The organism is Psychrobacter sp. P11F6 (assembly GCF_001435295.1).
Classification (GTDB): Bacteria; Pseudomonadota; Gammaproteobacteria; order Pseudomonadales; family Moraxellaceae; genus Psychrobacter.
The window spans coordinates 115344-230686 of sequence record NZ_CM003594.1 but is presented as its reverse complement, the minus strand read 5'-3'; the positions used below and the strand labels follow the sequence as shown (position 1 = coordinate 230686).

General features: G+C 41.8%; 95 protein-coding genes and 1 riboswitch (2 of these 96 cut by a window edge). Of the genes, 34 read left to right on the top strand and 61 right to left on the bottom strand.

The window, feature by feature from the left end; all coding sequences use genetic code 11:
• Positions 1–874, bottom strand: partial view of an endolytic transglycosylase MltG gene (mltG, locus tag AK822_RS00975; RefSeq protein ID WP_060490245.1) — the 5' portion only. Its footprint begins 419 nt before the window's first position; the window shows 874 of its 1293 coding nt (coding positions 1–874); the start codon lies at positions 872–874; its stop codon lies off the left edge, out of view.
• 167 nt (positions 875–1041) lie between these two features.
• Here mltG and AK822_RS00970 point away from each other — a divergent pair, with 167 nt between their 5' ends.
• Complete coding sequence (locus tag AK822_RS00970; RefSeq protein WP_060490244.1) at positions 1042–1806, top strand: DpnI domain-containing protein; 765 nt, start codon at positions 1042–1044, stop codon at positions 1804–1806.
• Here AK822_RS00970 and AK822_RS00965 read toward each other — a convergent pair.
• Positions 1798–2364 carry a hypothetical protein gene (locus tag AK822_RS00965; RefSeq protein WP_060490243.1) on the bottom strand — a complete coding sequence of 189 codons (567 nt, stop codon included), beginning with the start codon at positions 2362–2364 and terminating at the stop codon, positions 1798–1800. The genes AK822_RS00970 and AK822_RS00965 overlap by 9 nt on opposite strands.
• A 158-nt stretch (positions 2365–2522) precedes the next feature.
• Here AK822_RS00965 and AK822_RS00960 point away from each other — a divergent pair, with 158 nt between their 5' ends.
• Entirely contained in the window at positions 2523–2717 is a 195-nt protein-coding gene (locus tag AK822_RS00960) for a DpnD/PcfM family protein (protein ID WP_055123619.1), read from the top strand.
• Between the two features lie 6 nt (positions 2718–2723).
• Here AK822_RS00960 and AK822_RS00955 read toward each other — a convergent pair whose 3' ends face one another.
• Together AK822_RS00955 and AK822_RS00950 are read right to left on the bottom strand one after the other, a co-directional pair.
• Positions 2724–3671: an aminotransferase class IV gene (locus tag AK822_RS00955; RefSeq protein ID WP_060490242.1), complete on the bottom strand. Its 948-nt coding sequence runs from the start codon at positions 3669–3671 to the stop codon at positions 2724–2726.
• 3 nt (positions 3672–3674) lie between these two features.
• Positions 3675–4340, bottom strand: coding sequence for a hypothetical protein (locus AK822_RS00950; protein ID WP_060490241.1), 666 nt, complete (start codon positions 4338–4340; stop codon positions 3675–3677).
• A gap of 444 nt (positions 4341–4784) precedes the next feature.
• On the opposite strand from AK822_RS00950, the gene aroE reads away from it, so the two are divergent.
• Positions 4785–5645: a shikimate dehydrogenase gene (gene aroE, locus AK822_RS00945; protein ID WP_060490240.1), complete on the top strand. Its 861-nt coding sequence runs from the start codon at positions 4785–4787 to the stop codon at positions 5643–5645.
• Between the two features lie 95 nt (positions 5646–5740).
• On the opposite strand, the gene AK822_RS00940 is transcribed toward aroE, so the two are convergent.
• Positions 5741–6868 carry an FUSC family protein gene (locus tag AK822_RS00940; RefSeq protein ID WP_060490239.1) on the bottom strand — a complete coding sequence of 376 codons (1128 nt, stop codon included), beginning with the start codon at positions 6866–6868 and terminating at the stop codon, positions 5741–5743.
• A 398-nt stretch (positions 6869–7266) separates the two neighbouring features.
• Between AK822_RS00940 and AK822_RS00935 the strand changes: the two genes are divergently transcribed.
• Positions 7267–9087: an acyl-CoA dehydrogenase C-terminal domain-containing protein gene (locus tag AK822_RS00935; RefSeq protein ID WP_060490238.1), complete on the top strand. Its 1821-nt coding sequence runs from the start codon at positions 7267–7269 to the stop codon at positions 9085–9087.
• A gap of 191 nt (positions 9088–9278) precedes the next feature.
• Positions 9279–9761, top strand: a complete 483-nt coding sequence (locus tag AK822_RS00930) for a hypothetical protein (protein ID WP_060490237.1) — start codon at positions 9279–9281, stop codon at positions 9759–9761.
• 37 nt (positions 9762–9798) lie between these two features.
• Here AK822_RS00930 and AK822_RS00925 read toward each other — a convergent pair whose 3' ends face one another.
• Positions 9799–10173 (bottom strand): 5-carboxymethyl-2-hydroxymuconate Delta-isomerase, encoded by a 375-nt coding sequence (locus tag AK822_RS00925; RefSeq protein ID WP_060490236.1) that lies wholly within the window; start codon positions 10171–10173, stop codon positions 9799–9801.
• A 107-nt stretch (positions 10174–10280) separates the two neighbouring features.
• On the bottom strand, positions 10281–10769 hold the full coding sequence (gene ybaK, locus AK822_RS00920) for a Cys-tRNA(Pro) deacylase (protein ID WP_060490235.1): 489 nt from the start codon (positions 10767–10769) through the stop codon (positions 10281–10283).
• A 258-nt stretch (positions 10770–11027) separates the two neighbouring features.
• Here ybaK and plsB point away from each other — a divergent pair, with 258 nt between their 5' ends.
• Positions 11028–13856 (top strand): glycerol-3-phosphate 1-O-acyltransferase PlsB, encoded by a 2829-nt coding sequence (plsB, locus tag AK822_RS00915; protein WP_060490234.1) that lies wholly within the window; start codon positions 11028–11030, stop codon positions 13854–13856.
• Between the two features lie 147 nt (positions 13857–14003).
• On the opposite strand, the gene ettA is transcribed toward plsB, so the two are convergent.
• Positions 14004–15665, bottom strand: a complete 1662-nt coding sequence (ettA, locus tag AK822_RS00910; protein WP_045443195.1) for an energy-dependent translational throttle protein EttA — start codon at positions 15663–15665, stop codon at positions 14004–14006.
• 345 nt (positions 15666–16010) lie between these two features.
• Between ettA and AK822_RS00905 the strand changes: the two genes are divergently transcribed.
• The 4 genes from AK822_RS00905 to AK822_RS00890 all read left to right on the top strand — a co-directional run bounded on the left by AK822_RS00905 (position 16011) and on the right by AK822_RS00890 (position 19921).
• Positions 16011–17237, top strand: a complete 1227-nt coding sequence (locus tag AK822_RS00905) for a flavin reductase family protein (RefSeq protein ID WP_060490233.1) — start codon at positions 16011–16013, stop codon at positions 17235–17237.
• A gap of 149 nt (positions 17238–17386) precedes the next feature.
• On the top strand, positions 17387–18736 hold the full coding sequence (locus AK822_RS00900) for a fatty acid desaturase family protein (protein WP_060490232.1): 1350 nt from the start codon (positions 17387–17389) through the stop codon (positions 18734–18736).
• A gap of 222 nt (positions 18737–18958) precedes the next feature.
• Positions 18959–19252, top strand: a complete 294-nt coding sequence (locus AK822_RS00895; RefSeq protein ID WP_060490231.1) for a GNAT family N-acetyltransferase — start codon at positions 18959–18961, stop codon at positions 19250–19252.
• Between the two features lie 375 nt (positions 19253–19627).
• Complete coding sequence (locus tag AK822_RS00890) at positions 19628–19921, top strand: 4a-hydroxytetrahydrobiopterin dehydratase (protein ID WP_055123632.1); 294 nt, start codon at positions 19628–19630, stop codon at positions 19919–19921.
• A gap of 114 nt (positions 19922–20035) precedes the next feature.
• Here AK822_RS00890 and AK822_RS14575 read toward each other — a convergent pair whose 3' ends face one another.
• The gene (locus AK822_RS14575) at positions 20036–20191 is read right to left on the bottom strand and encodes a DUF1328 domain-containing protein (RefSeq protein WP_021814049.1); all 156 of its coding nucleotides are present in this window, start codon (positions 20189–20191) and stop codon (positions 20036–20038) included.
• A 574-nt stretch (positions 20192–20765) separates the two neighbouring features.
• On the opposite strand from AK822_RS14575, the gene AK822_RS00885 reads away from it, so the two are divergent.
• From AK822_RS00885 to AK822_RS00875, 3 genes are all read left to right on the top strand, one after another.
• On the top strand, positions 20766–22064 hold the full coding sequence (locus tag AK822_RS00885) for a saccharopine dehydrogenase family protein (protein ID WP_060490230.1): 1299 nt from the start codon (positions 20766–20768) through the stop codon (positions 22062–22064).
• A gap of 473 nt (positions 22065–22537) precedes the next feature.
• On the top strand, positions 22538–23377 hold the full coding sequence (locus AK822_RS00880; protein ID WP_060490229.1) for a hypothetical protein: 840 nt from the start codon (positions 22538–22540) through the stop codon (positions 23375–23377).
• Positions 23378–23831: 454 nt separating this feature from the next.
• Positions 23832–24236, top strand: coding sequence for a hypothetical protein (locus AK822_RS00875; protein WP_087945517.1), 405 nt, complete (start codon positions 23832–23834; stop codon positions 24234–24236).
• 174 nt (positions 24237–24410) lie between these two features.
• On the opposite strand, the gene AK822_RS00870 is transcribed toward AK822_RS00875, so the two are convergent.
• Positions 24411–26960, bottom strand: a complete 2550-nt coding sequence (locus tag AK822_RS00870) for a Tex family protein (RefSeq protein ID WP_060490228.1) — start codon at positions 26958–26960, stop codon at positions 24411–24413.
• Between the two features lie 377 nt (positions 26961–27337).
• Here AK822_RS00870 and ompR point away from each other — a divergent pair, with 377 nt between their 5' ends.
• Complete coding sequence (ompR, locus tag AK822_RS00865; protein WP_060490227.1) at positions 27338–28096, top strand: osmolarity response regulator transcription factor OmpR; 759 nt, start codon at positions 27338–27340, stop codon at positions 28094–28096.
• A gap of 105 nt (positions 28097–28201) precedes the next feature.
• Positions 28202–29440, top strand: a complete 1239-nt coding sequence (locus tag AK822_RS00860) for a CobW family GTP-binding protein (RefSeq protein ID WP_228139044.1) — start codon at positions 28202–28204, stop codon at positions 29438–29440.
• 62 nt (positions 29441–29502) lie between these two features.
• Here AK822_RS00860 and AK822_RS00855 read toward each other — a convergent pair whose 3' ends face one another.
• From AK822_RS00855 to ubiG, 4 genes are all read right to left on the bottom strand, one after another.
• Complete coding sequence (locus AK822_RS00855; RefSeq protein WP_045443167.1) at positions 29503–29769, bottom strand: DksA/TraR family C4-type zinc finger protein; 267 nt, start codon at positions 29767–29769, stop codon at positions 29503–29505.
• Positions 29770–29931: 162 nt separating this feature from the next.
• Positions 29932–30768 carry a YciK family oxidoreductase gene (locus AK822_RS00850; RefSeq protein WP_060490225.1) on the bottom strand — a complete coding sequence of 279 codons (837 nt, stop codon included), beginning with the start codon at positions 30766–30768 and terminating at the stop codon, positions 29932–29934.
• 99 nt (positions 30769–30867) lie between these two features.
• On the bottom strand, positions 30868–31578 hold the full coding sequence (locus AK822_RS00845; RefSeq protein ID WP_060490224.1) for an HAD family hydrolase: 711 nt from the start codon (positions 31576–31578) through the stop codon (positions 30868–30870).
• A 75-nt stretch (positions 31579–31653) separates the two neighbouring features.
• The gene (ubiG, locus tag AK822_RS00840; protein WP_060490223.1) at positions 31654–32493 is read right to left on the bottom strand and encodes a bifunctional 2-polyprenyl-6-hydroxyphenol methylase/3-demethylubiquinol 3-O-methyltransferase UbiG; all 840 of its coding nucleotides are present in this window, start codon (positions 32491–32493) and stop codon (positions 31654–31656) included.
• A gap of 467 nt (positions 32494–32960) precedes the next feature.
• On the opposite strand from ubiG, the gene AK822_RS00835 reads away from it, so the two are divergent.
• The gene (locus AK822_RS00835; RefSeq protein ID WP_045443155.1) at positions 32961–33581 is read left to right on the top strand and encodes a thiol:disulfide interchange protein DsbA/DsbL; all 621 of its coding nucleotides are present in this window, start codon (positions 32961–32963) and stop codon (positions 33579–33581) included.
• 376 nt (positions 33582–33957) lie between these two features.
• Here AK822_RS00835 and yjgA read toward each other — a convergent pair whose 3' ends face one another.
• The 8 genes from yjgA to mazG all read right to left on the bottom strand — a co-directional run bounded on the left by yjgA (position 33958) and on the right by mazG (position 41676).
• The gene (gene yjgA / locus AK822_RS00830; RefSeq protein WP_045443152.1) at positions 33958–34476 is read right to left on the bottom strand and encodes a ribosome biogenesis factor YjgA; all 519 of its coding nucleotides are present in this window, start codon (positions 34474–34476) and stop codon (positions 33958–33960) included.
• Positions 34477–34576: 100 nt separating this feature from the next.
• Positions 34577–35542: an RNase adapter RapZ gene (rapZ, locus tag AK822_RS00825; protein WP_087945516.1), complete on the bottom strand. Its 966-nt coding sequence runs from the start codon at positions 35540–35542 to the stop codon at positions 34577–34579.
• Positions 35543–35583: 41 nt separating this feature from the next.
• Positions 35584–36492 (bottom strand): pantoate--beta-alanine ligase, encoded by a 909-nt coding sequence (gene panC, locus AK822_RS00820; protein ID WP_060490222.1) that lies wholly within the window; start codon positions 36490–36492, stop codon positions 35584–35586.
• Positions 36493–36533: 41 nt separating this feature from the next.
• Positions 36534–37334: a 3-methyl-2-oxobutanoate hydroxymethyltransferase gene (panB, locus tag AK822_RS00815; RefSeq protein WP_060490221.1), complete on the bottom strand. Its 801-nt coding sequence runs from the start codon at positions 37332–37334 to the stop codon at positions 36534–36536.
• Positions 37335–37463: 129 nt separating this feature from the next.
• Positions 37464–37985 (bottom strand): 2-amino-4-hydroxy-6-hydroxymethyldihydropteridine diphosphokinase, encoded by a 522-nt coding sequence (gene folK, locus AK822_RS00810; protein WP_060490220.1) that lies wholly within the window; start codon positions 37983–37985, stop codon positions 37464–37466.
• Positions 37978–40257 (bottom strand): polynucleotide adenylyltransferase PcnB, encoded by a 2280-nt coding sequence (pcnB, locus tag AK822_RS00805; RefSeq protein ID WP_060490219.1) that lies wholly within the window; start codon positions 40255–40257, stop codon positions 37978–37980. Before pcnB ends, folK begins: the two co-directional genes overlap by 8 nt.
• A 166-nt stretch (positions 40258–40423) precedes the next feature.
• Positions 40424–40723 carry a ComEA family DNA-binding protein gene (locus tag AK822_RS00800; RefSeq protein WP_228139043.1) on the bottom strand — a complete coding sequence of 100 codons (300 nt, stop codon included), beginning with the start codon at positions 40721–40723 and terminating at the stop codon, positions 40424–40426.
• Between the two features lie 71 nt (positions 40724–40794).
• The gene (gene mazG / locus AK822_RS00795) at positions 40795–41676 is read right to left on the bottom strand and encodes a nucleoside triphosphate pyrophosphohydrolase (RefSeq protein ID WP_060490217.1); all 882 of its coding nucleotides are present in this window, start codon (positions 41674–41676) and stop codon (positions 40795–40797) included.
• Between the two features lie 182 nt (positions 41677–41858).
• Between mazG and AK822_RS00790 the strand changes: the two genes are divergently transcribed.
• A complete protein-coding gene (locus AK822_RS00790; RefSeq protein ID WP_060490216.1) occupies positions 41859–43358 on the top strand; it encodes a phosphohexomutase domain-containing protein in 1500 nt (499 codons plus the stop codon).
• Between the two features lie 42 nt (positions 43359–43400).
• Here the strand turns inward: AK822_RS00790 and AK822_RS00785 are convergent, their stop codons facing one another.
• Genes AK822_RS00785 through galE (AK822_RS00770) form a run of 4 tightly spaced genes read right to left on the bottom strand, consistent with a single transcriptional unit; the run spans position 43401 to position 48502 of the window.
• The gene (locus tag AK822_RS00785; RefSeq protein WP_060490215.1) at positions 43401–44822 is read right to left on the bottom strand and encodes a UDP-glucose 6-dehydrogenase; all 1422 of its coding nucleotides are present in this window, start codon (positions 44820–44822) and stop codon (positions 43401–43403) included.
• A 40-nt stretch (positions 44823–44862) separates the two neighbouring features.
• Positions 44863–46530, bottom strand: coding sequence for a glucose-6-phosphate isomerase (gene pgi / locus AK822_RS00780; protein WP_060490214.1), 1668 nt, complete (start codon positions 46528–46530; stop codon positions 44863–44865).
• A gap of 3 nt (positions 46531–46533) precedes the next feature.
• Positions 46534–47418: a UTP--glucose-1-phosphate uridylyltransferase gene (locus tag AK822_RS00775; RefSeq protein ID WP_060490213.1), complete on the bottom strand. Its 885-nt coding sequence runs from the start codon at positions 47416–47418 to the stop codon at positions 46534–46536.
• A gap of 52 nt (positions 47419–47470) precedes the next feature.
• Positions 47471–48502 (bottom strand): UDP-glucose 4-epimerase GalE, encoded by a 1032-nt coding sequence (galE, locus tag AK822_RS00770; protein WP_060490212.1) that lies wholly within the window; start codon positions 48500–48502, stop codon positions 47471–47473.
• Between the two features lie 161 nt (positions 48503–48663).
• Here galE (AK822_RS00770) and AK822_RS00765 point away from each other — a divergent pair, with 161 nt between their 5' ends.
• The 4 genes from AK822_RS00765 to AK822_RS14770 all read left to right on the top strand — a co-directional run bounded on the left by AK822_RS00765 (position 48664) and on the right by AK822_RS14770 (position 52505).
• Positions 48664–49647: a capsular polysaccharide export protein, LipB/KpsS family gene (locus AK822_RS00765; protein WP_060490211.1), complete on the top strand. Its 984-nt coding sequence runs from the start codon at positions 48664–48666 to the stop codon at positions 49645–49647.
• A gap of 48 nt (positions 49648–49695) precedes the next feature.
• Positions 49696–50955, top strand: coding sequence for a nucleotide sugar dehydrogenase (locus AK822_RS00760; RefSeq protein WP_060490210.1), 1260 nt, complete (start codon positions 49696–49698; stop codon positions 50953–50955).
• A gap of 3 nt (positions 50956–50958) precedes the next feature.
• Positions 50959–52050: a glycosyltransferase family 2 protein gene (locus AK822_RS00755; RefSeq protein WP_060490209.1), complete on the top strand. Its 1092-nt coding sequence runs from the start codon at positions 50959–50961 to the stop codon at positions 52048–52050.
• 242 nt (positions 52051–52292) lie between these two features.
• A complete protein-coding gene (locus AK822_RS14770) occupies positions 52293–52505 on the top strand; it encodes a helix-turn-helix domain-containing protein (protein WP_157292339.1) in 213 nt (70 codons plus the stop codon).
• 465 nt (positions 52506–52970) lie between these two features.
• Here the strand turns inward: AK822_RS14770 and AK822_RS00745 are convergent, their stop codons facing one another.
• Genes AK822_RS00745 through galE (AK822_RS00735) form a run of 3 tightly spaced genes read right to left on the bottom strand, consistent with a single transcriptional unit; the run spans position 52971 to position 58345 of the window.
• Positions 52971–55850 (bottom strand): glycosyltransferase, encoded by a 2880-nt coding sequence (locus AK822_RS00745; RefSeq protein ID WP_060490208.1) that lies wholly within the window; start codon positions 55848–55850, stop codon positions 52971–52973.
• Positions 55851–55869: 19 nt separating this feature from the next.
• Positions 55870–57264: a hypothetical protein gene (locus AK822_RS00740; RefSeq protein WP_060490207.1), complete on the bottom strand. Its 1395-nt coding sequence runs from the start codon at positions 57262–57264 to the stop codon at positions 55870–55872.
• Positions 57265–57319: 55 nt separating this feature from the next.
• A complete protein-coding gene (gene galE / locus AK822_RS00735) occupies positions 57320–58345 on the bottom strand; it encodes a UDP-glucose 4-epimerase GalE (RefSeq protein ID WP_060490206.1) in 1026 nt (341 codons plus the stop codon).
• 161 nt (positions 58346–58506) lie between these two features.
• Here galE (AK822_RS00735) and AK822_RS00730 point away from each other — a divergent pair, with 161 nt between their 5' ends.
• The 4 genes from AK822_RS00730 to AK822_RS14765 all read left to right on the top strand — a co-directional run bounded on the left by AK822_RS00730 (position 58507) and on the right by AK822_RS14765 (position 62348).
• Positions 58507–59490, top strand: coding sequence for a capsular polysaccharide export protein, LipB/KpsS family (locus tag AK822_RS00730; RefSeq protein ID WP_060490211.1), 984 nt, complete (start codon positions 58507–58509; stop codon positions 59488–59490).
• A 48-nt stretch (positions 59491–59538) separates the two neighbouring features.
• The gene (locus AK822_RS00725) at positions 59539–60798 is read left to right on the top strand and encodes a nucleotide sugar dehydrogenase (RefSeq protein ID WP_060490210.1); all 1260 of its coding nucleotides are present in this window, start codon (positions 59539–59541) and stop codon (positions 60796–60798) included.
• 3 nt (positions 60799–60801) lie between these two features.
• Positions 60802–61893, top strand: coding sequence for a glycosyltransferase family 2 protein (locus tag AK822_RS00720; RefSeq protein ID WP_060490209.1), 1092 nt, complete (start codon positions 60802–60804; stop codon positions 61891–61893).
• Between the two features lie 242 nt (positions 61894–62135).
• Complete coding sequence (locus tag AK822_RS14765) at positions 62136–62348, top strand: helix-turn-helix domain-containing protein (RefSeq protein WP_157292339.1); 213 nt, start codon at positions 62136–62138, stop codon at positions 62346–62348.
• Positions 62349–62813: 465 nt separating this feature from the next.
• Here AK822_RS14765 and AK822_RS00710 read toward each other — a convergent pair whose 3' ends face one another.
• From AK822_RS00710 to sdhC, 12 genes are all read right to left on the bottom strand, one after another.
• A complete protein-coding gene (locus AK822_RS00710) occupies positions 62814–65693 on the bottom strand; it encodes a glycosyltransferase (protein WP_060490208.1) in 2880 nt (959 codons plus the stop codon).
• A gap of 19 nt (positions 65694–65712) precedes the next feature.
• A complete protein-coding gene (locus AK822_RS00705; RefSeq protein ID WP_060490207.1) occupies positions 65713–67107 on the bottom strand; it encodes a hypothetical protein in 1395 nt (464 codons plus the stop codon).
• A 55-nt stretch (positions 67108–67162) separates the two neighbouring features.
• On the bottom strand, positions 67163–68188 hold the full coding sequence (gene galE / locus AK822_RS00700; RefSeq protein ID WP_060490206.1) for a UDP-glucose 4-epimerase GalE: 1026 nt from the start codon (positions 68186–68188) through the stop codon (positions 67163–67165).
• A gap of 99 nt (positions 68189–68287) precedes the next feature.
• On the bottom strand, positions 68288–69163 hold the full coding sequence (sucD, locus tag AK822_RS00695) for a succinate--CoA ligase subunit alpha (RefSeq protein ID WP_045455414.1): 876 nt from the start codon (positions 69161–69163) through the stop codon (positions 68288–68290).
• Positions 69164–69315: 152 nt separating this feature from the next.
• Positions 69316–70482, bottom strand: a complete 1167-nt coding sequence (sucC, locus tag AK822_RS00690) for an ADP-forming succinate--CoA ligase subunit beta (RefSeq protein WP_055123662.1) — start codon at positions 70480–70482, stop codon at positions 69316–69318.
• Positions 70483–70638: 156 nt separating this feature from the next.
• On the bottom strand, positions 70639–72093 hold the full coding sequence (gene lpdA, locus AK822_RS00685; protein ID WP_060490205.1) for a dihydrolipoyl dehydrogenase: 1455 nt from the start codon (positions 72091–72093) through the stop codon (positions 70639–70641).
• Positions 72094–72320: 227 nt separating this feature from the next.
• The gene (gene odhB / locus AK822_RS00680) at positions 72321–73562 is read right to left on the bottom strand and encodes a 2-oxoglutarate dehydrogenase complex dihydrolipoyllysine-residue succinyltransferase (RefSeq protein WP_060490204.1); all 1242 of its coding nucleotides are present in this window, start codon (positions 73560–73562) and stop codon (positions 72321–72323) included.
• A gap of 153 nt (positions 73563–73715) precedes the next feature.
• Entirely contained in the window at positions 73716–76598 is a 2883-nt protein-coding gene (locus tag AK822_RS00675) for a 2-oxoglutarate dehydrogenase E1 component (protein WP_060490203.1), read from the bottom strand.
• Between the two features lie 922 nt (positions 76599–77520).
• Entirely contained in the window at positions 77521–78231 is a 711-nt protein-coding gene (locus tag AK822_RS00670) for a succinate dehydrogenase iron-sulfur subunit (RefSeq protein WP_055123743.1), read from the bottom strand.
• 211 nt (positions 78232–78442) lie between these two features.
• Entirely contained in the window at positions 78443–80293 is a 1851-nt protein-coding gene (gene sdhA, locus AK822_RS00665; protein WP_055123666.1) for a succinate dehydrogenase flavoprotein subunit, read from the bottom strand.
• Positions 80294–80743: 450 nt separating this feature from the next.
• On the bottom strand, positions 80744–81130 hold the full coding sequence (sdhD, locus tag AK822_RS00660; RefSeq protein WP_227500963.1) for a succinate dehydrogenase, hydrophobic membrane anchor protein: 387 nt from the start codon (positions 81128–81130) through the stop codon (positions 80744–80746).
• A 20-nt stretch (positions 81131–81150) separates the two neighbouring features.
• Positions 81151–81537 carry a succinate dehydrogenase, cytochrome b556 subunit gene (sdhC, locus tag AK822_RS00655; RefSeq protein ID WP_083475612.1) on the bottom strand — a complete coding sequence of 129 codons (387 nt, stop codon included), beginning with the start codon at positions 81535–81537 and terminating at the stop codon, positions 81151–81153.
• 1029 nt (positions 81538–82566) lie between these two features.
• Between sdhC and gltA the strand changes: the two genes are divergently transcribed.
• Positions 82567–83847: a citrate synthase gene (gene gltA, locus AK822_RS00650; RefSeq protein WP_045455400.1), complete on the top strand. Its 1281-nt coding sequence runs from the start codon at positions 82567–82569 to the stop codon at positions 83845–83847.
• A 186-nt stretch (positions 83848–84033) separates the two neighbouring features.
• Here the strand turns inward: gltA and AK822_RS00645 are convergent, their stop codons facing one another.
• A complete protein-coding gene (locus tag AK822_RS00645) occupies positions 84034–84984 on the bottom strand; it encodes a hypothetical protein (RefSeq protein ID WP_060490202.1) in 951 nt (316 codons plus the stop codon).
• Positions 84985–85056: 72 nt separating this feature from the next.
• A complete protein-coding gene (locus tag AK822_RS00640; RefSeq protein ID WP_060492124.1) occupies positions 85057–85563 on the bottom strand; it encodes a hypothetical protein in 507 nt (168 codons plus the stop codon).
• A gap of 430 nt (positions 85564–85993) precedes the next feature.
• On the opposite strand from AK822_RS00640, the gene AK822_RS00635 reads away from it, so the two are divergent.
• Both AK822_RS00635 and ribBA read left to right on the top strand, forming a co-directional pair.
• Positions 85994–87283, top strand: a complete 1290-nt coding sequence (locus tag AK822_RS00635; protein WP_060490201.1) for a replication-associated recombination protein A — start codon at positions 85994–85996, stop codon at positions 87281–87283.
• Between the two features lie 325 nt (positions 87284–87608).
• Positions 87609–88721 (top strand): bifunctional 3,4-dihydroxy-2-butanone-4-phosphate synthase/GTP cyclohydrolase II, encoded by a 1113-nt coding sequence (ribBA, locus tag AK822_RS00630; protein WP_060490200.1) that lies wholly within the window; start codon positions 87609–87611, stop codon positions 88719–88721.
• 107 nt (positions 88722–88828) lie between these two features.
• On the opposite strand, the gene AK822_RS00625 is transcribed toward ribBA, so the two are convergent.
• The 6 genes from AK822_RS00625 to AK822_RS00600 form a co-directional block, all read right to left on the bottom strand.
• Positions 88829–89317, bottom strand: a complete 489-nt coding sequence (locus tag AK822_RS00625; RefSeq protein ID WP_060490199.1) for an acyl-CoA thioesterase — start codon at positions 89315–89317, stop codon at positions 88829–88831.
• Between the two features lie 52 nt (positions 89318–89369).
• Positions 89370–90347, bottom strand: coding sequence for a hypothetical protein (locus AK822_RS00620; protein ID WP_060490198.1), 978 nt, complete (start codon positions 90345–90347; stop codon positions 89370–89372).
• A 101-nt stretch (positions 90348–90448) separates the two neighbouring features.
• Entirely contained in the window at positions 90449–91450 is a 1002-nt protein-coding gene (locus tag AK822_RS00615; protein ID WP_087945515.1) for a uroporphyrinogen-III synthase, read from the bottom strand.
• Positions 91451–91548: 98 nt separating this feature from the next.
• Entirely contained in the window at positions 91549–92583 is a 1035-nt protein-coding gene (hemC, locus tag AK822_RS00610; RefSeq protein WP_055123673.1) for a hydroxymethylbilane synthase, read from the bottom strand.
• A 217-nt stretch (positions 92584–92800) separates the two neighbouring features.
• Positions 92801–93538: a LytR/AlgR family response regulator transcription factor gene (locus tag AK822_RS00605; RefSeq protein ID WP_045443089.1), complete on the bottom strand. Its 738-nt coding sequence runs from the start codon at positions 93536–93538 to the stop codon at positions 92801–92803.
• A 304-nt stretch (positions 93539–93842) separates the two neighbouring features.
• Complete coding sequence (locus AK822_RS00600; RefSeq protein ID WP_060490197.1) at positions 93843–94994, bottom strand: histidine kinase; 1152 nt, start codon at positions 94992–94994, stop codon at positions 93843–93845.
• A 125-nt stretch (positions 94995–95119) separates the two neighbouring features.
• Between AK822_RS00600 and argH the strand changes: the two genes are divergently transcribed.
• Complete coding sequence (argH, locus tag AK822_RS00595) at positions 95120–96493, top strand: argininosuccinate lyase (RefSeq protein WP_045454898.1); 1374 nt, start codon at positions 95120–95122, stop codon at positions 96491–96493.
• A gap of 304 nt (positions 96494–96797) precedes the next feature.
• A complete protein-coding gene (locus AK822_RS00590; protein ID WP_060490196.1) occupies positions 96798–97088 on the top strand; it encodes an oxidative damage protection protein in 291 nt (96 codons plus the stop codon).
• An 88-nt stretch (positions 97089–97176) separates the two neighbouring features.
• Here AK822_RS00590 and phoU read toward each other — a convergent pair whose 3' ends face one another.
• The 5 genes from phoU to pstS all read right to left on the bottom strand — a co-directional run bounded on the left by phoU (position 97177) and on the right by pstS (position 102432).
• On the bottom strand, positions 97177–97983 hold the full coding sequence (gene phoU, locus AK822_RS00585; protein ID WP_060490195.1) for a phosphate signaling complex protein PhoU: 807 nt from the start codon (positions 97981–97983) through the stop codon (positions 97177–97179).
• 119 nt (positions 97984–98102) lie between these two features.
• Complete coding sequence (gene pstB / locus AK822_RS00580; RefSeq protein WP_087814967.1) at positions 98103–99029, bottom strand: phosphate ABC transporter ATP-binding protein PstB; 927 nt, start codon at positions 99027–99029, stop codon at positions 98103–98105.
• Positions 99030–99126: 97 nt separating this feature from the next.
• Positions 99127–100041, bottom strand: coding sequence for a phosphate ABC transporter permease PstA (gene pstA, locus AK822_RS00575; RefSeq protein ID WP_060490194.1), 915 nt, complete (start codon positions 100039–100041; stop codon positions 99127–99129).
• A 99-nt stretch (positions 100042–100140) separates the two neighbouring features.
• Positions 100141–101094, bottom strand: a complete 954-nt coding sequence (gene pstC, locus AK822_RS00570; RefSeq protein ID WP_060490193.1) for a phosphate ABC transporter permease subunit PstC — start codon at positions 101092–101094, stop codon at positions 100141–100143.
• A gap of 174 nt (positions 101095–101268) precedes the next feature.
• Positions 101269–102432, bottom strand: a complete 1164-nt coding sequence (gene pstS, locus AK822_RS00565) for a phosphate ABC transporter substrate-binding protein PstS (protein WP_060490192.1) — start codon at positions 102430–102432, stop codon at positions 101269–101271.
• Positions 102433–102724: 292 nt separating this feature from the next.
• Positions 102725–102867: riboswitch (TPP riboswitch) on the top strand.
• 248 nt (positions 102868–103115) lie between these two features.
• Between pstS and thiC the strand changes: the two genes are divergently transcribed.
• Complete coding sequence (gene thiC / locus AK822_RS00560) at positions 103116–105098, top strand: phosphomethylpyrimidine synthase ThiC (protein WP_060490191.1); 1983 nt, start codon at positions 103116–103118, stop codon at positions 105096–105098.
• Between the two features lie 43 nt (positions 105099–105141).
• On the opposite strand, the gene AK822_RS00555 is transcribed toward thiC, so the two are convergent.
• From AK822_RS00555 to AK822_RS00540, 4 genes are all read right to left on the bottom strand, one after another.
• The gene (locus AK822_RS00555; RefSeq protein WP_157292336.1) at positions 105142–106287 is read right to left on the bottom strand and encodes a hypothetical protein; all 1146 of its coding nucleotides are present in this window, start codon (positions 106285–106287) and stop codon (positions 105142–105144) included.
• A gap of 6 nt (positions 106288–106293) precedes the next feature.
• A complete protein-coding gene (locus AK822_RS00550; protein WP_157292334.1) occupies positions 106294–107361 on the bottom strand; it encodes a hypothetical protein in 1068 nt (355 codons plus the stop codon).
• 125 nt (positions 107362–107486) lie between these two features.
• Positions 107487–108389: a fructose bisphosphate aldolase gene (locus AK822_RS00545; protein WP_060490188.1), complete on the bottom strand. Its 903-nt coding sequence runs from the start codon at positions 108387–108389 to the stop codon at positions 107487–107489.
• Positions 108390–108570: 181 nt separating this feature from the next.
• A complete protein-coding gene (locus AK822_RS00540; protein WP_060490187.1) occupies positions 108571–109419 on the bottom strand; it encodes a hypothetical protein in 849 nt (282 codons plus the stop codon).
• Positions 109420–109737: 318 nt separating this feature from the next.
• Between AK822_RS00540 and AK822_RS00535 the strand changes: the two genes are divergently transcribed.
• From AK822_RS00535 to AK822_RS00525, 3 genes are read left to right on the top strand one after another with little or no spacing between them, the layout of a single operon-like run.
• The gene (locus AK822_RS00535; RefSeq protein ID WP_060490186.1) at positions 109738–111645 is read left to right on the top strand and encodes an ABC transporter ATP-binding protein; all 1908 of its coding nucleotides are present in this window, start codon (positions 109738–109740) and stop codon (positions 111643–111645) included.
• 51 nt (positions 111646–111696) lie between these two features.
• Positions 111697–112587 (top strand): alpha/beta fold hydrolase, encoded by an 891-nt coding sequence (locus tag AK822_RS00530; RefSeq protein ID WP_060490185.1) that lies wholly within the window; start codon positions 111697–111699, stop codon positions 112585–112587.
• A 17-nt stretch (positions 112588–112604) separates the two neighbouring features.
• Positions 112605–113237, top strand: coding sequence for an alpha-ketoglutarate-dependent dioxygenase AlkB family protein (locus AK822_RS00525; RefSeq protein ID WP_060490184.1), 633 nt, complete (start codon positions 112605–112607; stop codon positions 113235–113237).
• 191 nt (positions 113238–113428) lie between these two features.
• On the opposite strand, the gene AK822_RS00520 is transcribed toward AK822_RS00525, so the two are convergent.
• From AK822_RS00520 to AK822_RS00510, 3 genes are all read right to left on the bottom strand, one after another.
• The gene (locus AK822_RS00520) at positions 113429–114433 is read right to left on the bottom strand and encodes an NADP-dependent oxidoreductase (RefSeq protein ID WP_060490183.1); all 1005 of its coding nucleotides are present in this window, start codon (positions 114431–114433) and stop codon (positions 113429–113431) included.
• 87 nt (positions 114434–114520) lie between these two features.
• Entirely contained in the window at positions 114521–115279 is a 759-nt protein-coding gene (locus AK822_RS00515) for an endonuclease/exonuclease/phosphatase family protein (protein ID WP_045443058.1), read from the bottom strand.
• A gap of 4 nt (positions 115280–115283) precedes the next feature.
• Positions 115284–115343 carry the 3' portion of a M949_RS01915 family surface polysaccharide biosynthesis protein gene (locus tag AK822_RS00510; protein ID WP_157292331.1) on the bottom strand. 615 nt of this gene lie beyond the right edge of the window, so 60 of the gene's 675 nt are visible here — the last part of the coding sequence; its start codon lies off the right edge, out of view; the stop codon is at positions 115284–115286.

Here is a 115343-nt window from a genome sequence, read left to right as displayed (position 1 = left end):
AAGGCGTCTTATAAGGCAAATTGGGCGCACGATTTTCCCACGCTTCAGTCAATACTTGCTGTTGACGCTTATATAAATCGGTCAGTACCTGCTTATCAGTGCTGCCTTCACCATAATAATAAGTATCAGGGGCAAACCAGCCTTCAAGATTGTGATTGACGATAGGATCGCTACTATTGATCACTTCATTTGGCAATATACCGACCAAATCCAACGCTTGAGCAATACCAGCATTGTCTCTATCATTGCCACTATCGTCGGTCAGCACCTCTTTTTTGATGCCTTTATTGTCCCTCAATGTTTGATATAAATCTTTAGAGGTTTTGCCTTCAATGATTTGCACTTTTACCATCGATGCTTTTACCCCTTGCCCAAGTATATGTAGCGTTTCAGCAAAGGTAGGGTTTTCTGGTAATTGATAAATACCAGCATGTAAGGGGCCATCGACTTGTGTTTTCATATAGAGCTTGGCAATCGTGGCAGAGAACAGCGGGATTTGCTGTTGCCACTGCGGCAGTAAGCCGTAATAGCTCTGACCCTGCTCAATGGTGACCATTTGCTTTGGCTGCTCAATCCGCCCAAACAATGTCTGATAGACCATCACTAAGAAAAACGCAGCGATAAGCCCCAGTACTAGCAACACTTGATAACCACGCTGCATAAAGAACGATTGATTATCCGCTTTATATTCGCGTGGCTTAGCCGCTCCACTGATGAGTGACACATCTGTCGCTGGCGTTTCCTCTACCCCATCGACTGCTGGTTGCGCGTCAGGTAGTGTGGTATCGACACGCTCCTCAACACTGCTATCTGGTTTATTCGATGGCGTTTCATTAGGGCGTTCAGGAGGCGTTTCAGATGTAGGCTTGCTCATGGCAACTCGCGAGGCAGAAGTTTGCTAGAATTTAGCACTGAACCGTGCGATTTTCAATGGTATTTGCTTAGCTTATGAATTATCTTGGTATTTACGCCTGCTGATATGGGCTAATATTTCTACCTTCTTTTGTTGTTTTTCCTTTTCTTTAATAACGAAAACTGGTTATGAACCTACATTTTAATCAAAACCTTGCCAAAAATTACAGGTCGCCTAGTCAAATCATTAGAGTACTCAGTGAAGATTGGGTTGCTAAGCAAAGTTACTGCCCTAATTGCGATGCTCAACCATTGGCGGAATTTACTAACAATCAGCCTGTCGCTGACTTTTATTGTGCAAATTGTAATGAGCAATATGAGCTAAAAAGTAAGCAAGCAAAATTAAGCAACATTATCAATGACGGCGCTTATGACACCATGATTGAGCGTATCAATAGCGACAATAATCCAAGCTTTTTCTTTTTAACCTATTCGCCAGAATATAGAGTTAATAACTTTTTAATCATCCCTAAGCATTTTTTTAAACCGGATATGATTGTTAAACGCAAACCTTTATCAGCCAATGCTAAACGTGCAGGCTGGGTTGGTTGCAATATTGATTTGCGACAAGTACCCGAATCAGGCAAAGTATTTTTGGTGAAAAACCAGCAAGTCATACCACGCGATAATGTCACCGAGCAATTTCAAAAAACCTTGTTTTTACGCGAGCAATCTACGACCTCACGTGGTTGGACGTTAGATGTTTGGCAATGTATTGATAAACTGAACGTTAATTTTTCTCTCAATCAGGTTTATGCTTTTGCTGAACTATTAAAGCTTAAGCATCCCGAAAACAATCATATTAAAGATAAAATTCGTCAGCAGCTACAAGTGTTACGTGATAGAGGCATTATTGAATTTATCGGTCGCGGGCATTATCGAAAATTATATTAAACGTTTCTCATTGAAGCGTTCAGGTCTTGGTTGCCCTTTATTATTACGGTAGACATCTGCAATTAATTCCTCTCTATCGTCCCATAAAGGTAAACGTGCCGTTGCAACTAAACGGCCATGAAACTTATGCGGTGGATACTCTCCATCAATTTCATCATTGATTTTAAAAAAGTGCTCTTCTCGATAATCGACGTAAGCATGCATTCTATTTTTAACATAGTTATTCCAATACCAGACCAGCTGGATAGCTGTACGCGCGGGCTGAGTAAACTGCTTTAAGTTAACTGTCAGCGCACGTTTTACTGGTTCGTCGTTAGGAAAAACTCTAATACGTTGCTCGATAACTTCTTCTCTTGTTTCTGCGTACTCAAACACACCGCCAAACGCGATAAACTTTTTAAAGTCTTTCAAATACATAACACCGAGCGACAATTCAGTGAATCTTGATAAATGAATAATTTCATCAGGTTGTTTTTTTGCTAATTTGCAAATCTCATCAAAAATTAATAGTCGACGGATTTGTAAAGGTATTCGTTCATCTTCGTAGATGTAGTCCATGGATATCTCTCCTTATCAAAACACTATCATTGATCGATTTTCCTTATCGCACAAGTCTACGTAACAAAAGACGATCACTTCTTTTTAAGCGCCTTTGCTAACCTAGAATATATAAATACTCAGGAAATTTTGATAAGCGTATATCGGGGATAGTAATGATGAAAGTAGATAAAAAACTGAAGAGAGCCTTTCAGATAGAGATTGTCGAGACGTTGAATAATATCGTGGAGGTTAACGCAGAGAACGAGCAAGAAGCACTATTAAAAGCGCAAGATATGTATCACAATGAGGAAGTTATTTTGTACCCAGATGACTTTATTGATACCAAGTTTAATATTTTTAAATACGATTAGAATCGCTCAAAATCTCACCATTTCACCCGATAATAACGTCAGGCTACTCATTGGCATGACACCACGCAGCGCATTGCAAAAGAATAGCTGGCTTAACTGTGGCAAATCCTCATCTTTTAATGATCTGATAATGACGGGATGTTTGCTAGTCGATAACGCATCGATAAGCACTTGCCGCATCACGCCAGCGACGCCCGCTTGCGCCATCGAAGGTGTATGCCATTGACCTTGGTCTAAATAATTCGGATCATTTTTATTGATGTCTAAATGGCTTGCGGATTTTGAGGATTGCTGCTCTGATAATTGATAAAAGACATTGCTCATCGTACCTTCAACCCAACGACCACTCATATCTCGTAGCAGCCCCTCACTGATGCTGGGTTTGATACAGTGTTCCAATACTTGGGCTTTGATGCCTTGTAGCTCACCACTTGCCAGTACATTATCAAGGCGATTGAGGCTTTTGAGTCCTGCTAATGGTGGCGGTAAGCAGGCAAGCTGCGAAGATAGGCAAATGGCAGAACTGATAGGCTGCATCGGGATTGAGCACCCATCAGGCAAGCGTAATTGCTCAGTCGTAGTGACGGTCATCGCAGAGGATTTTAGCCAAATCTCACAAGCGCTACCAGATGTGGTTGGCACATAGCCATAACCACGGACATCTTGCACGGCGCGAGTCACCATCAGCTTCAGCATGCCTTGTTGTAGTTGCTCGGCATGCGTCTGCAATAGAGCCATGACAGAATGACTGTCTAATTCAAGTTGTAAAGCTTCGGCATGGTAAACAAGGCGCTGCTGATGATGAGCCAACCACAGTATCTGCCCATCGATGACCCCCATCGTGGTAAAAAATCCATCGCCATATGCCAACCCACGATTGTCTAATGAAGCAGTCGATACGGCGGTCTGCTTGTCTAGTGAAGATAAACAGACCCAGCTATTTGATGGCTGCATCGCTTACTTCTTATCTGTTTGGGCAGCAGATTTATTGATGACCAGCATACAGCTATAGAACTCACATTTTGCCAGTTCTATTTTTTGACCACCGATGACTTTATTTTTGATAATTTGACCATTAAGCATATCAGAAATCAGTTGTCCGCCCTCATCACCCATCAGTTGGCGGGCAAGCTTATGCGCTTTTTCGGCATGGTTTTGGCTTATCTCTTTTTCTTTATCAGAGTCAGTAGGATTGGCAAAGTACCAGCCCAGTTCGAGATACTTTTCAGAATCAATCAAATCCAAATACGGCGCATCGGTATCCATAAAGCGATATTTGGCGGCTGGATTACTGGCATAGTCGAGGCTGTTCTCATCAGTGCTCATGACCTTACCAAAAGTCGCCTTGATCTCATCTAAATTATCGACATTCAGTGACGCTACATTTTTAGTGCCCCATCCCGCAACGTCATATTTCACTTGTCTACCTTGCTGAGCAGTAGCGCCGTCTAAATCGGCGTTCGGCGCAGCATTGTCCTGTACTAGCGCATCGTCAGCGACGGTTTGCTCGCTCATATCGGCATCTTTTTGGGCGTCGTCTTTACTGCTATCACAGCCACTGAGCGACACACCGACTGCCATTATCGTACCGACTAAGAGGGTCTGTAGGCTATTATTCCACATGGGCAATTTACTCACACTTTTAGATGATTCTCAAAATAGTATTAACGAGCAGGCAGATAGGCCGCTGATAATGGACATTATGTTTTATAAACAAGCGTTCTTATACTTGGTATTGTATGACTCAGTTTGTTATGTCCGTTTCATATGACTTGGTGTTTGACAGTTCAGTTACTGATAGTTATGCAACTGCCAAAATATCAATATAAAATTTTCATGCTCTCTAGTTTACCCAACTGCTTAACACTTGACCACCCTTTACGTTACGGATAACGCTCCCAGACAGTACAGATTTGTTAAAGATATAATCTGTCAAAAAACCTACCTATTCAAGTATTTACTCGTTAGACCACCGATTTGTCAAATATAGCGTTATCCCTTATGATGATTGTATATCAATGCCCTTCTACTGATCAATTTTTGCCTCTTACCGCAAGCAGACCCATTATGACCCAGCATTTTATCGTTATCGGCAATCCCATTGCCCACAGCAAATCCCCTGAAATTCATACGTTATTTGCAGCGCAGACGGGTATTGAGATTAGCTATCAACGCCAATATTGCCCCGATGATGCAGCCAGTTTTACCGCGGTGCTTGAGGCATTTTTTCAGGGCGGCGGCGTTGGAGCCAACGTCACTGTACCTTTTAAACAAATCGCTTATGACTGCTGCGCGGCGCGCGGTGGTTTATCTGAACATGCCAAGGTTGCGGGCGCAGTCAATACGCTGCTACTAAATAAAGCGCTGGTGAAAAGTGGCGTGCCGATCACCGAGGCATTGTATGGCGATAATACCGATGGACAAGGACTGGTCAATCACATCGTAAGTTTGGATTGGCCATTGAATGGTGCTCGCGTGGCACTCATTGGCGCAGGCGGCGCAGCACGTGGGGTGATATTGCCATTGATTGAAGCCGGTATCGCACATCTTACGATTGCCAATCGCACGCTGAGCAAGGCAACAGCGTTAGTCACTGAGCTTAGCGCGGCAAGCACTGCTATTCATGAGCAGCAGATTGAAACTTGTCGCACGACTGAATTGAATGGACAGTTTGATATTATCATCAATGCGACTTCTATTGGTTTATCAGCAGATACGCTACCACTAAGCGACACGCTAAATGGTGACTATGCTTATGACATGATGTACGGACGCACGCTGCCGTTTTTGCAGCATTTTTCTGCACGTGGCGCGCAGATTTCTGATGGCTATGGCATGCTCATCGGGCAAGCAGCGCTAAGTTTTGAGCGTTGGACAGGTCATACGATCGATGTTGTGCAAGCGACTGAAACGCTACACAGTCGTTAATCGAAAATTGACATAAAAAAAGTCGCATGAACTCAGCTCATGCGACTTTTTTTAATACTTTATTTCAAACGTACTGGTGGTTTGACACTCATCAATTAGCCAAAGCGCGCCAGTAGCCAGTTTTCGATACGCCGTAGCGGTATGCGTAAGTTGGTTGAATGCATCACTAGTCCGCCGCTCAAACCCACCAAGCAGCCAATCACGGTATCAAAAAGGCGCGTGCGAATCACTTCTTGATAGGCGGACTCAGAAAACGGTAGGCCACTGCCGTATTCTGCAATAAATATCGTCAGCGGCGTGATAAATATGACTGCCAAACCATAATGTCGATCCACCAACGTCTCGATACAAAGCATCATCGTCAGTATCGCCAGTGCCACCCCCCATATTGATAATCCCCAAGACAACATCCAACTCGCCAAAACCACGCCCAATACTGTACCAAGTAAACGATGTATTTGCTTAATCCACATGGTACGCAAATGAATACCTTGGATAATCAAAAAGCAGCTAACTGCTGCCCAATAGGGGTTGGACAGCTGTAAAGTGACAGCGATGAGTAAGGCTAAACTGACAAAACTGGCGACAATCAAACTTTCAGTAATGGTATCTGGCTCGTAGCTATAAGTAGGCGTCGGCGTCGCTGGGCGCGTTGCTAATAAAAACAACGAATACAGCAATGCCATCACTAAAGCAAAGCCACTGCCAAGCATCACCAGTCCAGTTGCAGGCAAAATGTCTTCCAAAGGTAGCGGTATAAATAGCGCAATAGCACCTGCCATCATCACAAACAGTCCCGCTGGCGGTGGCTGACGATAATAACGTCCAAAAATCACAATACCAAACGCCATGAGCGTAAATATTGGCAGTTTTAATAGCGGGACTTGCTGAGCAATTAGACCGAGCGCAAAGCACAGCGACATGGCAAAACCCCAAGCCATCACCGTCACCAATCGATACGGCAGCTTGCCCACTAACGGTATATTCAAAATAACCATCGCCCCCAAGGACGCTTTAATGCCTGACGATAAAGCACCAAAATAAGCGCCCACAAACACGGGGAAGCTAATCGCAATCGCCGCGATAATTGGCATATGCCACGGTCTCTTACTACGGTCCACTGTCAGCAGATGCGCCAGCTCCCCATCAATTAAAGCCTTTATGCGAGCAAATAACGCTGTCAGCCAAGATGCTCGCGTTGCCTCACGCTTGGATGCGCTCATAATTGGCTTTCCTTATATCGTAAATGCAGTTAAAAAATGTTTTTCTGATACGGTCACATCTATCATAGATAGCTACTTAACCACAGACACTAATAAAAATCGAATTCATCAATACATAAATTAATGTTTTGATTTAAAATATTAATTATGAATATTAGTTATTAGTTATATATTTGTCGCTATAGAAGATTTATACTGACAGTAACGCCGCGACAGCTGTTTTTTATCAAGGATGCCTTAACGGCAATCAAAATGGATGAGCTGTTTTTGATAAATCTGAATGACGAGCCGTGATATCGTCTATTCTTACCCCAAATGATTAAACACCCTTTTACATGAAACGTGGCTCAAATACCGAGCTAGCCATTTATGATAGCGAATAACTAAAGAGAGCGACTATGTTAACTTACAAAGCACCTTTACGTGATATCAAGTTTTTAATAAATGATGTTTTCGACTTTCAAACTCATTATAAAGATTTGGATAATGGCGAAAATGCCGATCCTGAAACCGTTGATATGATTCTTCAAGGGATGGCAGATTTTGCTGAAAATGTCTTAGCGCCTTTATATCAACCAGCAGATGCTGAAGGTTGTCATTTTGAGAATGGTGTGGTCACAACCCCTAAAGGCTTTAAAGAAGCTTATGATCAATTTGTAGAAGGCGGCTGGCAAGGTATTTCTTACCCTGAAGAGTACGGCGGTATGAACTTACCGACCTCATTGAATCTTATCAAAGCTGAAATGATCGGTACGGCGAACTGGCCATGGGCAATGTATCCTGGTCTATCAACTGGCTGTATCAATACCATTATGCAATATGGTACCGATGAGCAAAAAGAAACCTACTTGCATAAATTGGTCGAAGGCTCTTGGGCTGGTACCATGTGCTTGACTGAACCACAATGTGGTACGGATTTGGGTCAGGTTAAGTCTAAAGCCATTCCACAAGATGACGGCTCTTATAAGCTTAGCGGTACTAAGATTTTCATCTCAAGTGGTGAGCATGATTTAACGGAAAACATCGTTCATATTGTTTTAGCACGTTTGCCAAATGCACCAGAAGGCACACGCGGTATCTCATTATTTATCGTACCGAAATTCTTGCCAACTACTGAAGGTGAAATTGGCGAGCGTAATGGCGTGACTTGTGGATCGATCGAACACAAAATGGGCATTAGCTCATCGGCTACTTGTGTCCTAAACTTTGATGATGCCGTTGGTTACTTAATTGGTGAACCGAACAAAGGTCTAAAAGCTATGTTCACCTTTATGAACACAGCCCGTATTGGCACTGGTATCCAAGGTTTGGCGCATACTGAATTGTCATTCCAAAACGCGCTGCCGTATGCAAAAGATCGCCGTTCTATGCGCACCTTATCAGGCACAAAAGAGCCTGAAAAAGTTGCTGATGCTATCATCAACCATGCTGACGTACGTCGTATGCTATTGACCCAAAAAGCCTTTGCCGAAGGCGGTCGTTCGATGATTTATCATTCTGCGCGCTATGCCGATAAAATGGCACAAGGTATCATCAATGGCGATGATGAAGAGTTTGAAAAATGGGATGATAAATTGGGTTTCTACACACCAATCCTAAAAGGCTTCTTAACTGAGCTAGGCATTGAAGCGGCCAAACACGGTCAGCAAGTCTATGGCGGTCACGGCTATATCAAAGAATGGGGCATGGAGCTAATCGCTCGTGATGCTCGTATCGCCACCATGTACGAAGGTACAACTGGTATTCAAGCATTGGATTTACTCGGTCGTAAAGTGATCTTGCAGTCTAAAGGCAAAATCATCCGTGATTATACCTCAAGCATCATGAAATGGTGTGGCGAGTATGCACTTGATAAAGACATGCGTAAATTCGTTTGGGCACTCACCAAGCTATGTGCTGAGTGGAATACATTGACTGTCCGCTTGATGCTAATGGCACGTAAAGATCGTGAAATCATCTCTGCTGCATCAGACGATTTCTTGATGTACTCAGGCTATGTCATGATGGGTTATCATTGGGCGCGTATGGCAGCAGTCGCTTATGACAAGCTAGAAAACGGCGGCACTGAATCCCCAGAATTCTACAAAGCTAAGATCCAAACGGCTGAATTCTACTTTGATAAGTTGTTACCACGTACCTCGGGGCATGCCGAAGCCATGGTTGCACCAAGTGACAGCATGACAGCAATGAAGATTGAGAACTTTGCTTTTCTAGACTAAGTTTTTTAGAATAAGATAGCATCACAATTAAGCAATAATCAATAAAAAAAGCGCCTAGCATGTAGGCGCTTTTTTATGCTTAACTAAAAGTACAGACGTTCTCATTAAAGCCTATCGACAATAAATATACATCATAGATGAGGGTTAATGAGTAACTTATTATAGATAAATGGCCATTTTAGGAGCCAATAATGTTATCCATTGATCATCAAAAAACTTCTTTAGCCTCATTATCTATACGAGTGCTACTGCTCAGTACGGCACTGATCAGTTTTAGCGCAACTAGTGCTACGGAGCTGGCTAAAAACCCTGACACTCCTATTAAATTTGCCAAAGGCGCGATCAGTAGTACGGTCACTGGCAAATTAAGCCCCAATGAAGATGAGCGCTGGTATCGCTTTGATGCCACCAGCTGGCAATATGCCGTTATTAATATTGCACCACTTACTGGTACGCCTGAGACAGCCAATGTCGGCGTATTACATATGCCAAACGGTACGCAAGATGGCAGCAAAGGCGGTATCGTGTATCAAGGCTGCCTACCCGCAACCGAACAATATCGCTTACGCATTGCCCGAAATTTGATGGCGACTGAAGGCAAAACGGCTGGTTATAAGGTTGAGGTAATGATATTACCCACATATGCCAGTAAATCGCTATGTGAATACTTATAACGATTGATGAATCATCGTTTCGGAAGATATCAGCATTTTAGCTACCCAGCATTTTTTTGTGATATACCGCGCTAATTTCTTCAACTTCCACACATATCTGTAAGGCTGCTCGCCCTGATTGCTCTGCGCCTATCTCCTGCTCTATCGCCGTCACCAGCAGCCCTGCTAGCTGATTACGAATAACTAGGTCACGACCAGTCATTAGTTTTAGATGCGCATAAATAAAGCCATACGCCTGCTCATCATCTTCAACGCCTACCAAAAACGTCTCAATGGGCACGATCCGTGCTTTAATATCAGTCGGTGTGCCAAAGTGCCCACTGTCCCATAACGCTTTATTTAACGCTTTAAGCAATGATTCTTCATGAGCAATACTGACATTGGGCGTCATTTGAATGGTTAGATGTGGCATGAATATGTCCTTATAAAATATGAGTGAGGGAGTAAAATATTAGCCATCGTTTCAGGATTGATTGAACAGCCCGTCAGCGGCAACGATTTTTAGTCATCAGTAACTTTTTAGTCATCAATAATAGTACTAAAGCAAGCAGCAAGGGTCTCAGCTAATTGTGCTGGTGGCAGCTCAATTTCTAAACCACGGCGACCACCGCTGACATAAATCGTTGTCTGCTCTGCAGCCGAGCTGTCTATGATAGTCGGCAAGCGCTTCTTTTGTCCCAATGGGCTGACGCCGCCTAGCACATAGCCCGTACTACGCTCTACCTGCTTAGGATCCGCCATTTGCACTTTTTTGCAGGTCAGCAATTTATTCGAAGATAGCGCCTTAGCCGTTTTTTTAAAGTTTAACGTTTTATCTACGGGTAAGATAGCAACGGCAAGCGCACCAGTCTCTGTCGATACCACCAAGGTTTTGAACACTTGTGACACATCCACGCCTAGCTTTTCTGCCGCCTCTAAGCCAAAAGAGGCGGCATTACTGTCATGGACATAGTCGTGTAATTGATATTTCAGAGCGCGTTGTTTGGCAAGATTAATCGCTGGTGTCATAATATTTCAGCTTATATCAATGATATTAATGGGTAGATTTAAACATAATTACTCTATAGTGACTCTTGGTTGTCGCCGAACTATTATTGCGCTAAATACATTAACTTTCAATTATTTGAGCTTATTAAGAGCGGCTTAACTCACTATATAGTAACCAGACCGTATTAATATTAGCAGTATATACAGACACTATATATCGCTTTGATGGCTTTTATGGCATCATAAGCGCAACATATTTGACTATTTTTGATACTGATTATGATACCGAAGTTCTTAAAAAAACGGATTTTTAAAGCGCCAGTCACAACCGACAGCGCTTCTAATACTGACGTCAATCCAATTGCCCCCAAGCCTTATTCCAATGCGCCGATTAATCAAATTTATCGCAAGCTATCGGGGCAGCTACTCGATGTCGCTGTTAAACCTAAGTTATTGGGTGAATTACCTGAGTTCGATACAGACGATCAAACGCTAAGATTTTATGTGTTGCAAGATTATTCACGCTCCAACAGTATTTTGATTGACCTGCAGACGCAAGAGCACAATCTACCACCAGCATTGGTTGGGGTACATGATGCCGCCCATAATATCAAAGAAAACGCAGCCATCATATTTTTGAACCATCCAAGCGCCAAAGACAGTCAGCTATCGCCGCGCCTGTCACGTTTGGTGTCTGCTGTTTTGCAACATCCAGAGCTAAAAGTACGTTTGGTGCCCGTCTCTATTTTATGGGGACGCGCTCCAGAAAAAGAGGATTCACTGTTTAAGCTGCTGACCGCTGACAACTGGCAAGACCCTAGCATCACCAAGCAGCTCTTTAATATCGGAGTGATGGGACGTGACACCTTTGTACAGTTCCATCCACCTCAAGATCTACGTACCCTTATCAATGATAGCCTTAAAGGTGATGAAGAAGGGTTTTCTATTTTTGATTCGCTAGCTACTGATTCAAAAGAGAACTTTATAAAAGAAAGCTCTATGAAAGAGAACTCCATAAAAGAAGGTGATGTAAAAGAAAATTCTGCAAAAGACAGCCATTTAGACATCACCAGTAGCGTGGGCGATGCCGACGAAGCACCAAACTATGCTTTGGTAGCGACCGCTGACAGCAATCGTGAACTGGTCGGTATGCTACAGCAGCGGCTTACGGTTTATTTAGACAAGCAGCGTGCCAGTATGCTCGGTCCTGATTTATCAGACAGACGCAACTTAGTAGACAAGCTAGTGTATTCACCAGCTATCAAACATGCGATAGAGGCAGAAGCAGTAGAATCCGGTATCAGTGTACGTGAAGCCCGTGTCTTGGCTAAAGGTTATGCCAATGAGATGGTCAATGACTATTCACATTCCATCGTGCGCGGTTTTTATAAGTTTTTAACGTGGTTATGGACGCAACTCTATGATGGCGTAGAAGTCCATCATTTTGAGCGCGTACGTGAGCTTGCAACTGACTATGAGCTGGTTTATGTGCCTTGTCATCGTAGCCATGTCGATTATCTATTGCTATCTTATGTCATCTACAAGCGTGGTCTGAGCATTCCTTATGTCGCTGCTGGTGACAACCTAGATGTACCCGTATTGGGGCCATTATTACGCGGCGCAGTTGCCTTTTATATACGTCGTAGCTTTCGTGGCAATGCACTTTATACCGCCGTCCTCCGCGAATATATGCACACCCTTATTACACGTAACACACCGATTGAATACTTTATCGAGGGTGGTCGCTCGCGTTCAGGACGTTTATTACCACCGAAGATGGGCATGCTAGCAATGACAGTGCACAGTCAATTACGTCATTCTGAGAAGCCAGTGGTTTTCATTCCGACTTATATCGGTTATGAGCGTATTATGGAAGGTGGTACCTATGTTGGTGAGCTAAAAGGCAAGCCAAAAGAATCTGAATCTTTACTAGGCTTACTCAAAGTTGGTCGTAAAATTGAGCGTATCTTTGGTAATGTACATCTAAGCTTTGGCACACCACTGCATCTTAGCGACTTTATGACAAAATTCGATGTGCCAGCCAATAGCTTGCCGACGGATCGCACCGATACCCCGCTCGATGATAAAGCCAGCGCGATGGTCGATAACATCGGCGTCAAAATCATGCAGCACATCAATAAGGCGGCGGTTGTGACGCCCGTTTCGTTATTATCATTGGTATTATTGTCAGCGCCTAAAGCTGCTCTAGATGAAACGATATGCCGCGAACAAATTGCCCTCTATCAAGGTCTTGCTCAGCAGCTGTCCTACTCAGATGACACCGTCATTACAGATATGAGTCCGCAGCAAATCATTGATTATGGTATCAAACTAAAGCTCATTGAACGTACGCCGCATATTTTAGGTGACATCATTCAGATTGCCGGCAAGCAAGCGGCATTGCTCAGCTATTTCCGTAATAACATCCTTCATGTCTTTATTCTACTGTCTTTTTTAGCCGCCTTAGTGGCGCGTAACGGTCGTATCGAACGCAGTCGTTTGGACAATATTGCTAAGCAACTCTATCCATTTTTACAAAGCGAGCTGTTCTTATATTACCCAGCACATGGCTTGGCTGATACCTTAAATAAAAAAGTCGACAGCCTACTCTCGCATGGTCTAATTGTCGAATTGAGCGATGGCGTACTTAGTGTCCCTGAATCAAACAGCAAATGCTATCAGCAGCTGCAAGTGCTAGCGACGCCTGTCGGACAGAGCCTTGAGCGTTACTTTATGACGCTTGCCCTACTCGCCCAGCAAGGCTCAGGCAATCTAACCGAAAGCGAAGTCGTTGATCTGTGTCATCTGCTGGGTCAGCGCTTATCTGTACTATATGCAGATGATATTCCTGATTTCTTTGACCGCGCCTTATTCACCAGCTTCATCAGTGCCTTGACTCGTCTCGATTACTTGCAAAAAGATGATGAAACCGGCGTATTGACCTTTGATCATCGTATCAATGATATTGCTCGTCATGCTAAGTACGTGCTAACGCCTGACATGATGCAGATTTTGCAGCAAGTCGCCAGCTTAGATGAAGAAGAAATTACTCATGCGATTACTGAGATTAGTAATAAAAAGCAGCGTAAATTTGGGCGTAAGCGTTAATCTGCAACCAGCTATAATATTTAATGAGCTAAACTGAATATATCGAGCAAAAAAAGACCTCTAATTGATTAGAGGTCTTTTTTTATCTTCAAATTTGAAATTTCTAAGTAGCTGTTTTTTTAAAAAACTATCTTTTAAACAACAGTCCTAAGTCGAAATCTTTTTATATTTCATGCGCTTAGGAGTGGCAGCATCACCCATCGTCTTTTTGCGATACGTTTCAAACTCAGAATAGTTACCATCAAACCAAACTGGGCCTTCATCTTCGAACGCTAAGATATGAGTCGCGATACGGTCAAGGAACCAGCGATCATGCGAGACGACCATGACCGTACCTGGGAAGACCTGAATCGCATCTTCTAGCGCACGTAAGGTTTCAATGTCCAAATCGTTTGACGGTTCATCAAGGAGCAATACGTTCGCGCCCTGCTTCAATGTCTTCGCTAGCTGTAAACGGTTACGCTCACCACCTGACAATTGACCGACGTGCTTTTGCTGATCTGAGCCTTTGAAGTTAAAGCGACCGATATAAGCACGACTTGGCGTGGTGTAATCGCCAACCGTAATAATATCAAGACCGTCAGACACTTCTTCCCAAACGGTTTTGCTGTCATCTAAGTTGTCACGTACCTGACCAACATAGGCAACTTTGACACTTTCGCCCAAATCGACTGAACCGGTATCTGGCGTATCACGTTCGGTAATCATGTTAAACAGTGTGGTTTTACCCGCACCATTTGGTCCGATGATACCGACGATAGCACCCGCTGGCACGTTAAAGCTTAGGTTTTCATAAAGCAGACGATCACCAAATGATTTGGAAATGTTATTCACTTCAATGACTTTATTACCTAAACGTGGACCGGGCGGAATATAAATTTCAGCGGTCTCATTGCGCTGTTGGAACTCTGTTGAGTTCAGCTCTTCAAAGCGCTGTACACGAGATTTAGACTTGGCTTGTTGACCTTTTTGGTTTTTACGAATCCAATCCAGCTCTTTTTTCAGTGCTTTAGCAAATGATTCTTCTTGCTTATTCTGCTGCTCTAAACGGGTGTTCTTTTGCTCGAGCCACTCAGTATAGTTGCCTTCATACGGATAACCATGGCCACGATCTAGCTCCAAAATCCACTGAGCGACGTTGTCTAGGAAATATCTATCATGGGTAATGGCAACGATTGTACCGCTGTAGTTCTGCAAGAACTGCTCTAGCCATGCAACAGACTCGGCGTCCAAATGGTTGGTCGGTTCGTCAAGTAACAGCATATCAGGGCGTGACAATAGTAAACGGCATAGTGCTACACGGCGTTTTTCACCACCAGACAGCTTACTAACATCCGCATCCCAAGGTGGCAGACGTAAGGCATCAGCCGCTTTTTCGAGCTGGGTATTTAAATTATGGGCATCCCACGCTTGGATGATGTCTTCCATCTTGCCTTGTTCTTCAGCAAGCTTATCAAAGTCAGCATCAGGCTCAGCGTATTCAGCATAAATGGCATCTAAACGTGCGAGCGCATCTAAGGCTTCACGCATACCGTCTTCGACGTTACCACGTACGTCTTTGCTGTCATCAAGCTGTGGTTCCTGCGGCAGATAACCAATTTTGGTGCCAGTTTGCGCGCGTGCTTCACCACTAAATTCAGTATCCACGCCAGCCATAATGCGTAGCAAGGTTGATTTACCTGAACCGTTAATACCCAAGACACCAATTTTGGCACCTGGAAAAAATGATAAGTTAATATTTTTTAAAATTTCACGCTTAGGCGGAACAAGTTTTGACACGTTGTTCATCGTGTAAATATATTGAGCCATTAACACTCCGATAGACTGCATAAAAGAGGCAAGCGAATCATACTTGGCAATGATGCCAAGCGTGCTGCACCTCAAAATCAGGGTTACAAATTATAAGCCATTATCGCATTGTGGCGCATACCCTGCAAGCCAACAGATTGTTTTAACGATTGTTTTACGGCTTTTGTCACAGAGTACTCAGCTTTCTAGCTAAAAGCGGTAACGAAACCTACTATCGAACCGTTTCGCTTAACATTCTGACTTATAACTGTTTTATAAAGACCACAAAAAATAGCATCAAAACTTTCGCAAATTTAATCAATAGCCGTTAGCATGTTAGGATATCTTAACAAAGGTACTGATAATATGACCAACGGCTATCATCCTGAAATGATTCAACATGCATTTATCGATTTTATTGGATCACACTTACAGCCGTTTTGGTCTTTCACTGTCCCAAAGCTGCGCCTTGTTGCGCGGTATACACTTAGCGATGACTTAATAGCGCTCAGATTTGAGACTAATCATGCTTTTCGACGGCAATTACTGGGTTCGCAACGTGGTTGGCAGGGTGGTCAACATCTTAACTTAAGCGTTCTTATTGAAGGTGTGTATCATCAGCGCAGCTATTCATTATTAGGTTTGGCGCACCAACCGCTCCTCTGGTGGCACGACATTACTACTGGCAACAGTATTAATAGTGGCGCTCGCAAAAAGCAACCACCTTATCTTGCGGTTACTATTGCTATTAAGCCACAAGGCTTGGTTTCGGATTACTTAACCAAACATATAGCACTTGGCAGTGTCATCAACAGTAGTGTTCCCAGTGGCTCTTTCACTTTGGCACAAACATCTATAACGGTACAGACAACATCAGCTGCCGAAAAATCTGCTTCTTTATTATTTATCGCGGGTGGCAGCGGTATTACGCCCATGTTAGGACTCATCACGCAAGCACTGGACAACGGACATCAGGTGACGTTGCTATATTACAGTCGCACTGAAATGCTCCCGTTCGAAAACCAATGGCAACAACTGAGCATAGCGTATCCAGCTTTCACCTATCATCTGGTCAATACCGAGAAATCTGATACTTATTTGGCTGGCAAGCGACACTTGAGCGTAGACAGTTTGTTGGCATTAAACCTACCACTGGCAGATACGCAAATATTTGCATGCGGGTCACAGGCTCTGTTGACTGGCTTATATAAAGCAGCGGCAGAGATAACCTTACCGCACAATAAAAACCTGCGCGATAATATCATTGTAGAAAACTTTGGTCATGCGTCGCCTGATTTCAATTTTGATAACGAACAGGCGCTCGATAGAAAAAAACACGCAGCACAACATACTGTTTATTTACGGGCGAGGCAACGGCAGTTTGACAGTAGCACGACATTATTGAATGCCGCAGAGGACGCAGGAATTCGCTTAGCGCATGGTTGTAGACAAGGTATCTGCCAGTTGTGTCGCTGCAATAAAGTCAGCGGTGTGGTCAAAAATATTCACACAGGAAAAATGAGCAGTGATGGTTATGAATCTATTCAAACTTGCATCAACATTGCCATGACTGATGTGGTGCTAGATATTTAGCAACACGGTGATAAAAATAAATACTCATAACGGCTCATAAGATAGAAACACAGCCTGCTGTTACCTTATAGCCTACGGTAAAAACTTAAACAACTTATTGAACCGAATCCAGTACCGACTATCCGTACCATTTCGGTTAAGGATTATTTATGCGCTTGCTACCACCCGTCACTACGGCACAATCTGCTGTACCCGTTTTGACCCCACTAACTGATGCAAAACAGCAGAAAGCAAAGCAGTTGACTCGCTACCCAACGTTGACAGGAGCGCCCTTACCAAAGGCGCAATCTGATGCCCTCTCTCATGAATTAAATGTGCTTTACCGAAGCGTGATGGATTCATTAGGTAGTGATGATGCACGATACATTAAACGAGTGTATGCCGCGGTAGTCTATAGTGAGATGACAGCGCGTGGCTTACTGGCAGCGGCTGGATGCATGCAGTCAAAACGTAAAATGGTCGCGACTTGGTTATTGGGTACCTCACTACTGAGTCTCAGCAAAATCCTAAATAATATGGAGCTTGGGCATAATGTCATGCATAGTCAGTATGACTGGATGCAGCACCCGTATCTCAACAGCCAAAAGTTTGATTGGGACATTGTCTGTCCTGCCCCATTGTGGCAACACTCTCATAATTACTTGCATCATACTTTTACCAATATCGTTGGTCGTGACCATGATGTTGGCTATCACTTAATTCGCGTGACTGATGAGCAACCTTGGACGCCAAGCGATCGCCATAATATATTTAAAACAGCGATATTGGCTCTAGGTTTTGAGTGGGCGGTCGCCTTTCATGATATTCAAATCAGTGTCGACGAATACGTGGACTCCCCTGATCGACACCAAACCATGCAACAGAAATCTCGTGCATTATTTGCCAAAATCGCTCGGCAAGTAGGCAAAGATCATATTGTACTACCCACGTTAGCAGGGCTGACATTAGGTCGAGGTAGTGCTATGACCACACTGAGCGGTAATGTTACTGCCAATATCGTTCGTAATCTATGGACATGGGCGGTGATATTCTGTGGACACTTTACCGAACAAGCCCATATCTATACCTATCTCGATGCTGATGAGACTAAAGGCGACTGGTATGTGCGTCAAATTCTGGGCTCCAGCAATATTCAAGGCGGTAAGCTGTTTCACATTTTGACGGGTAATTTATCGCATCAAATCGAGCACCATATTTTCCCTGATATGCCAGCCAGTCACTATGCTCGTATCGCACCACAATTACAGGCGATATGTCGCAAGTACAATCTACCTTATAATACTGGGCGCTTTGGTACACAATTCCGGCAAATGCTAGGACGTATCCGCCACTTTAGCAAGCCAAGTGCTGAAGAATGGCAGTCTTATTTACACTCACAAACTACGTCAATCGCTGAAACAAATCATGCCGTAACAGAAAGACCAAAAGAGCTGCCCGCTATACGTGGATTAGGTAAATATCTTCCCCCTGTCATGCGCCAAGCCTTATTTTATGCTTGATGTGCAGCTCATATGGAAACCACTGGTCGACCCCTTTAGTCTTAACATTTACTCTATCGACTCTTACGCTAAAGAACTATAAATGTGAATCGAAAGGACTCATACTTTAGTGAATAATCTATTCGGTCATTCAAACTCTCTTCATTTAAAAATACGCTTGATCCATACTAAAAAAAACCAATAATATTTAATGATAATAATCAATAATAACGGAGAATATCCATGAAAAATCAAAACTCTGAACAAAACCTAACCATCACCCATGATGAACAGGCTAAACGCTTTGAGACCTCCATTGACGGTCATACTGGCTATATTAGCTATCAAGAGCGTGACGATACATTAGTTTATGATCATACTATCGTACCTCAGGAGCTAGGCGGGCGCGGTATTGGCTCAGCATTGGTCAAGCATGCCCTCAACTATGCTCGTGAACAGAATAAAAAAGTGATACCACAGTGCTCATTTGTCTCGTCATATATCAGCAAACATCCTGATTACCAAGACTTGCTATAGTCCACTCTTTAGCAATAAGCCATAGAAAATGCAGTATGCTAATAAGCGTCATAATTTCTTTAGGAATATTTTAAGCATTTATTATGGTTCAGCTTGGCTAATAAAATTGAAGCATTAATACGCTACTACCCTCCTATTTATTTGCTATCTACCCTCGTATATTTATCTTTGAATATATGGCAAGATAGCAAATATAGGCGGGTTTTCTGACCTATAATGGCAATAGGATGAAAGGTCTTTATAATGATGTAATAGCGTCAATGATACAACTGAAAAAGAGGATTGTAGTTTCGTACAATAGCTTTGACAGCTACAATGTAGTGCCTGATATAGTTTTTAATAAACCAAACCAACATAATAATAAAGGTGATTAATATGAGTAGTTTATCTGATAAGCAAGTAAATTTGCAGCTAGAAGAATTGCCTGGTTGGCAGCGCGAGGGCAATGCTATCGTAAAAACATATCACTTTAGCGATTTCATCGAAGCCATAAGCTTTATGAATCAAGCAGCGTTCCATGCCGAAGCGCTCGAGCATCATCCCGAATGGCGCAACACGTATAACGTGGTAGAGGTGCGCTTGACTACTGGCGATACCGGCGGTATTACCAGCCATGATATTCGTCTGGCTAAACGGATGGAACACATTGTTCAGCCGAAACGTTTATAGTAATGTGTTTTTTTATAATGTTTATAAAAATTTTTCATTAGTAAATACATTATTAAATACCAAAAAAAAGTCCTCGATTGAGGACTTTTTTATTTAACAATCTACAGGTATTAATTACATCTTGCGGCTTACAAATGCCACAATAAATAAAATAACAGCGACTGCTAAGAAAATATATGCCAAATTAGCAGACAATCCTGCGACACCGCCAAAACCCAACAAACTTGCTAACAGTGCGATCACGGCAAAAATAATAGCCCAGCGAAACATAATCTTCTCCTTAAAAATATTATTAGAAAACCAGATATTTAGATTGATATAATGGACAATTATTAATAAGAAATAACTACTATTATTAATGAGTGCCTTGCTCTCTCTAAGATTCCTTTTTCTTTACTTTTTGTTTTTTTGATATTTATTAATTTTTTAACCATTAATACTGCTTACGACCATAGATTAGCAATATTTATCTTTAGAAAACGTTCATTTTGGTAATAATATCGGTAGGTTATGTAACCTTTGTAGCAAATCTTAACATCGAACCTTTTTTTCATCCCTTTATGGGAGTTATGTGTATAGATGGTTAGTTATCACTTAGCCATCAACATTTTCATCATATAATCTGCTATAAACAGTAACTTACAAGTCATTTTTACTGGTCAAAAATACTTTAATATATCTTTTTCAGGCAGATATAAATTTGAGACATGATTTATTGAGTCATGACTTATATATAGTTAATTTGATTTCTATCAAAAAATTAGACTTCAAAATCTGACTGTTAAATGGCAACAAATTTTAAACGTCACACAACTCATCAAAATAGCTATTAAGGATAATAAATATGGATACCAATACCAATACCAATACGGATACCTCGAACAATACACGACAGCGCAGCGATGAAAAGCGCCCTTACGCGGTCGTCTTATATGGTGCAACCAGCTTTGTTGGTCAAATTACAGCACACTATTTAACAGAGTTTCTATCTAATACTAAAGACAAAGAGGGCGCCGATGTCACGTGGGCGATTGCTGGGCGTGATGAAGCAAAACTGAACGAATTGCAATCTAAACTTGGCAGCACTGTCGATATTATTCTTGCTAATAGTGACGATGCGGACAGCCTTGATGAGATGACCAAACAAACCCAAGTCATCATTTCAACCGTCGGTCCTTATCTCAAATACGGTGAGCCGCTGATCAAATCTTGTACCACTCATGGGACAGATTATGTCGACCTCACCGGTGAAGCCATATTCATCAAAGACATGATGGACAAGTATCAGGACGCGGCAAAGCAAAGCGGCGCTCGTATTGTCAACTCGTGTGGCTTTGATTCGATTCCATCGGATTTGGGCGTCTACTTTACCCAAACCCAAGCAGAAGAGAAATTTGGTCGCGCCTGCGATGTGATTCATATGCGTGTCAAAGCGGCGAAAGGCGGTCTATCGGGTGGCACCATTGCCTCGATGGCGACTATTTTTGAAGAAGTTGGAAAGGACAAGTCACGTCGTAAGCAGGTAGCAAATCCTTATCTACTCAATGATGATAAAGATGCGCCAAACGTGCGCCAAGCTAATGTCAGTAAGCCAGAATACGATAGTGAGCACAAACGCTGGCTTGCGCCTTTTGTCATGGCCAGTATCAATACCCGTATCGTGCATCGCACCAACCAATTGCTTGGCTATGAATATGGTCGTGACTTTAAATATGACGAAGCAATGTGGATGCAAGATGGTGTAAAAGGTCAATTATCAAGCTATGCAATGAGCGCAGGCTTGTTTGGATTTGCCACTGCTATGATAGTCAAACCGAGCCGTGAATTATTAGCTAAGCACGTGCTACCCAAGTCAGGTTCTGGTCCGTCTGCAGAAGATCAAGCAAACGGCTACTTTGACATTCGCCTCTTTGGGGCAACGGCTAATAAAGACACCATCAATACGAAAGTAACGGGTGACAAAGATCCAGGTTACGGCAGTACCTCGCGTATGCTAGCGCAAGCAGCGTTATGCTTAGCACAAGATATCAGCAAAGAAGAAGTTGGTGGTGGTTTTTGGACGCCAGCCTCTGCCATGGGTAATGATCTACTGGCGCGTTTAGAAGAGCATGCGGGTCTTAGTTTTGAAGTTGTCGATTCCTAATATTACTCATTTATAAATCGAAGCAATCTACTTCTTAATATCTAATTAATGACCGTATCTTAGCAACGAGATACGGTTTTTTGTTGCCTATTTTTTCTCATTATTCAGATTGCAATCTTTTGAGCGATTGTTAATAAATAATAATAACGTGCTTCTTTGGTAAACGATATTGGCACTTCCTGCCTTTTTAATACATTAAGCTACACATTTCTAGAGTAATGTCACAGCCATATTGCAGTGAATGACGTAGGATAAAAAAAGTTAGGCGATTTTTTACCCCATATTTTTTAATCCATATTGCATAGCAGCTTTGAGAGGAATAATTGGCTCATTAACATTTCATTTGGACCTTAAACACCTCAGAGTAATTTTCTAGTGCAATAAAAATCATATTAATAAAAATTAAGTTTTACTTATTTATCATAAATTTATAATAAATCAATAGACCCTCATCTAATTAAAAGGACATAACAATGAAAATCAATATATTAACCGCTGCTGTGATGACATCCGGTCTTACTATGATTGCAAGCTCTGCTAATGCTGCTATGACTACCGATAGCCACGGCAATGTTGGCTATGACAGTTATGAGGAGTGTGTCACCGCTGTCAAAGACGGTTCGGCCAAATTTTATACCCCTTATACTTATCAAAACCCAAAGCGCCAAGCAGGTGAAGCGACTGTCAAAAAAATGCGCTTGTCTGAAGTAATGATTCCTCAAACAGTGGTCAATGCAAATAACTTAACAGCCAGTGATTACTCAGCAGGTGCTTGTGATTTAGGGGTTGGGCAGTCAAATGGTCGCTACGGTGTGTCAGGCGCATTGGTTGGAAAATACGTCCCTATCGCCGCTGATATGCCTGTCAACGTTTATATGGACAAGGCTGGCAATCCAGTACGTTTAAGCATGCAGCAGTGCGATAACCACTTCGGTGCCAAGTTTCCAACGCCTATTATGAGCGAAACAAAAGAAGCTACAGCACCAGAAGCACAACTCGCGATTACCGAAGATCGCCGTGTAGAGCCTGTCATCGTTGAAACCACACGTGTTATCCGCCCTACTAAATATAGTGTCAAAGAAATCATCATCGTACCGAAAGATCAAATCAAGCGAGTAAACACAGCGTCAGGTACAGCCATTGCTATCGAAGACGAGGCTAACAGTACTGTAATCGTTGGTGAAGAAGCAGATGCGGATGTCATCGACAATACTGAAATCAATCAAACCTTCCCAGTCATTCGTGTTCCTAGTAGCAGCACTCAACAACGCGTCGTTGATCCAAACACTGGCAAGTATATCGTTATTGAATAAGACTTTAATGAAATATAAATGAACAAGATTCGTTGAGACATCATTGGTATAAGAATTAGAGATAGGAAAGTAGAAAATAATGCTATTTTCTTATCTGACAATAACCATACAATAGTTGCACAAAGTCACCTGCTAACATCCGTCTGTTAGAATTTTAATCTATGGACTACTGAACTAACGCTTGTTTAATTGGTATTCTCCCCTTTAGATTTTTGTCACTGATTTAGGTCAGCTTATAAAGCTCTTTATCCAAATCCATCATGATAGTCTCTTAATGGTTATCATGATTTTATTTTGTCTACCAATTAAATGTTAGATATATTAAATATATAGATTTGAATTACTAAATGAATGTGTGATATGCAACGGCTGTATACAGCAGTTAGCAACATAAGCGTCAAGTTTGAAATTTTTTAAACTGACATTATAAGATTGTAAATTAAGGAATTGATTAATGAAAAAAAGTACTCTGTCTTTATCGCTACTGATTGGCGCTGCGCTCACTATCCCAAGTTTGGCTATGGCAGCACCTGCTGATACTGCGGCAGTAGATGTGCAAGCAGCGGCTACCGCCACCACACTTGAGATGGAAGGTGACAATACAAATAATGTCTCAACAGACAATCAATCTAGCCCATTTCAGATTAGTGAGACACAGATTATCTCAAGAGCAAGCGCTAATAACGTTAATAACAGTGCTAAGCAACAGCCGATGACTACTGAGCTTCAAGCGGAGCAAGAAGCAATGGATGCCGAACAAGAGCTGATTCAAGATTCTGAAGAAGCGATGCAAGAAGAAGACTCGTTAGACACACAAGAAGAATTACAAGAAGCTGAAGAAGCCACAGAAGAATTATAGAATACGAAATAAAGTACGATATGAACCCCGCTGTTAACTGAAATCATTGAAAAGAGGTTATTCAGCGAGTTAGGTTTGAGCAGTTATCAGTGTTCATTAACAATTTCTATTTTTAAATAAATTCCATAAAAAAGGCAGCCTAATGGCTGCCTTTTTTATCACTATTAACATTAACTATTTTTTGGTTTTAGTTACGCCAGCTTCCTGTAACAGCGCCCCAAGCGTACCCATTTTGCTAGGTGCTTCTGCTTTATCAGCCCTTGGCGCTTTGCTACGATCATTATTAGCATGGTCTTTATCCTGACGATTACCGCGAGACTTCGACGGGCGCTTATCAGCCGCTGGACGGCTACTGTTTGGGCGTTTACTATTTGCATGATCGCTACGTGGACGACTGACTTTCTCATCATTACCAGTACTTTCAGCCGCTTTCGCTGCTGAGCGTACTGGCTTTTCGATTTCAGGTTTCATACTAAAGCCAATACGACCGCGTTTTTCGTCAATAGAGATGACACGGACCGAGACGATATCACCGGGCTTGACGCGGTTCATCGGGTCTGCGACAAAGTCATTGGCCATTTGCGAGATATGAACCAGACCATCTTGATGCACGCCAACATCAACGAAGCAACCAAAGGCTGTCACATTGGTTACTACGCCTTCAAGCTGCATCCCTTCTGCTAAGTCTTTAATACTGTTAACGTCTTCACGGAAATTGGCAGTTTTAAATTCAGGACGTGGGTCGCGTGCTGGTTTGGCTAACTCTTCGATGATAGCGGTTACACTAATATTGTCATCATTAGCTGCCAATGCAGTGATATCTATCGTATTTAGTACGCCGTCATTACCGATCACTTCTGGCAATGCTTTCCCAGTTTGTGCCAATAAGCTATCGACCAGCGCATAGCTTTCTGGATGCACACCAGTAGCATCAAGGGGATTACTCCCACCATGAATACGCAAGAAACCTGCTGCTTGCTCAAAGGTCTTAGCGCCTAAGCGTGGAACATTTTTCAATGATTCACGACTGTCAAAAGCACCATGTTCTTTACGATAGGTGACGATTTGCTGCGCAACGTTTTTATTCAAACCAGCAATATGTGCCAATATAGCAGGGCTTGCCGTATTCACATCAACGCCAACCGCATTTACGCTATCTTGCGTGACTTTATCAAGGCTGTCTGCTAGCTGTGTTTGATTGACATCATGCTGATATTGACCCACGCCAATGGCTTTTGGATCGACTTTAACCAGCTCTGATAATGGATCTTGCAGGCGACGTGCGATGGAAACCGCTCCACGTACAGAAACATCTAAATTAGCCAACTCATCACTGGCCAGCTCACTGGCTGAATAGACAGAAGCACCTGATTCATTGACGATAACTGCTTTAGCGTTTAACTCGGAGTTGGCAGCCAAAATCTCTTTAATCATCGCATCTGTTTCACGACTCGCCGTACCATTACCGATAGCGACTAAATCAACGTTGTAAGTACTTAACAATTCATCGATGATTTTTTTGGCTTCATCCATCTTATTATCAGGCGCAAATGGATAAACCGTTGCTACAACTGGCTTGTCTTCGCTGTCTAACATTACATGGCCTTGAGCATCGACGATGGCCATTTTGACACCATGACGGATACCGGGATCAACGCCCAAAATCACTTTGCGACCAGCAGGCGCTGACATTAATAAATGCTGTAAGTTATTGGCAAATACGTCAATCGCATCCGCTTCGGCGGTCAGACGTTTTTCCGTCAACAAACGATGTTCGATATGCGGACGCCATTTGTCTTTCCATAAACTGGTCGCGGCTTCTACTAGAAACTCACGGCGCTCAGCAGGTGCTTTGGCATCAAGCTCAAAATGTTTAATAATTTTTTCAATAAAGGGTGTGTCTTCGCCTTCTATTTTTAGACCTAAGACGTTTTCTTGACGACCACGTAGCATCGCTAATAAACGGTGATTCGGCAAACGCGCAAGGCTTTCGCTATGCTCGAAGTAATCTTTGAATTTCTCACCGACTTCACGTTTTTCCTCGCTGGCAACGCCAGACACAATATTGGCAGTCTTGGCAAAGCCACTGCGCAAGTTGTCTAGTAAAGCCAAATCCTGCGTCCATTCATCAACGATGATGGCTTGTACACCAGCCAATTGCTTGTCGATATCACTAAAATCGACTTCGATCTCATTACCACTATCATCGGTGATGCTAGATGGTACTTGATAGTCAGCAAGCGCAGCAGTAGGAGTGACTTCTTGTGTCAAGACTGCTTGCGCTGCCACATCAAGACCAGCGGCACGTGCTTTGGCCGCAGGCGAACGGCGACGCGGGCGGTACGGCAAGTAGATGTCTTCCAACTCAAGTTTCGACGTCGCATTATCGATACGCGTCTGAAGCTCATCTGTTAGATTGCCCTGCGTGCTGAGCAGCTCAGTGATTTTAAGGCGACGGGTTGCCATGTCACGTTCATAATTCAGTGACTTTTCTAGAGCTCGCAATTGCGCATCGTCAAGATTCTGGGTCTTTTCTTTACGATAACGGGCAATAAACGGAACAGTCGCGCCTTCATCGTAAAGTTTGACAAACGCATTGACTTGAGCAGTCTTAATGCCAAGCGCGCGAGCAAGCTTGTCGTGAATATTCGCGTGTGTGGTTGCATCCAAAACCTGTGCATTTGTCGAGGTTTGAGATGGCGTTAAGGTATCAGTGCTACTCATATACGTATCAATCGTTGAGAAATGTAGTTTTGCATTATAGCAAAAGCTGCATGAATAAAAATCCTTTTTATCTTTTCGTTATTTATCGCTTGTTTTATGGCAAAAATCTTCTCATATCATAGGTTCTGTCGATTTGTTAAACAAACGCATACAGCATTTTTCTTTATCGATGATGCAATTGGGCCTGCAATCTTATACACTAAAGTATCAATATTACAAATATTGCTAAGTACTGCTGTATTGAACAAATGTTTTAAAATTTTATACCGTTTTTGCTAGGCTATGGATTGACCCGAAAGTAACGACATTACTTTTATGCACTACCTTATTTTTACCTATTGTTTTACTAATAATAATTTTTATAAGAGGATGCCTGTATGACCGATAATAACAGCCCCGATACTTTGAATCAGCGTATTTTAGTCGTCGATGATGATGCACGTTTACGCTCTTTATTACAGCGCTTTCTGGAAGACGACGGTTTTGTCGTCCGTACGGCTCATGATGGCAGTCAGATGGATAAGCTGATGCAGCGCGAACTGTTCTCTTTGGTAGTCCTTGATTTGATGCTACCAGGTGAAGACGGCATCAGTATTTGCAAGCGTCTACGTGAAGACAACGGTGACATTCCTATCATCATGCTTACCGCAAAAGGAGGTGATGCCGATCGTATCGCTGGTCTTGAAGCAGGCGCGGATGATTATCTGCCAAAACCATTTAATCCAAAAGAGCTATTGGCACGTATCAAGGCCGTACTACGCCGTCAAAATCGCGAACTGCCTGGTGCACCAAGCCATCAGCTTGAAGTGGTTGAATTTGGACCGTGGACGCTCGATTTATCGACTCGTACACTCAAACGTGATGGCAATGTCGTTACCTTAACGACAGGTGAGTTTTCAGTATTGAAAGCTTTAGTGCAGCATCCACGTGAGCCATTAACTCGTGACAAGCTAATGAACCTTGCGCGTGGTCGTGAATGGGGTGCGATGGAGCGTTCTATCGATGTACAAGTATCACGTTTGCGCCGTTTGATTGAAGACAATCCGTCACAGGCACGTTACATCCAAACCGTTTGGGGGGTAGGCTATGTATTCGTTCCTGACGAAGCCGAAGTAGAAACCGTTAAAAGCGAATAGTCTTTGCTTTACGTATTCACTTAACACACTTGCTTAGCCTCATTTTCTGCTAGCATGATTGATATTTACGCTTGCTAGCAGACTTGGCGTATCTCTGAGACTACTTTGAAACCATCTATTATTTTTCAAAACATACCCTGCACTTTGGTGACAGGGTTTTTGGGTGCTGGCAAAACCACCGTGATTAATCAGCTGCTTGCTATTAAACCTGCCGATGAGCGCTGGGCACTACTGATTAATGAGTTTGGTCGTATCGGTATTGATGGTGCGCTGTTGGCAAGCTCGCAAGATGGTATGGCTGAGCAAGATAAAATTGCGATAAGAGAGGTCAGTGGTGGCTGTATTTGTTGTACCAGTCAGCTGCCGTTACAAATTGCTATCAGTCGGCTGCTTAGTGAGCATCATCCACAGCGGTTGCTCATTGAACCTACAGGACTTGCTCATCCACGTGAGCTTATCATGCAGCTCAGCGCACCGCATTGGCAAACAGCGCTCAATATGCAGGCAGTAATCACTGTGCTTAGTGGCATACAATGGCAGCAAGACAAATATCGCTATCATGATGGTTTTCAAGCGCATGTCCGTGATGCTGATGTGTTGGTCATTAATCGCTACGCGCAACTAAGTGATAACGAAAAACAAGCGATGCAACAATGGATAGCCAAGCTAAATGCACAGGTAAAAATTATTTGGGCAGCATTTCCACAAGCCGCGCCTGATATCGCAAACCTATCCCATACCCATCTATCAGAATCAAACATGTTAGAGCTGAACACCCAGCTAACCAAGCCCAGTCACGTGATCTCAAAACAACGCACCGTCAATATCGCTCATGCTCAGAAATCGATTATTAATTTGCCATCGCAGAGTAATGCCCTATCAACCGCCTTGTCATCCAACGCGTTTACAGATAGAGATAATGCGCAGACTGATACAGATATTGAGCTACCTTACCGCTATCATGAAAAACAGCAAGATATTCTACTAGCAGGTTGGCGGCTACCAGCAGAATACATATTAAAAGCAGATGATTTACAGAATTGGTTATTAAACCTGCCAAACTGGCAACGTATTAAAGGGGTGGTACATACCTCTGACGGCTGGCTACAAATCAATTTTACCGCTGACAGCTTAACCACCAGTACATTTGATGCACAAGTTGATAGTCGGCTAGAGATTATCTTGCAGTTGCATGAAGACAGTGATAACGACAATAATACAGCATTAGAAGCAAGCGACCGCTCAGAAGAAAAAGACAAGACAGCATTTTTATCTTCTATAGAGACGCTACCTTCTATCGATTGGGATACCTGCGACCGTGAACTAATGGCACTGGTTATATAGTAATAGACAAAAAAAGGGCAGACATTGCTATATAAAACAGCAATGTCTACCCTTTTTCTTTTTTAACGTAATTGACTGTCTTTGCTACCGCGCCGGTTAAACAACTCAGCGGCTCTCGCCTCTTGTTCAAGTTCTGTCTGACAGCTGACGCAATGCTGAATACCAGGCACTGCTAACCGCCGTGCTTCTGGAATAGGCTTGCCGCATTCATCACACATCTCGGCACTGATGCCGGTCGGCAACGCACGTCTTGCCCGCTCTAATGCATCATTTACCGTTGCATCCATTTGCTCATGCTCAGCACCATCTCTTGACCAACCACCTGCCATAATCCCATCCTATTTATTATCATTAGATATTACAAATCGCTTTAATAACAAATAGATGGGGTTATCTATGATTGATTGCAACCTATTAGGGCGTGCTATCAACCTGAAAGTATGCGAATAAATGCGCTAAATAATGACATTTCCTAGCAAAAAATCATATGGCTAATCTTTTGGCTGGAGCTCAACCACTTGCCCGCGTACCCCGATACTGGCATCACTCATCAAACAAACATAGCCTGCCATGATATCTTCAGGCGTTTTTAGGCTCATAGGATTCTCTCCTGGATAAGCATGGGCGCGCATATTGGTACGAGTGCCACCAGGATTGACACAGTTAAAACGTAAATTAGTCGTATTCTGCGTCTCTTGGGTAAAGATATCACTCATGCCTTCTACGGCTTGCTTGGACAGCGCATAAGCACCCCAGAACGCGCGAGGATGTGTACCGACCGTGCTAGAGGTGAAAACAATAGAGCCATTCTCAGCATCTTTAAGTAGTGGTAGCAGTGCTTGGGTGAGCATAAACGTCGAGGTAAAGTTCACCTTCATAACTTGTGCAAAAGTATCGACGTCATACATCTCAAGTGGGGTTAGCTGCCCAAGCATGCCCGCATTGTGCAAGATACCATCGAGCTGACCGACTTCTTTATTAATCAACCCCTCTAACTGCTGCATCTCAGCATAAGTTGCTCCTTCTAGATTCATCGGTAGCATGGCAGGCTGTTTGCCGCCAAGACTTTCAATCTCATCATAAACATATTCAAGCTTGCTGCTGGTACGTCCCAATAACAGGACTGTCGCTCCATAGCGAGCATAAGTCAGCGCGGCAACGCGGCCGATACCGTCACCTGCCCCCGTGACCAAAATAGTCTTACCATCTAAACAATTATCAGATGGCACAAAGTTGCGAATATCGTTATGAGTTAACGGTTGAGTTAGACTTTGAACGGTTTTTTGGTGGTCTTGCTGATTAGCCGACTGATTAATATTGTCACTCATGGCATTGCTCACTGCTTATCGTTTAATAGTTGGGATGCTAAGTATTTATCGTGTTTCTTTAAAAACATAGAGTGTGGCGGACTCGATTTATAATTTGATTTATAAATAGTCAAATTTACCAGAAGAGAGCAACAGTTTATTTAATTGCTCAGGCGTATCAGTAATATAATCTGCGCCCCATTTCTTCAGGTTTTTTTGATCTTCAGGCGGAATATAACCATAAGCAGCTAAAATCGTCGGCATGCCAGCGGCATTACCAGCTTCGATATCACGGATATGATCGCCAACATAAATCACGCTTTCAGCGGCGCCGCGAGGGATACCAAGCTTCTCTAACGCCGCATACATAGGCTCTGGGTCAGGTTTTGAGCGAGACACATCATCAGGACAGACCAAAGCAGAACAGCGCCCGTCTAACTGCATCTTGTCTAGTAACTTCTCTGCCAGATAACGCGGCTTGTTGGTCACAATACCCCATGGCACCCCTTTTTCTTCAAGAGCAGTCAACACGTCTTCTAATTCAGCGAACACACAACTATCGACGCATATCTCAGCTTCATAATCATCTAAAAACTGTTGGCGAAACTCCTGCAAAGCTTCTTCGCTAACCTCAATTTGATCATTATGACGTAGCATCAACTGTACCATCGCTGAGGCACCAGCAGAAACTTGCTCGCGAATTTCTGTTTCAGGCGGTGCTTGCCAATCATTTTGGCGGCTCATTTTACCGATAATACGGACAAAATCAGCAGCCGTATCGATTAATGTCCCATCGAGATCAAATAAAACCGCTTTTACAAATTGGCTCATAGTGAATGCTCTTAATATAGATAAGGTGTTGAGTGAAATAGTATGGCATGAAAACAACCAAATACGGCATTCAGCTTAAGCCAGTGGCTTGTGTACTGCCATCATGTAATTGACATCGACATTTTGAGCCAGCCAATAGCGCTTGGTCAGCGGATTATAATGCAAGCCAATGATATCTTGACGTGTGAATCCAGCATCAATTGCCATTTTATCTAATTCGGCTGGCGTAATAAATTTGGCATAGTCATGAGTGCCGCGATCGAGCAAGCGCAATACATACTCTGCCCCAACGATGGCAAATAGATATGATTTAGGATTTCGATTGATCGTCGATAGCACGCAAACACCGCCTGGTGCCAATAACTCAAAACACGCCTGTACAATCGAGCTGGGATCAGGCACATGCTCGAGCATCTCCATGCAAGTCACCACATCGAACTGACCTGCATGAGTTTTGGCTAATTCTTCTACTGGGATATGCTGATAGCGCAACGTCTCATGTAAAGCGCTTTGCTTTGCATGCAGCGCTGCCGCTTTTAGATTTTCGGTACCCAAATCAATCCCTGTCACATCCGCACCGCGACGTGCCATAGACTCTGACAATATACCGCCGCCACAGCCGACATCGAGCACTTTTTTTCCAGCCAAGCCTGTTTCAGCCGTTTTATGAATGTCCGTATCAGCACTGTCATTTTGATAACTGCGCTTGACGTTGTCTTCTATCCAATTTAAACGCAGTGGATTTATTTCATGCAAAGTCGCAAATGCACCCGTCTTACTCCACCATTCGCTTGCCAACTTATTAAACTTGTCGACTTCGCTAGGATCTACATTAATGGCGGTAGCCGTTGTATCATCAAGACTGCTGTTTGCTTGCTTATTCAAAGAAGGCGAGGAAGATGGAGCTAAGCTCATTGCATTTTTCCTTTATTGTCATTATCGTTGTAATCATATACAGTGCACAATTATGTACCTAATATTAGCATGAGAGCGGCAGCTTTGTCGTGAGTACATCGTCACCGATTGTGAATACTTTTAGCAAACGTTCATATTTTCTGTACCGTTTTTTTAGAGGATAGATACTTCAAACAGCTTAAAACCTAAATAATAAAACGCTTAAAAAAACTCCAAAAAACACGGTGAAATAAGCCTTAAATAATGGCTCACAGCTTTACAACCATTAGTTAAGAATCGGATTCACAAGCGACCATGTTTTACGTTATTATAGTCGATACGTTATTATAGTCGATACGTCACTATAGTTCGATTATACTCGACGCTGTCTCGTTTGGGCACTTTAAAAACCTGTGCGCTATACCCAAAACCATACGATACTAAAACATCTCAACAAACCCTAAGTTTTCACACCTCAAGGATAAAGTATGAAACGTGTCATCACACTGACTGGTCTGGCCATGGCCATTGGACTTGCCACTATGGGCGCACAAGCTGCCGACTATGTCGCCGGAAAAGACTATCGCGTGCTAGACAATCCAGAAAAAATCAGCGGTGATGCTATCATTGTTCGTGAGTTTTTTTGGTATGGTTGCCCGCATTGTAACGTTCTTAACCCACATATGGAAAAATGGGCTAAAAACAAAGACAAAGACGTTGCCTTTTTCAAAACGCCAGCAGCGCTTAACCCTGTCTGGGAAGCCAACGCTCGTGGTTTCTATGCCGCTCAGCTGCTAGGGTTTGAAGACAAGACTCATGACGCGCTATTTGATGCCATTCACAAAGATGGTAAGAAAATCTTTGACCAATCATCATTAAGCAAATGGTATGCATCGAAAGGCGTTAATGAGAAGAAATTCAATAGCCTTTATAATTCATTCGCCGTTGGCACGAAAATTGGTCGTTCACAAGCAGGCGCTAAGCGTTATCAGCTCTCTGGTGTGCCAGCAGTCGTCGTGCAAGGCAAATACGTTGTCACTGGTGAAAGCGCCACTGTACCTAAAGTCGTTGACTATTTGGTTGACAAAGTGCGTGCTGAAAAGAAATAGGTTAAGTACTAGGGCGTGTCCTCATTTTAAAAATGGCGATAAAAATGAGATAAATTGCAGTCAAACAAGGAAAATAGCGCAGATAATATCGAGATATTAGTCAGCTATTTGACGCCGTTTGGCAAGATTTAGCCATTTTTAACCCATTTAGATAACTATCGATTGAATTGAGGACACGCCCTAATATAAATTAAGTACCGTTATAAATTAGGGACTAGCGTTTATCTACAAGTGTCATTTGGACATAAATGCTCTCACCCATAAAAAAGCCAATCACGTGATGATTGGCTTTTTTATTTGCAGACTACTTTAGTTTATAAGTGGAGATATTGTATAAATAAATAGTGGTCAAAGTTATTTAGCCGCTATCATCTTATTACTTTTCTTTTTTCAATTGCGACAAAATAGTGACTTCACGAATATAACTGGCTAAATCTGCTTTAGACTCTGCCATCAGCTCATCATCTTGGGTATGTTTGGCGTATTCAATCCATAATAGTAATTGATACATACTATTTTGTTCAGATGCTTGGTATTGTTTAACGAACTGCTTAAGCGTCCCTTCATCATTAATATTTAAACGCTCAAACCAACTTTCTATTTTTGAGACCTGTTCTTTAGGGAAAAACGCATCAAATAATGCTTTTACCAATTCGTGGCGGTTTTCTTCACTAATCAGCTTACCAACGCGCTTGGTTTGGCGAATACGAGCATTAGCGCTGGTGATATCGGCCAATGCCATGAGTTCTGCCATAAAATAGTCACTGGCTGGCAGATTTTTGAGCTGCTTTTTCGATAAGCTGGCAAGTGGTATCGACAACTTCTGCAAGCGCTCATGGGCTTTTTTGAGTTCAGTGCGCGAGACGCGCATATCCTGTTCTTTCCAGTCAATCATAAAAGCTTTCCAAAATAATAAATAATAAAATTAACAGGGGCATATCCTCATTTTAGGAATAGTCATAAAAATGAAGATATGCCCCAGTGTTTACCAATAACTACCAACGATTTTTTTCACGATGTTTCGCCAGCACTTTTATACTTTGCGGCATAACATCGGCAAGACGACGTTGTAAATTATCGGTGATGAATACTGAACGATGCTTACCACCAGTACAGCCAATAGCCACTGTCACTGTATGGCGGTTATTGTGTAAAAATTCGGGTAACCAACGGGTTAAAAACTTATCTATATCATCAGTCATCTCAGCCACTTCTGGATAGTCTGCAAAGAATGCGGCAACTTCCGTGTCTAGACCTGTCGAAGTACGCAATTTAGGGTTCCAATGCGGATTCGGCAAAATTCTCACATCAAAGACAAAATCTGCATCAATAGGACTGCCATATTTGAAGCCAAAAGACAGCAGATTAATCACAATCTGATTGTCCACGCCGACATGTTCACGCAAGCTGTCTTTCAATTGATGAATATTCAAATTGCTGGTATCAATTCTGATATCGGCATGACCTGCGATAGGCTCTAACAGCTCCACTTCTTTTTTAATCGCGGCAGGTAGATTAAAAGCAATGTGCTTGGCATTGTCACTATCAATATCCTGTGACATCAGCGGATGTACGCGGCGTGTCGCATTAAAACGTGCTATCAAAGTGCTTTCTTGCGCGGTCACATACACCACTTTTACCGCATGCGCCCCGTATGTTTTCTTTAAAGATGCATGCATCTCTGCAAAGTTGGATAGATCCGCTCGCGGTGTTCGAATATCAACACCAAGCGCAATACGACGAATCCCACTTTCATTGACCAATTTATGCGCAGCATCCGGCAATAAGGATAACGGTAAGTTATCAATAGAATAATATCCTAAATCTTCTAAGATATTTAATACTGAGGTTTTACCTGAGCCTGAACGCCCTGATACCACTAGGATACTGAGCTTGTCGGTTGCTATTTTACACGCTGCCTGCTCAGATTGACTGTTATTTTCACCCTGACTCACATCCATGATTCACCCATTCTAGTCATTGCATCCTGCAAATTACTATGTCACAACGATTGATCCACCGTCACCAATTGATTGTCTAACAAACGTGCACGTCCCAGCCAAGCAGCGACTAAAATCATCAAATTCTTGTTTTCTGCATTAAAAGTTACAGTATCATTAGTGAGTGACTCTAGCGTATCGGTTTTAATGTCTAAATAATCAATAATGAAGCCAGCATCCGTAATACGCTGATGCGTTTCTGCTAGCAACGACTGAACAACTTGTTGGCTCTGTTCGCCTCTCTCTAACTGCTTTGCTAAATATTGTAGCGCTTGATGGATAACAGGTGCTGCCTCACGCTCAGTAGCACTTAAATATTGGTTACGCGATGAGAGTGCCAAACCATCTACAGCGCGGACAATAGGTGCCCCTATAATTTCAATCGGATAACTTAAATCACGTACCAATTGCTTAATAATCGCTAATTGTTGATAGTCTTTTTGGCCAAAAACAGCAATATCCGGTTGTACGATATTGAACAGTTTAGAGACGACAATACCAACACCGTCAAAATGCCCAGGGCGTGATTGACCACATAATTGAGTGGTAATAGCTCCCGCGAGAACGGAAGTCGGCGGCGGTAAGACAGGGTACATCTCTTCAATACTGGGCGCAAACACATAATCAGTATCGACTGATGCTAGCTTAGCGACATCCTCATCAAGCGTGCGAGGATAACTATCAAAGTCCTCTCCCGCGCCAAATTGAGTAGGGTTGACAAAAATACTAACCACCACGATATCAGCATGTTGCTTGGCTATTTTTACTAATTCAAGATGACCAGCATGCAGATTGCCCATCGTTGGCACTAAAGCGATACGCTGTGGGCCATCTTGATTGTCAGTTTTTTGTCCACGATAAGACTGTAAAGTCGTACGCAATGCGGAGATGTGATGATGAATGATTGGCATGGTTAACTATTCTTCTACTGATAATCGTAAAAACTAAAATGTTAGCTAAACTGGTGCTGCTCGGTTGGGAAGCTGCCTTCACGTACTGACTGCTGGTAAAGGGCAAATGCGCCTTCGATACTGCGCGGGCTATTACGCTCATCGGTCAAAAAGTCATGAATAAAGCGCGGGACACGGCCGTGCGTCATACCTAGCATGTCATGCATGACCAACACTTGACCATCCGTATCCGCACCAGCACCAATCCCAATAACTGGTACTGCGACGGCTTCCGTCACTACTTTTGCAAGCTCAGCAGGTACGCACTCTAACACTAGCAGCGCAGCACCTGCCGCAACGACTGCTTTCGCATCAGCAAGCAATTTATCAGCCGCTTCGTCACCACGACCTTGGATTTTATAACCACCAAACACATTGACTGATTGCGGTGTTAATCCTAAATGCACACAAGTAGGCGTCCCTGCTTGCGCCAAAGTCGTGATTAAATCGCAAAGCTCACTACCACCTTCAATCTTAATCACATGCGCGCCCGCCTGCATCAGCTGGCGACTATTGGCAACTGCTTCTGGTAGGGTGACATAACTCATAAATGGTAGGTCAGCCAAAATCAGCGCGTGTTTATTGCTACGGGCAATATTGGCCGTATGGTAAGCCATATCATTGACAGTCACGGGTAACGTTGAGTCATGACCTTGCACCACCATGCCCAAACTGTCACCGATTAAAATCGTATCAATCTCTGCTTTTTCCATCATGCGTGCAAACATCGAGTCATAGCACGTTAAGCAAGTGAACTTGGTGCCGTCTTTTTTAAATTTTTTTAAAGTAGATAACGTCGTCATATGATCCTCGATTAACCTTTAGTACCTTTAGCTATTATTCTGATTGTGATCAAAATTTTTAGCAATCGTTTGGTATAGGTGATTCACCTTAAAAGAGGTAAGCGTTTTCACTCTTTTATAATAGATTGGCTACAGTAATTTTAAGCCTGTCCAATCTTTGCTAGGCGGATAGTCATCTATCGACTTGCTAGCAATGATAAGCGCTGGAGCTAACTCTCGCAGTGGTAATAAGACAAAATTACGCTCAAACAATCCAGCGTGCGGTACGGTTAATTGTGGCTCAGTGATTTGCGCCTCACCGTATAACAGAATATCGACATCCAAACTACGCTCACCCCAACGCCGTATTCGTGCACGCTTAGCCTCTTTTTCTAACTGTTGACAGTAGGCAAGCAACTCAAAAGGCGGCAATATCGTCTCAAACCCAGCGACGGCATTAACAAAATCAGGCTGATCTTGCGGCCCCATAGGCGCTGAAGCATAAAACGAAGAAACACGAACCGCACGTATTTGCTTATGCTCTTGCATCGCGGCGATTGCCTGCTGCAAATGTTCTACTGGTGAACCCAAGTCGTTAGACAAATTGCTACCCAAACCTACGTAGCAGGTTACCCAATTCGCGTTGCCCGCATCGTCAGTAATATTAGACATTGTCAGTACTAGGTTGGCGACGGCGACGTTTCGATGGGATAGGGCCTTTATTGTCATTTACACTACTCATACCAACATTGCCGTTAGCAGCTTGGCTGGTTTTAGCAGACTTTGCTTCTGTCGCTTTGGCTGGTTTTTTAGTGCTTGCAGGTGTCGCAACCTTCGCCACTTTTTTGCGCTCAGCCGTTTTTTTAGCCGGAATATCTGTTTTATCAGTAGGCTGGGCTGGGGGCTTAGGTGCTTTTTTTGCATACTTTGCTGCAGCTTTAATATCGTTGTTAGTCGTTACTTGCGTCTCTGTGTTACTAGCGAGATTTATACTCTCTACACTCGGCTGACGACGGCGACGCTTATGCGGTATCGGCTCGTTATTCATAATGACGAGCGATGGCGATCTTGCTACCGAGCGAGCCACAGATGAAGGCATAACCTCTGACTGTGTTGCTTTTGGTTGCTGAGCTTGATTTGGGCGATCAGGTTTACTGTCAGCCTTACTACTATAAGAGTTGGCATCAGAACTGGCATCCTGATTTTTTAGCGCTTTCTCAGCCGATACATTCTTCTGAGCAGGTTTTTTCTGCGCTGTCCCTTGACGTCTATCAGGCTTATCGCCATTTGATAGCTGCTTCTGTAATGGCGGCACGACTTTTTCATGCTCAATTACAAAGAGTGGTGCAGGCTTGGAATGATGGCGTTTATTTGCCGCTTGGTTGCTGCTATTGGCAAGGGATAGCAGTCGTAACTGAGCAAGCTCATGGCTGTCTTGACTTACTTGCTGCGATTCATAGTGCTTGTTGTTATTGCCACCAGATTGCTTAACAGAGGCTGATTGACTGACAGCGCGGCGACGGCGTGCTGGAATATTTGACGGGTCATTTACCATATTCTGATCATTCCTACCCTGCTCAGCAGTATCATTGGCTTTGCTGTGCTTGGTATTTTTTTGATGAGATATTGAGTGATCGAGGCTATTTGACTCTGAATTTTGATGATTACGCCCACGACCACGCTGCGCTTGTTGCCCTTTTTTATAGGCACCGCGACGAATATTTTCATCAAAATCATCAATGGCTTGCTGCTGCTCTCGTTCAGACAATGTCTGATAGGTCTGCCACCAATCGCCCATACCATTGGTCGACTCTGATAACGGATGCTCAGCATCACCGCATTGCTCACGCAATAATAAAAAGTCAAAACCTGCGCGAAAACGTGGATGCTCAGAGAGTTGGACGATTTGTTTGCTACGCGGGGCGGCAAGTCTTGGCTGCAATATCCAGATATCACGGATAAACTGCTCTGCAAATTTAGGAATCGCGGTCTTGATACGTTGACGATCAATTACTTTACCAGCGGCGTGCATTTGCGCTTCAGCAAACGGCATATTGCGCTTCTTGGCTTTTGCCAACTGATGCAGATAGTTTTCCCATAATAGCGCGGCATAAAAGAACGCCGGATTGATACTTTTGCCCGCAGCAATACGTTTGTCGGTATTAATAGCGACTTGATTGACCAGTGCACTTGGCTCAGATGGTGGGTAGATGATTAAGCTATCAATCGCCCCCGACTCAAACAATAGCGGCAATAATGGCACCAGATAACCACCGGTAAACATTTTCTGGGTTTCATCATAGAGACGATGCGGTGATATTTGCTCAAGCAGTGCCCAATTGCCATCATGAAACTGATCAGCTAACTCGTCATCAAACTCAAAACCGAGTTTGGCTTTGAAACGTAAAGCACGCAACAAACGTACTGGATCTTCTTCGATACGCACTGGCGCATGCCCGAGCAGACGAATGATTTTATTATCAATGTCGTCAAGCGCACCGCAAAAATCATGAACCACGCCTTTAAGTGGTTGATAATAAAGCGCATTAATAGAAAAATCACGACGAGAGAAGTCTTGTTTGATATCACCCCAAACATTATCACGTAGGATCATACCGTCTTGATTGGTACTAGCATCATTGGTTGGTGGACCACGGAAGGTAGCAACCTCAATCAACTCACGGCCTGAATACACGTGCGCCAACTGAAAGCGGCGACCGATAATGCGGCAGCGCTTGCCAAAGACGTCTTTGATCTCATGCGGCTTGGCATCAGTGACAGCGTCAAAGTCTTTTGGACGTAAACTCAATAAGGTATCACGCACACCGCCACCGACGATATAGGCATCAAACCCAGCTCGGTTTAAGGTGGCAATCACTTCAGTAATGGAATTGGGTAATTCAGATTTATTCAGTTCTAACTGCTTGGCGGCACGCTCGGCCATGCATCTACTCCTCGCCGGTATTCTTTAACCACCCCTGATGAACACAGCGTTTATCAGGCGGATGTACCTGCTAGTTTAACAAATTTTGCGCCTAGTAGGTGTGTTATGACTGATACTTACGTGCTATTTTGTCAATATTGGGGTTAATTAAAGCAAAATACTGCCCTTAATCTTGTACGCGTAAACGTCCTCGATTTTTCTCAACCGTTTTTGCACCAATACCTTTGACCTTTGCTAACTCATCCACTGTCTTAAAATCACCAAACATCTCACGATATAAAATAATCGCTTGGGCTTTGCTGCTGCCGATACCATTTAGCGAAACGAGCTCACCTTCACTAGCACGATTGATATTAATGGTGGCTTGGTCACGTACCTGTATTTTGGCACTTTCTTGCGCCAATAGATATTCATAAGCCCTTTGAGGATTATCAAAACAGGGCGCAGCTTGAACACTTTTCAACATAAAAACCGCCAATATTAGACTGAAAACAGCCATATTGACCAAGCTAACAAACGAGGCCTTATGATAAGCGTTCATGACGATCGTTCATGTTGTTTCGCCGCTTCCCATAACGCATCCATCTCGTTAATATCACTATCCTCTAAACGCTTGCCAGCCGCAGCTAACTGTTCTTCAATATAACCAAAGCGTGATTTGAATTTATGCACACACGTTAAGGTGGCTGCTTCGGCATCAAGATTGAGTTTACGGGCGACATTGACGAGCGCAAACATACAATCACCCAGCTCTTTTTCAATATCACTAATATTGGCTTTGCTTATGTCATATTCAGCAGCGTCTTTTGATTTATCTATCAATTCAGCCTTTAACTCGGCAATCTCTTCATCTAGCTTATCAAAAGCACCGCCAACGCCCTCCCAGTCAAACCCTAACTTTGACGCCTGTTTTTGCACATCTTGCGCTTGCATGAGCGCACTGCCCGCTTTGGTATTGTCTAAACGACGTTTTGGTTTGCCTCGTGCCTCGCGCGCTTGCTGCTCTTCTGCTTTGATCTCATCCCAGCGTAATTTTACTGCTGCATCGTCCTTTAAAGTTTCGGCTTCAAACACATGCGGATGACGACGAATCAGCTTTTCTTGTAAAGTTGCTATGACATCTCTCATATCAAAGCGACCTTGCTCCGCATACATCTGACAATGAAACACCACTTGCAGCAGCACATCGCCTAGCTCGCCTTTGATATCTTCATCGTCATTACTTTGTACCGCTTCGCCTAGCTCATAGGCTTCTTCAATCGCATAGGAAATTAGGCTGTGATTGGTTTGTTTTTTATCCCACGGACAGTCAACACGTAGCCGTGCCATTAAAGCCAATAAATCGTCTAATTCACCACTAGCAGTTGGCGTTCCTTGTGCTGGCGTAGGCGCTACTATTTTATTGTCTTGATTGCTCATAAGGGATACTCGTTTCGTTTATTATTTTATCTGGTAGGTTAATATAAATTTAATCAATAATGATTGCTGCGTGTCTTATTCATCATTGAACGCTTAGTGTATCATTGAACCTTGATTGGCTTATAATCGTGCTATCTGCTTTATTATTTTATCATTGCACACGCGCAAGGAATTTTATCATTATGTCTACGTCTGCGACCATTCGTTATCAGCCAGAAACTGCATTTAATCCCATTATTATTGATTCATTCAAAGCTTATGATATTCGCGGCGAGCTGGGGGTAAATCTAAACGAAGCCATTGCTTACCGTATTGGTCGTGCTTTTGCACAGATTTTATTTCAGCGTTATGGTACGGCGGTTGAGGCTCATGACAATGATATGCTAAATCTAAAACCTGCCATCGTTATTGGTAGTGACATTCGCCATTCAAGCGAGCAATTAAAACAAGCGACCATCGCTGGTATTGTAGATGCTGGTGTCGATGTGATTGACTTGGGCATGAGCGGTACAGAAGAGGTGTATTTTGCCACCAGTTATTATCAGGCGTTGGGTGGTATTGAGGTGACTGCCAGCCATAACCCTATCAACTATAACGGCTTAAAATTGGTTAAGGAACACTCAAAGCCGATCAGTGGCGATGATGGTTTGGCAGAGATTCAAGCATTGGCAGAGTCTGGGCAATTTATCACTAAAAACCGATCAGGAACGTTGCAATTATTAACTGATAAAAGCGCTTATGTCGATCATGTCATGACTTTTATTGATACCGATAAGCTCAAACCCCTCAAATTATTGATTAACTCAGGCAATGGCAGTGCAGGGCCTGTGGTTGACTTGTTGATTGAAAAGCTTGCACAAGCTGGTGCGCCAATTGAAGTGATTAAACTGCATCATACACCAGATGGTAGCTTCCCTAACGGCATCCCTAATCCAATGATTGAAGCCAATAGAGTGGCGACTCAACAAGCTGTTTTGGAAAATAAAGCCGACCTTGGTATTGCTTTTGATGGTGACTTTGATCGCTGCTTTTTATTCGATGAACATGGTGAGTTTATTGATGGTAGCTATATCGTTGGGATGCTTGCTCAAGCATTTTTGAATAAGTATCAACACCAAGGGCAGAATGAGTCAATCGTTTACGATCCACGTGTCATTTACAATACTGAAGCCGTGATTAAAGAGCATAACGGTAAGGCTGTCATCAGTAAATCTGGACATTCATTTATTAAGCAAGTCATGCGTGACTCTGGCGCTGTTTATGGCGGCGAGATGTCTGCCCACCACTATTTCCGTGACTTTTTCTATTGCGATAGCGGCATGATTCCATGGCTGCTCACCATTGAGCTATTGTCTGTCACCGGAAAAACTCTATCAGAATTGGTTACTGGCTATATTCAAGCCTATCCAAGTTCAGGCGAGCTTAACTTTCGGCTCACAACAAATGATGCGCCAACGATTATTAGCGCTATTGAGGAAAAATGTAGCAGCGAAAATCCGACCAAATCGACGCTTGATGGCTTGAGTCTTAACTTTGGCGAGTGGCGTTTTAACTTACGTGCCTCAAATACAGAACCACTGATCAGGTTAAATATTGAAAGTCGTGGCAATGAAGAATTGTTAGCTATTAAAGTTAAAGAGATTCAACAGTGGCTAGCGACACAAGGTGCTGTACCAGCGTAAACGAATACAGATAATTTTGATGACAGAAAAACTGAAATAAAGCTATTTAGACCGACCAATGCCCATATAGTCACCTACCAGATTATCGATCTGCAATCGTGTCAGTGCATTTTGCGCATCAAATACTGGCATCGCGTGTTGATTAAGCTTGGCAATATCTAGTTGATCTTGTGGCGACCAACTAATGATAAAAATCGCCTGTGCGGCACTTAGCTGCTGATAAGGATTATTAATCAATTGCAGTAATGATTGCTGCTGATAAAGCATGGCAAGTTCATCTTGTGCTTTATCGCTATATACCAAAGTACGAATATTATAAGACCATAATAACGCTAACAATGGATGTATGGCTGAGCCTGCGGTACGTCCTGAGCCTGATTTATAACTACCGCCCCAAATCATCACCGTTTTATTATCAATAAAACCATCAAAATATTGCCAGAATTTGCGGAATATCAGCTCTTTTTGATCTTCGTTGATGTGCATGACTGACTGCAACAGCGGCATCTCTAAACTGTGCGTTTGGCTGGACTGTTGTAATTTAGCCAGCTCGGTCGGTAGTGTGTTACCACCAAAGCCCCAGCCTGCTTGCAGATAACTGCTGCCGACCCGCGCGTCTAGCCCCATGATACGACTGACTTGCTTGATATCTACCTGTTGACTGTCCGCCAAGCGTGACATCTCATTCATAAAACTCACTCGCGTCGCCAGCATCGCCATGATACTGCTACGGGCAAACTCTATCGTTGCGATATCAGCGTGATGAGCGGCACGCGCATGCTGCATTAACGGCTTCAATACTTCTAGATGCTGGCTACTGTTGGCTGTTTTTTCACCAAGCAACCACAGTGAAGGATTCAACATTGAGCTATAAGCATCACCGTCTTGCAAGAATACAAACGGCACATAGTAGACCCACGCGCGCTGCAAATTTTGCGCCAGTGCTGAAACAACCCCTAGTTTCTCAATGCCACTTATAATCACGGGTAGCGATTGCTGATGGCTGTGGTTGAATGCGTTAATCCAACTGGCTTCTGCCCATACTGGCTTGATACTGTCTAAAAATAACCAATAAAGCGCAACAGTGCTTTGGTCGTCAACCTTACTAATCTCATTGCTCTCATTGATGTGACGACTGTCACTAAAATTTGTCGTTTCATAATATTGTATTAACGTGTCAGCGCTAGCTGGTAATGCTGTACTGATAATAACCTGCTGCTGCTCATACATCTGCCACAGTGCTTGTAAATGATGCTCAAAGCCGTATTGTTGTATTTGCTGCCTCAATAGCTCAATATCTGCATAAAGATGCACGCGCTGACCGAGACTTGCCAGCACCACGGCGCTAGTAATGGCCTCAATGCTATGACCAATAAGCACACAAACTTGCTTGCTTGCAGTGCTTTGTGATTTAGATTCATGCGTATATTTAGGTGTATTGTCATTTATAGAAACAGCGCTCATGCGTTCACCTTTAATGATTATTGACTTAGTAGCAAAACGATCAAGACAACTGCTGAATATGTTTTAACAGCTGGTTAGTGGAGCTGTCAAACTGACTCTCACCTGCTTGCTGCATGGCTTGATGTACGGACTCCGCCATTTGTTTGCCCATCTCGACGCCCCATTGATCAAACGGGTTAATATCCCAAATGCTGGCCATGACATAGACTTTATGCTCATAAAGTGCAATCAGCGCTCCCAAACTGTGCGGCGTCAGCTCATCGATCAGCAATGTCGTTGACGGCTGGTTGCCACGGTAATATTTATACTTATCCGCAGCAGAAGCTACTTGAACCTCAGTCTCTTGAAGCGCGGCATTACCAAAAGCCAGCACTCGGCTCTGTGCTAGACAATTGGCCAAAGACAGCTCATGCTGCTGCTGTAATGGCGCGTTTTGCGATTGACCACTATAGCGGCGCACACAAGCAATAAAGTCACAAGACACTTGCTGTGTGCCTTGATGTAGCAACTGATAAAAGGCATGCTGCGCATTGGAGCCAATCTCGCCCCACAGAATCGGACAGGTATCGTAGTCAATATGATCACCGTGCTGGGTGACCGATTTACCATTACTCTCCATCTCAAGCTGGGTTAAGTAGCTTGGTAAATAGCTGAGACGACCATCATAGGGCAATACGGTATGAGCATTCACTTGTAAAAAGGTACTATTCCAAACAGCAAGCAAACCCAACAATACTGGTAAATTTTCTGAAAAATCAGCCTGAGCAAAGTGCTCATCCATACTATGCGCACCAGCTAATAACGCTTTAAACCCAGCCATCCCAATACGAATGGCAATCGCCAATCCTATCGCTGACCATAAAGAAAAACGCCCACCAACCCATTCCCAAAGCTGTAGCTGATGCTCAGGATGAATACCCCACGCACTCATTTTTTCACTGTTAGCGGAGATACCAATAAAGTGGCGGCGTAGCACACTGTCCTCAGTACCTGCACGCAGCTTGGCAGTGGCAAGCAGCCATGATAATGCTGTTTTAGCATTAGATAACGTATCAACCGTACCAAAGGATTTAGATGAAATAATAAACAAGGTGGTCTCAGGATTGAGGTGCTTCAGCAAATTATCAAGCTGAGTGCCGTCCATATTAGAGACGAAATGTACTTCAATGTCGGTATCTGCCCACTCATCTAGCGCGGTCGTCGCCATAAGCGGGCCAAGGTCAGAGCCACCGACGCCAATATTGACCACACCCGTGATAGCTTTACCAGAAAATCCGCGCCACGTACCACTACGGACACGTTCAGATAAACGTGCTACTTGCGACAGACTATCATGCACATCAGCGACCACATTTTGCCCATCAACGTCTAGTTTGGCAGACTCTGGCAATCGTAGTGCTGTATGCAAGGCAGCACGCTCCTCGCTAGTATTGACCATCGCGCCTTGCATAAGTGCATCAATTCGTGTGGACAACTCACAGCTTTCTGCTAGCTGCAACAGACTTGCCAGCACCTGTTTGTCAATACATTGTTTGCTATAATCCATATATAGCGCGCCTGCTTGCATGCTAAAGAGCGTTGCACGACTGTCATCTTGTGCAAACAAGGCTGCCAGTGACCATGGCTGCTTCGCAAGCATCTGTAGTTGCTGCCAGTATGTAGAGTTTCGAGCACTTTTATAAGCGCTATTTCTCTTTATCTCAGCCATCAGCTATTCATCTTCTGCTAATTGCTGCTCGGCAAAATAGATAAATGCTTGCATATATGAGCGCATATCACCTGCATCATAGCTATCACCGCGCATGGTCGTGACATTCACGCCGTATTCACTAATCAACGCATCAATCGCATCGGTCAGCTGAATTTCACCACCGACCGAAGCTTTGGTATTGGCCAGATAGTCAAAAATGTGATTGCTAAAGACATAACGACCAACGACTGCTAACTTAGAAGGAGCATCGGCTAAGTTAGGCTTTTCTACAAATCCTGCCACTTTAAAGCTGGCATTACTGTTTGCTTCACCATCTTCCCTGCTCTCCTCACTAAACGCTTCATGCAGTTTGGCAATACCATATTTATGCACATCTTCATCAGCGACTTTATCGACCAATATCTGTGAATGGTTATCTTCAGCAAAAGCATTAATCATAAAGGCTAAGTTATCAGCAGCCATATCGCCCGTAAAAGGATCAAGCACAACGTCGGGTAATAATACGGCAAAATCATGCTCACCAATAATGGGGCGAGCCGCGAGTACCGCATGACCCAAACCTAATGCTTTACCTTGACGTATCATCGATACGGTCACATCGTCTGGCAGCCAGTTTAAGCTATCGGCTAGCTCATCTTTACCTTTATGACGCAGCTGGTTGTCCAACTCAGCATTAATATCGAAGTAATTCTCAATCGCGCTCTTTTGTGCATGACCAACCAAGACAATATGCTTAATACCAGCAGCAATCGCCTCTTCAACCACATAGTGAATAGCGGGACGATTACCAAGTGGTAATAGCTCTTTTGGCACAGATTTAGACAATGGCAACATACGTGTACCAAAGCCTGCAACAGGGATGACGGCGTGAGTTATTTTTTTCATAATTTTTAAACTATATTAATGGAAGATTAAAAGAAAAGATATTTTATAAAGTCTAAGTAACATTATAGCCATTCGGATTCTTATTTTGCCAACGCCAGCTATCTTGGCACATCTCAGTGATAGATAGTATTGCCTGCCAATCTAATAGCGCTTTTGCTTTATCAGCACTGGCATAGCAACTGGCTATGTCACCTGCGCGGCGTTCTGCAAATTGATAAGGAATTGGTTGTCCAGAAACGTTAGAAAATACCGTTACTAACTCTAATACAGAAGTACCTTTACCAGTACCTAAATTAATGGGTAAAAATCCTACTGGTGCCACTTGTCGCTCTAAATAATTTAACGCAGCCACATGACCTTGCGCCAAGTCAGTGACATGTATAAAGTCACGTACACCTGTCCCATCTATTGTAGGATAGTCATGACCAAAAACATTAAGTTTGGCAAGCTTACCAACAGCGACTTGCGAGATATAAGGCATCAAATTATTTGGGATATCATTAGGGTCTTCGCCAATCTGCCCTGATGGATGCGCCCCTACTGGATTAAAGTATCTCAGAGGAATCAGGTTCCAACTGTCGTCGGATACAGCAAGGTCTTCTAATATGTGCTCAACTGCCAGCTTGCTCTGACCATAGGGGTTGGTACAAGAACGTGGCGATTTCTCATCAATTGGCAATACTTCAGGATCACCGTAAACAGTCGCAGAGGAAGAAAAAACGAGGTTTTTGACATCATACTCAGCCATCACTTCTAGCAAGGTAATCGTACCACTGACGTTGTTATTGTAGTACAGCAATGGCTTGGCAACAGATTCACCAACTGCTTTTAGTCCAGCGAAGTGAATCACGCCAAAAAACTGATGCGCTGAGAATACTTGTTTAAGTGACTCAGCATCACGAATATCGCCTTCGATAAACTCAATCGGCTGACCAATGAGAGTAGAGACACGATTGATGGCTTCACGACTACTATTAGACAAGTTGTCGTAAACTACAATCTCATAGCCAGCTTCATGCAGTGCGATACAGGTGTGTGTGCCAATATAGCCCGCACCGCCCGTAACTAGTATCTTGTTTTTCATAATATCGACCCATTATTTTTCGAAGTTATTATTTTTCGAAGTAGGTATTCGTTTTTATTCGTAAATGCAACTATACTGGGAACGATAAAACATTACCAACGTAAATGCCCCAATCATGGCTATCTGCTCTTCCACTATCAAACTAAGCCAGCCAACATATTATGAAATTTAACGCTTACATCCGACCGCTATTATCAGGTTATTATAAACATAATCGTCAGCCAAAACAGCGTTTGGCGTTAGTCGTTGGTATGCTGCCATGGCAAGATTTGGTTGGTGATTGGGTATTGGAGTCGTCGCATGTTCAAATAAAACGGCATTTTGATATGCGCTACTTTGCTGCGTGGTTAAAGCCATTTATCAAGCGTGTAAACCCTGTTATCTATATTTGGGGTTATAAAGCGCCTGATTATTTTATTGATTACATCCGCAAGCAAGGTCTAGACATTTTCTTTTTAGAAGATGGATTTATCCGTTCAGGCCCTGATGACTATAGTAGCGCTCCACCATTGTCTATCGTCATGGACAGTCAAGCACCTTACTTCGATACCACTCGTCCAAACGATCTAACTGATTTAATCTCCAACTTTGACTTTGAGCAGGATGGTTATGATGAGGCGTTGGCACAGGAGATGCTGGATTATTACGTTTCTCATCGGGTGAGTAAATACAACCATCAGCCTTATGTCAATGTCATACCACTATATGGCGTTAAGAGTAAAAAACGTATATTAGTATTAGGTCAAGTGCCGCATGATGATTCATTAAAATATGGTGGCGGTATTGGTATTACGTTGCTTGATGTGGTCAATCAAGCAATTGAAGAAAATCCTGACGCACAAATCATTGTGAAACCACATCCAATGACACTCGATGATTTATCTATCGTCCATATACTCACTGAGCTAGATTGTCTTATTCTAACCCAGTCTATTCATTTGGTTGATGCTTTAAAGACTATCGATCACGTATATACCATTACATCATTAGGTGGGTTTGAAGCTTTGCTAAGAGGCAAAAAAGTCACCGTATTAGGGCGACCTTTTTATAAAGGTCTATGCAATGATGATGTAAAATCAAACACACCATTACTTTCTCAGCTATTTTATATCTGCTATTATGCCTACAATCTTAATTATCACTAAAGTAGCCAAACACTCTTATCTAATTAATTCATACCAAAAGGTCATTCGATGAATTCCAAAAAAATCGCCATTATAGGGTTAGGTTACGTAGGTCTACCACTAGCTTGTGCGTTTGCAAAAAAATATGACGTTATAGGCTTTGATATAAATGAAACACGTATTAACGAGTTATCTAATAATATTGATAAAACTAGAGAAGTGACCAGCGAATACCTCAAAAACACTTCTCGTCTTACTTTTACTTCTGACACTAATGACCTAACCGCAGCGAACGTATTTATCATTACCGTACCAACACCAATTGATGATAATAACTTACCAGATTTATCCCCATTGGTTAAAGCTTCGCAGATGCTAAGTAAAATTATTAAGCGAGATGATATCGTTATCTATGAATCAACAGTATATCCAGGTGCTACAGAAGAAGTTTGTATTCCTGAGCTAGAAAAATCCAACTTAAAGTTAAATATAGATTTTGGTGTTGGTTATTCTCCAGAACGTATTAATCCAGGCGACAAACTGCGCACAGTAGAGAACATATTAAAAGTCACTTCAGGTTCAAACCCTTACTACACAGACATAGTGGATGAATTATATAGCTCAGTAATTACTGCTGGCACATTCAAGGCTTCCTCTATAAAAGTCGCAGAAGCATCTAAAGTTATTGAAAACACTCAGCGTGATGTCAATATTGCTTTGATAAACGAATTGGCCCTTATTTTCAACGAAGTTGGTATCGACACTCATGAAGTCATAGAAGCTGCTGCTACTAAATGGAACTTTATCAAGCTTATGCCTGGTTTAGTAGGTGGGCATTGTATTGGCGTAGATCCTTATTACTTGGCACACAAAGCATCATCTTTAGGATTAAATCCTAACTTGATTTTGACTTCTCGTGCAATCAACAACTCTATGAGTAAGTTTGTTGCTGAACAAACCATCAAAAAGCTTATCTCGTATGGAAAAAATATCAAAGATGCCCGTATTCTACTCTTAGGAGTTACCTTTAAAGAAAACTGTCCTGACGTGAGAAATACTAAGGTAACGGATATTGGTATTGAACTTGAGAAATATGGTGTGAAAATGACTTACTCCGATCCTTGGGTCACTGAAGAAGATTGGAATAGCCTAAATGTTGATTATGTAGATTATAAAGACATCGCAGAGAACAGTTTTGACGCTGTTATTGTAGCTGTCAACCACTCCGAGTTCGTTGGTGAAGACGATAAAATAAATAGCTTTTGTACTAAACCTAAAGTAATCATCGATGTTAAAGGTGCATTAGTGAACCCAGATTGGCGTTTGTAATACATGAACAATACTTTAAAAGAGTTTGATCACCATGTTCAGGCTCAGCAATACGCCAGCGCGGACGCTCTAGTTGAGAGCCTTCTACAGACTGACTGTATTGCTAGCTTGGAAAGAAAAGATGCACTTCAATTTCTATATAGAATAGGTTATGTCTATCCTGAATTAACTCTAGAATTAAGTAAGCAAAGAGATGATATCCCTAGACCATTTAAAGATACTTTAAGAATAGCTTTAGGAGATATTCCCCCTCTACGCTTTTATAACCAAGCTGATACACTAGTCGCCATAAAAATTGCTCTCATGCGACATAAACCGTTATGGGCAAAAATACTCATTTATAGGTTTTACCATCAGTACGGGCTACAACCTATCGATCTAGTTAAAAACAATAAGATTACCATCGGTAATAATCGTAAAAAAGTTAAGAAAATTCATAATGCTCAGAAAGTCAGCATTATAGTCACTACCTATAATTCTGCAGCTTTTATCGAAAACTGTATAGACTCTTTATTGAATCAGTCAATTAAAAATATTGAAATTATTGTAGTAGATGACGCTAGCACTGATGATACTGTAGATATCCTCAAGAAGTATTCAACGATAAAAGTTATTAAACTTTCAGAAAACAATGGCACATACCATGCTAGAAATATTGGCATAGAGCAATCAACCGGATATTTTGTAACATTCCAAGATTCAGATGATTGGTCACATCCTGAGCGTTTAGAGTTACAACTTAAAGAGCTCTTAAATACATCTACTGCTATTGCTAGTTTCTCACACTTTTTTAGAGTTGATCAATCATCTGGCTTACCAACTTGTAGACAAAACTATCCATTATTGCGTCTTAACCTTTCCTCAATGATGATATCACGCTCTACTCTAAACAAACTAGGGAAATTTGATTCGTCAAAAAGGATTGAATCAGATAAGAAGTTATTCGAGCTCATAAAGTCTAGCTATAACGATGGTTCTATTGTATATATCAGAAAACCTCTTGCTATTGGGCTATACAGACATGATTCTTTAACTACAGCTCAATGCTCTGGATTTGATAAATATGGCTACTCGAAGATGAGATACCTCACATAGTTAATTCAAAACAGTAAAAAGTACAAGACTTCTCACTAATACAGGATATAATTCTTATCTATAGATAAATGATTTGATTACATTTAGCATTAGGCCTCTTGCAAACGTAGATTCAGATCTCAGAGTATATAACTGAACCCTAAATACTTAAAAGATATACTAAACTACTTGAACAGAATGATGTAGGTTTTAAACGTTATACCAGCATTTATAAAGCCAATTTTGAGCAAATGCTAGAAGCCATGCAAGAGCATGAAGCTTCCAAGACCAAATCAGGTCGTTTAAGTGCTCTTAGCTTAGAAGCGCAGATTTTACTAGCAATGACCTATTGGTATGAATACCGAACCCTTTATCATATTGGTATGCACTTTAACGTTCATGATTCCTCCGCCAGTCGTATTGTCAGAAAAGCAGAAGACACCCTTGTTAACTCAGGCAGATTTGACTTGCCATGAGAACTGCCACACAGTAAGCCTGAGGATATCAATTGGTCAGCGGTCATCATCGATGCCACTGAAGCACCCATTGAACGTCCAAAAAAAACCAAAGTAAGCACTACAGCAGAAAAAAGAAACAATATACCTTAAAAGCTCAGATAATCATACAGTGGCAAATAGGTCTGATTAAGTTGTTTAAGATCGTCGCTCAGCGCTATCGCAATCGACGTCAACGTTATGAGTTAAGAATGAAACTGTTCGTAGGATTAGTAAATTTCAAGCTTAATCTATGACTTTTGCAAGAGGTTTAATATAGACTCTAAAAATTTTATGACTGTTTTTCTTCAGATTAATGATATATCTTATATTTTGTTTATAACTATATCACCTCATGATAAATAGTTATCTAATGCATAATAAAAAAACAATAAGATCTAGCAACACACTATGAAGAAGTATAGTGTACTGCTAGATCTTCTCACATTAATTTTTGTAACCTAATCCTAAAATACTCTTGTTAAGCTGCCTAGCCAGATTAGCAGAACTAAATTTATTTTTTGCCAATTTTATATTCTCATTTCTAAAATTAGAAATACATTCTCTATTAAGACTTAGAATATGCTGTGAATATAAATTGATTTCTGTTTCAGAATATTCTAAATTTTTCATATCCTTTCTTTGTTTTATGGGAATCAATTTTGAATTAAATTCCTTTAAAGTAATATTGATAGCGGGGAACTGAGGATAAATGCAATAAATTCCTTTTCCTAATTGCTCCAACATAGTGATGGGCAAGCCTTCTGATGGTGATAAGTTCACTGCTACATCTATGACATTGTAAAAATCTTCTAACTCTTTGCCTAATAACTCTCCAAGATAAATAATCTTTTTATTATCTTGAAGAGTTAATAACTTCTGTTCAAATAATTTAAAATAGTTAGAGTCTTCCACCCTATCTGACTTACCACCTACTATTATAAAATATATATCTTTTCTCTGTTTAGTAACAGTTTCTGCAAGATCAACTATATTAAGCAAGTTTTTATCTTTAGCTACTCTCCCAATGTATGATACAACTAATGCATCTTTTGGAATTTTTAATTTTCTTCTAAGTTCTAAATTTATATTTTCATAGTATTCAAACGAAAAATCATGATTCAAGGTGTTATTTACAATATTAACTTTATCAGTTGAAACACCTGCATTGACCAAGTCTTCTTTGATATAATTATGAATAGCAATGTAACGATGAGTGAAAAAACGGAATTCTTTTTGATATTTTATAATCCATTCTACATCCGAATGCATAATTGTAAGATAATAAAAGTGTTTATTATAAGACATCTTTTCAAAGAGCTTATCATTATAAGCATTACAATTATAAATATAATTGCCATCTTCTACTTCATTTGCAAAATTATTAAATTCGTCTTTTTCTTCAAAGAAATTGGGTACATAATGCGTTTCAAAGTTGTTACTTAAATATTTATCCAAATAGTAGCCACTACCTACAGACCAAATAACAATATCAAAACCTATTGTCCTTAAAGCATAAGCATGATTAAAATGAACATATTCAGCTCCTCCTATATGATTATTATGTATAATCATATGTAATTTAGGCTTTAATTCACTTTTCTTATATTCAAATATAGAACTTCTAGGAATATATGATAGATCAGATCTATCCTTCAAAATAAAGTCTTTAAAGCTTTCTTTTGAATCCTCACTTAAGTCGACTTTAAACTCGTTAACTATTCGCTCACTATCTAACGCTGGTTTATAGTCATCAAACTGAAGAGTAATAAAGCTAGGTGAGTTCTTAATATCATACAAGGTGTTTATGTTATTGAAACCCGCTCTACATGCCCTAACTGCAAAATCAATATGCCCATATCCCTTAAAACCAAAACTCTTAGTATCAAACCAACCTATCTTATTGACTACATCCATGTTGAACGCTAGGAAAGCACCTTGTGAATAATAAGCACTAGAATAAGATATACACTTATCTGTAGTGCTTTTCACCTTGGCGTCTCTCCATTTAGTTTGGTAATTACATAAAAATCCAAACTCATTCATTCCATCTATATATGCGTTATCCCAGCCTTTTTTAACAAAGATGACATCATCATCACATTTAAAAACATAATCTGGTTTTATTTTATTTATTCGATCTAATATAGCATTAGTACCTTCATGTACTCCTTTCCTATTATTATAAATAATATGAATCTCAGTACCAACAATATTAATATTTTTAAGATACTCAATAGTCCCATCTGTAGAGCCATCATCATTTATTATGAGATGCCATTTATAGTATGGATTTCTAGTTGACAACCAAGTTTTTATAAAAACCTCAAGATAGTCTAGCCTATTATAAGTAGTAACAGCCAAAACAACTTCAAATTTATTTTTTTCACTAGAGTAGTACTTTGTTTTAAAATCGTCTTCTGGATGCCATTGATGATATAAGCCAGCAGCTTGAGCCCTAATAAAGCTATCTCCAAGCTGATCTTTCATATGATTATCTTCTGAACCCCACGATCTTTTCTCCCACCAGCTAATTTTCTCTGAAATCACTTTAGGTATAACAAGATTGCCCCACCCTTCATCTCTTATCCAACCTTCTTTATTATAAGGAGTGTAGTATGAATAACAAATAGGGAAGAATGGTTTTTGCTTGTCATAAGCATACTGCAAACTCTGAATCAAAAATTCTTTAGAAATAAGCATATCAGCGTCTGTAAAAAATAATATATCTCCAGTCGCCTTCTCTGCTGCTATATTTAAACCTCTACCTCTACTAAAAGGTTCATCACTCTTAATTACTTTTGCTTCAATTCCTTCTCTAACCCCTACAATTTCGTTTATCCAATCTTCCGGAGGATGATCATCTGAATTAAAATCAACAATAATTACTTCCAAGCATATACCATTAATTTTCGAATCGACGATACTTTTAACAAAGTTCTTTAAAAGATCTAACTGGAAGTTCATAGGATTTTTTTTATAGGAAGTAACAAAAGTTTTATTTTTAGTAACCCCATCCCAACTTACATTAACACAAGATCTGTTTTTTACTGAAATACAAAAGGTAAATTTAACATTATTCCATTTTTTTAATATAATTTCATCTAATTTTACCTGTAAATCTAAAACCTCATCTAAATCTGACTTTATTAAAGAATCAGACGCAATTTTTCCTAGATAATTTGGAAGACTATTAAAACAAAGTAAGTAACTAATATAATAATCTTTGAAATCAGGATTACTTTCAATTAAGCTCTCTAATAAGCTCATGACTTCAATTTTTTTATTACTTCTTATTAAACTATTTACTTCTTTTAAATTACTCATAAAACATCCCTAATAAAAATTATTTTTTCTTAAAATTTTTCACTTCTTTAATCATTTTAAAAGGAAGTATTATGAAATTTATTGGTGAATCAAAGCTTTCAACAAAAACCTTACCTATTTTATAAGATAGATGTCTCTTAACTTTCTCTGCCTCAACTGAATCAGCATACATTTCTATACTTGAAGGTATACTTTTATTAGACTTGAAGTTCTTATGCTCATGTAATAAAGAAGCTGGCAGCTTTACAATACCTTTAACCGATTTAGAGTGTGTTATTATTGTAGAACCAAGTATATATGGTAATTCTTTTTTAAGAGCTTCTGCAGCACCCTTCGGATAAATTTTGTTACTATTACTTACTATACTTTCCTTAGTATTACCTAAATTTAAATAATACTCCTCAATTTTCTCTTGCGCTAATTGTAACTGCTCCATTAATAACTGGTTAGTTACTTCAAGCTCATTAGTACATTTATTGGTATCAATTTTTTTCTCGGATGTACGCCTATCTAAAATATTCTTAATCTCAATATATTTTTTTTCTATTTCTTTCTTATCTTTATTTACTTCATCTAATGTTTCTTTTAAAAAACTATTATCAACCTGTTGTTCATGATATTTTTCAGCTAAATCAGATTCCTGCAAATGGTTTAGTAAACTAACTAAACTATTTATATTGGTTTTTTTAAGCTTATAAATTGAATTACTATCCTTAATGGCTGCTTTATCTAATAAAGCATTAAATAGTCTAATTACCTCTGGATATTGACTCAATACCTCCTCAAAAACATGATCTTTTACTATATTAGACTGATGATCTAGACTGTGCTTACTGTTATCCTCAATCTGATTTGATACTTGCCAGCTACTCTTAAGTTGCAAGGTATTAGCAATCGTTTTCAGTTTTTCGCTTAGTTTACTGATGCTATCGATAGCACACTTTCCTTCTATCAATAACGCTTTATTTTGATTATTTTCTAGGAAATCTAACATATTCTGATGATAACTCACCCAATCACTCATAATTTGATTAAGTAAGTCTACTGTCATTGCTTGACTTGAAATTTGATTTAGTAGATTACTTGGATGGTCAAATACAAGAATAAATATTACATCAGATGCTGTTTCTTGCCAATACTCTAACGCCATTAGATTTTTTTCAGACTCCCAACCCCAATTTTCGAAATCTAAATTAGACAGTAAAAAGTCAGTCATGACATTATCAATCAATTTATTATTCGTAACAGCTGTACTATTTCGTGATATTACTTTAAAAATAGTATCTGCAATCTGCTGGGAAGTTAATTGATGAGTATAGCTATGTAGAGGCTCACTCAACCCTCTATTATATAGTTTTTGCATTAATAGCTTGGAGTTAGAAGAACGGTGTCCAGTTTGAATGATAATACTCATATGATTGTCTCTTTTAAATAATAAAATGGTAGATTAATAGATAGAATAAAGATATTTACTTATAACCATTCGGATTCATACTTTGCCAACGCCAGCTATCTTGGCACATCTCAGTAATTGATAATTTTGCTTGCCACTCTAACAGGTTTTTCGCTTTATCAGCACTCGCGTAGCAGCTGGCTATGTCACCTGCGCGGCGTTCTGCAAATTGATAAGGAATTGATTGTCCAGAAACGTTAGAAAATGCTGTTACTAACTCTAAGACAGAAGTACCTTTACCAGTGCCTAAATTAATGGGTAAAAATCCTACTGGTACCACTTGTCGCTCTAAATAATTTAACGCAGCGACATGACCTGCTGCTAAGTCAGTGACATGGATAAAGTCACGTACACCTGTCCCATCTATTGTAGGATAGTCATTACCAAAAATATTAAGTTTGGCAAGCTTACCAACAGCGACTTGCGAGATATAAGGCATCAAATTATTTGGGATATCATTAGGGTCTTCGCCAATCTGCCCTGATGGATGCGCCCCTACTGGATTAAAGTATCTCAGAGGAATCAGGTTCCAACTGTCGTCGGATACAGCAAGGTCTTCTAATATGTGCTCAACTGCCAGCTTGCTCTGACCATAGGGGTTGGTACAAGAACGTGGCGATTTCTCATCAATTGGCAATACTTCAGGATCACCGTAAACAGTCGCAGAGGAAGAAAAAACGAGGTTTTTGACATCATACTCAGCCATCACTTCTAGCAAGGTAATCGTACCACTGACGTTGTTATTGTAGTACAGCAATGGCTTGGCAACAGATTCACCAACTGCTTTTAGTCCAGCGAAGTGAATCACGCCAAAAAACTGATGCGCTGAGAATACTTGTTTAAGTGACTCAGCATCACGAATATCGCCTTCGATAAACTCAATCGGCTGACCAATGAGAGTAGAGACACGATTGATGGCTTCACGACTACTATTAGACAAGTTGTCGTAAACTACAATATCATACCCAGCTTCATGCAGTGCGATACAGGTGTGTGTGCCAATATAGCCCGCACCGCCCGTAACTAGTATCTTGTTTTTCATAATATCGACCCATTATTTTTCGAAGTTATTATTTTTCGAAGTAGGTATTCGTTTTTATTCGTAAATGCAACTATACTGGGAACGATAAAACATTACCAACGTAAATGCCCCAATCATGGCTATCTGCTCTTCCACTATCAAACTAAGCCAGCCAACATATTATGAAATTTAACGCTTACATCCGACCGCTATTATCAGGTTATTATAAACATAATCGTCAGCCAAAACAGCGTTTGGCGTTAGTCGTTGGTATGCTGCCATGGCAAGATTTGGTTGGTGATTGGGTATTGGAGTCGTCGCATGTTCAAATAAAACGGCATTTTGATATGCGCTACTTTGCTGCGTGGTTAAAGCCATTTATCAAGCGTGTAAACCCTGTTATCTATATTTGGGGTTATAAAGCGCCTGATTATTTTATTGATTACATCCGCAAGCAAGGTCTAGACATTTTCTTTTTAGAAGATGGATTTATCCGTTCAGGCCCTGATGACTATAGTAGCGCTCCACCATTGTCTATCGTCATGGACAGTCAAGCACCTTACTTCGATACCACTCGTCCAAACGATCTAACTGATTTAATCTCCAACTTTGACTTTGAGCAGGATGGTTATGATGAGGCGTTGGCACAGGAGATGCTGGATTATTACGTTTCTCATCGGGTGAGTAAATACAACCATCAGCCTTATGTCAATGTCATACCACTATATGGCGTTAAGAGTAAAAAACGTATATTAGTATTAGGTCAAGTGCCGCATGATGATTCATTAAAATATGGTGGCGGTATTGGTATTACGTTGCTTGATGTGGTCAATCAAGCAATTGAAGAAAATCCTGACGCACAAATCATTGTGAAACCACATCCAATGACACTCGATGATTTATCTATCGTCCATATACTCACTGAGCTAGATTGTCTTATTCTAACCCAGTCTATTCATTTGGTTGATGCTTTAAAGACTATCGATCACGTATATACCATTACATCATTAGGTGGGTTTGAAGCTTTGCTAAGAGGCAAAAAAGTCACCGTATTAGGGCGACCTTTTTATAAAGGTCTATGCAATGATGATGTAAAATCAAACACACCATTACTTTCTCAGCTATTTTATATCTGCTATTATGCCTACAATCTTAATTATCACTAAAGTAGCCAAACACTCTTATCTAATTAATTCATACCAAAAGGTCATTCGATGAATTCCAAAAAAATCGCCATTATAGGGTTAGGTTACGTAGGTCTACCACTAGCTTGTGCGTTTGCAAAAAAATATGACGTTATAGGCTTTGATATAAATGAAACACGTATTAACGAGTTATCTAATAATATTGATAAAACTAGAGAAGTGACCAGCGAATACCTCAAAAACACTTCTCGTCTTACTTTTACTTCTGACACTAATGACCTAACCGCAGCGAACGTATTTATCATTACCGTACCAACACCAATTGATGATAATAACTTACCAGATTTATCCCCATTGGTTAAAGCTTCGCAGATGCTAAGTAAAATTATTAAGCGAGATGATATCGTTATCTATGAATCAACAGTATATCCAGGTGCTACAGAAGAAGTTTGTATTCCTGAGCTAGAAAAATCCAACTTAAAGTTAAATATAGATTTTGGTGTTGGTTATTCTCCAGAACGTATTAATCCAGGCGACAAACTGCGCACAGTAGAGAACATATTAAAAGTCACTTCAGGTTCAAACCCTTACTACACAGACATAGTGGATGAATTATATAGCTCAGTAATTACTGCTGGCACATTCAAGGCTTCCTCTATAAAAGTCGCAGAAGCATCTAAAGTTATTGAAAACACTCAGCGTGATGTCAATATTGCTTTGATAAACGAATTGGCCCTTATTTTCAACGAAGTTGGTATCGACACTCATGAAGTCATAGAAGCTGCTGCTACTAAATGGAACTTTATCAAGCTTATGCCTGGTTTAGTAGGTGGGCATTGTATTGGCGTAGATCCTTATTACTTGGCACACAAAGCATCATCTTTAGGATTAAATCCTAACTTGATTTTGACTTCTCGTGCAATCAACAACTCTATGAGTAAGTTTGTTGCTGAACAAACCATCAAAAAGCTTATCTCGTATGGAAAAAATATCAAAGATGCCCGTATTCTACTCTTAGGAGTTACCTTTAAAGAAAACTGTCCTGACGTGAGAAATACTAAGGTAACGGATATTGGTATTGAACTTGAGAAATATGGTGTGAAAATGACTTACTCCGATCCTTGGGTCACTGAAGAAGATTGGAATAGCCTAAATGTTGATTATGTAGATTATAAAGACATCGCAGAGAACAGTTTTGACGCTGTTATTGTAGCTGTCAACCACTCCGAGTTCGTTGGTGAAGACGATAAAATAAATAGCTTTTGTACTAAACCTAAAGTAATCATCGATGTTAAAGGTGCATTAGTGAACCCAGATTGGCGTTTGTAATACATGAACAATACTTTAAAAGAGTTTGATCACCATGTTCAGGCTCAGCAATACGCCAGCGCGGACGCTCTAGTTGAGAGCCTTCTACAGACTGACTGTATTGCTAGCTTGGAAAGAAAAGATGCACTTCAATTTCTATATAGAATAGGTTATGTCTATCCTGAATTAACTCTAGAATTAAGTAAGCAAAGAGATGATATCCCTAGACCATTTAAAGATACTTTAAGAATAGCTTTAGGAGATATTCCCCCTCTACGCTTTTATAACCAAGCTGATACACTAGTCGCCATAAAAATTGCTCTCATGCGACATAAACCGTTATGGGCAAAAATACTCATTTATAGGTTTTACCATCAGTACGGGCTACAACCTATCGATCTAGTTAAAAACAATAAGATTACCATCGGTAATAATCGTAAAAAAGTTAAGAAAATTCATAATGCTCAGAAAGTCAGCATTATAGTCACTACCTATAATTCTGCAGCTTTTATCGAAAACTGTATAGACTCTTTATTGAATCAGTCAATTAAAAATATTGAAATTATTGTAGTAGATGACGCTAGCACTGATGATACTGTAGATATCCTCAAGAAGTATTCAACGATAAAAGTTATTAAACTTTCAGAAAACAATGGCACATACCATGCTAGAAATATTGGCATAGAGCAATCAACCGGATATTTTGTAACATTCCAAGATTCAGATGATTGGTCACATCCTGAGCGTTTAGAGTTACAACTTAAAGAGCTCTTAAATACATCTACTGCTATTGCTAGTTTCTCACACTTTTTTAGAGTTGATCAATCATCTGGCTTACCAACTTGTAGACAAAACTATCCATTATTGCGTCTTAACCTTTCCTCAATGATGATATCACGCTCTACTCTAAACAAACTAGGGAAATTTGATTCGTCAAAAAGGATTGAATCAGATAAGAAGTTATTCGAGCTCATAAAGTCTAGCTATAACGATGGTTCTATTGTATATATCAGAAAACCTCTTGCTATTGGGCTATACAGACATGATTCTTTAACTACAGCTCAATGCTCTGGATTTGATAAATATGGCTACTCGAAGATGAGATACCTCACATAGTTAATTCAAAACAGTAAAAAGTACAAGACTTCTCACTAATACAGGATATAATTCTTATCTATAGATAAATGATTTGATTACATTTAGCATTAGGCCTCTTGCAAACGTAGATTCAGATCTCAGAGTATATAACTGAACCCTAAATACTTAAAAGATATACTAAACTACTTGAACAGAATGATGTAGGTTTTAAACGTTATACCAGCATTTATAAAGCCAATTTTGAGCAAATGCTAGAAGCCATGCAAGAGCATGAAGCTTCCAAGACCAAATCAGGTCGTTTAAGTGCTCTTAGCTTAGAAGCGCAGATTTTACTAGCAATGACCTATTGGTATGAATACCGAACCCTTTATCATATTGGTATGCACTTTAACGTTCATGATTCCTCCGCCAGTCGTATTGTCAGAAAAGCAGAAGACACCCTTGTTAACTCAGGCAGATTTGACTTGCCATGAGAACTGCCACACAGTAAGCCTGAGGATATCAATTGGTCAGCGGTCATCATCGATGCCACTGAAGCACCCATTGAACGTCCAAAAAAAACCAAAGTAAGCACTACAGCAGAAAAAAGAAACAATATACCTTAAAAGCTCAGATAATCATACAGTGGCAAATAGGTCTGATTAAGTTGTTTAAGATCGTCGCTCAGCGCTATCGCAATCGACGTCAACGTTATGAGTTAAGAATGAAACTGTTCGTAGGATTAGTAAATTTCAAGCTTAATCTATGACTTTTGCAAGAGGTTTAATATAGACTCTAAAAATTTTATGACTGTTTTTCTTCAGATTAATGATATATCTTATATTTTGTTTATAACTATATCACCTCATGATAAATAGTTATCTAATGCATAATAAAAAAACAATAAGATCTAGCAACACACTATGAAGAAGTATAGTGTACTGCTAGATCTTCTCACATTAATTTTTGTAACCTAATCCTAAAATACTCTTGTTAAGCTGCCTAGCCAGATTAGCAGAACTAAATTTATTTTTTGCCAATTTTATATTCTCATTTCTAAAATTAGAAATACATTCTCTATTAAGACTTAGAATATGCTGTGAATATAAATTGATTTCTGTTTCAGAATATTCTAAATTTTTCATATCCTTTCTTTGTTTTATGGGAATCAATTTTGAATTAAATTCCTTTAAAGTAATATTGATAGCGGGGAACTGAGGATAAATGCAATAAATTCCTTTTCCTAATTGCTCCAACATAGTGATGGGCAAGCCTTCTGATGGTGATAAGTTCACTGCTACATCTATGACATTGTAAAAATCTTCTAACTCTTTGCCTAATAACTCTCCAAGATAAATAATCTTTTTATTATCTTGAAGAGTTAATAACTTCTGTTCAAATAATTTAAAATAGTTAGAGTCTTCCACCCTATCTGACTTACCACCTACTATTATAAAATATATATCTTTTCTCTGTTTAGTAACAGTTTCTGCAAGATCAACTATATTAAGCAAGTTTTTATCTTTAGCTACTCTCCCAATGTATGATACAACTAATGCATCTTTTGGAATTTTTAATTTTCTTCTAAGTTCTAAATTTATATTTTCATAGTATTCAAACGAAAAATCATGATTCAAGGTGTTATTTACAATATTAACTTTATCAGTTGAAACACCTGCATTGACCAAGTCTTCTTTGATATAATTATGAATAGCAATGTAACGATGAGTGAAAAAACGGAATTCTTTTTGATATTTTATAATCCATTCTACATCCGAATGCATAATTGTAAGATAATAAAAGTGTTTATTATAAGACATCTTTTCAAAGAGCTTATCATTATAAGCATTACAATTATAAATATAATTGCCATCTTCTACTTCATTTGCAAAATTATTAAATTCGTCTTTTTCTTCAAAGAAATTGGGTACATAATGCGTTTCAAAGTTGTTACTTAAATATTTATCCAAATAGTAGCCACTACCTACAGACCAAATAACAATATCAAAACCTATTGTCCTTAAAGCATAAGCATGATTAAAATGAACATATTCAGCTCCTCCTATATGATTATTATGTATAATCATATGTAATTTAGGCTTTAATTCACTTTTCTTATATTCAAATATAGAACTTCTAGGAATATATGATAGATCAGATCTATCCTTCAAAATAAAGTCTTTAAAGCTTTCTTTTGAATCCTCACTTAAGTCGACTTTAAACTCGTTAACTATTCGCTCACTATCTAACGCTGGTTTATAGTCATCAAACTGAAGAGTAATAAAGCTAGGTGAGTTCTTAATATCATACAAGGTGTTTATGTTATTGAAACCCGCTCTACATGCCCTAACTGCAAAATCAATATGCCCATATCCCTTAAAACCAAAACTCTTAGTATCAAACCAACCTATCTTATTGACTACATCCATGTTGAACGCTAGGAAAGCACCTTGTGAATAATAAGCACTAGAATAAGATATACACTTATCTGTAGTGCTTTTCACCTTGGCGTCTCTCCATTTAGTTTGGTAATTACATAAAAATCCAAACTCATTCATTCCATCTATATATGCGTTATCCCAGCCTTTTTTAACAAAGATGACATCATCATCACATTTAAAAACATAATCTGGTTTTATTTTATTTATTCGATCTAATATAGCATTAGTACCTTCATGTACTCCTTTCCTATTATTATAAATAATATGAATCTCAGTACCAACAATATTAATATTTTTAAGATACTCAATAGTCCCATCTGTAGAGCCATCATCATTTATTATGAGATGCCATTTATAGTATGGATTTCTAGTTGACAACCAAGTTTTTATAAAAACCTCAAGATAGTCTAGCCTATTATAAGTAGTAACAGCCAAAACAACTTCAAATTTATTTTTTTCACTAGAGTAGTACTTTGTTTTAAAATCGTCTTCTGGATGCCATTGATGATATAAGCCAGCAGCTTGAGCCCTAATAAAGCTATCTCCAAGCTGATCTTTCATATGATTATCTTCTGAACCCCACGATCTTTTCTCCCACCAGCTAATTTTCTCTGAAATCACTTTAGGTATAACAAGATTGCCCCACCCTTCATCTCTTATCCAACCTTCTTTATTATAAGGAGTGTAGTATGAATAACAAATAGGGAAGAATGGTTTTTGCTTGTCATAAGCATACTGCAAACTCTGAATCAAAAATTCTTTAGAAATAAGCATATCAGCGTCTGTAAAAAATAATATATCTCCAGTCGCCTTCTCTGCTGCTATATTTAAACCTCTACCTCTACTAAAAGGTTCATCACTCTTAATTACTTTTGCTTCAATTCCTTCTCTAACCCCTACAATTTCGTTTATCCAATCTTCCGGAGGATGATCATCTGAATTAAAATCAACAATAATTACTTCCAAGCATATACCATTAATTTTCGAATCGACGATACTTTTAACAAAGTTCTTTAAAAGATCTAACTGGAAGTTCATAGGATTTTTTTTATAGGAAGTAACAAAAGTTTTATTTTTAGTAACCCCATCCCAACTTACATTAACACAAGATCTGTTTTTTACTGAAATACAAAAGGTAAATTTAACATTATTCCATTTTTTTAATATAATTTCATCTAATTTTACCTGTAAATCTAAAACCTCATCTAAATCTGACTTTATTAAAGAATCAGACGCAATTTTTCCTAGATAATTTGGAAGACTATTAAAACAAAGTAAGTAACTAATATAATAATCTTTGAAATCAGGATTACTTTCAATTAAGCTCTCTAATAAGCTCATGACTTCAATTTTTTTATTACTTCTTATTAAACTATTTACTTCTTTTAAATTACTCATAAAACATCCCTAATAAAAATTATTTTTTCTTAAAATTTTTCACTTCTTTAATCATTTTAAAAGGAAGTATTATGAAATTTATTGGTGAATCAAAGCTTTCAACAAAAACCTTACCTATTTTATAAGATAGATGTCTCTTAACTTTCTCTGCCTCAACTGAATCAGCATACATTTCTATACTTGAAGGTATACTTTTATTAGACTTGAAGTTCTTATGCTCATGTAATAAAGAAGCTGGCAGCTTTACAATACCTTTAACCGATTTAGAGTGTGTTATTATTGTAGAACCAAGTATATATGGTAATTCTTTTTTAAGAGCTTCTGCAGCACCCTTCGGATAAATTTTGTTACTATTACTTACTATACTTTCCTTAGTATTACCTAAATTTAAATAATACTCCTCAATTTTCTCTTGCGCTAATTGTAACTGCTCCATTAATAACTGGTTAGTTACTTCAAGCTCATTAGTACATTTATTGGTATCAATTTTTTTCTCGGATGTACGCCTATCTAAAATATTCTTAATCTCAATATATTTTTTTTCTATTTCTTTCTTATCTTTATTTACTTCATCTAATGTTTCTTTTAAAAAACTATTATCAACCTGTTGTTCATGATATTTTTCAGCTAAATCAGATTCCTGCAAATGGTTTAGTAAACTAACTAAACTATTTATATTGGTTTTTTTAAGCTTATAAATTGAATTACTATCCTTAATGGCTGCTTTATCTAATAAAGCATTAAATAGTCTAATTACCTCTGGATATTGACTCAATACCTCCTCAAAAACATGATCTTTTACTATATTAGACTGATGATCTAGACTGTGCTTACTGTTATCCTCAATCTGATTTGATACTTGCCAGCTACTCTTAAGTTGCAAGGTATTAGCAATCGTTTTCAGTTTTTCGCTTAGTTTACTGATGCTATCGATAGCACACTTTCCTTCTATCAATAACGCTTTATTTTGATTATTTTCTAGGAAATCTAACATATTCTGATGATAACTCACCCAATCACTCATAATTTGATTAAGTAAGTCTACTGTCATTGCTTGACTTGAAATTTGATTTAGTAGATTACTTGGATGGTCAAATACAAGAATAAATATTACATCAGATGCTGTTTCTTGCCAATACTCTAACGCCATTAGATTTTTTTCAGACTCCCAACCCCAATTTTCGAAATCTAAATTAGACAGTAAAAAGTCAGTCATGACATTATCAATCAATTTATTATTCGTAACAGCTGTACTATTTCGTGATATTACTTTAAAAATAGTATCTGCAATCTGCTGGGAAGTTAATTGATGAGTATAGCTATGTAGAGGCTCACTCAACCCTCTATTATATAGTTTTTGCATTAATAGCTTGGAGTTAGAAGAACGGTGTCCAGTTTGAATGATAATACTCATATGATTGTCTCTTTTAAATAATAAAATGGTAGATTAATAGATAGAATAAAGATATTTACTTATAACCATTCGGATTCATACTTTGCCAACGCCAGCTATCTTGGCACATCTCAGTAATTGATAATTTTGCTTGCCACTCTAACAGGTTTTTCGCTTTATCAGCACTCGCGTAGCAGCTGGCTATGTCACCTGCGCGGCGTTCTGCAAATTGATAAGGAATTGATTGTCCAGAAACGTTAGAAAATGCTGTTACTAACTCTAAGACAGAAGTACCTTTACCAGTGCCTAAATTAATGGGTAAAAATCCTACTGGTACCACTTGTCGCTCTAAATAATTTAACGCAGCGACATGACCTGCTGCTAAGTCAGTGACATGGATAAAGTCACGTACACCTGTCCCATCTATTGTAGGATAGTCATTACCAAAAATATTAAGTTTGGCAAGCTTACCAACAGCGACTTGCGAGATATAAGGCATCAAATTATTTGGGATATCATTAGGGTCTTCGCCAATCTGCCCTGATGGATGCGCCCCTACTGGATTAAAGTATCTCAGAGGAATCAGGTTCCAACTGTCGTCGGATACAGCAAGGTCTTCTAATATGTGCTCAACTGCCAGCTTGCTCTGACCATAGGGGTTGGTACAAGAACGTGGCGATTTCTCATCAATTGGCAATACTTCAGGATCACCGTAAACAGTCGCAGAGGAAGAAAAAACGAGGTTTTTGACATCATACTCAGCCATCACTTCTAGCAAGGTAATCGTACCACTGACGTTGTTATTGTAGTACAGCAATGGCTTGGCAACAGATTCACCAACTGCTTTTAGTCCAGCGAAGTGAATCACGCCAAAAAACTGATGCGCTGAGAATACTTGTTTAAGTGACTCAGCATCACGAATATCGCCTTCGATAAACTCAATCGGCTGACCAATGAGAGTAGAGACACGATTGATGGCTTCACGACTACTATTAGACAAGTTGTCGTAAACTACAATATCATACCCAGCTTCATGCAGTGCGATACAGGTGTGTGTGCCAATATAGCCCGCACCACCCGTGACTAGTATTTTATTTTTCATAAATTTATTTTCGAGACAAAAAAAGACACCCCATTGTAGGGGTGTCTTCTCGATATTTCAATGCAGTTTTGGTAGTTAAACTGTAGACTTATGCCTATCTTACCAACCAGTAACTTCTTTCAATTTCTCGCCAAGCTTAGATGGGTCACGCGTATACGCGATACCAGCATCTTCAAAGGCTTTGAATTTCTCTTCAGCAGTACCTTGACCACCAGAGATAATAGCGCCAGCATGACCCATACGCTTGCCTTCTGGAGCGGTAACACCAGCGATATAACCAACGACTGGCTTGGTTACATGGTCTTTGATATAAGCAGCTGCTTCTTCTTCAGCAGTACCACCGATCTCACCGATTAGAATGATCGCTTCAGTTTGTGGATCTTCTTGGAACAGTTTCAATGCGTCAATTTGGTTCATACCAGGGATAGGATCACCACCGATACCGATACAAGTTGACTGACCAAAACCAAGCTTAGTGGTCTGAGCAACCGCTTCATAAGTCAATGTACCAGAGCGTGAGATGATACCCACTTTACCTGGCAAATGGATATGACCTGGCATGATACCAATTTTGCACTGACCTGGCGTGATAACACCTGGGCAGTTAGGACCAACCATGCGTACGCCTTCAGCTTCTTCGATATAACGTTTTGCTTTTAGCATGTCTAAAGTAGGCACGCCTTCAGTAATAACGATAATCAATTTAACACCAGCATCTACCGCTTCAACGATAGAATCTAGTACGAACGGTGCTGGTACATAGATAACAGAAGCGTCAGCTTGGGTCGCTTCCATAGCTTCTGCCATCGTGTTGAATACTGGTAGGCCTAAATGCGTTTGACCGCCTTTACCTGGGGTTACGCCGCCGACGACTTTAGTACCGTATTCGATCGCTTGTTCAGAGTGAAACGTACCATTTTTACCAGTGAAACCTTGTACCAATACTTTGGTATCTTTATCGATTAATACACTCATTATTTATTCCTTGTATTCGGTTGTCTTGCAACAGCCACTTGATGATGTGTTATCCATTAAATGTTAATGATAAATTCATATCAACAAGCTGCTATTACGCGTTGACTACTATGCTTAAGCACGTATATTTAGAGGACTATGCCTCGAATATATTAAGCTTTAACAGCATCGACAATTTTTTGAGCCGCATCTGATAGGCCTTGGGCAGAAATCAATTTCAGACCAGACTCTTCTAGGATTTGCGCGCCTTTTTCAGCGTTGTTACCCTCTAGACGGACAACAACAGGTACTTTTACGTCAACTTCTTTGATAGCAGCGATAATCGCTTCTGCGATCATGTCACAACGTACGATACCACCGAAGATGTTGATTAGAACACCTTCAACGCTGCTGTCTTCAAGAATGATCTTGAATGCTTCAACAACGCGATCTTTAGTTGCGCCGCCGCCAACGTCCAAGAAGTTAGCAGGCTTGCCGCCGTACAATTTGATGATATCCATGGTCGCCATAGCAAGACCAGCACCGTTAACCATACAACCGATATTGCCTTCTAGAGCAACATAGTTTAGGTCAAACTCAGCCGCTTTAAGCTCACGCTCATTTTCTTGTGACTTGTCTTGTAGTGCTGCAATTTTAGGCAGACGATACAATGCGTTTGAATCAATACCAATTTTGCCATCAACACAAACGATTTCGCCATTTTCACGAACGGCTAATGGGTTGATTTCTAACAAGGCAAAATCGTTATCGATGAATGCTTGATAAGCGCCCGTCATTAATTTAACGAATTGATTGATTTGCTTGCCTTCTAAACCTAGTTTGAATGCCACATCACGTGCTTGGAAAGGCATCAAACCAACTAAAGGATCAACGTTTACTTTAAAGATTTTCTCTGGTGTCTCATTTGCGACTTCTTCGATATCAACGCCGCCTTCGGTTGATGCCATGAACGTTACGCGACGCGTAGAACGATCAACGACTGCACCAAGATATAGCTCAGTTTGTACTGGATACATATCTTCTGCAACCAATACGAAGTTAACTGGTTGGCCATCAGCGTCAGTTTGGAAAGTAACCAAATTGGTACCGATTAGCTCTTCAGCAACTTGCTTGGCTTCTTCACGAGTTTTAACCAGCTTTACGCCACCCGCTTTACCGCGACCACCAGCATGTACTTGCGCTTTAATAACCGCAATGTCTGTTGGCGTTTTATCAAAAGCAGCAGCAGCTTCGTCGCCGTTATAGGCAATAATGCCTTCTTGAATCGGCAAACCATAGCTTTTTAATAGCTCTTTTGCTTGATACTCATGTAAATTCATTGATTGTATCCTTTATTTTTTACAATTAATAAAAAGTGAAAACAAGTGCGCGTATATACATATTAGACAAGCATATGGCGCACTTATGATCGTGATGGAAACCATAACGACCCCATCGCGATCAGGTTATAAGTTGGTACTGATCAAACTAACGACTTATTTCTTACGCTTTTTACGCTGAATGGCGTGAATAGCACGGCCATCAGCAGACAGAGCAGCTTCATGCACGGCTTCTGAAATGGTTGGATGAGCAAAAGTCATCAACTGCAAATCTTCGATACTAGAGACAAATTCCATCGCGATCATACCTTGATGGACGATATCACCAGCACCAGCAGAGATAGCATGCATACCTAATAGGCGATCTGTTTTAGCATCAGCCACGACTTTGATAGAGCCTTCTGCTTCGCTTTGAGCCAATGCACGGCCGTTCGCTGCTAGATTGAATGAACCTGTTTTGACCTCAAAACCAGCGGCTTCAGCTTCTTGCTCAGTCAAACCAACCCATGCGATTTCTGGATGGGTATAGATGACGTTAATGATGGTGTCATAATTAACTTGGGCTTTTTCGCCATGAATGCGCTCAACGGCCATCATGCCTTCTTCCATCGCTTTATGCGCAAGCATTGGACCACGAACCAAATCACCGATGGCATAAACACCATCAAGATTGGTTTTACATTGATCATTCACGTCGATAAGACCACGTTCAGTCAATTGAATGCCACTGTCATCACCAAGCAGTTTCTCAGAGTATGCACGGCGACCAACACAAACGATCAGTTTGTCGAAGCTTTCTTCAGATGACTCGCCTTTGGTTTCGCTCGTGACAACAACTTGATCGCCTTTGACTTCAGCATTGGTTACTTTGGTATCAACACGGATATCAAGACCTTGCTTCTTCAGCATTTTGCCCGCTTCTTTTGCGATATCTTTGTCAGCAGCTGCTAAGAAACTTGGCAACGCTTCATAAACAACCACTTCAGCGCCTAGACGACGCCATACTGAACCAAGCTCAAGACCGATAACGCCAGCACCAATCACGCCTAAACGCTTAGGCACTTCAATGAAATCAAGTGCACCAGTCGAGTCAACGATACGATCGCCGTCAGTTTTGGCCACGGGAATATCGATCGGCACAGAACCTGCCGCAAGAATCACGTTTTTAGCAGTGATGGTCGTTTCTGCTTCATCAGCAAGCGCGGTAAATTTAACTTTTTTATCAGCGCCTTTACCATCAACCAGCGTACCCCAGCCTTGTAGCCAGTCAACGCCATTGCCTTTCAATAGTGCAGCAACGCCGCCCGTCAATTGCTTAACGATACCTTCTTTGCGTGCAATCATTTGCTCAATATCAATAGCAACGTCACCAGTGCTGATACCATGTTCAGCAAGGTCATGCTTCGTCGCTTCGTAACGATGCGAGCTATCAAGTAGTGCTTTTGATGGGATGCAACCAACGTTCAAGCAAGTGCCGCCAAGTGCTGGCTCACCTTTATAAACACGTTTTTCGATACAAGCAACGCTCATACCTAACTGACCTGCACGGATAGCGGCTTCATAACCACCAGGACCGCCGCCGATGACGACTAAATCATAATTGTCTTTCATAGTACGTTCCTATTTCTAATTATCGTTCTAATTGTAAATATCGTTTAAACTGAGGATTGTCTCGTTAATAAATAAGCGATTTTTTTAGTCCATATGTTTCGTTTCTACTCTATGGTAAATACACCATATCAGCGAAGCATTCTTATTTATTAATAAACAACGAGCACCACTGTTTAGACTAAAGTTAAAAAGCTTGTATCAGCGGTTGCCAATACAAGCTTAAAAGCTTACAGGTCTAGTAGCAACATGGCTGGATCTTCAACCAATTCTTTGATGGTTACTAAGAACTGTACTGCTTCTTTACCATCAATCATACGATGGTCATAAGACAATGCAAGATACATCATCGGTAGAATTTCAACTTTACCATCAACAGCCATAGGACGGTCATTGATCGCATGCATACCTAGGATAGCCGTTTGTGGTGGGTTCAAAATAGGTGTTGACATTAATGAGCCAAATACACCGCCATTTGAGATAGTGAAAGTACCACCAGTCATGTCATCTAGACCAAGTTTACCTTTTTGAGCCAAGCCACCAAGCTCACGGATACGGCTTTCAACATCAGCCATGCTCATGCGATCGGTATCACGTAGTACTGGAACAACCAAACCACGGTCAGATGATACAGCAACACCGATATCGTAGAAACCATGATAAACAATGTCATCACCGTCTAGTGACGCGTTTACTGCTGGGAAGCGCTTAAGTGCTTCGGTTGCCGCTTTCACGAACAATGACATAAAGCCTAAACGTACGCCATGACGTTTTTCGAACTGGTCTTTATATTTAGCGCGCATGTCCATTAATGGTTTCATGTTCACTTCGTTAAACGTCGTTAGCATCGCCGTTTCTTGTGAAGCTGCTAGCAGACGATTGGCGACTGTCTTACGTAGACGTGTCATTGGAACACGTTTCTCAGTACGCTCACCCATTGATTCAGCTACTGGACGGCCGCTATCAGATTTGATGCTGCTGTCTGCTTTCAATGTTGGGTTAGCCATATCGGTTTTGGTCACACGACCGCCGCGACCACTACCTTCCACTTCTTTAGGATCAACGCCAGACTCTTTCGCTGCTTTACGTACCGCTGGGCTTTGATCTTTATGATCCGCTTCGTCTTTTTTATCTGTTGCTTGTACAGGCTCGCCACCATCTGCTGCTTGCTTGGCTTGTACTGGCGCGGCTGGTTGATCTGGATCTACCGCAGGAGCACTATCTGAACTGGCGCTTGCACCAGCTTCGAATTGACCAATGATCTCGTCAGACAACACGGTATCATCAACCTGCTTAACGATTTTGGTCACAACGCCGTTATCAGGCGCCACAACTTCTAATACGACTTTATCAGTTTCGATTTCAGCCAATAGGTCATCACGATTGACTTGCTGACCTTCAGTGACATGCCACTCAACGATAGTACCGTCGGCAACTGATTCTGGAAAAACGGGGGCTTTGATATCAGCCATCGATATACTCCTTAGATTGGGATATTCATATTTGTTATTAAGTCGTGATAGGCAGTCAGTGCCATCTTGCATAGCGATCTTAGATAATACTATCTAGATTTTATTACAACATACTGACTGTTATCGCCTGATTCATTTATCTTCAATAATCTGTTACTTAGCCAACTCATCGACACTGATACCAAGACCACCAGCGATCAACGCTTGCTGCTGCTGAGCATGTAGTTTCGGTGACCCTGTTGCAGGTGCTGCACTCGCAGGACGCGCCACTGGCTCCATGACTTTCGCCTTGGTTGGGTGTGGTACGACGATACGGAACATATGCGGTGCTAAATAATACCAAGCGCCTTGGTTCAGCGGCTCTTCTTGCGTCCAAACGATCTCAGCCAAGTTGCTGTATTTTTCAATCTCAGCCATCAAACGCTGCTCTGGTAATGGGTAGAGCTGCTCAATACGAACAATAGCGACATGATCTAGACCTAAGGCGCGGCGCTGCTCAAGCAAGTCGTAATAAACTTTACCACCACAAAGCACCATACGAGTGACTTGGTCTGCATTTTGGTTATCCATCTCTGGCAGTACCGTTTCAAACTTACCATTCGCCAGCTCTTCAAGATTTGAAGTGGCTAGCTTATGACGTAGTAAGCTCTTCGGTGACATGACAATCAATGGCTTACGAATTGGGCGAACCGCTTGACGACGTAGCGCATGATAGATCTGTGCAGGTGTCGTTGGCGTTATTACTTGCATATTGTCTTCAGCACATAGTTGTAAGAAACGCTCAAGACGAGCAGATGAATGCTCAGGACCTTGACCTTCAAAACCATGTGGTAATAACATAGTTAGACCACAAACGCGCTGCCACTTGGTCTCACCACTTGAGATAAACTGGTCAATCACCACCTGCGCGCCGTTGACGAAGTCACCAAACTGCGCTTCCCAGACGATCAAGGCGTTTGGTACTGTCGTTGCATAACCATATTCAAAGGCTAATACCGCTTCTTCTGACAACAATGAGTTATAAGTGGCAAAGCGGGCTTGAGTATCACTCATATGAGCCAATGGCACATACATACTGCCATCATTGATATTATAGATTTCGCTATGACGATGTGAGAAAGTACCGCGACCCACATCTTCACCAGTAATACGTACCAATACTTTATCGTTATCGACTAGTGATGCGTATGCCAACGTTTCAGCTGCACCCCAGTTTAATGGCTCTTCACCTGTCTGCATGGCTAAGCGCTGCTCAACCACTTTTTGGACTTGGCGTTGTAACTTATAGCCTTCTGGCATTTCCGCCATACGACGTCCATACCCTTTTAGAATCTCGATGTCGACACTGGTATCCCAATCATCCACCAAATCGTGACCTAAATAAGGTTTCCAATCGACGAACAATTCTTCGTTAGGCTCATTAACCAATGAGTTTGCAACATAGTCACCACGGTCTAAAGACTCACGATAGTCATCTTCATACTGCTTTTCTTCTTCAGCATTCAAAATACCGTCTTCGATGAGTTTTTGTGCATAAATCGTACGAGTCGTTGGTAGCTTCTTAATAACTGCATACATGAGTGGCTGAGTCGCTGACGGCTCATCCGCTTCGTTATGACCATTACGGCGATAACAGAACAGATCGATAATGATGTCTTTATCAAACTCATGACGGTAATCTAATGCTAACTGCGCGGCAAATACGACCGACTCAGGATCATCACCGTTCACATGTAGGATAGGTGCATGTACCATTTTTGCAACGTCAGTACAGTACTCAGTCGAACGCACGTCTTCTTGACGGCTGGTCGTGAAACCGACTTGGTTATTGATCACAATATGTACAGTACCACCAGTGGTATAAGCACGGGTTTGTGACATTTGGAACGTTTCTTGAACCACACCTTGACCAGCAAACGCAGCATCACCATGAATAACGATTGGCAATACTGAATTACCACCTTTATTATCCAATAGCGGCTGATCGTTGCGGCGCACCTGACGAGCACGTACGGAGCCTTGCAATACCGGTGCAACAATCTCAAGATGTGATGGGTTAAATGCCAAAGCTAAATGCGCTTCACCGCCTGGCGTCATCACATTCGATGAAAAACCATTATGGTATTTAACGTCACCTGAGCCTTTTTCTGGCTGTACTTTACCATCAAACTCGTCAAACAAGTCCGCAGGGTTTTTACCTAAGATATTGACCAGTAGGTTTAGGCGACCACGGTGAGCCATACCAATGACCATCTCTTTAGTGCCATAACCGCCTGCACGTTGGATGATTTCATTGATAGCAGGGATAAAGCTTTCGCCGCCCTCTAGCCCGAAACGCTTAACGCCCGTATATTTACGTGCTAAGTATTTTTCTAGACCTTCAGCTGCTGTTAGGCGCTCAAGAATAGATAAGCGCTTTTCTTTATCAAACTTGATGTAACCTAAGTTAGTTTCTAGATACTTTTCCATCCAGCGTTTTTCAGTACTGGTGGTAACGTGCATGTATTCAGTACCAATGTAACGGCAGTAAACACGTTCCATAATTTCGATGATTTCACGTAAAGGCGCTTCGTCTTTACCGATGTTCAAATCATTGGTAGGAAATACTGTATCCAGATCTGCTTCTGAAAGATTATGATAAGCAAGGGTTAAATCTTCCACTTCTGCACGTGGATGTAGATTTAACGGATCAAGCTTGGCGCGGCGATGACCACGGCGACGGTAAGCTGAAATTAGCTGTTGTACACCCATTTGTTTAGGGTTAGCACAGTCGACTAAGCCTGCATTTTCAGCAGGCGCTTGAGTGCTGGCTTTATTAGCAGTTTGGTTGCGAGCAAGCAACAAAAACTGTTCCTTAATAGCGTTATGCTGTGCATCGTTTGACGATTTGTATTGTTCAAAATACGTTTGCCAATCGGTATCAACGCTATCAGGGTCGTTTAGGTACTGCTCATAAAGAGCTTCTATATAGCTGGCGTTGTCAGCAGCCAGTTCTGTATGTCCTAGGCTTGCGGCTTCTTTAGTTATACTATTCATAATAATCGTCTATTTGATAGATAAATGAATGGAATCGTGCTTATTATTGTGTAATCTGTTGTATGTGAGACATCTAAATACTTAATGCTATAAAAACTCAATCGTATTCTGTTCAGTACTGATTTATGAACCACACTTATTGCTATAAAAGAAGTACGCTTATCTGTGCTTTTGCTTATGACAGACAGTGATGCTAAATAGTGATAATAAGTGCCATTACAATACCTATATTAAAAATATAATTATTTGTGAACGTCCAGTTTTGTTATCTGACTCGTCTCACAACATTAATTTATATATACTGAAGTTAGTCATAACCAATTCATCAAAGATAAACGATCGATGAATTATTGACGCCTTCAGATGGCCTATCATTTGGCTATCCTCGCTGGAACGTCTGGTTATTCCCAAGCTATCATTACTTTTATGGCAAACATACGTTGCTGTATAGAGTAGCATGACAGCGTTTCGCGCCATAGTTTGTTTGTTCAATACTAACTATTTAGGTAATGAATATCTACTATCATTTTGGATGCATTATTCCAGTCTATTATTTGTTTTGAATACTTATTTATCAGTAAGTTAAACATTAACGACTGATAGTAGTTCGTCAAAACGACTAATTATTAAAATAATGCGCTATTCTAACATTTAACGTGGTGAATATCTCTGGCTGAATACTTTTTTCTAACACCAATTATATAGATTGCTGACGTATATATCATGCCTTCTTACATACAACCAACGTATTGATAGCCAAGCCTTACCTTTAACCATGTCGAATAACTTTCTCTATAAGCCCTATCTGACACTGAAAGACAATCAAAGAATCTCAGATATATTGTTCATAAAAAACACCACCTAATGATTAGGTGGTGTTTTTCGTACGCTATCTGCAAAAAAACCAGACAATTATAAACGATTAACCTGCTTGGTCAATGAGCATATTACGTAAATGACCAATTGCTTTGGTTGGGTTTAAGCCTTTTGGACAAACTGATACACAGTTCATGATACCGCGGCAACGGAATAGGCTAAATGGATCATCTAAGCGCGCCAAACGCGCTTGCGTATCACCATCACGGCTATCAGCCACGAAGCGATAAGCGTGCAATAGTGCTGATGGACCTAAGAATTTATCAGGGTTCCACCAGAACGATGGGCAGCTGGTTGAACAGCATGCGCATAGAATACATTCGTACAAACCGTTTAGCTTTTCGCGTTGCTCAGGTGACTGCAAACGCTCTGTCGGCGGTGCTGGCTGGTCATTGATCAAGTACGGATGTACTTTCTCATATTGCTCATAGAATTGGTTCATATCAACAACCAAATCGCGAACAACAGGTAGACCTGGTAATGGACGAACCGTGACTTTTTCTGGCAGAGTGTTCATGTTAATGAGACACGCTAGACCATTTTTGCCATTGATGTTCATGCCATCAGAGCCACAAATACCTTCACGGCAAGAGCGACGGAAGGTCAGTGTTTCGTCTTCCTTTTTCAGGCGTAATAACACGTCAAGCAACATACGATCTGAGTCTAGCAACTCAATCGTATACGTTTGCATGCGCGGCGCTGCGTCCAGATCAGGATCGTAGCGATAGATTTCGATGGTGCGAGTACCTCGGCTCATAATGCTAAACTCCACACGTAGGTGATGGCGGGCATACAAAGGTTGCAGCATATCAGCGCTATTGATTAGCCCATATTGACAGTAATTATCAAATATCAACTAATCATATTGTCACGCTGGCATGAGCATGTAGCTGGCGGTCACCTTTTAATAAATGAATAAAAAATAAAACGTTTACGCTGTTCGTATCGCTAAATTGCGCAGTCTAAAATTAGTAGACGCGAACTTTCGGTTCGATATAATCAACCGTTAGTGGTACTTTACGCACTGGCTTATAAATGATGCGATTGCCTTCAGAATACCATAAGGTATGCTTCATCCACTCGTGGTCATTACGGCCATTTGGTGCGTAATCATCATCTTCTGGACGGTCATAGTCAGACACGCTATGAGCACCGCGGCTTTCGTGACGCATTGCCGCTGATACCATCGTCGCTTTGGCCACTTCATACAAGTTAGCCACTTCGAATGCTTCAATGCGCGCTGTGTTAAATACTTGTGATTTATCGGCCAAATGGATTTTTTCAATCTTGTCACCAAGCGCTAAAATCTTCTCAACGCCTTCGTCCATCATCGCTTGCGTACGGAACACACTCGCATGCGCTTGCATGGTTGCACGAATCTCGTCAGCCACGTCTTGGGCATTGTAGCCTTCGGTCGACTGTTGCAGCTTGTCTAAACGACCGACCGTATAATCTAGCACGCGTGGATCTAGAGGCTTATAGTTATGATCGGCATGATGGAATTCATCAACGATATGTTTACCAGCAGCACGACCAAATACCAATAGATCAAGCAAAGAGTTGGTACCTAAGCGGTTGGCACCGTGAACACTGACACAAGCACATTCACCGATAGCATAAAGACCTTTAACCACGTTGCCTTTTGCATATAGACCGTCTTCGTCCGTACCTGCTTCTAGATCAGGCTTAATGACTTGACCATGGATAGTGGTTGGAATACCGCCCATCATATAGTGAATGGTTGGAATAACGGGAATTGGCTCTTTGGTGATATCAACGTTAGCGAAGTTTTTACCAATCTCAAATACCGATGGCAAACGCTTCATGATGGTTTCTACACCCAAATGGGTCATATCCATTACGATATGGTCAGCGTTTGGACCACAGCCGCGACCTTCTTTGATCTCTTGATCCATGGAACGAGAAACCAAATCACGTGGTGCCAAATCTTTCACGGTTGGCGCATAGCGCTCCATGAACGCTTCGCCATCTTTGTTACGTAAGATAGCGCCTTCACCGCGGCAACCTTCAGTTAACAGTACGCCTGCACCGTGGACACCTGTTGGGTGGAACTGCCAAAACTCCATGTCTTGTAATGGAATACCAGCACGAACGGCCATACCAATACCGTCACCAGTATTGATATAAGCGTTAGTAGAGGCGGCAAAGATACGACCTGCACCGCCTGTCGCTAGGACAGTAATCGGTGACTGGAATACGGCAACCGTACCTGTCTCTTGCTCAAGCGCGATAACACCGTTGATATTACCCGCTTCGTCTTTGATCAAATCAAGCGCAATCCACTCGATAAAGAACTCAGTGCCTTGCTGCAAATTCTTCTGATATAACGTATGTAGTAGCGCGTGACCCGTACGGTCAGCCGCAGCACAAGCACGTTGTACGGCTTTTTCGCCATAGTTTGAGGTATGACCACCGAATGGGCGCTGATAAATCGTGCCGTCTTCGTTACGGTCAAACGGCATGCCCATGTGCTCAAGCTCATAAACGACCTTTGGCGCTTCACGGCACATGTATTCAATCGCGTCTTGGTCACCCAACCAATCTGACCCTTTAACGGTGTCATAAAAGTGGAAATGCCAGTTATCGTTGCTCATGTTGCCCAAACTTGCGCCGATACCGCCCTGAGCCGCAACCGTGTGCGAACGGGTTGGGAATACTTTGGTCAAAACGGCAACTTTCATGCCCGCTTCTGCCAAATGTAGTGAAGCGCGCATACCTGAGCCGCCGCCACCAACGATGACTGCATCGTAGTTTAGCGTCTTAATATTACTAATGGTATTATCTTGTCTAGTTGCCATTACGGTTTTCCTAATGCCTATTAATGCTTAGAAGTAAATAAAAAGGCTGTCTCAAAATCATCCTATTGCTGAACAAAACACTTTATTGTCTTGCCATTATTTGCAATTATCAAAGTGGATGACGCTCACAACCCTTAACCACCTAATTTGCATATCTATCGTTATATTGGGTTCGTTCACTGACTAAACCATAGCGCACCTATTATATAAGTGACTGGCTAAGTCAATGATGTCCAACGCTATGATTGGCTATGACTATTTTTGGCTACTAACGGATGACTTTGACATTTGCTAATCGCGTCCGTTATTGTTTATAGATAAATCAAGTTACAGATAAATACATAGTCTGTTCAATATAATATGGATACAAGGAAGGCGAGTCACCAGAACTACAAATAGTAGAATAAGCGAGCCTGACACCGTATCCAGATTATAGGGGATTGGCTATCGTTAAACAGCAACCACACCGAAACCAGTACCCCAAAAAATCATGATGCCCCAAAATAGAAACACTAAAATAGCGATAATCATCAATGACTGTAGCACTAAGCGTAGACCTGCTGCGCTTGAGCCCAATTTGCCAGTAGTGATATAGTCGGTGAACACGGTCCACATACCAACCCAAGCATGACCAGCTAGAGCAAGTACCGCCACCAAGCTAAATAGACGCATAGGTAAACTGGTCATAAATGATGACCATTCAAGATAAGTAACATCGCCGTGCGTCAAAAAGAAGCCCAGCAATACCACACTATAAACGGCTAAAACGACAGCGCTAATACGCTGGATAATCCAATCGCGTGAGCCTGAACCTGTCAGACCAGTCGCACTTTTGATTCCTGAATCATTTTTTATCATTAGAACATCACCCATACAAATGACGCGACAATTAGAATCGCTGCAATCACAAAACTAACCATAGACGCAGTGCGGCCAGATTTTAGCTCTTCGTTCATGCCCATATCAGCGAATAAGTGCTTAATACCCATCACAAAGTGATAAGCAATCGCAGCAACAAATATCCATGCTAAGAAGCGCACAAGTACGTTGTCAAATACGGTCTCAAAGCTCTCAGCCGAAGCCAATGAGTTCTGTAGTAACCACAGCATGACAGGAATCAATAAAAATAAAATAATGCCAGAGATACGATGCAAGATAGAGGCGATCGCAATCGGTGAGCGATTAACGCTAATCACTTGGCTTAAAGGCAGATCAATAGGTCGGTTGCTTTTCACAGCGGGCATCCTTTTTGCGGTTATACTCCTGTATCTGCTATCAACGCTTGATATCACTGATGTCGATTAAGCATTGAGCAACACACGAGACGAATAAAGTAAGGAAGAGCTAGCTGACTTCGTTTAGTTTGCGCTAAATATGAAGAAAGGATCGTGGGGTACAAGGTATTGATAAACTGTTTAATATCGCTCGTCAAATCGACAGGTCTATAAAACAACCCGTCTATTATACAACAAAGAAAATAAACATGAGTAAGATCGATTAACTAGTCTATTTTTACTGGTCATATCAATAAAAACAACGCTACTCCGTCATCGATATCAATACAGCCCTTTTACTAATGACTTAAAAATAGAACAGTTAACAAAAGCATTCAAACCCTGGATTACAGATATTGTCTATCAAAACGCTAGTGCATCGTTACTCTTGTGCTACTCAGCCATAACCGAGTATGAATAGAAAAACGACACTACATCATGACCACTTATCAATTCGCACAAAGCGAGTGCCAGTTAAGTTCCTACAATTATAAAATGACTGGGCGATAATTACAAATTTATCCCCTAAGTAGTAAAAGGCAAACGCTGGGTTAACAAATAAATAGACAGCAGTCATACGTATTTGCCAAAATTACTCAATTTTGAGGAGATTTATGCCAAACTCAATTCGTCTGCTACGCATACTCTGTCTGTTTTTAACCCGAATATTAATCAAACCTGCTACATTATTATCGTAAAATTCTTTAAAAATTATGCGGATAATGTAGCTGTACTTACTGTCATAAAAACAAGCTTTCTAAGCAAAATAACCAATCAGACATATTTTGATACAAAAATTACAGTGAATAAACACGACTAAACCGTGCCAATTGGTGCTATTGATGGTAAAAGTCTTTTCAAATCATAAGTAATTACTGCTAATATACCCTGCGTATTAAATGAGTTAAATGCATTTTTATGATTTGACTAACGATAGACCGAGGGTGTGCGTCTGTCGTAATTTTATTCTAACAAGCTAAAACCAATGGAGAGCAATTTATGGCTGACACTAATGCCAAACTAACCGTCAATGGTAAAGAATACGAGTTTCCTATTATCGAAGGTACTTTAGGGCGTCCAGTTCTAGATATTGCTGCTCTACAAGAATCAGGATTTTGGTCTTATGACCCTGGTTTTAAAGTAACCGCCCCTGTTGAATCAAAGATTACTTATATTGATGGCGGTAAAGGTGAGCTACTACACCGCGGCTACCCTATCGATCAATTGGCAAACAATGCTGAATATTTAGAAGTGGCTTATGCCTTGATTCATGGCGACTTGCCGAACGCTGAGCAAAAAGCAGATTTCTTTGAAAAAATCCGTAAGCATACGGGTGTTCATGATCAGTTGCGCAAGTTCTTTGAAGGCTTCCGCCGTGACGCACATCCAATGGCCATTATGGTTGGTGTCGTTGGTGCTTTATCCGCGTTTTATCATGAAGCATTAGACGTCAGTAACGAAGAGCATCGTGAAATCACGGCTATCCGTCTAATCGCTAAAATGCCAACGCTTGCTGCGATGAGTTATAAATACTCGCAAGGCGAACCGTTCATGTACCCACGCAATGACTTTAGCTATGCTGAAAACTTCTTATACATGATGTTTGCCACGCCTGCTGATGTTGATTATAAAACCAATGACGTCATCACTCGCGCCATGGACAAAATCTTTACTTTGCATGCTGACCACGAGCAAAACGCGTCAACGTCTACTGTACGTCTAGCTGGTTCTACTGGCGCTAACCCTTATGCGTGTATCGCTGCTGGTATCGCCGCCCTTTGGGGACCATCACATGGCGGCGCGAACGAAGCCGTGCTTGAGATGTTAGATGAGATCGGTTCAGTTGAAAATGTGCCTGAATTCATGGAAAAAGTGAAGAGCCGTGAAGTGAAGCTCATGGGCTTTGGTCATCGCGTTTATAAAAACTTTGATCCACGCGCACAAGTAATGAAAGAAACTTGTGACGAAGTGTTAGGCGCATTGGGCATCAATGATCCTAAGCTTGAGCTTGCCATGGCACTTGAGAAAATCGCTTTAGAAGACCCGTTCTTCGTTGAGCGTAACTTGTATCCAAACGTTGATTTTTACTCGGGCATTATCCTTAAAGCCATCGGTATCCCGACGTCAATGTTTACCGTTATTTTCTCATTGGCTCGTACTTCTGGTTGGATCAGCCATTGGTTAGAGATGCACAGCACACCGTTCAAAATCGGTCGTCCACGTCAGTTATACACGGGTGAAACGCATCGCGACTTCGTTAAAGTTGAAGACCGTAAATAGTCACTTATATTTTAGTTTTTAGAACTATAAAAAATCCCGCCATCGTGCGGGATTTTTTATGGTTCTTTTTTTATGGCTCATGTTTTATAGTTCTTACTGTCTCATTTGATACGGTTAGCCACATTACATTTTATAGAAACCCTATCCATTACTGAATGAATAACTGGTTGAGTGACAGAATTGCGGCTACTGGAATTCTTTTAGTGTCTGCTCATATTTGGCAATTTGCTCATCATAACCTTTAATGGTGTCATTGAACTTAGTCATAAGCATCTCAAACTCTTTTTGTTGATTCAGTTTCATCTGCTGCATATCAATCACTTGCTGAGCTTCTATCTGCTCCCAAACCTGATGCTGAATAATCAAACGCGCTAATGCTGGGCTCTTGGCACTGAGCCTACCGGCAATTTCTGCATGCTCAAATAATTGCGGTACTAACGTTGCGATATTAATTAACGTATCAACATCTTCTGCGCTAAGAGGCGTCGTCACAGGCTGATAAAGCGCTTCCATCGCTTGCTGGTAGCTTTCGATGATTTGATCTTCTGTTAGCATGACAGGCTTACGCGGCTCAAGGCTAATGCGCTTTAACACCGTTAAATCACGCTCGCCAACTTCCGTACTGGTATTGATATCAGCCTCAGCGGAGATATCTACTTCATCATCTGTAGTGTCAGCAGATAGTGAGCTGCTATCAGCTGTGTCGTTGTTATTCTCCATCACGTTATCAATATTAGTATCGCTAGCAGCTGTATCATCATTTAGCAGCAATGAATCCTCACTATCTGAGCTATCAGCGGCTTGTAGGGATTCATACTCTGCTTGTAAACGACGCTGTAGCCTTTGTGCTTGCGCGACATATATGGGCTGAAACTGCTTTATACGGGCAGCAGCAGAATCACTTGGGCGCATAGGCTGACTGTCTTCAGTGCTCGTTTTTTCAACGCTCTGACTGTCTTCTGGCGCAGGTTGAGTCTCTGCTTGCTGCTGACAGCCACTTAACAGCAATACGCCGCTGAGTGTTGCCGCAAGCAAGGTTGACGAGTGCTGTAAAAGGGGGTTTTTTTGATTGATAGAATCATCAACCACACCTTTATTCATTTTATAATTAGGCTTTTTTAGCAAAAATTTAAACATAAGGGTACGTGTCCTTGTTAAGGCAAAATAATAAAAACCAAAGTCGTCATGGCAATCCATTGCCAATGGATATCACTTCATATTGTCGTCAGACTTCACGATTAAAAATGGAATACAAGCTTCTAATGCTTGACAGTCTTGTCCACGCTGACGACGAATAAAATAATCCTGAACCATACGCGCCTGCTGTTCGATACCGTAGTGAAAGAAGGATTTTCCTGTCTTGAGCACATAATCATAACGGCGATCAATAAGTGCACCGCGCACCACTTTTAAGCCTTGCTGTAATTGCCATACATGGGTTAATTCATGTATCAACCAGCTTTTTTTACTCAATGAAGCATCGCTAAAATCTATTATCCAATCTGCTGGGTTAAAATAAATATTGCCATTAGGACTAACGGCATAATGTTTCAACACCCACCAAGCAGTCTTGAGCTGAACCTCATCGAGATTGATACTGTCGCCAAATACTGAACGCGCCAGCGCTATCTCACCTGTAGTAAGCAAACGTGATTGCTGCTTGGCACTGCGATATAAATAGCGAGCGAACAAGCGCTGCAATATCGGCGGAGACATCATGACGGTAATACCTTATGCCTAATGAATGGATGATCACAAATGATAGGTCGTAAATCGCGCGTGATATCTGCGATCTATCAATGCTGTTGAACCGTTAATAGGGATAAAAGCATAAAAATCAAAGTATTTGGGACATAAGCTGTACACTTGATTGACTTTTATTAACGTAAATCTGCGTTAGCCTATTGTGTATGCCACATACCAAGACACATACCAAATAGCATCTTTATAAATTAGCCTACTTTTACTACTCATGTCTAATATTCATTAGTGCGAAAATCATGCCAAACAGACAGATATGGTCTTTTTCCATAGCAATGATGAATGTAATCTAGGATGTAGTCATTTAGATGCAGCAATAAAAACCCATTAATCACTGTCGTTATGAACTAATTGATAGCTGTTTAAATTGATAATAGAGATTTCTATGCCGCCTAATTTTCATGCCGATACACCCCTTGCCCAGCGTATGCGCCCAACGACACTTGATGCAATCATTGGTCAAGAACATCTACTGGCAGCAGGTGCGCCCTTGCGGCGTTTGGTCGAACAAGGGCATCTGCCATCGATTATTTTGCATGGTGAAGCTGGCATCGGTAAAACGACTATTGCCATGCTGTTGGCTGATGCTGTTGGCAGACCTTTTCATGCCTTGTCTGCCTTGAATACTGGGGTCAAACAGCTGCGAGAAGTATTAGACAATAAGGACTCATTAGCATTTGAGTCGCCAGTGGTTTTTATCGATGAGATACACCGCTTTAACAAGGCTCAGCAGGATGCCTTACTGGGCGCGGTCGAATCTGGTGATATTACCTTGATTGGTGCGACAACTGAAAACCCCTCCTTTAGTGTCAATAATGCCCTGCTATCACGTTGCCAAGTGTATCGTTTAGAGCCACTGACGCCTGAGCAAATCAGTGCGGTATTGCAAAGGGCAATTTCAGAAGATTCAGTGCTGAATAATTTGACGGTTGATTTACAAGCAAAGGACACTATCAGCCAACTGGCGCATGGCGATGCTAGAAAGGCGCTAAATTTATTAGAGCTGGCTATTCAAACGGCGGACACTAAGCAATCACCGCTCGTCATTAACGATGAATTGGTCGCCCGTGTCGCTCAGACCGCGCTGGTACGCTATGACAAAGATGGCGAGCAGCATTACGATATTATCTCGGCGATGATAAAGTCCGTACGTGGCTCAGACCCTGATGCTGCGCTTTATTGGATGGCGCGGATGTTAGTTGGCGGTGAGCCTGCTGATTTTATCGCGCGGCGTTTGGTCATCTTGGCCAGTGAAGATATTGGTAATGCCAACCCTAATGCTTTACTCCTTGCCGATGCAGCATTACGTAGTGTGCAGTCAATTGGTATGCCAGAAGCGCGTATTATCTTGGGGCAAGTAGTGGTTTATTTGGCGACCAGTGCTAAAAGTAACAGCACTTATAAAGCCATCAACGCTGCGATGGCGTTAGCAGAAAAAGATGCCTCTCCTGTGCCGCTACACCTACGTAATGGCGTGACTAAACTGATGCGCAATCAAGGCTATGGTCAAGGTTACGCCTATCCACACGATTATCCCAATCACTATTATCCGCAAAGCTATTTGCCAGACAATTTAGTTGGTAGCAGCTTTTATGAATTTGCCGACAACCAACGCGAGCAACACAGTAAACAGTTTATGGATTGGCTAAAAAGCCAAGCAGCCAGTAATGACTGATGGCTCGCATGGTCGATTAGCCCTTTGCTTAATACACCATTGAATACATGAATCGTCGTGACCATTAGTAATACTTATCACTATATTTGACAGTCTGGCCCATATAGTTTCGAGATGAAGCAGCACAGTGGGCTGAAAAGCGTTAAAATGTCCTCATATTGATATATAAGCAATGATTCCATAATGTCTACGGTGGATCAATTTGATCCGATGCACTTTGCCTAACCGCAACAGCGCTCTGTAGCATCTACTGTTACAATAGACAGATAATGCTTTATATTCCACATCACACCTATCTATAAATAATAAAATATTGAGACTTACTATGAGTTTAAATACGATTCCTGAGATTATCGAAGACATTCGTGCTGGCAAGATGGTCATCTTAATGGATGATGAAGACCGTGAAAATGAAGGTGATATCATCATGGCAGCGACCCATGTGCGCCCTGAAGATATTAACTTTATGATTACTCATGCACGTGGTTTGGTCTGCTTGACCTTGTCACAAGCACGCTGCCAACAGTTGGCATTGCCGCTGATGTCTGATCGTAACGAAGCAAAATTTAGCACCAACTTTACGGTTTCTATCGAAGCCGCTGAAGGCGTTACAACGGGTATCTCTGCTGCTGATCGCGCTCGTACGATTCAAGCCGCGGTTTCTTCTTCGGCAAAACCTGAAGACATCGTCCAGCCTGGACATATCTTCCCAATCATGGCTCAAAATGGTGGCGTCTTGCACCGCGCTGGGCATACAGAAGCTGGTTGTGATTTAGCACGCCTAGCAGGGCTTGAGCCCGCAGCAGTGATTGTCGAAATCATTAATGCTGATGGTACGATGGCGCGCCGTGATGACCTTGAGATATTTGCCGAAGAGCATGGCATCAAGATGGGTACAATTGCTGACCTCATCAACTACCGCATCGCGAACGAGCAAACGGTAGAAGAAATTGAGTCGCGTCCTTTTGAAACGGAATACGGCACCTTTACGCTACATCGCTTCCGCGAATTTGGCGCTGATGAAACGCATTTGGCTTTGGTAAAAGGCGATGTGAGCGAAGGCGTCAGCACTGTCCGTGTCCATGGTTTTCACCCACTACGCGACTTGTTTGCTGCCAAAAATGATATGACGGGTCGTAGCGGCTGGAGCGTACGCTCAGCGCTGGAGGAAATAAGCAACTCAGATCGCGGCGTATTAGTTTGGATTGGTAGCAACCAGCCAATAGATTTAGGAGATGCGTTAGACAAAGCGGCAGACAATGAATCGCAATCGACCATTACTCAGCAGCCGTATCGCAGCATTGGTGTTGGTGCACAGATTTTGCGTCATTTAGGCGTTCGTGATATGCGTTTATTATCATCACCCATGAAGTTTTACGCATTATCAGGCTTTGACTTGAACGTCATCGATTTCGTACATGCGCCAAAGCAAGATTAATATTTGACTGGCTGACTGGCTGGCTGATTCGATATCAGTCAAATAGCAAAAGGGTACGCTAACGTAACGTTAGCGTGCCCTTTTTTTCATTTATTTAATATTCAGTGCTAAAGCTTCGGTATATGACCAACTTTTGCTTCTAATGCCAATAGCCGAGCGCGCTCTTCCTCTGTCCAAGCTAACTTACGCTTTCCCTCACTATCGAGCCGTACCACGACTGCCTCAGCCGTCGCGACGATGGCTGCTTGCGCGGTGCTATAGTAGCTATATTCCATCACGATACTCGTATTCCCTAAACGCTGACAGCGCACTCCTAATAGCAAAGTATCAGGATAAGTCACTGGGCGTAAATACTGGCAACTTGATTGTGCCAATACCGTCACCATACTGCCATCAAACATACCTAGCGCCTGCAAATAGCCAATTCGTGCTGATTCAGCGTAACGGTAATAAATCACGTTATTTAAATGGTTAAACGCATCCATCTCGCCCCAGTGAATGGGCTGGTGATGAATAATGGGGTAATGAGACAATTCGTCAGGATGATTATCTGCGATATTGGAGGCTACATGTGCTGCTTGATTCAAACTGTCCATAACGTCACTTCTCTTATTTTTATAAATCTATCAATCAACATCCACTGAACCACTAACGCTGAGATTTATCCAAAATCTGGGTGGTCAACAATGGCATTGGTTTCGGTGCATTGGCAATCAATTTATCTAACCAATCTATGACTTCTCCGATATTTGTCGGAGAGGATCTGGTTGGTAGATTCTTATCGGTAGAGATTTGTTTTTTGCCTACGGACGCATCACTAGAGGCGTTTTCAGTATTAGTCATGGCTGCCTTTGGCGCTGACTGTTGCGGAATAGCAGACTTAGGCACCAAGGTTTGTAGTTGATTTCGTGCTTGACGCAGATAACCAATCAGCTGCTCTTGTTCGCGCATATTACTGGCTTGACTGGCCAGATTTAAGGTCATAATCACTTCGTGAATGGTCAGTTGTTTGCGCGAGAGGCTCATATTATTATCAGCGCTATTGTGCGGTGTCGCCTCGCTACTCACACGCTCATAGCTGTGCAAAAACTCTTGAATATTTTGGATGGCGAGGTTTTGTAGCTGCCAAGGACTGGGCTGAGTGCTGCTTGCCTGCAAACGTTCGATGTCTTTCATCAAGCTTTGTTTGATCACAACCGTTAGCGCTGGAGCAATCTCATTGCTGCTTTGCGAAAGCTGCCAGTGTAGACCACGCAACAAATCAATCGCTGCACTGTCGTTATTGTCTGCCAACAATCTATCAGCGGCTTGTATCTGAATACGCAATAAATCTAACTGGTTTTGCGCTTGGCTACTGGCGGCAGATCGAGGCTCTGGCAGCGTCTGCTGACTCATCGCAAATAGACGGTCATCCATCTCATTCAGACGGCTGACGACTTGCTCGTTGCTTTGCAAACGCTCATTAACACTATGCTGGAAGCGCTGCTGGCTGATGTAGAGCCACAATAGAGCGGCGATAAGCAACAAGATAACCAACCACTGCAGGCGCAACAAAAACACATTTGCTTGTCGGCGCTGCTGAGTAGCAGAAGGTTCCTGAGATAACGATTCAGAATTGATTGACATAAGGCAGCACCGTTATTTTGGCTAAAACAGGTTTAAAGCGAATAAATAAAAAGTGAAACATAATAGATAAGGACAGGTCATCGGTTGGTACATTTATACATTCAACAGGCTTTAGCATGGATAGCAGCAAGAATGGTTTCTGGCGCCAAATCTTCCACACGCCAATAACTTAATTGCTGCTCAGCGACCATATTGGCTAAACGCTCACCCAACACCACATAAGAAAAGTCTGACAATTTATAGGGCAAAATAGCGGGGGTTTCTCTGGCTGTTTCTTGCTTTAATGCCTTTTCTGCCACAGCCCGAACGATACTTTCCCAATGCTCAAAGGCTGTACCGCTACTGATCACAACGATTGGCTTTGGTTGATGCGCTGCCAACGCATCTTGCATCATATTATGCGTTAAATTATCGGTTAAAAATTCTTTTAGCCACTGCTCATATTGAGCCATCGCCTCGACTGGCATTATGCGCTCATACCAAGCAATACTATCGATATGCACACCGCGTGCCAGCAACGTATCGACCAATAGTCGCCTACCACCCAATCCGCGCCACACGAGCAACTTGTCACCTGCTTGTAAACGTTCAATTTCAGGCATCGCTAGCATACCTTCGTTATTGGCAATGTGAGGCTGAAGCACTTGATAATTCGACGCCTCGATTTTGGCATTGTTTAATACCGACGCAGTCGCTTCACCCACGGCAATCAAGTGGCTCGGCGCTTGCAGAGCATTAATTGCTATGTTTTTTCGCTCATTATTGTCATTGTCATTGTCATGGTTTTGAGCTTGACGCTCATCTTCAAGCGCTTGCCAAACAGCCAGTCCTGAAGCGGCCGCCGTTGGGCTAACAATCACAAGCGCTTTATAATCGCCTGCTAGCCAATGCCGCATCAGCGTCATGTCTTGCTCAGTCGTTGGGCGCGGTTGTAACGTCAACATCGGTATCTCTACCACCGTCAGCCCTGCTGCTTGTAGATGATCCGTCAATGCAGCGGCACGCTCCACTGGGCGAGTATTAATGACTACTTGCGTGAGTGATGACTCATTATTTGATTGACTGTTAGCAATAAGCTGGGCGTGATTTAATGTTGATGACATAGACGTACCATGACAAAAGACTGATAGAATTGGCTTAACGATAGCCCTAGCATCAATAATACTGGGGCTATGACTAAGATAATCAAAATACTGGTATGCTATTCAGGATGATAAATCGCAGATAAGATATCACCCGCGCCATCGGCAAGCAGTATATTGGCAACATCAATACCAAGCTGATTAGCCTGTACTTCTTGCTCGGCTTGTGTGCCAATCAACGTGACGCGTTTCTCTGCTTTTAGCAGCTCGCTGCCATCCGCTTGACCGACGCGGCCACGTAGCCATAACACATTGCCGTTGTCGTTATTGCCATTGTCACCGTTATCATCATTGTTGCTGCTCGTCTCATCCGCCATTTGTAACACGGCATAAGCAGCAATGGGCACTTGGCAGCCACCCTCTAAGTGACGGTTCAGCGCGCGCTCAGCAATGAGGCGGATACGAGCTTTATCATCATTCAGTGGTGCCAGTAATTTTAATACCTCATCATCACCTTCACGGCATTCGATCGCTAAGGCGCCTTGACCAACCGCAGGCAGGCAAGCATTGATATCAAGCTCGCCGCGTATGCGCTCATCCAGCTCGATACGCTGCAAACCACTGGTCGCTAAAATAATCGCATCATACTCGCCAGCATCCAGCTTGCCCAAACGTGTACCAACGTTACCGCGTAAGGTTTTGATTTGTAGGTCTGGGCGATAGGCTTTAAGCTGACACTGACGACGCAAACTTGACGTGCCAACGACTGCCCCTTGCGGCAACTCATCAATACTATTATAAGTATTGGACACAAAAGCATCAGTCGGTGAGGCGCGTTTGCAATAGACGCCCAGCATCAAGCCTTCAGGAAGCTGCATCGGTACGTCTTTTAATGAATGTACCGCGATGTCCGCTTGTTTGTCATATAGTGCTTGCTCAAGCTCTTTAACAAACAAACCTTTACCACCAATTTTAGCCAAAGGTGTGTCCAAAATCTTGTCACCCTTAGTGACAATTTTTAGCAAGTTAATCGTCAATTCAGGATACAAATCTAGTAGACGAGCACGGATATGCTCAGCTTGCCATAATGCTAAAGGGCTCTGACGCGTGGCGATATTCAAGGTAGTCAAAGCAGTTTGCTGCGGATTGCTCATAAAGGGCCTCAATAAATTCGATACTGTTTACGTCAGTACTATGCAGGTCAGTATTAGACAATACTGCAAATTTTCCACAAAAAATGGGCGATATAAACCATATATAGTCAATGCTGACGCAAAAAAATACCCCTATTTAAGCATAAATAAGGGTTTGATGATATGGGATGATTATTTCACGGTTATTTTGCTGTCATTTCACAATGGAAACAGCAGTTTACATGCTTTGAATCTTGTCACGTAATGCAGGTAAGTGACGACGGCTAACCGCAAGTGTCTCATCAATGCCTTTAAAGCGTATTTGATATTGTCCTGCATCCAACGTTTCTAAAAAGTCCAAAAAGCTAAGGTTGATGATGGCATTACGGTGCACCCGAAACAGCCGATCCTCAAATTCTTGTTCAAGCTCTTTTAGCGTCTCATCAATCAGGACAATGCCATCTTTGTGACGGACTTTGACGTACTTTTGATCGGCGGTAAAATAATAGATATCTTTGAGCTTGATGAGCTCAACGCCTCGGTGGGTACGAGCAGCGATATGCTCACGTACTGGACGCGCTGTTGGGTCTTCGAGTTTACGAATCTCATTTAACTGCGCCGCGTTTAAATTTTTCGCTTTATCTAGTGCTTCTAGTAACTCATCTTTATTGGCAGGCTTTAATAAATAACCAATCGCATTGGCTTTTAGCGCGGCAATGGCATAATGATCATAAGCGGTGACAAATATAATAGCTGGCGGATGCTCAAGTTTGGCAAGCTCTTGAGCACAGCGCACCCCATCCATCTCAGGCATACGAATATCTAATAATATGATGTCTGGCTGCTGAGTTTTGACAGCGATAATGGCTTCTGCACCCGTGGTTGCTTGAGCAACGACTTGATGACCTGACTCCTGTACAATTCTAACCAAACGCTCACGTGCTAGTGGCTCATCATCACAAACTACGATACGCATGCAAACTCCAATCTCAGGATAAACTTAGTATTTTTTTCAATGGCCTTACCAACATATTAGCACTCATTACCAATCACTTAGCATAAAAACCTTTAATTATTTCATAAAACAATAACTGGCTATATTGACGTTGAGAGCCTTGTGCATTGAGTTTTATTGCGATGCATTTATCGATAATAATTTTTATGGGGAATCATGGCTAAATATAAAGTAAAACAACCCATTAGCTATAAAGATGGTGCAATAACTATGCCATACCTATTTCTTGAAAAATAAAATACAAAATTAAGCCCAAAAAAAACGGTCATAAACTAACATCTTGCAGCGGATAGTCGATAACAGTAATAATTTGACTACTGGTAACGCTACTTTTAATATCCGCACTTTGGCCGAAATAAGCCCGTAAACGGTCCGCTTGAATATAAAAGTTCATGTGCTGACGCAAATCATGGTTAATAATCATGGTTTTTTTCGGCAGCTCGACACCAATCGTAATCGCAACCCGATGCTGCTGCCAAGTGACTCTAATATTGATATAAATGGTTTCAGTGGTCATCTCCACCACATTCAGCAGCATTTTTTCTAGCACGCTCTGTAAGGTCAAGGCGGTAATCACCATGTCATACATGACATCTTCGTCAGGCAATTGCCAACTCACTTCAAGCTTATCCGCTAAGCGGCTAGACTCAATCGCTAGATAGTGCTCACAAAGAGCAATTTCTTCTTCAAAGCTAATCTCTCGTGCCCCATTGAAACTGGCACGGAATAAGGCAGAAACGTGCTGTAATAAAGCGGAAGCTCTTGCTGGATTGGACTCTATCAGTGACACAAGGGTATTAATGGTATTAAAGAAAAAATGCGGAGCGATTCGTGCTTTGATCACATCATTTTGTGCACTCAATTTCTGCTCAAACGATTGTTTGAGCGCATTTGTCTCACGATAACGGCGTAAAAAATACAGTAAGAACACTAAGGTAAAGCCACCACTAATCACCGCATCAAACAATATATTTAGAATAAAAGTTTGACGATCATATTCAAACCAACCAACATTAATCATTACCAGCATGACTAAAATCATGGATATGGTAGATGCCACCATGAGTAAGGCAAGCACATACATGCTGGCTTTAGGTATGCTCATGCCCTTAAAAATGGGGCGCAAATAATCAATGAGGTATAAGGAAGGAATAATACTCAAGGTGTTTTGCAGGACTCTGCTAAACAACTGAATCAAAAAATCTGACCACGTGGCAATATCATAGCGATTTATTACCGTGACAAATAGTGACCAAAAAAAGATATAAATGAACCACTGCCAAGGCTTCATGACTTCCATGAGCTTGGGAATAAAAAACTCTAAGCGCTCCGCTAGTAAGGCAACCTCATCCTTTGCTATACTTGAGCTCTTATTCTGCTGACTTGTCTTGTACCGATATGAACGCCAATTCTTCAAAACCTAGTAGTCCCGAATCAAATGTAAACCCATCTGTCTCTGATTCTAGCACAGATGCTCCGATAACAAATAACGCTGCACAAAACAACCCTGTAAGCAGTCCTTCAAACAGCCAAGGTCAGCAGATGTGGGGCGGACGCTTCAGTGAAGCGACGGACAGCTTTGTCGCTGCCTTCACCGCCTCTGTTGGCTTTGACCAACGCTTTGCGCGTCACGATATTCAAGGCTCAATCGCCCACGCGACCATGCTTAAAGAATGTGACATTTTGACCGCTGACGAAGTAGCCACCATTATTGATGGTCTGCATCAGGTACTGCGCGAGATTGAGGCTGGCGAGTTTAACTGGTCAATCGCGCTAGAAGACGTGCACATGAATGTTGAGTCGCGCTTGACTGACATCATCGGCGCTGTTGGTAAAAAACTGCATACGGGTCGTAGCCGTAACGATCAGGTTGCCACCGATATTCGTCTTTGGCTACGCGAAGAGACTGATAATATCATTGCCTTATTAGTACGCTTGCAAAGTGGTTTGCTTGATTTGGCTGAGCAGCATACTGACACTATTATGCCTGGCTTTACGCATTTACAAACGGCGCAGCCAGTGAGCTTTGGTCATCACGTCATGGCGTGGTTTGAGATGTTATATCGCGATACCGAACGTCTGGTCGATGCGCGCCGCCGTATCAATCAGATGCCACTTGGTAGTGCTGCGCTTGCTGGCACGACATTCCCAATCGATCGTACCATTACTGCTGAGCTGTTAGGTTTTGAAGGTATTTGCCAAAACTCGCTGGATGCCGTATCAGACCGTGATTTTGCGATTGAGTTCACCTCAGCCGCTTCTATCTTGATGATGCATATGTCACGGATGAGCGAAGAGATTATCCTATGGATGTCAGCGCAGTTTAACTTTGTACAAATCCCTGATCGCTTTTGTACTGGCTCCTCTATCATGCCGCAAAAGAAAAATCCTGATGTGCCAGAGTTGGTTCGCGGTAAAGCAGCACGTGTCTTTGGGCAGTTAATGACACTATTAAGTCTAATGAAGAGTCAGCCACTGGCTTATAACAAAGACAACCAAGAAGACAAAGAGCCGCTGTTTGATTGCGTCGATACGCTTACCGGCTGTTTATTGGCTTTTGCTGATATGCTACCGAATATCACTCCAAATAAAGAAAACATGCGCGCCGCTACGATGAAAGGCTATGCGACTGCGACTGATCTTGCAGATTATCTGGTACGCCAAGGTGTTGCATTCCGTGATGCCCATGAAGTGGTGGGTAATGCGGTTGCTTTGGGTATTGCCGAGGGCGTTGATTTAAGTGATTTATCATTGGCGCAGCTACAGCAGTTTAGCGACGCAATCGGTGATGATGTCTTTGAATATCTAACTTTAGAAGGCTCATTAGCAGCCCGTGACCACTTAGGTGGTACAGCACCAAATCAAGTTAAGCAAGCCGTTGCTCGCGGTCGTAGCCGTTTAGAGGTATTTGCGTAAAAGCGCATTGTTGACCTGACAGCTTTTACCATAAAAACACCCGCCCCTGCTGCGGGTGTTTTTGATACCATGATGAGGTAAAGTAAATTCAGCTAATAATATTTAAGTCACTTATGCTGAATAAGTGCTAACTAATACCATTCACAGAAATTAGAGTAGCAAGGAAAACGAGTGAAAGTACTACGCCTTGTAGGCTAAGCGAGTTTGACACAGCTAACCTTACTTTTTGGGTTTGGTATAACTATTCTCATGAGTGATTCAATAACATATTTTATAATAACTAAACCATAATAAGGAACGCCTCATGACTGAGACTTTTAATCCGCAAGCCAATACGGTATTTTGCCGTAAATATCAGCAAGAATTGCCCAAAATGCCGCACCCCCCTTTTCCTAATAAAAAAGGTCAGGAGCTACAAGAAACGGTCTCTGAAAAAGCATGGAAAGAATGGCTTGAACAGCAAACGATGCTGATTAACGAAAACCATCTAAGCATGTTAGATCCTGCTGCCAAAAAATTCCTCACCGAACAACGGGATAAATTTTTAGATAATGAAGATTATGAGCGTGCACAAGGTTGGACGCCAGAGAGCTAGTTATTTTTATTATTGCCATAAAATAAAAAACGCGCTATTTAATATAGCGCGTTTTTTTGGATGTAAAATTAACGATGAACTGTTGTTTTCAGCCCTCATCACCGTTTGAGTCTACAAAATCCGTGGCTGACTTGACGGCAGGTTTAGTGGCAGACAGGGTGCTGACTTGGCGCGCCGCCATACGGTCATTGGCTTCTTGCACCGCTTTTTCGACCAGCGCATAGTCGGAATGACGCACATCTTGCCCACTAATATAGTTAATTACCAGTTCTGCAATATTTTGTGCATGATCGCCTACCCGCTCAAGCGCGCGCAATACCCACATAATATTGATGACTTTTGAGACGTGCCGTGAATCTTCCATAATATAGGTCATCAAAGCACGGATGGCTGACTGATACTCATCATTGACCATGCTATCGTTACGCATGACCTCAAACGCTTGCTCAGCATTTGATTGGCTAAATGCCTCTAGTGCATTGTGTAGCATGAGACGCACTTGATTGCTTAGGTGTTGAACTTCTGCATAGCCATACGACAGCTTACCTTGTGCTGCAATTTTTTTGGTCATCTGAGCGATTTTGACGGCTTCATCACCGATGCGTTCTAAATCAACCACGCCTTTACTGATAGACATGACCAAGCGTAAATCGCTGGCGGCAGGCTGACGTTTGGCGACCAATAGCAAGATATGCTCATCCAACTCGACTTCCATTCGATTGATATCAAAGTCCATATCAATCACCTCTTGCGCCAGTGTCTCATTTTTATCGATAAGCGCGTGGATCGCTTTCGCCACTTGGTTGGCCGCACTATCGCCCATGTATAAAAATAAACGGATAGCTTCATCAAGATCTTGGTCAAAACTTTTGGAGATATGCTTATCGCTTTGCATAAGAGGTATTCCCTAAAATCCATATTTTGGTAGCGCGGTGTGGCTGTTGAGTCGAACAGATTGGCTCACGATATCTTATTGAACGTATCGAGCACGTCGTCCTTGCTCAGACCGCGATGTTAGCCATAACGACCCGTAATATAATCTTCCGTCGCGGTTTGGGCAGGCTTGGTAAATATCTGGTCGGTCTCGCCCATCTCAATCATATCGCCTAAGTACATATAAACGGTATAGTCAGACACCCGCGCGGCCTGTTGCATGTTATGCGTAACGATGGCAATGGTGTAATCCTGTTTTAAGTCTTCAATCAAATCTTCGATAGCACCTGTCGAGATAGGATCTAACGCAGACGTTGGCTCATCAAGCAGCAATACTTCAGGCTTGGTCGCGACGCTACGCGCAATACACAAGCGTTGCTGCTGTCCGCCTGATAACGAAAGCCCTGACGCTTTGAGCTTGTCTTTCACCTCTGGCCACAATGCAGATTTTTTTAGCGCCCACTCTACGCGATTGTCCAGCTCAGCTTTACTAAGTTTTTCATACAGTCTCACCCCAAAAGCGACATTGTCATAGATTGACATCGGGAATGGGGTAGGTTTCTGAAAGACCATACCGACTTGGGCGCGTAGCAAATTGACATCGACGTCTTTGCCCAAGATATTGTTGCCATCAAGATTAATATTGCCTTCTGCCCGCATACCCGGATATAAGTCATACATCCGATTAAAGGTACGTAATAGCGTCGACTTGCCGCAACCTGAAGGGCCAATGAAAGCAGTGACTTTTTTATCAGGAATATCGATATTGATATTTTTTAGCGCCTGAAAGTCACCATAATAAAAATTCAGATCCCGAATTTGCATTTTTGCTGCAGGCATGTTTTTGGGAATATCATGAAGCGTTTGTTTGGTTAGGCTGGCAATATCTGGCTGCTCCATTTGTGCTGCCGTCGACATCGGTCTGTTTAATAAACTGTCTGTTGTTGGATTAAATTTATCTGCCGCATTGAATTTATCGACAGGCTTTTTTGTACGGATTTTGCTCATGACGTCATTCATAATATGTTCCAACCCAGCTTAATGAATATAAATGGAAGTAAATGCTCGAGGTAATCTAGGACAAGCCTTAATTTACCATCAGCCTTTATTTAGCCTGACCTCTACTACCGATAAACCTTGCCAAAATATTGAGTACCAAGACAGAGGTCGTGATCAGCAACGCTGCCGCCCACGCTAAGGTATGCCAGTTATCATAAGGACTCATCGCAAACTGGTAGATGGTATTGGGTAAGTTAGCAATAGGCTGGCTCATATCGGTACTGAAATATTGGTTGTTAAGCGCCGTAAATAGCAACGGTGCTGTCTCACCAGTGATTCGAGCAAATGCCAGTAACACCCCAGTGGTCAGTCCTGCTCTAGCCGCCTTAATCGTTACTTGAGTCACCATTTTCCACTTGGGTGTGCCAAGTGCGTAAGCTGCTTCACGAATACTATTAGGCACTAGATTGAGCATATTCTCAGTGGTACGCACGACCACAGGAATAACGATTAATGCCAATGCTAACGCGCCTGCCCAACCAGAGAAACTTTGACCTTTCACCATCAATGCATAAATAAAGAGACCAATCACAATCGAGGGTGCGGATAGCAAAATATCATTTAAGAAACGCGTTACCTTGCCAAGCATACTGCCTTGAGCGAACTCAGATAAATAAATACCGGTCATAAGACCAATAGGGGCACCGATGAACAATCCTGAAAACGCAAGCATTACTGAACCGACAATGGCGTTACGCAGCCCGCCCGCACTCATCGGTGGCGGTGTATCAGCAGTAAAAATAGGCAGCTGCACAATACCTTGAAAGCCTTCAACAAATAACGTCAACAATATCCAAAACAACCAAAATAGTCCAAAAACCATCGCCGACATGGCAAAGCCTAGACCTAACTTGTTGGTCAAACGGCGCTTGTTATATAAGCTTCTGTTATAACGCCCTTCAAAGCCAGTGTTCAGCGGTGACGGTGCATTGATCGCGTTGGTAGCATTGTTAGAAGGCATAAAATGTGTTTCCCATATTTTTATCAATACCAATAACCATCGACACTTAACTGATTGATTTCATCGAACTGACTCAATGAAACTGAGGCAATCTAACGACTAGCGATTACCTGCTTTTTTATCCATACTCATGAGCATCAGCTTAGCAAGCGATAGCACAATGAAGGTAATGACAAACAAGATTAAGCCAAGATGTAGTAAGGAAGCCAAATGTAGCTCACTCGACGCTTCGGCAAACTCGTTAGCCAATGCTGAGGTAATAGTCACACCTGAGGTAAACAGACTCGGACTGATGTTAAAGGCATTACCAATCAAGAAAGTCACTGCCATCGTCTCACCCAATGCCCGACCCAGTCCTAAGATTACGCCACCAACCACACCAGCTTTGGTATACGGCAAAATGATCTTGAACATGACTTCCCAAGTCGTCGCGCCCATACCATATGCTGATTCTTTAAGCAGGTCTGGCACGACCGAAAAAACATCGCGCATGGTGGCGGCGATAAATGGAATAATCATGATGGCCAGTACCAGCGAGGCGGTAAACATACCCAGTCCCATTGGTGCACCCGTAAATAGCTTACCAATGATGGGTAGTGGACCGACGTGTTCAATGAACCATGGCTGAATGTGATCACCGAAGAAAGGCGCAAAGACAAACAAACCCCACATACCGTAAATGATAGAGGGGATACCAGCCAATAACTCAATGGCGATACCGAGCGGTTTTTTTAGAAAAGTAGGACACATTTCGGTCAAAAATATGGCAATGCCAAAACTGATTGGTACAGCTATCAGAATGGCGATAAAGGATGTCACCAACGTACCATAGATAGGTGCTAGCGCCCCGTACTCATTGGCGACCGTATCCCAATTATTACTGGTATAAAATCCAAGACCAAATGTTTGAATGCTCGGCCACGCTCCGATGATCAAGGAGACTAAAATGCCGCCCAACGATAAGAGTACCAGTATGGCAAAAGCCTTAGTAGCATTCACAAACAATAAGTCATAGCGCTTTTGTTTAGCCAGTTGGGACCTTAAATCATTCATAAGTGTCTCAGCATTAAATAGGATCAAGTCAAAATAGTAGAAGCATTCATTCGGTTTTATCACAACAAACTTGTCATCAAATTTGCTGTGATAAAACCTCTCAAATAACTACCGGAGAATAGTTATTCGAGAGGATAATTAGAAAATTATTGACTCATGATTAGCAGAAACAGGTTACTGAGCAGGCTTATAAACAGGCTGTCCATCACTGCCTTTTACCTCGTTCCATTTTTCCTTGAATAAGGCAACCGCTGCATCAGAGAATGGTACGTAATCGAGTGCCATGGCATCGTCATCACCTTGGGTATAAGCCCAATCAAAGAAGTTCAACACGCCAGCCACTTGCTGAGGATTCTCTGGTTGCTTATGTACCAAGATAAAGGTCGCAGCAGCGATCGGCCATGCTTGCTCAGTCTCAGAGTTGGTGATGACTTTATAAAAGCCCGCTTGCTGTGACCAGTCGATATCACCTGCCGCAGCAAATGTCTCAGCAGATGGCTGAACGACGTTGCCAGCAGCGTTTTTCAATGCAGTATGTGACATGTTGTTTTGCTTGGCATAAGCATACTCAACGTAGCCGATAGAGTTTTTCATACGATTTACATAGCTTGATACGCCTTCGTTACCTTTACCACCTGCGCCAGTCGCAGACGTTGGCCATTTGACTGTTTTATCAACACCAACTGTGTCTTTCCAGTCTGGTGAGACTTTGGCTAGATAATCCGTAAAGTTAAACGTTGTGCCAGAACCGTCTGAGCGGAATACTGTCGTAATAGCGGCATCAGGCAAAGTCAAATCTGGGTTCATGGCTTTGATAGCAGGGTCATTCCAGTTGCTAATCTTACCCAAATAGATGTCTGCCAACATTGCACCGTCTAATTTCAACGCGCCCGGCTCAACACCATCGATGTTGACGATAGGTACAACACCGCCGATAACCGTCGGAAACTGAATCAAGCCTGCTGCGTCTAGCTCTTCAGGCGTCATCGGCGCGTCAGACGCCCCAAAATCGACTGTCTTTGATTCGATTTGTTTGATACCACCAGAAGAGCCAATCGACTGGTAATTGACTTGACCACCGGTAGCAGCGTTGTAGTCGTAAGACCATTTAGCATAGATAGGCTGCGGAAATGATGCACCTGCGCCCGTGATGTTCATTGCGATATTCTCAGCAGATTTAAAACCTGTTGTAGAAGCAGAGGTTGTCTGAGTGGTTGCTTCCGTGGTGGTGACAGCGCTACTGCTATCCGCAGCTGGCTCTGTCGTTTCAGTCGATTTATTACATGCCGTAAGCACTAATGTACAACTAACGGCCACTGCTAATAACGAATAACGCATGTAGGACTCCTAAAGTTTAACAACGATACAAAAAAGCATTGTTTGTGACATGCGTGCTATCTTGCCAAATTTTTATGACAGTTTAATGACAACCTCCAGAATCTTTCATTCGCTTTACATAATATTTAGATAAGCTATCTACAGCTCAGTAATATCAAGTGATTTCAATCACTGGTACTCTAGAGTCGTTCTCATAAAAACATCGAACCTCAAACTCAAAGCCTGATATTTTCATCTAAATATCATTAGCCCTCATTGCAGAACTTTGTTAGTATTAAGTTGATTTACAACACTGACAGACTCGGGGTGCGGTGTATTATCGACTCATTTTTAAGCTTGCTTTATTAAAGTAGTCGCCTTTATACATTCGCTGAGAGATCACCCGCCGAACCTGATGCGGTTAGTACCGACGCAGGGAAGTCTTAAGCACTTTGTTATTTATGGCAAAGGACGTGCAGAAATGCCTTTTTTATCCTCATTACTGTCTTAATGTGCGTGATGTACTATTAAGTAGTGAAGACTGATATAAAGCTGCGTCCAACGTTTGATGAGCATCATCCGCGACTATGTTTTTTGGTCGTAGGCTGATGCTCATGAACTGAATTTGTCTAGATCACAGATGCCACCCCCGCAGCTACTGGCGGTGTTGCTTTTATTCAAAAACCAACACGCTAGGACAGCATATGACAACTTTATTAGCCACTTCTCCTTCTCAAAAACCTTCTAAGACAGACGCGTTAAAGACCCCTGCTCACCGCAGTGCTAGTGATGCTCGTTTCGAAGAAGACGCTCGCGATTTACACCGCATACTCCCCGCCTCCCGTAAAGTCTATATCGAAGGCTCACGTCCTGATATTCAAGTACCCATGCGTGAAATCACCCTTGACCCTACCCCTGTGCAAGGCGTTTCTGAGAACGAATGGGAACAGAACCCACCCTTTTATGTGTATGACACCTCTGGCATGTATACCGACCCCAACGTCGAGATTGATTTGACCAAAGGCTTACCAAAGCTTCGTGAAGGCTGGATTGCTGAGCGCGGTGATACCGAGCAATTAAGCGGACTGTCTAGCGCTTACGGAATGGCACGCGCCCGCGATATCAGTACTGCCAATCTACGATTTGCTCATATCGACAAACCACGCCGCGCCAAAGATGTCGATGGCAAAGCTGGCAACGTCACGCAAATGCATTATGCTCGTCGCGGCATCATTACCCCTGAGATGGAATACATCGCCATTCGCGAAACGCAAAAACAGCATGAGCTGACCGATATGCGTCAACATGACGGTGAAAACTTTGGTGCTAATACGCCGACGGTTATCACTCCTGAGTTTGTGCGGAGTGAAGTAGCTACAGGTCGCGCAATTATCCCAAACAACATCAACCACCCAGAATCTGAACCGATGATTATCGGGCGCAATTTTCTGGTCAAGATTAACGCCAATATCGGTAACTCGGCGTTAGGTTCTTCTATCGATGAAGAGGTGTCTAAAATGACGTGGGCCACGCGTTGGGGCGCGGATAACATCATGGATTTATCCACCGGTAATCATATTCATGAAACCCGCGAATGGCTGATCAGAAACTCGCCCGTACCGATTGGTACCGTCCCTATTTATCAAGCACTTGAAAAAGTCGATGGCGTGGCAGAAGATTTAACGTGGGAAATCTTTCGTGATACGCTGATTGAGCAAGCTGAACAAGGCGTCGATTACTTCACCATTCACGCTGGTGTACTTTTACGCTATGTGCCGCTAACTGCTGGACGCTTGACCGGTATCGTCTCGCGTGGCGGCTCCATCATGGCCCAGTGGTGCATGTTTCATAATAAAGAGAGCTTTTTATATACCCATTTTGAAGATATCTGCGAGATTATGAAGCAGTATGATGTGGCATTTAGTTTAGGCGATGGCTTGCGTCCGGGTTGCTTGCAAGATGCCAATGATGAAGCACAATTTGGTGAACTACGTACCCTTGGCGAGCTGACCCAAGTGGCATGGAAGCATGACGTACAGGTCATGATTGAAGGTCCCGGTCACGTAGCAATGAACCGTATTAAAGAAAATATGGACTTGCAGTTAGAGGTTTGTGCCGACGCGCCTTTTTATACTTTAGGACCCTTAACCACCGATATCGCACCCGGTTACGACCATATTACCAGTGCGATTGGTGCGGCGATGATTGGCTGGTTTGGTACTGCTATGCTCTGCTATGTGACCCCAAAAGAGCATTTAGGTCTGCCTAATAAAAAAGATGTTAAAGACGGTATCATCACCTATAAAATCGCTGCTCATGCCGCCGACCTTGCCAAAGGACATCCGGGCGCACAAGCTCGCGATAATGCGTTATCTAAAGCCCGTTTTGAATTCCGCTGGGACGATCAGTTCAATCTGGCGCTCGACCCAGATACCGCCCGTGAGTTCCATGATGAAACCTTGCCTAAAGACGCGCATAAGACGGCGCACTTTTGCTCTATGTGTGGACCGAAATTCTGCTCAATGAAGATCACTCAAAACGTGCGAGATTATGCCAAGGGGTTGGATACGAAGGAGTCAGCTACTTTGGGCGCAGACGCTATGAGAGCAGTGGGTATTCAACAAGAAATGAGTGAAATGACACAAAAGTATAAGGCGGCAGGGAGTCAATTGTATAGAGAAATTTGATTGTTCAATGTTTAATACTTAAGCTTAAATCTAGTTGCTAGGTTTAAGCTTTTTTTACGTTTATTTTTGAGTCTCGTGGAAAAACTCGTTTGAAGTAAGAGTCGCACATTTTCATAATGATTAAATAAACAAGCAAAGTCAGTGGATAGCCAAAGATAATAATAAAAATAGTATAACCATGATACCTGCTGGCATGCTCGCCCAGTAACCAATCTATAAGATAAATCTTATAGAAAACTATCATCAATACGATAAATGGAACTATCAGAATCCCTAACCATGTGACCATCCATGCTATTTTAAGACTTTTCTTCCGGCTCCAATACATAAGTCCATAGTGAGCACCCCCTAACAAACATATTAAAAACAACAGAAGTATTAATGAGTCTAAATTAATTAACCACTGTGCTAGAGGCATTGGTTGTGGTTGATAAGATATCTCAAGAACATCTTGAGGCAGATGATCAAAGACCCACTTCGAATCTGCTTTTATCATCCCACTTAAAGGTTCGCCAAGATTAGTCTTCAAGTATTTCGAATCATCAGCAATCTTTAGATTAACGGTCAGGTCACCAAAGCTTTTCCAAGTTTTGGCAGGTTTTAATGAATAGCTATAGATATATTGATTGGTCCAATCACTACGGTTTACTGTAGGATAGGCAGAATATTTAACATTAATGACATGATTGCCTTCGCTTAAGTTTATCTCAAAGTATTTAGCGTCATTATTGAACGGCACAGCCATATCCGTTTCTGGATCATGATAAGCAGGCAATGATTTTGAATGACTTTCATAATCATAATTGATAAGTACTGGTACCGCTTGCCCATCGACTTCGACTATAAAGCTTTTGTCTGCATCATTATCTATGTTATCGAACACCTCAAAAACCAAAGGTATTCGATCGCCTTCTTTAGCGCTATAAATTTCATAAGTGACATCATAGTCAGCTTGATTAAAACCTTCAGCAATATTGATATCTATGTTTTCAGACAATATATCGATATCTTTGCTTGAATATGCCGTACTGGCATTAGTACCGTCGATAATGGGAGACGCCATATTGGCATAGCTAAACATACTGTGGCTTAATAAAAGCAATCCTAAAATGATCCTACGCATTAATATTCTCTCAAATGGCTCGTCAGCTAGCTGTTCGCGAATCACAAAGCTATTTACAGCCTTCAACTATAATTACTTTACTGTTTTAGTAACCGTCTGTTTAACCATCATAAAAGCCACAAAACTAATTATCAAATAAATAGGTGTTATTACTATATAACCTAACGGCAAAACCCATATAAAGAACAAACCACGACTCTCTCCTGTTGCGCCTTGACCAATGATCATATCTGTCATCAGTAGATAGAGGTAATAAATTATCAGGCTAAGCAGAGGCACTAGAAAACCACCCACGAGCATGACTGTCCAAAGGGTTTCGGGCTGGGCTTGCTGTCTACGTTTCATCATACGTAAATGCAGTCCACCCAATACAAATAGCGCGAAACTTATAGTTATGAATGGCGAAACAGCCGTCAAAACTTTTGCCACAGGATTCAGAGGTGCTTGAATAATAAAATCAATCTCTTTTGTTAGATTATCTTTGAAATGCCATTGGTTATTAGAAGGTAAAGTATTCTTCGTGCCATCGATACCCATACTGATATAGTCTAAACTACCATTGAAATTTAGCTTAATAAATGACCCTTTAAACTGCTTATCATCACTGACGCTCTCCTTCATCGGCACTAACGAATAAGAGTAAGTGCTTATCCCAGTCCAATCACTGCCATAATAATGCGGCTGGACGTCATAAGTAGCTGTAATAGTATGCAACCCTGACGACAAATCCAGGTTGATATACTTTGAATCTGCTCTGAATTGCTCTAAACCAGTATTGGCTGGTATATAGAAGTCAGAGGTCTCAAGCCCGTTATTATCTTCAGTAACCGTTACAACAGGCACCGATTGACCATCAACAGTAATTTCGAACTCATTACTTTGTCCAAATTCATCGAATACTTCAAAAACCAATGGGAATTGAAGCCCTTCACGATTGTTATACAGCTTATAGCTCACTGTATAACCAGCATTATTAGCATCATCTATAATATCGATATTAACTGTCTCTGATATAACATCGATGGCATTATTAAAATAAGCAGCGCTTGCCCAAGTACCTGAATAGCCTACAGGCTCCATAGATTGACTAGAAACACTCCAACTTAATAAAAACAATCCTAAAGTAATAAAGCGAAACACAACCTCTCCAGAAACCATAAAAACAAACACAAGTTTAATAAATATCTACTGTGAATGCCATTAAAAAAATCCCAGCAAACCTAAAGTTAGCTGGGATTCAAAATCAATTATAAAGGTTTAATGCTTTAAACTTTCGACGCCTCATAGATTTCTTTGATAGAAGTATTGATGGTGTCAGCAAACTCATCATCACTTTGCTGTTTGCTCAACCCTTCGGTAAAGGCACGTGAAAAGCTAGCAATCATACCTGGGTTTTGCTTGAGCTTAGCACAAGCATCGCCACGGCTGTAGCCGCCCGATAACGCCACAACTTTTAGCACTTTTGGATGATCGATTAGCTCTTGGTAAAAACCCGCTTCTTGTGGCAAGGTCAGTTTTAGCATCACTTGCTGGTCGTCAGTCAAACGATCCAGATTGTGCAAAATGCTGGTCTTGAGTATGACTTCACATTCATGTTTTTTTCTACTGTTGATATCGACTTCAGGCTCTACGATTGGCATCAGACCTTTTGAGAGTATCTGTTTTGCCACATCGAATTGCTGTTGCACAACCAGCTCAATGCCATCGACATTCGGCTCATAAATTACTGAGCGCATTTTGGTGCCAAATACTGGATAGTTTTTGGCTTTATCGAGTAGCAAATCTAAGTTTGGCATCGGACGCATCACTTGGACGCCATTCATTTGCTCAGCCAAACCCTTATCCACTTTTAAAAATGGCACAATATTTTTCTCTTCCCATAGATAATTGGCCGTCGGTTTGCCATTGACCTCACGTTCCATAGTATCTTCGAACAAAATCGCCCCAAGCACACGCTCATTATCAAAAGCCTCGCAAGTCATGATACGCGCACGCATCTCATGCACTTGGTCGAACATGGCTTCATCGTTGTCATAATCATCGCCTGTGACACCATAATTCTCTAACGCTTTTGGCGTGCTGCCGCCACTCTGGTCGAGGGCAGCGATAAATCCCGAACTATTTTTAATACGTTGTAGCTGTTTGTTATATTGGTTTTGATATTCCATTGAGAGTGCGTCCTATTGTTATTGGTTGAGTTCAAGTGTCACAAAGTAAATCGCTTTTTATTGGCTTATATCAGCCTTACTGTTTGTAGACAACCTTATCATAGGACGCTCTTTGTGCCTATATCTGATAAGTTAACGCTTTTATAAAATAATAAATATAGTCATAAATGCAGACGAAATCCTATGCCAAAAATAGCACTGCCACACAGCAAATGGCTAATAATAAACCCAATACATTAATACGGTTAAGCGACTCTTTAAACACACCGACCCCTATCAAGGTTGCCACTGCAATGACACCGACATTCATACCGGTAAAGACGATGCTAGGCGACTCGGACAATAATTGATGCGCACGTACATAAGCATAAATATTGCCCATATTGAGCGCACCTAATAACAATCCTGCTGCGAGCGCATTCCCCTGCCAGCGCACCCGCGTAATCAGCAAATAAATAAACAGCAATAATCCTGCTAAACCAAAACTGACAAATAATGTAAGAGGAAAAGCAGTGCCCTGCTTGGCAACTTGCTTGAACAAGATATCAATAATGCCATAGCCTGCCCAGACGCCAAATAGCCAAAGCGGTGTATGCTTCGCTTGTCTGCTAATCTGACCCTGCTGTGGACGATAAATCAACGCTCCGAGTGCTAGAAAGCCTAATAACAGTCCAAATATTCGCGTGCTGGTCAGTACTTCACCAAACAATAAAAAAGCCGCGACGATAGGAATAATCAACGATAGCCGCTGAGCCGCATCGGTTGCTACTATTCCTACAGATTCAATCGCCCTTCCAAGGACAATAAACACGGCGGGAAGCAGGATACCAAGCACGATAATAATGCCCCATGCACTGCCAAGCGTACCGAGTCCACTGACGTCCGGTTTTAGCAAAAACCAAGTCAGTAAAAAAGCCACTGGATAGCCTGCGACAATGGTTTGGCGTATGTCCATATTTTTCTGTCGTAACACTTTTAGCAATACTGAAACGGCGACACTACAAAGTACCGCTATCGTCAAATATATCATGAGCTATTACCTTGTTAAACTGCCACTTTACGGGGGTATTATTCGCTCGTCATTCATATACTGAAGACAAAGCGCGAACTGCCAATTGGGATAAAGCCATAGAATGTAACAAAGTATTTCTTACACAGCAATCTATTTATTGGCTTTTATTCGACTGGTAATAAGTAGCTCTTTAGCCTTCAATTTACAATTAGCATGCAGGTCTGATTGGGAAGTTTGCTAAAATAGTACTCAATCCTAATAACAAAAGTAAAGATTCAAAATAACGAGTAATGTCGTTGATTTTGGCGTACTGCTATTGATGTTTTATGACTGCCTATGAATGCTCTATTTCGATTTTTTGAAACTCGCCTCCCTGCCTTTCCTGAAACCCCTATGCCGCTACCTTCACCCCGTGATGGCATGCTAAAGTTCTTGTGGGCGTGTACCAACGGTTTACGTGGCTGGCTATTGATATTTATGATTTTGTCTGCGGGCATTGGCATCTATGAAGCGATGCTATTTGCTTGGATTGGGAATATCGTTGACTGGCTAGGCGTCTATACACCGCAGAATCTGTGGTTAGAAAAAGGCGATATGCTACTGCTCATGCTAGCCGTCATGATCATGAGTCCGCTATGGATTGCATTGTCATCATTCATCCATTTTCAGACCTTGCAAGGCGTCTTTCCTATGCAAATGCGCTGGCGCTTTCACCAGCGGATGCTTGGGCAATCGATGCAGTTTTATCAAGATGAATTCTCTGGACGTATCTCAGCCAAAGTAATGCAAACCGCACTGGCCGTACGCGATACAGTCATGACCGTCACCGACATGTTTATGTATGTCACCGTTTATTTTATTACGTCAGGTGTCATTTTATTTAATCTGGACAGCCTATTATTAATCCCGTTCATTGTTTGGCTAGTCTTGGTTGCGCTGACCATTTGGTACTTTATCCCTAAGCTCAAACAAACTGCCATTGTGCAAGCCGATGCCCGTGCTTTAATGACTGGCCGCATTACCGATGCTTACGCCAATATCATGACCGTCAAGCTGTTTAGCCATTCACGCCGTGAGCTGAGTTATGCCAAAAATGCCATGGGGCAATTTTTAGGTACCGTCCATGCACAGATGCGCTGGGTCAGTTATTTAGAAGTATCAACCCATCTAATCAGTGTGATTTTGGTTAGTAGCACTGCGGCTATTGGCTTATATTTATGGCAACAAGGCGCGGTCGGTGTCGGTGCGATTGCTGCCGCGACAGCCATGGCACTACGTTTAAACGGTTTGACTCGTTGGATCATGTGGCAAACTGCCAGCCTATTTGAAAGTATCGGAACCGTACAAGATGGCATGCGTACCTTATCAGCGCCGCAAAAAATCATTGATAAGCCCAATGCACCCGCTTTGAAAGTCACCGAAGGTCGTATCGTTTTTGATCATGTTGATTTCAGTTATGAGAATGATAGCGATGCGGTCGAAGGCGATAGCTTAGATACAGTGAAAACATCAGCAACGCCTACTACAAAGACTAAACTACTTGATAACTTTTATTTAGACATTAAACCCGGCGAAAAGATAGGCTTGGTTGGGCGCTCAGGTGCCGGTAAATCTACCTTGGTTAATTTATTGTTACGCTTCTTTGATGTTGATAGCGGTAAAATCCTTATCGATGGACAAGCAATTGATGAAGTCACCCAAGAGTCTTTGCGCCAGCAGATAGGTATGGTGACGCAAGATACGTCTTTGCTACATCGGACAGTACGTGAAAATATCGCTTACGGTCGTCCTGATGCAACCGATGAAGAAATTATTACGGCTGCCAAACAAGCGCAAGCATGGGACTTTATCAAAGATTTATATGATGATAAGGGCAATACAGGGCTTGATACCCAAGTCGGTGAGCGCGGCGTCAAACTCTCTGGCGGTCAACGTCAGCGTATCGCCATCTCACGTGTTATGCTAAAAAATGCGCCCATCTTACTATTGGACGAAGCGACCAGCGCCCTTGACTCTGAGATTGAATTTGCCATTACCGAAAGCCTGAATGACATCATGACAGGTAAAACAGTCATTGCGATTGCCCATCGTCTCTCCACCATTGCCGCACTTGATCGATTGGTGGTCATGGATAAAGGTCAAATTATCGAACAAGGCAGCCATGATGAATTATTAAATCTACACGGTGTTTATGCTCGCTTGTGGCACCGTCAAAGTGGCGGATTTTTAGGCGAAGACAGCTAAGTACAATCATTAATTTTCATTGAAAATCAGACACAAGGAGGTGTGTACATTATGAAAGCATTTGCAAAAAATATTAATATTAGTGGAAAACAAGCGCGCTACTATAATCTTAGTCAGCTTACGCCATCGATACAGTCAAGTACTGCCTCTCGCGTGCCAGCACACTTTTATGGTGGCAATAGTTTTACCGTTGGTACTTATAGTCCCTTATTAAGTGCGCTGGCAACTGACTTCAAAATCAGCTCGCTTGCGCTTCGTGGCTATTGGTATGACAAGCCGCAGCGCCGTCGTCTTACGCGCGAGCAGGATGCTGAGATACTTATTGAATTTTTAGAAAAAACGCAAGACAAACCCATCGTTGGTATTGGTCATTCGCAAGGAGCCACTGCCACTGCCATCGCTGCAGCCCAGCGCCCAGATCTGTTTTCACAGCTATATTTAATAGAGCCTGTGACGTTTACCAAACCACAAGCCAGACTCTATAATCTATTGCCGCGTAAGCTTCTGCTCAGTCGCGAACCGTTTAAAAGCACCCTCACCAAACAATCTATTTGGGCAAGCATCGATGATTATTATGAGAACTTACGCGCTCAACGTGCTTATAGACGAATGAGTGATGCGCATTTGCGGGTATTTGCAGAGCAAAGTTTATCCAAAGATATCAATGGCAGTTACACGCTGATATTTGCGCCTGAGCAGGAGCTCGCCAACTATTTCGGCGCGCCACATATCGATACCGCCCTCAAGCAATTGAGCTGTCCTTATACACTTATCACTGGTAAGCCGACGTTGTTTATCAACCATAAAGTGCGACAACAATGGCAAAAATTCGTCCCTGATGACAGCATGATATCTTTGTTAGATTACGGTCATCTACTGCCGATGGAAGCACCTGAATTATGTGCTCAAGTTATCAATGAGCATTATCATAGTCATAAATAAGCTGAGCCGTCTAAGTGATGACTGACCTTTTTGCGCCTACACCGACTGACAATCTGTTGCCTTACGATGGTCAGGTCAATGACTTAGGGGTAGTTATCAATGATGCTAACGCCCTGTATAATAATTTACTAACCGAGCTACCTTGGCAGTCTGACATCGTGACGTTGTTTGGTAAAACGCATGTTACCACTCGCCAAATCGTCTGGATGGGTGACCACGATGTCAGTTATTATTACTCTGGACAGACGCGTCGAGCCATTCCATGGACAAAGCAGATGTTGCACGTAAAACGACATATTGAGCAGCAGTTATCAAGCAGTGGCATCAACGTTGATTTTAATTCTTGCTTGCTTAATTACTATCCCTCTGGTGAGGATGGTATGGGCTATCATGCCGACGATGAAAAAGAGCTGGGCGCGCAGCCGATTATTGCTTCTTTATCGCTCGGTGCTAGGCGAAAATTTGTTTTTAAGCATAAAACTATTAGACAAAAGAACAAGCTCGTCAAAGTTGAGCTATATCTTGAGTCCGGTCAGCTTATCGTTATGCATGGCGATACGCAGGATTTTTGGATGCATACCATTACAAAAACTAAAACTGTCACATCAGGGCGAATCAGCCTCACGTTTCGAAAAGTGCTACCGCATTAAATTAATGTAACTTAATATAAGCTAGAGCGCGTCCTCGTTTTGAAAATGGTGATAAAAATGAGATAAACGGTAGCCAAACAAGGAAAATAGCTGATTGATATCGGGATATTAACCAGCTATTTGATGCAGTCTAGAAAGATTTACCCAGTTTTAGCCCACTTAGTTGTTTTCCTTCAGATTAAGCACATACTCTAACTCACTTTTAAAACAATCTTGCCAAAAGCAGCACCTTTTTGCAGCTCATGATGAGCCGCGACCACTTCAGACAATGGATAGGTTTGCTGAATACGTAGCGTTAGCTTACCATCTGCAACGAGCTGTAAAACTCGCGCCATATCTTCACCACTACGCTGCGCCTTATAACCCGCTACCTTTAACTGTTTCTGGCTACCCGCCTCTTTGAGTTTATCCACCCAAATCGTTGGTAACACATTGACGCGACCACCAGATTTGAGCACGCTAAGCGCTCGCACGCCTGCTTCATTACCGACCAAATCCAGTAGCACATCTGCCTGTAACTCAGGGAATTCAACATCTTTGGTATAATCAATCCAACCTGTAAGCTGATTGGTATCTATTATTTCATCAAGCTTGGCATATTTCTCTGGTGAGCAAATAACAGTCACCTTGATATTGTTTTTAGCCACTTTATCCATGAGCAGCTGAATCAACAAGTGACCCACGCCGCCTGCTGGCGCGTTTATCACCACATGCTCACCATCTTGAATATCTGCAAACTCTACAAACTGTATCGCCGTCTGTCCAATACAAGGCAGCGCACCTGCTTGCTCTAACGTGACAGAATTCGGTACTTTTGCCAGCATGTCAGCATCGACTGCTACATACTCTGCATAACAGCCACCATGAAAAGTCAGGGCAGCGACCTGTGTACCGATAGTAAACTGCTCACTACGACTATCGACCACAGTGCCTGACATATCAAAGCCCAAAATTGCAGGCTCATTTTTATCAAACTTGTCTTTTTGAATGGCATCAGCGCCCCAGCCTTTGCCTTGACGCGTTTTGTAATCGACAGGATTGATAGCCGCGTAAGCAATTTTGACCAATACCTGGTTATCTGTTAACACAGGAATGGCCACATCTTCTTGATAGCTCATCACTTCAGGTTCGCCAAACTCACGTATGAGTACGGCATGTTGGGTCGTTGGTAGCGGATTATGAGAAAGAGTAGACATCGTTATATATCCTTATAGGTATCTATTGCTTTATTTTTGCATTCAATTTTATTTTTAGTGAATAACTTAAGCTTATCTAATAATCATTTATAAATGTGCCAATTCCGCACTGAGCGGCAAATGATCAGACAGTGTCGACCATGGTTTGCCCGTATGCACCCAGGCATTTTTCACTCTTAGATTACGCACATAAATACGATCTAAGCTCAGCACAGGAAGCTTGGCTGGGAAAGTTGGCAGCAGTTTGCCATGACAATGCTTGAAAGCTTCGGTCATACCCAAGCTAGTAGCAAGTTTATCACAAGACATTTTTTTCCAATCATTAAAATCTCCTGCCAAAATCAGTGGTTGATCAGGTGCAATCTCATTACGAACATAGTTGGCAATGGCTTCATATTGCTTGATACGATCACGCTCAAACAAATTTAGGTGTGCACACAGTACAACCACTGGTACATCCCATCCAACTGGTTGTACTTCGCAGTGCAAGACGCCACGCTGCTCAAGCTTATTAACGGTGATATTGACGTTATGCTTAGGATCCAATGGAAAACGGCTCAATACCGCATTGCCATGATGACCGTTTTCATACTCTGAGTTTTTACCATAGCTATTTTGCAGCTGTAAATACTCACCAAACCATTCATGTTGCGATTGATCAGGATATTCGTTGTACTGCATATTGCGCTTAAGATTCTGACCTTGCACTTCTTGGAGACACAGTACATCGGAGCCAATAATATCGAGCGCTTGGGCGATACCTTGTATTTTAACTTGGCGATTCATCGGCGACATGCCTTTATGAATGTTATAGCTGGTTAGCACAAAAGAGGTTGTGGTAGTCATAGAATTAGTCATCATACTTAAAATAAATGGAACATTGGTTATCTCGCCACACTGATTGCAAGTG

What these genes read in the sequence shown, in the direction of transcription:
- AK822_RS00970 (WP_060490244.1), top strand. Translation starts at nt 1,042, where the DNA reads ATGAACCTACATTTTAATCAAAACCTTGCCAAAAATTACAGGTCGCCT.
- AK822_RS00965 (WP_060490243.1), bottom strand. Translation starts at nt 2,364, where the DNA reads ATGGACTACATCTACGAAGATGAACGAATACCTTTACAAATCCGTCGA.
- AK822_RS00960 (WP_055123619.1), top strand. Translation starts at nt 2,523, where the DNA reads ATGAAAGTAGATAAAAAACTGAAGAGAGCCTTTCAGATAGAGATTGTC.
- AK822_RS00955 (WP_060490242.1), bottom strand. Translation starts at nt 3,671, where the DNA reads ATGCAGCCATCAAATAGCTGGGTCTGTTTATCTTCACTAGACAAGCAG.
- AK822_RS00950 (WP_060490241.1), bottom strand. Translation starts at nt 4,340, where the DNA reads ATGTGGAATAATAGCCTACAGACCCTCTTAGTCGGTACGATAATGGCA.
- aroE (WP_060490240.1), top strand. Translation starts at nt 4,785, where the DNA reads ATGACCCAGCATTTTATCGTTATCGGCAATCCCATTGCCCACAGCAAA.
- AK822_RS00940 (WP_060490239.1), bottom strand. Translation starts at nt 6,868, where the DNA reads ATGAGCGCATCCAAGCGTGAGGCAACGCGAGCATCTTGGCTGACAGCG.
- AK822_RS00935 (WP_060490238.1), top strand. Translation starts at nt 7,267, where the DNA reads ATGTTAACTTACAAAGCACCTTTACGTGATATCAAGTTTTTAATAAAT.
- AK822_RS00930 (WP_060490237.1), top strand. Translation starts at nt 9,279, where the DNA reads ATGTTATCCATTGATCATCAAAAAACTTCTTTAGCCTCATTATCTATA.
- AK822_RS00925 (WP_060490236.1), bottom strand. Translation starts at nt 10,173, where the DNA reads ATGCCACATCTAACCATTCAAATGACGCCCAATGTCAGTATTGCTCAT.
- ybaK (WP_060490235.1), bottom strand. Translation starts at nt 10,769, where the DNA reads ATGACACCAGCGATTAATCTTGCCAAACAACGCGCTCTGAAATATCAA.
- plsB (WP_060490234.1), top strand. Translation starts at nt 11,028, where the DNA reads ATGATACCGAAGTTCTTAAAAAAACGGATTTTTAAAGCGCCAGTCACA.
- ettA (WP_045443195.1), bottom strand. Translation starts at nt 15,665, where the DNA reads ATGGCTCAATATATTTACACGATGAACAACGTGTCAAAACTTGTTCCG.
- AK822_RS00905 (WP_060490233.1), top strand. Translation starts at nt 16,011, where the DNA reads ATGACCAACGGCTATCATCCTGAAATGATTCAACATGCATTTATCGAT.
- AK822_RS00900 (WP_060490232.1), top strand. Translation starts at nt 17,387, where the DNA reads ATGCGCTTGCTACCACCCGTCACTACGGCACAATCTGCTGTACCCGTT.
- AK822_RS00895 (WP_060490231.1), top strand. Translation starts at nt 18,959, where the DNA reads ATGAAAAATCAAAACTCTGAACAAAACCTAACCATCACCCATGATGAA.
- AK822_RS00890 (WP_055123632.1), top strand. Translation starts at nt 19,628, where the DNA reads ATGAGTAGTTTATCTGATAAGCAAGTAAATTTGCAGCTAGAAGAATTG.
- AK822_RS14575 (WP_021814049.1), bottom strand. Translation starts at nt 20,191, where the DNA reads ATGTTTCGCTGGGCTATTATTTTTGCCGTGATCGCACTGTTAGCAAGT.
- AK822_RS00885 (WP_060490230.1), top strand. Translation starts at nt 20,766, where the DNA reads ATGGATACCAATACCAATACCAATACGGATACCTCGAACAATACACGA.
- AK822_RS00880 (WP_060490229.1), top strand. Translation starts at nt 22,538, where the DNA reads ATGAAAATCAATATATTAACCGCTGCTGTGATGACATCCGGTCTTACT.
- AK822_RS00875 (WP_087945517.1), top strand. Translation starts at nt 23,832, where the DNA reads ATGAAAAAAAGTACTCTGTCTTTATCGCTACTGATTGGCGCTGCGCTC.
- AK822_RS00870 (WP_060490228.1), bottom strand. Translation starts at nt 26,960, where the DNA reads ATGAGTAGCACTGATACCTTAACGCCATCTCAAACCTCGACAAATGCA.
- ompR (WP_060490227.1), top strand. Translation starts at nt 27,338, where the DNA reads ATGACCGATAATAACAGCCCCGATACTTTGAATCAGCGTATTTTAGTC.
- AK822_RS00855 (WP_045443167.1), bottom strand. Translation starts at nt 29,769, where the DNA reads ATGGCAGGTGGTTGGTCAAGAGATGGTGCTGAGCATGAGCAAATGGAT.
- AK822_RS00850 (WP_060490225.1), bottom strand. Translation starts at nt 30,768, where the DNA reads ATGAGTGACAATATTAATCAGTCGGCTAATCAGCAAGACCACCAAAAA.
- AK822_RS00845 (WP_060490224.1), bottom strand. Translation starts at nt 31,578, where the DNA reads ATGAGCCAATTTGTAAAAGCGGTTTTATTTGATCTCGATGGGACATTA.
- ubiG (WP_060490223.1), bottom strand. Translation starts at nt 32,493, where the DNA reads ATGAGCTTAGCTCCATCTTCCTCGCCTTCTTTGAATAAGCAAGCAAAC.
- AK822_RS00835 (WP_045443155.1), top strand. Translation starts at nt 32,961, where the DNA reads ATGAAACGTGTCATCACACTGACTGGTCTGGCCATGGCCATTGGACTT.
- yjgA (WP_045443152.1), bottom strand. Translation starts at nt 34,476, where the DNA reads ATGATTGACTGGAAAGAACAGGATATGCGCGTCTCGCGCACTGAACTC.
- rapZ (WP_087945516.1), bottom strand. Translation starts at nt 35,542, where the DNA reads ATGGATGTGAGTCAGGGTGAAAATAACAGTCAATCTGAGCAGGCAGCG.
- panC (WP_060490222.1), bottom strand. Translation starts at nt 36,492, where the DNA reads ATGCCAATCATTCATCATCACATCTCCGCATTGCGTACGACTTTACAG.
- panB (WP_060490221.1), bottom strand. Translation starts at nt 37,334, where the DNA reads ATGACGACGTTATCTACTTTAAAAAAATTTAAAAAAGACGGCACCAAG.
- folK (WP_060490220.1), bottom strand. Translation starts at nt 37,985, where the DNA reads ATGTCTAATATTACTGACGATGCGGGCAACGCGAATTGGGTAACCTGC.
- pcnB (WP_060490219.1), bottom strand. Translation starts at nt 40,257, where the DNA reads ATGGCCGAGCGTGCCGCCAAGCAGTTAGAACTGAATAAATCTGAATTA.
- AK822_RS00800 (WP_228139043.1), bottom strand. Translation starts at nt 40,723, where the DNA reads ATGTTGAAAAGTGTTCAAGCTGCGCCCTGTTTTGATAATCCTCAAAGG.
- mazG (WP_060490217.1), bottom strand. Translation starts at nt 41,676, where the DNA reads ATGAGCAATCAAGACAATAAAATAGTAGCGCCTACGCCAGCACAAGGA.
- AK822_RS00790 (WP_060490216.1), top strand. Translation starts at nt 41,859, where the DNA reads ATGTCTACGTCTGCGACCATTCGTTATCAGCCAGAAACTGCATTTAAT.
- AK822_RS00785 (WP_060490215.1), bottom strand. Translation starts at nt 44,822, where the DNA reads ATGAGCGCTGTTTCTATAAATGACAATACACCTAAATATACGCATGAA.
- pgi (WP_060490214.1), bottom strand. Translation starts at nt 46,530, where the DNA reads ATGGCTGAGATAAAGAGAAATAGCGCTTATAAAAGTGCTCGAAACTCT.
- AK822_RS00775 (WP_060490213.1), bottom strand. Translation starts at nt 47,418, where the DNA reads ATGAAAAAAATAACTCACGCCGTCATCCCTGTTGCAGGCTTTGGTACA.
- galE (WP_060490212.1), bottom strand. Translation starts at nt 48,502, where the DNA reads ATGAAAAACAAGATACTAGTTACGGGCGGTGCGGGCTATATTGGCACA.
- AK822_RS00765 (WP_060490211.1), top strand. Translation starts at nt 48,664, where the DNA reads ATGAAATTTAACGCTTACATCCGACCGCTATTATCAGGTTATTATAAA.
- AK822_RS00760 (WP_060490210.1), top strand. Translation starts at nt 49,696, where the DNA reads ATGAATTCCAAAAAAATCGCCATTATAGGGTTAGGTTACGTAGGTCTA.
- AK822_RS00755 (WP_060490209.1), top strand. Translation starts at nt 50,959, where the DNA reads ATGAACAATACTTTAAAAGAGTTTGATCACCATGTTCAGGCTCAGCAA.
- AK822_RS14770 (WP_157292339.1), top strand. Translation starts at nt 52,293, where the DNA reads ATGCAAGAGCATGAAGCTTCCAAGACCAAATCAGGTCGTTTAAGTGCT.
- AK822_RS00745 (WP_060490208.1), bottom strand. Translation starts at nt 55,850, where the DNA reads ATGAGTAATTTAAAAGAAGTAAATAGTTTAATAAGAAGTAATAAAAAA.
- AK822_RS00740 (WP_060490207.1), bottom strand. Translation starts at nt 57,264, where the DNA reads ATGAGTATTATCATTCAAACTGGACACCGTTCTTCTAACTCCAAGCTA.
- galE (WP_060490206.1), bottom strand. Translation starts at nt 58,345, where the DNA reads ATGAAAAACAAGATACTAGTTACGGGCGGTGCGGGCTATATTGGCACA.
- AK822_RS00730 (WP_060490211.1), top strand. Translation starts at nt 58,507, where the DNA reads ATGAAATTTAACGCTTACATCCGACCGCTATTATCAGGTTATTATAAA.
- AK822_RS00725 (WP_060490210.1), top strand. Translation starts at nt 59,539, where the DNA reads ATGAATTCCAAAAAAATCGCCATTATAGGGTTAGGTTACGTAGGTCTA.
- AK822_RS00720 (WP_060490209.1), top strand. Translation starts at nt 60,802, where the DNA reads ATGAACAATACTTTAAAAGAGTTTGATCACCATGTTCAGGCTCAGCAA.
- AK822_RS14765 (WP_157292339.1), top strand. Translation starts at nt 62,136, where the DNA reads ATGCAAGAGCATGAAGCTTCCAAGACCAAATCAGGTCGTTTAAGTGCT.
- AK822_RS00710 (WP_060490208.1), bottom strand. Translation starts at nt 65,693, where the DNA reads ATGAGTAATTTAAAAGAAGTAAATAGTTTAATAAGAAGTAATAAAAAA.
- AK822_RS00705 (WP_060490207.1), bottom strand. Translation starts at nt 67,107, where the DNA reads ATGAGTATTATCATTCAAACTGGACACCGTTCTTCTAACTCCAAGCTA.
- galE (WP_060490206.1), bottom strand. Translation starts at nt 68,188, where the DNA reads ATGAAAAATAAAATACTAGTCACGGGTGGTGCGGGCTATATTGGCACA.
- sucD (WP_045455414.1), bottom strand. Translation starts at nt 69,163, where the DNA reads ATGAGTGTATTAATCGATAAAGATACCAAAGTATTGGTACAAGGTTTC.
- sucC (WP_055123662.1), bottom strand. Translation starts at nt 70,482, where the DNA reads ATGAATTTACATGAGTATCAAGCAAAAGAGCTATTAAAAAGCTATGGT.
- lpdA (WP_060490205.1), bottom strand. Translation starts at nt 72,093, where the DNA reads ATGAAAGACAATTATGATTTAGTCGTCATCGGCGGCGGTCCTGGTGGT.
- odhB (WP_060490204.1), bottom strand. Translation starts at nt 73,562, where the DNA reads ATGGCTGATATCAAAGCCCCCGTTTTTCCAGAATCAGTTGCCGACGGT.
- AK822_RS00675 (WP_060490203.1), bottom strand. Translation starts at nt 76,598, where the DNA reads ATGAATAGTATAACTAAAGAAGCCGCAAGCCTAGGACATACAGAACTG.
- AK822_RS00670 (WP_055123743.1), bottom strand. Translation starts at nt 78,231, where the DNA reads ATGAGCCGAGGTACTCGCACCATCGAAATCTATCGCTACGATCCTGAT.
- sdhA (WP_055123666.1), bottom strand. Translation starts at nt 80,293, where the DNA reads ATGGCAACTAGACAAGATAATACCATTAGTAATATTAAGACGCTAAAC.
- sdhC (WP_083475612.1), bottom strand. Translation starts at nt 81,537, where the DNA reads ATGCCCGCTGTGAAAAGCAACCGACCTATTGATCTGCCTTTAAGCCAA.
- gltA (WP_045455400.1), top strand. Translation starts at nt 82,567, where the DNA reads ATGGCTGACACTAATGCCAAACTAACCGTCAATGGTAAAGAATACGAG.
- AK822_RS00645 (WP_060490202.1), bottom strand. Translation starts at nt 84,984, where the DNA reads ATGTTTAAATTTTTGCTAAAAAAGCCTAATTATAAAATGAATAAAGGT.
- AK822_RS00640 (WP_060492124.1), bottom strand. Translation starts at nt 85,563, where the DNA reads ATGTCTCCGCCGATATTGCAGCGCTTGTTCGCTCGCTATTTATATCGC.
- AK822_RS00635 (WP_060490201.1), top strand. Translation starts at nt 85,994, where the DNA reads ATGCCGCCTAATTTTCATGCCGATACACCCCTTGCCCAGCGTATGCGC.
- ribBA (WP_060490200.1), top strand. Translation starts at nt 87,609, where the DNA reads ATGAGTTTAAATACGATTCCTGAGATTATCGAAGACATTCGTGCTGGC.
- AK822_RS00625 (WP_060490199.1), bottom strand. Translation starts at nt 89,317, where the DNA reads ATGGACAGTTTGAATCAAGCAGCACATGTAGCCTCCAATATCGCAGAT.
- AK822_RS00620 (WP_060490198.1), bottom strand. Translation starts at nt 90,347, where the DNA reads ATGTCAATCAATTCTGAATCGTTATCTCAGGAACCTTCTGCTACTCAG.
- AK822_RS00615 (WP_087945515.1), bottom strand. Translation starts at nt 91,450, where the DNA reads ATGTCATCAACATTAAATCACGCCCAGCTTATTGCTAACAGTCAATCA.
- hemC (WP_055123673.1), bottom strand. Translation starts at nt 92,583, where the DNA reads ATGAGCAATCCGCAGCAAACTGCTTTGACTACCTTGAATATCGCCACG.
- AK822_RS00605 (WP_045443089.1), bottom strand. Translation starts at nt 93,538, where the DNA reads ATGCGTATCGTAGTTTGTGATGATGAGCCACTAGCACGTGAGCGTTTG.
- argH (WP_045454898.1), top strand. Translation starts at nt 95,120, where the DNA reads ATGTGGGGCGGACGCTTCAGTGAAGCGACGGACAGCTTTGTCGCTGCC.
- AK822_RS00590 (WP_060490196.1), top strand. Translation starts at nt 96,798, where the DNA reads ATGACTGAGACTTTTAATCCGCAAGCCAATACGGTATTTTGCCGTAAA.
- phoU (WP_060490195.1), bottom strand. Translation starts at nt 97,983, where the DNA reads ATGCAAAGCGATAAGCATATCTCCAAAAGTTTTGACCAAGATCTTGAT.
- pstB (WP_087814967.1), bottom strand. Translation starts at nt 99,029, where the DNA reads ATGAGCAAAATCCGTACAAAAAAGCCTGTCGATAAATTCAATGCGGCA.
- pstA (WP_060490194.1), bottom strand. Translation starts at nt 100,041, where the DNA reads ATGCCTTCTAACAATGCTACCAACGCGATCAATGCACCGTCACCGCTG.
- pstC (WP_060490193.1), bottom strand. Translation starts at nt 101,094, where the DNA reads ATGAATGATTTAAGGTCCCAACTGGCTAAACAAAAGCGCTATGACTTA.
- pstS (WP_060490192.1), bottom strand. Translation starts at nt 102,432, where the DNA reads ATGCGTTATTCGTTATTAGCAGTGGCCGTTAGTTGTACATTAGTGCTT.
- thiC (WP_060490191.1), top strand. Translation starts at nt 103,116, where the DNA reads ATGACAACTTTATTAGCCACTTCTCCTTCTCAAAAACCTTCTAAGACA.
- AK822_RS00545 (WP_060490188.1), bottom strand. Translation starts at nt 108,389, where the DNA reads ATGGAATATCAAAACCAATATAACAAACAGCTACAACGTATTAAAAAT.
- AK822_RS00540 (WP_060490187.1), bottom strand. Translation starts at nt 109,419, where the DNA reads ATGATATATTTGACGATAGCGGTACTTTGTAGTGTCGCCGTTTCAGTA.
- AK822_RS00535 (WP_060490186.1), top strand. Translation starts at nt 109,738, where the DNA reads ATGAATGCTCTATTTCGATTTTTTGAAACTCGCCTCCCTGCCTTTCCT.
- AK822_RS00530 (WP_060490185.1), top strand. Translation starts at nt 111,697, where the DNA reads ATGAAAGCATTTGCAAAAAATATTAATATTAGTGGAAAACAAGCGCGC.
- AK822_RS00525 (WP_060490184.1), top strand. Translation starts at nt 112,605, where the DNA reads ATGACTGACCTTTTTGCGCCTACACCGACTGACAATCTGTTGCCTTAC.
- AK822_RS00520 (WP_060490183.1), bottom strand. Translation starts at nt 114,433, where the DNA reads ATGTCTACTCTTTCTCATAATCCGCTACCAACGACCCAACATGCCGTA.
- AK822_RS00515 (WP_045443058.1), bottom strand. Translation starts at nt 115,279, where the DNA reads ATGACTACCACAACCTCTTTTGTGCTAACCAGCTATAACATTCATAAA.